The sequence below is a fragment of the Mammaliicoccus sp. RAM2 genome, from assembly GCF_045897195.1.
Classification (GTDB): domain Bacteria; phylum Bacillota; class Bacilli; order Staphylococcales; family Staphylococcaceae; genus Mammaliicoccus; species Mammaliicoccus sciuri.
In genome coordinates, this window is sequence record NZ_JBJNWI010000005.1 from 1 (window position 1) to 115343 (window position 115343).

The 115343-nt window shown below is 33.2% G+C and carries 139 protein-coding genes, 1 pseudogene and 2 riboswitches; of the genes and pseudogenes, 13 read left to right on the forward strand and 127 right to left on the reverse strand.

Annotated elements, in window-relative coordinates; all coding sequences use genetic code 11:
- Both cls and ACJTHF_RS08225 read left to right on the forward strand, forming a co-directional pair.
- The coding region (gene cls / locus ACJTHF_RS08220; protein WP_407812612.1) for a cardiolipin synthase at window positions 1-945 on the forward strand (945 nt) is incomplete at its 5' end.
- 64 nt (window positions 946-1009) lie between these two features.
- Window positions 1010-1675 carry an HD domain-containing protein gene (locus tag ACJTHF_RS08225; protein ID WP_084755866.1) on the forward strand — a complete coding sequence of 222 codons (666 nt, stop codon included), beginning with the start codon at window positions 1010-1012 and terminating at the stop codon, window positions 1673-1675.
- Between the two features lie 28 nt (window positions 1676-1703).
- Here ACJTHF_RS08225 and yidC read toward each other — a convergent pair whose 3' ends face one another.
- The 6 genes from yidC to ACJTHF_RS08255 form a co-directional block, all read right to left on the reverse strand.
- The gene (gene yidC, locus ACJTHF_RS08230) at window positions 1704-2573 is read right to left on the reverse strand and encodes a membrane protein insertase YidC (RefSeq protein WP_232157209.1); all 870 of its coding nucleotides are present in this window, start codon (window positions 2571-2573) and stop codon (window positions 1704-1706) included.
- Window positions 2574-2654: 81 nt separating this feature from the next.
- Window positions 2655-3296, reverse strand: a complete 642-nt coding sequence (gene thiE / locus ACJTHF_RS08235) for a thiamine phosphate synthase (RefSeq protein ID WP_048540896.1) — start codon at window positions 3294-3296, stop codon at window positions 2655-2657.
- On the reverse strand, window positions 3297-4088 hold the full coding sequence (gene thiM / locus ACJTHF_RS08240; protein WP_048540898.1) for a hydroxyethylthiazole kinase: 792 nt from the start codon (window positions 4086-4088) through the stop codon (window positions 3297-3299).
- Window positions 4081-4893 (reverse strand): bifunctional hydroxymethylpyrimidine kinase/phosphomethylpyrimidine kinase, encoded by an 813-nt coding sequence (gene thiD, locus ACJTHF_RS08245; RefSeq protein WP_048540900.1) that lies wholly within the window; start codon window positions 4891-4893, stop codon window positions 4081-4083. The genes thiM and thiD overlap by 8 nt, the downstream gene beginning before the upstream one ends.
- A gap of 96 nt (window positions 4894-4989) precedes the next feature.
- Window positions 4990-5088, reverse strand: a riboswitch (TPP riboswitch).
- A gap of 125 nt (window positions 5089-5213) precedes the next feature.
- Window positions 5214-6056 carry a LysM peptidoglycan-binding domain-containing protein gene (locus ACJTHF_RS08250; protein WP_048540902.1) on the reverse strand — a complete coding sequence of 281 codons (843 nt, stop codon included), beginning with the start codon at window positions 6054-6056 and terminating at the stop codon, window positions 5214-5216.
- A gap of 368 nt (window positions 6057-6424) precedes the next feature.
- Window positions 6425-6994 (reverse strand): single-stranded DNA-binding protein, encoded by a 570-nt coding sequence (locus ACJTHF_RS08255; RefSeq protein ID WP_058591094.1) that lies wholly within the window; start codon window positions 6992-6994, stop codon window positions 6425-6427.
- Between the two features lie 180 nt (window positions 6995-7174).
- Between ACJTHF_RS08255 and ACJTHF_RS08260 the strand changes: the two genes are divergently transcribed.
- Window positions 7175-7612, forward strand: a complete 438-nt coding sequence (locus ACJTHF_RS08260) for a YwpF-like family protein (protein WP_025904490.1) — start codon at window positions 7175-7177, stop codon at window positions 7610-7612.
- 757 nt (window positions 7613-8369) lie between these two features.
- Here ACJTHF_RS08260 and fabZ read toward each other — a convergent pair.
- From fabZ to ACJTHF_RS08410, 30 genes are all read right to left on the reverse strand, one after another.
- Window positions 8370-8807 (reverse strand): 3-hydroxyacyl-ACP dehydratase FabZ, encoded by a 438-nt coding sequence (gene fabZ, locus ACJTHF_RS08265; protein WP_025904489.1) that lies wholly within the window; start codon window positions 8805-8807, stop codon window positions 8370-8372.
- Entirely contained in the window at window positions 8807-9091 is a 285-nt protein-coding gene (locus ACJTHF_RS08270; RefSeq protein WP_053076874.1) for a DNA-directed RNA polymerase subunit beta, read from the reverse strand. Before ACJTHF_RS08270 ends, fabZ begins: the two co-directional genes overlap by 1 nt.
- A 1-nt stretch (window position 9092) precedes the next feature.
- A complete protein-coding gene (gene murA / locus ACJTHF_RS08275; RefSeq protein ID WP_058591095.1) occupies window positions 9093-10388 on the reverse strand; it encodes a UDP-N-acetylglucosamine 1-carboxyvinyltransferase in 1296 nt (431 codons plus the stop codon).
- A 150-nt stretch (window positions 10389-10538) separates the two neighbouring features.
- Window positions 10539-10769, reverse strand: a complete 231-nt coding sequence (locus tag ACJTHF_RS08280) for a DUF1146 family protein (protein ID WP_048540909.1) — start codon at window positions 10767-10769, stop codon at window positions 10539-10541.
- Window positions 10770-10963: 194 nt separating this feature from the next.
- On the reverse strand, window positions 10964-11368 hold the full coding sequence (locus ACJTHF_RS08285; RefSeq protein ID WP_025904485.1) for a F0F1 ATP synthase subunit epsilon: 405 nt from the start codon (window positions 11366-11368) through the stop codon (window positions 10964-10966).
- A gap of 22 nt (window positions 11369-11390) precedes the next feature.
- Complete coding sequence (gene atpD / locus ACJTHF_RS08290; protein WP_048540911.1) at window positions 11391-12806, reverse strand: F0F1 ATP synthase subunit beta; 1416 nt, start codon at window positions 12804-12806, stop codon at window positions 11391-11393.
- Window positions 12807-12824: 18 nt separating this feature from the next.
- Window positions 12825-13694 (reverse strand): ATP synthase F1 subunit gamma, encoded by an 870-nt coding sequence (atpG, locus tag ACJTHF_RS08295; protein ID WP_048540913.1) that lies wholly within the window; start codon window positions 13692-13694, stop codon window positions 12825-12827.
- Between the two features lie 31 nt (window positions 13695-13725).
- Window positions 13726-15240, reverse strand: a complete 1515-nt coding sequence (gene atpA, locus ACJTHF_RS08300) for a F0F1 ATP synthase subunit alpha (protein WP_025904482.1) — start codon at window positions 15238-15240, stop codon at window positions 13726-13728.
- Between the two features lie 18 nt (window positions 15241-15258).
- Complete coding sequence (locus tag ACJTHF_RS08305) at window positions 15259-15798, reverse strand: F0F1 ATP synthase subunit delta (RefSeq protein WP_025904481.1); 540 nt, start codon at window positions 15796-15798, stop codon at window positions 15259-15261.
- The gene (locus ACJTHF_RS08310; RefSeq protein ID WP_058591096.1) at window positions 15798-16322 is read right to left on the reverse strand and encodes a F0F1 ATP synthase subunit B; all 525 of its coding nucleotides are present in this window, start codon (window positions 16320-16322) and stop codon (window positions 15798-15800) included. Before ACJTHF_RS08310 ends, ACJTHF_RS08305 begins: the two co-directional genes overlap by 1 nt.
- A 99-nt stretch (window positions 16323-16421) precedes the next feature.
- A complete protein-coding gene (gene atpE / locus ACJTHF_RS08315) occupies window positions 16422-16640 on the reverse strand; it encodes a F0F1 ATP synthase subunit C (RefSeq protein ID WP_016998905.1) in 219 nt (72 codons plus the stop codon).
- 52 nt (window positions 16641-16692) lie between these two features.
- Complete coding sequence (gene atpB / locus ACJTHF_RS08320; RefSeq protein WP_025904479.1) at window positions 16693-17415, reverse strand: F0F1 ATP synthase subunit A; 723 nt, start codon at window positions 17413-17415, stop codon at window positions 16693-16695.
- Window positions 17416-17445: 30 nt separating this feature from the next.
- Window positions 17446-17796 (reverse strand): ATP synthase subunit I, encoded by a 351-nt coding sequence (locus tag ACJTHF_RS08325; RefSeq protein WP_025904478.1) that lies wholly within the window; start codon window positions 17794-17796, stop codon window positions 17446-17448.
- Between the two features lie 162 nt (window positions 17797-17958).
- Window positions 17959-19095, reverse strand: a complete 1137-nt coding sequence (gene wecB / locus ACJTHF_RS08330; protein WP_037589782.1) for a non-hydrolyzing UDP-N-acetylglucosamine 2-epimerase — start codon at window positions 19093-19095, stop codon at window positions 17959-17961.
- Window positions 19096-19117: 22 nt separating this feature from the next.
- Complete coding sequence (gene upp, locus ACJTHF_RS08335; RefSeq protein ID WP_025904476.1) at window positions 19118-19747, reverse strand: uracil phosphoribosyltransferase; 630 nt, start codon at window positions 19745-19747, stop codon at window positions 19118-19120.
- Between the two features lie 22 nt (window positions 19748-19769).
- Window positions 19770-21011: a serine hydroxymethyltransferase gene (gene glyA / locus ACJTHF_RS08340; RefSeq protein ID WP_025904475.1), complete on the reverse strand. Its 1242-nt coding sequence runs from the start codon at window positions 21009-21011 to the stop codon at window positions 19770-19772.
- 24 nt (window positions 21012-21035) lie between these two features.
- Window positions 21036-21560 (reverse strand): TIGR01440 family protein, encoded by a 525-nt coding sequence (locus ACJTHF_RS08345; protein WP_232157219.1) that lies wholly within the window; start codon window positions 21558-21560, stop codon window positions 21036-21038.
- Window positions 21557-21994: a ribose 5-phosphate isomerase B gene (gene rpiB, locus ACJTHF_RS08350; RefSeq protein ID WP_025904473.1), complete on the reverse strand. Its 438-nt coding sequence runs from the start codon at window positions 21992-21994 to the stop codon at window positions 21557-21559. Before rpiB ends, ACJTHF_RS08345 begins: the two co-directional genes overlap by 4 nt.
- An 86-nt stretch (window positions 21995-22080) precedes the next feature.
- A complete protein-coding gene (locus ACJTHF_RS08355; protein ID WP_048540922.1) occupies window positions 22081-22497 on the reverse strand; it encodes a low molecular weight protein arginine phosphatase in 417 nt (138 codons plus the stop codon).
- On the reverse strand, window positions 22494-23540 hold the full coding sequence (locus ACJTHF_RS08360) for an L-threonylcarbamoyladenylate synthase (RefSeq protein WP_058591097.1): 1047 nt from the start codon (window positions 23538-23540) through the stop codon (window positions 22494-22496). The genes ACJTHF_RS08355 and ACJTHF_RS08360 overlap by 4 nt, the downstream gene beginning before the upstream one ends.
- A gap of 90 nt (window positions 23541-23630) precedes the next feature.
- Window positions 23631-24485: a peptide chain release factor N(5)-glutamine methyltransferase gene (gene prmC, locus ACJTHF_RS08365; protein ID WP_119649167.1), complete on the reverse strand. Its 855-nt coding sequence runs from the start codon at window positions 24483-24485 to the stop codon at window positions 23631-23633.
- Window positions 24472-25548, reverse strand: a complete 1077-nt coding sequence (prfA, locus tag ACJTHF_RS08370) for a peptide chain release factor 1 (RefSeq protein ID WP_048540928.1) — start codon at window positions 25546-25548, stop codon at window positions 24472-24474. The genes prmC and prfA overlap by 14 nt, the downstream gene beginning before the upstream one ends.
- Complete coding sequence (locus ACJTHF_RS08375; RefSeq protein ID WP_025904468.1) at window positions 25541-26140, reverse strand: thymidine kinase; 600 nt, start codon at window positions 26138-26140, stop codon at window positions 25541-25543. The genes prfA and ACJTHF_RS08375 overlap by 8 nt, the downstream gene beginning before the upstream one ends.
- Before the next feature lie 119 nt (window positions 26141-26259).
- On the reverse strand, window positions 26260-26514 hold the full coding sequence (locus ACJTHF_RS08380) for a type B 50S ribosomal protein L31 (RefSeq protein ID WP_025904467.1): 255 nt from the start codon (window positions 26512-26514) through the stop codon (window positions 26260-26262).
- 109 nt (window positions 26515-26623) lie between these two features.
- A complete protein-coding gene (gene rho, locus ACJTHF_RS08385; protein WP_048540930.1) occupies window positions 26624-27940 on the reverse strand; it encodes a transcription termination factor Rho in 1317 nt (438 codons plus the stop codon).
- A 215-nt stretch (window positions 27941-28155) separates the two neighbouring features.
- On the reverse strand, window positions 28156-29586 hold the full coding sequence (locus tag ACJTHF_RS08390) for an aldehyde dehydrogenase family protein (protein WP_058591099.1): 1431 nt from the start codon (window positions 29584-29586) through the stop codon (window positions 28156-28158).
- A 170-nt stretch (window positions 29587-29756) separates the two neighbouring features.
- On the reverse strand, window positions 29757-30086 hold the full coding sequence (locus ACJTHF_RS08395; protein WP_025904464.1) for a winged helix-turn-helix transcriptional regulator: 330 nt from the start codon (window positions 30084-30086) through the stop codon (window positions 29757-29759).
- Between the two features lie 72 nt (window positions 30087-30158).
- Entirely contained in the window at window positions 30159-31415 is a 1257-nt protein-coding gene (locus ACJTHF_RS08400) for a UDP-N-acetylglucosamine 1-carboxyvinyltransferase (RefSeq protein ID WP_232157221.1), read from the reverse strand.
- A gap of 274 nt (window positions 31416-31689) precedes the next feature.
- The gene (gene fdaB / locus ACJTHF_RS08405; protein ID WP_025904462.1) at window positions 31690-32547 is read right to left on the reverse strand and encodes a class IIb fructose-bisphosphate aldolase FdaB; all 858 of its coding nucleotides are present in this window, start codon (window positions 32545-32547) and stop codon (window positions 31690-31692) included.
- Between the two features lie 85 nt (window positions 32548-32632).
- Window positions 32633-32986 (reverse strand): response regulator, encoded by a 354-nt coding sequence (locus ACJTHF_RS08410; RefSeq protein WP_078354904.1) that lies wholly within the window; start codon window positions 32984-32986, stop codon window positions 32633-32635.
- 60 nt (window positions 32987-33046) lie between these two features.
- On the opposite strand from ACJTHF_RS08410, the gene ACJTHF_RS08415 reads away from it, so the two are divergent.
- Window positions 33047-33574 (forward strand): DUF2529 family protein, encoded by a 528-nt coding sequence (locus ACJTHF_RS08415; protein ID WP_058591101.1) that lies wholly within the window; start codon window positions 33047-33049, stop codon window positions 33572-33574.
- Window positions 33575-33794: 220 nt separating this feature from the next.
- Here ACJTHF_RS08415 and ACJTHF_RS08420 read toward each other — a convergent pair whose 3' ends face one another.
- The 3 genes from ACJTHF_RS08420 to ACJTHF_RS08430 form a co-directional block, all read right to left on the reverse strand.
- The gene (locus ACJTHF_RS08420; protein ID WP_025904459.1) at window positions 33795-35396 is read right to left on the reverse strand and encodes a CTP synthase; all 1602 of its coding nucleotides are present in this window, start codon (window positions 35394-35396) and stop codon (window positions 33795-33797) included.
- Window positions 35397-35541: 145 nt separating this feature from the next.
- Window positions 35542-36057 carry a DNA-directed RNA polymerase subunit delta gene (gene rpoE, locus ACJTHF_RS08425; protein WP_048540943.1) on the reverse strand — a complete coding sequence of 172 codons (516 nt, stop codon included), beginning with the start codon at window positions 36055-36057 and terminating at the stop codon, window positions 35542-35544.
- A 104-nt stretch (window positions 36058-36161) separates the two neighbouring features.
- Window positions 36162-37022: a GNAT family N-acetyltransferase gene (locus tag ACJTHF_RS08430; RefSeq protein ID WP_167388713.1), complete on the reverse strand. Its 861-nt coding sequence runs from the start codon at window positions 37020-37022 to the stop codon at window positions 36162-36164.
- 152 nt (window positions 37023-37174) lie between these two features.
- On the opposite strand from ACJTHF_RS08430, the pseudogene ACJTHF_RS08435 reads away from it, so the two are divergent.
- A pseudogene (locus ACJTHF_RS08435) lies at window positions 37175-37798 on the forward strand (BCCT family transporter); the annotation flags it as partial.
- A gap of 134 nt (window positions 37799-37932) precedes the next feature.
- Here ACJTHF_RS08435 and ACJTHF_RS08440 read toward each other — a convergent pair.
- The 4 genes from ACJTHF_RS08440 to ACJTHF_RS08455 are packed head-to-tail and all read right to left on the reverse strand — an operon-like array spanning window position 37933 to window position 40649.
- Window positions 37933-38469, reverse strand: a complete 537-nt coding sequence (locus ACJTHF_RS08440; RefSeq protein ID WP_106417951.1) for a hypothetical protein — start codon at window positions 38467-38469, stop codon at window positions 37933-37935.
- Complete coding sequence (locus ACJTHF_RS08445) at window positions 38463-39092, reverse strand: lysophospholipid acyltransferase family protein (RefSeq protein ID WP_058591103.1); 630 nt, start codon at window positions 39090-39092, stop codon at window positions 38463-38465. The genes ACJTHF_RS08440 and ACJTHF_RS08445 overlap by 7 nt, the downstream gene beginning before the upstream one ends.
- A gap of 13 nt (window positions 39093-39105) precedes the next feature.
- Window positions 39106-40044: a phosphatidate cytidylyltransferase gene (locus ACJTHF_RS08450; RefSeq protein ID WP_232157223.1), complete on the reverse strand. Its 939-nt coding sequence runs from the start codon at window positions 40042-40044 to the stop codon at window positions 39106-39108.
- A complete protein-coding gene (locus ACJTHF_RS08455) occupies window positions 40041-40649 on the reverse strand; it encodes a CDP-alcohol phosphatidyltransferase family protein (RefSeq protein ID WP_232157231.1) in 609 nt (202 codons plus the stop codon). Before ACJTHF_RS08455 ends, ACJTHF_RS08450 begins: the two co-directional genes overlap by 4 nt.
- 150 nt (window positions 40650-40799) lie before the next feature.
- Between ACJTHF_RS08455 and coaW the strand changes: the two genes are divergently transcribed.
- From coaW to ACJTHF_RS08470, 3 genes are read left to right on the forward strand one after another with little or no spacing between them, the layout of a single operon-like run.
- On the forward strand, window positions 40800-41597 hold the full coding sequence (gene coaW / locus ACJTHF_RS08460; protein ID WP_119650014.1) for a type II pantothenate kinase: 798 nt from the start codon (window positions 40800-40802) through the stop codon (window positions 41595-41597).
- An 18-nt stretch (window positions 41598-41615) separates the two neighbouring features.
- Entirely contained in the window at window positions 41616-42245 is a 630-nt protein-coding gene (locus ACJTHF_RS08465) for a pentapeptide repeat-containing protein (protein WP_153653898.1), read from the forward strand.
- A gap of 11 nt (window positions 42246-42256) precedes the next feature.
- Window positions 42257-43027: a TrmB family transcriptional regulator gene (locus ACJTHF_RS08470; protein WP_058591107.1), complete on the forward strand. Its 771-nt coding sequence runs from the start codon at window positions 42257-42259 to the stop codon at window positions 43025-43027.
- A 73-nt stretch (window positions 43028-43100) separates the two neighbouring features.
- On the opposite strand, the gene ACJTHF_RS08475 is transcribed toward ACJTHF_RS08470, so the two are convergent.
- The 6 genes from ACJTHF_RS08475 to ACJTHF_RS08500 form a co-directional block, all read right to left on the reverse strand.
- Window positions 43101-43622 (reverse strand): hypothetical protein, encoded by a 522-nt coding sequence (locus ACJTHF_RS08475; protein WP_058591108.1) that lies wholly within the window; start codon window positions 43620-43622, stop codon window positions 43101-43103.
- 2 nt (window positions 43623-43624) lie between these two features.
- Window positions 43625-44389, reverse strand: a complete 765-nt coding sequence (locus tag ACJTHF_RS08480) for a hypothetical protein (protein ID WP_058591109.1) — start codon at window positions 44387-44389, stop codon at window positions 43625-43627.
- Between the two features lie 181 nt (window positions 44390-44570).
- Window positions 44571-45218 (reverse strand): DUF2750 domain-containing protein, encoded by a 648-nt coding sequence (locus ACJTHF_RS08485; protein ID WP_243561573.1) that lies wholly within the window; start codon window positions 45216-45218, stop codon window positions 44571-44573.
- Between the two features lie 110 nt (window positions 45219-45328).
- Window positions 45329-46522: an L-aspartate--L-methionine ligase LdmS gene (ldmS, locus tag ACJTHF_RS08490; protein ID WP_084755841.1), complete on the reverse strand. Its 1194-nt coding sequence runs from the start codon at window positions 46520-46522 to the stop codon at window positions 45329-45331.
- Complete coding sequence (locus ACJTHF_RS08495) at window positions 46519-47706, reverse strand: M20 family metallopeptidase (RefSeq protein ID WP_048540972.1); 1188 nt, start codon at window positions 47704-47706, stop codon at window positions 46519-46521. Before ACJTHF_RS08495 ends, ldmS begins: the two co-directional genes overlap by 4 nt.
- A 59-nt stretch (window positions 47707-47765) precedes the next feature.
- Window positions 47766-47865, reverse strand: a riboswitch (SAM riboswitch).
- A 43-nt stretch (window positions 47866-47908) separates the two neighbouring features.
- Window positions 47909-48451: a GrpB family protein gene (locus ACJTHF_RS08500; RefSeq protein ID WP_048540974.1), complete on the reverse strand. Its 543-nt coding sequence runs from the start codon at window positions 48449-48451 to the stop codon at window positions 47909-47911.
- A gap of 137 nt (window positions 48452-48588) precedes the next feature.
- On the opposite strand from ACJTHF_RS08500, the gene ACJTHF_RS08505 reads away from it, so the two are divergent.
- Window positions 48589-49056: an S-ribosylhomocysteine lyase gene (locus ACJTHF_RS08505; protein WP_048540976.1), complete on the forward strand. Its 468-nt coding sequence runs from the start codon at window positions 48589-48591 to the stop codon at window positions 49054-49056.
- A 362-nt stretch (window positions 49057-49418) separates the two neighbouring features.
- Here ACJTHF_RS08505 and ACJTHF_RS08510 read toward each other — a convergent pair whose 3' ends face one another.
- The 5 genes from ACJTHF_RS08510 to ACJTHF_RS08530 all read right to left on the reverse strand — a co-directional run bounded on the left by ACJTHF_RS08510 (window position 49419) and on the right by ACJTHF_RS08530 (window position 54031).
- Window positions 49419-49769, reverse strand: coding sequence for a hypothetical protein (locus tag ACJTHF_RS08510; RefSeq protein ID WP_232157234.1), 351 nt, complete (start codon window positions 49767-49769; stop codon window positions 49419-49421).
- On the reverse strand, window positions 49769-50953 hold the full coding sequence (gene deoB, locus ACJTHF_RS08515) for a phosphopentomutase (protein ID WP_058591114.1): 1185 nt from the start codon (window positions 50951-50953) through the stop codon (window positions 49769-49771). Before deoB ends, ACJTHF_RS08510 begins: the two co-directional genes overlap by 1 nt.
- A gap of 11 nt (window positions 50954-50964) precedes the next feature.
- A complete protein-coding gene (locus tag ACJTHF_RS08520) occupies window positions 50965-52266 on the reverse strand; it encodes a pyrimidine-nucleoside phosphorylase (RefSeq protein WP_058591115.1) in 1302 nt (433 codons plus the stop codon).
- Window positions 52267-52347: 81 nt separating this feature from the next.
- Window positions 52348-53010 (reverse strand): deoxyribose-phosphate aldolase, encoded by a 663-nt coding sequence (gene deoC, locus ACJTHF_RS08525; protein ID WP_058591116.1) that lies wholly within the window; start codon window positions 53008-53010, stop codon window positions 52348-52350.
- Between the two features lie 82 nt (window positions 53011-53092).
- Window positions 53093-54031: a sugar-binding transcriptional regulator gene (locus ACJTHF_RS08530; RefSeq protein WP_078354913.1), complete on the reverse strand. Its 939-nt coding sequence runs from the start codon at window positions 54029-54031 to the stop codon at window positions 53093-53095.
- Between the two features lie 112 nt (window positions 54032-54143).
- Between ACJTHF_RS08530 and deoD the strand changes: the two genes are divergently transcribed.
- Window positions 54144-54854 carry a purine-nucleoside phosphorylase gene (deoD, locus tag ACJTHF_RS08535; protein ID WP_025906394.1) on the forward strand — a complete coding sequence of 237 codons (711 nt, stop codon included), beginning with the start codon at window positions 54144-54146 and terminating at the stop codon, window positions 54852-54854.
- A 325-nt stretch (window positions 54855-55179) separates the two neighbouring features.
- Here the strand turns inward: deoD and ACJTHF_RS08540 are convergent, their stop codons facing one another.
- The 28 genes from ACJTHF_RS08540 to ACJTHF_RS08675 form a co-directional block, all read right to left on the reverse strand.
- A complete protein-coding gene (locus ACJTHF_RS08540) occupies window positions 55180-56436 on the reverse strand; it encodes a (Fe-S)-binding protein (RefSeq protein WP_078354914.1) in 1257 nt (418 codons plus the stop codon).
- The gene (locus ACJTHF_RS08545) at window positions 56426-57835 is read right to left on the reverse strand and encodes an FAD-binding oxidoreductase (protein WP_078354915.1); all 1410 of its coding nucleotides are present in this window, start codon (window positions 57833-57835) and stop codon (window positions 56426-56428) included. Before ACJTHF_RS08545 ends, ACJTHF_RS08540 begins: the two co-directional genes overlap by 11 nt.
- A gap of 140 nt (window positions 57836-57975) precedes the next feature.
- A complete protein-coding gene (locus tag ACJTHF_RS08550) occupies window positions 57976-58419 on the reverse strand; it encodes a Dps family protein (RefSeq protein ID WP_025906400.1) in 444 nt (147 codons plus the stop codon).
- Between the two features lie 184 nt (window positions 58420-58603).
- Window positions 58604-59518: a D-ribose ABC transporter substrate-binding protein gene (locus tag ACJTHF_RS08555; RefSeq protein WP_048540992.1), complete on the reverse strand. Its 915-nt coding sequence runs from the start codon at window positions 59516-59518 to the stop codon at window positions 58604-58606.
- A 24-nt stretch (window positions 59519-59542) separates the two neighbouring features.
- Complete coding sequence (locus ACJTHF_RS08560; RefSeq protein ID WP_025906404.1) at window positions 59543-60481, reverse strand: ABC transporter permease; 939 nt, start codon at window positions 60479-60481, stop codon at window positions 59543-59545.
- The gene (locus tag ACJTHF_RS08565) at window positions 60462-61958 is read right to left on the reverse strand and encodes a sugar ABC transporter ATP-binding protein (RefSeq protein WP_084755830.1); all 1497 of its coding nucleotides are present in this window, start codon (window positions 61956-61958) and stop codon (window positions 60462-60464) included. Before ACJTHF_RS08565 ends, ACJTHF_RS08560 begins: the two co-directional genes overlap by 20 nt.
- Before the next feature lie 11 nt (window positions 61959-61969).
- Window positions 61970-62359 (reverse strand): D-ribose pyranase, encoded by a 390-nt coding sequence (rbsD, locus tag ACJTHF_RS08570; protein WP_232157237.1) that lies wholly within the window; start codon window positions 62357-62359, stop codon window positions 61970-61972.
- The gene (rbsK, locus tag ACJTHF_RS08575; protein ID WP_078354917.1) at window positions 62352-63233 is read right to left on the reverse strand and encodes a ribokinase; all 882 of its coding nucleotides are present in this window, start codon (window positions 63231-63233) and stop codon (window positions 62352-62354) included. The genes rbsD and rbsK overlap by 8 nt, the downstream gene beginning before the upstream one ends.
- Window position 63234: 1 nt before the next feature.
- Window positions 63235-64200 carry a LacI family DNA-binding transcriptional regulator gene (locus ACJTHF_RS08580; RefSeq protein ID WP_058591123.1) on the reverse strand — a complete coding sequence of 322 codons (966 nt, stop codon included), beginning with the start codon at window positions 64198-64200 and terminating at the stop codon, window positions 63235-63237.
- A 66-nt stretch (window positions 64201-64266) separates the two neighbouring features.
- A complete protein-coding gene (locus ACJTHF_RS08585; protein ID WP_201277786.1) occupies window positions 64267-64671 on the reverse strand; it encodes a thiol-disulfide oxidoreductase DCC family protein in 405 nt (134 codons plus the stop codon).
- Window positions 64672-64795: 124 nt separating this feature from the next.
- Window positions 64796-66220 carry a Na+/H+ antiporter NhaC gene (gene nhaC, locus ACJTHF_RS08590; RefSeq protein ID WP_407812613.1) on the reverse strand — a complete coding sequence of 475 codons (1425 nt, stop codon included), beginning with the start codon at window positions 66218-66220 and terminating at the stop codon, window positions 64796-64798.
- A gap of 127 nt (window positions 66221-66347) precedes the next feature.
- Window positions 66348-66707 (reverse strand): transcriptional regulator, SarA/Rot family, encoded by a 360-nt coding sequence (locus ACJTHF_RS08595; RefSeq protein ID WP_048541006.1) that lies wholly within the window; start codon window positions 66705-66707, stop codon window positions 66348-66350.
- A gap of 245 nt (window positions 66708-66952) precedes the next feature.
- Window positions 66953-68326: an alanine/glycine:cation symporter family protein gene (locus tag ACJTHF_RS08600; RefSeq protein WP_232157239.1), complete on the reverse strand. Its 1374-nt coding sequence runs from the start codon at window positions 68324-68326 to the stop codon at window positions 66953-66955.
- A gap of 140 nt (window positions 68327-68466) precedes the next feature.
- Window positions 68467-69837 (reverse strand): EVE domain-containing protein, encoded by a 1371-nt coding sequence (locus ACJTHF_RS08605; protein WP_106417244.1) that lies wholly within the window; start codon window positions 69835-69837, stop codon window positions 68467-68469.
- Between the two features lie 211 nt (window positions 69838-70048).
- Window positions 70049-71065, reverse strand: coding sequence for a LysM peptidoglycan-binding domain-containing protein (locus ACJTHF_RS08610; protein WP_088592217.1), 1017 nt, complete (start codon window positions 71063-71065; stop codon window positions 70049-70051).
- Window positions 71066-71378: 313 nt separating this feature from the next.
- Window positions 71379-71609: a hypothetical protein gene (locus ACJTHF_RS08615; RefSeq protein WP_048541014.1), complete on the reverse strand. Its 231-nt coding sequence runs from the start codon at window positions 71607-71609 to the stop codon at window positions 71379-71381.
- Window positions 71610-71624: 15 nt separating this feature from the next.
- Window positions 71625-72566, reverse strand: coding sequence for a mannose-6-phosphate isomerase, class I (gene manA, locus ACJTHF_RS08620; protein WP_058591127.1), 942 nt, complete (start codon window positions 72564-72566; stop codon window positions 71625-71627).
- 173 nt (window positions 72567-72739) lie between these two features.
- Complete coding sequence (locus ACJTHF_RS08625; protein WP_058591128.1) at window positions 72740-74275, reverse strand: AbgT family transporter; 1536 nt, start codon at window positions 74273-74275, stop codon at window positions 72740-72742.
- A 417-nt stretch (window positions 74276-74692) separates the two neighbouring features.
- The gene (locus ACJTHF_RS08630) at window positions 74693-75397 is read right to left on the reverse strand and encodes a FadR/GntR family transcriptional regulator (protein WP_025906426.1); all 705 of its coding nucleotides are present in this window, start codon (window positions 75395-75397) and stop codon (window positions 74693-74695) included.
- A gap of 79 nt (window positions 75398-75476) precedes the next feature.
- Window positions 75477-75845, reverse strand: coding sequence for a dihydroxyacetone kinase phosphoryl donor subunit DhaM (gene dhaM, locus ACJTHF_RS08635; RefSeq protein WP_058591129.1), 369 nt, complete (start codon window positions 75843-75845; stop codon window positions 75477-75479).
- A 2-nt stretch (window positions 75846-75847) separates the two neighbouring features.
- Window positions 75848-76423, reverse strand: coding sequence for a dihydroxyacetone kinase subunit DhaL (gene dhaL, locus ACJTHF_RS08640; RefSeq protein ID WP_058591130.1), 576 nt, complete (start codon window positions 76421-76423; stop codon window positions 75848-75850).
- A 12-nt stretch (window positions 76424-76435) separates the two neighbouring features.
- Window positions 76436-77401 carry a dihydroxyacetone kinase subunit DhaK gene (dhaK, locus tag ACJTHF_RS08645; protein WP_232157246.1) on the reverse strand — a complete coding sequence of 322 codons (966 nt, stop codon included), beginning with the start codon at window positions 77399-77401 and terminating at the stop codon, window positions 76436-76438.
- 292 nt (window positions 77402-77693) lie between these two features.
- Window positions 77694-79349 carry a glycoside hydrolase family 13 protein gene (locus ACJTHF_RS08650; protein ID WP_107609240.1) on the reverse strand — a complete coding sequence of 552 codons (1656 nt, stop codon included), beginning with the start codon at window positions 79347-79349 and terminating at the stop codon, window positions 77694-77696.
- Window positions 79350-79363: 14 nt separating this feature from the next.
- Window positions 79364-80368, reverse strand: coding sequence for a LacI family DNA-binding transcriptional regulator (locus ACJTHF_RS08655; RefSeq protein WP_058591132.1), 1005 nt, complete (start codon window positions 80366-80368; stop codon window positions 79364-79366).
- 15 nt (window positions 80369-80383) lie between these two features.
- A complete protein-coding gene (locus ACJTHF_RS08660; protein ID WP_025906438.1) occupies window positions 80384-81226 on the reverse strand; it encodes a sugar ABC transporter permease in 843 nt (280 codons plus the stop codon).
- The gene (locus ACJTHF_RS08665; protein WP_232157248.1) at window positions 81226-82494 is read right to left on the reverse strand and encodes a sugar ABC transporter permease; all 1269 of its coding nucleotides are present in this window, start codon (window positions 82492-82494) and stop codon (window positions 81226-81228) included. Before ACJTHF_RS08665 ends, ACJTHF_RS08660 begins: the two co-directional genes overlap by 1 nt.
- An 8-nt stretch (window positions 82495-82502) precedes the next feature.
- Entirely contained in the window at window positions 82503-83756 is a 1254-nt protein-coding gene (locus ACJTHF_RS08670; protein ID WP_232157249.1) for an extracellular solute-binding protein, read from the reverse strand.
- Window positions 83757-83797: 41 nt separating this feature from the next.
- Window positions 83798-84898: an ABC transporter ATP-binding protein gene (locus ACJTHF_RS08675; protein ID WP_048541034.1), complete on the reverse strand. Its 1101-nt coding sequence runs from the start codon at window positions 84896-84898 to the stop codon at window positions 83798-83800.
- Between the two features lie 249 nt (window positions 84899-85147).
- Here ACJTHF_RS08675 and ACJTHF_RS08680 point away from each other — a divergent pair, with 249 nt between their 5' ends.
- Both ACJTHF_RS08680 and ACJTHF_RS08685 read left to right on the forward strand, forming a co-directional pair.
- Window positions 85148-85606: a MarR family winged helix-turn-helix transcriptional regulator gene (locus ACJTHF_RS08680; RefSeq protein WP_048541036.1), complete on the forward strand. Its 459-nt coding sequence runs from the start codon at window positions 85148-85150 to the stop codon at window positions 85604-85606.
- Complete coding sequence (locus ACJTHF_RS08685) at window positions 85599-87035, forward strand: YhgE/Pip domain-containing protein (protein WP_058591219.1); 1437 nt, start codon at window positions 85599-85601, stop codon at window positions 87033-87035. Before ACJTHF_RS08680 ends, ACJTHF_RS08685 begins: the two co-directional genes overlap by 8 nt.
- A 202-nt stretch (window positions 87036-87237) precedes the next feature.
- Here ACJTHF_RS08685 and ACJTHF_RS08690 read toward each other — a convergent pair whose 3' ends face one another.
- The 3 genes from ACJTHF_RS08690 to ACJTHF_RS08700 are packed head-to-tail and all read right to left on the reverse strand — an operon-like array spanning window position 87238 to window position 88924.
- Entirely contained in the window at window positions 87238-88242 is a 1005-nt protein-coding gene (locus tag ACJTHF_RS08690; RefSeq protein WP_058591135.1) for a zinc-binding alcohol dehydrogenase family protein, read from the reverse strand.
- An 18-nt stretch (window positions 88243-88260) separates the two neighbouring features.
- Window positions 88261-88701 carry a GNAT family N-acetyltransferase gene (locus tag ACJTHF_RS08695; protein WP_058591136.1) on the reverse strand — a complete coding sequence of 147 codons (441 nt, stop codon included), beginning with the start codon at window positions 88699-88701 and terminating at the stop codon, window positions 88261-88263.
- Window positions 88702-88720: 19 nt separating this feature from the next.
- On the reverse strand, window positions 88721-88924 hold the full coding sequence (locus ACJTHF_RS08700; RefSeq protein ID WP_037589002.1) for a DUF1272 domain-containing protein: 204 nt from the start codon (window positions 88922-88924) through the stop codon (window positions 88721-88723).
- An 87-nt stretch (window positions 88925-89011) separates the two neighbouring features.
- On the opposite strand from ACJTHF_RS08700, the gene ACJTHF_RS08705 reads away from it, so the two are divergent.
- Window positions 89012-89155, forward strand: coding sequence for a hypothetical protein (locus tag ACJTHF_RS08705; RefSeq protein WP_171992045.1), 144 nt, complete (start codon window positions 89012-89014; stop codon window positions 89153-89155).
- 21 nt (window positions 89156-89176) lie between these two features.
- On the opposite strand, the gene ACJTHF_RS08710 is transcribed toward ACJTHF_RS08705, so the two are convergent.
- The 42 genes from ACJTHF_RS08710 to rplD all read right to left on the reverse strand — a co-directional run bounded on the left by ACJTHF_RS08710 (window position 89177) and on the right by rplD (window position 115329).
- The gene (locus ACJTHF_RS08710; RefSeq protein ID WP_025906453.1) at window positions 89177-89638 is read right to left on the reverse strand and encodes a DinB family protein; all 462 of its coding nucleotides are present in this window, start codon (window positions 89636-89638) and stop codon (window positions 89177-89179) included.
- Between the two features lie 17 nt (window positions 89639-89655).
- A complete protein-coding gene (locus tag ACJTHF_RS08715; protein ID WP_025906454.1) occupies window positions 89656-90027 on the reverse strand; it encodes a VOC family protein in 372 nt (123 codons plus the stop codon).
- Between the two features lie 80 nt (window positions 90028-90107).
- Window positions 90108-90317, reverse strand: coding sequence for a helix-turn-helix domain-containing protein (locus tag ACJTHF_RS08720; protein ID WP_025906456.1), 210 nt, complete (start codon window positions 90315-90317; stop codon window positions 90108-90110).
- A gap of 10 nt (window positions 90318-90327) precedes the next feature.
- The gene (locus ACJTHF_RS08725) at window positions 90328-90807 is read right to left on the reverse strand and encodes a hypothetical protein (RefSeq protein ID WP_078354928.1); all 480 of its coding nucleotides are present in this window, start codon (window positions 90805-90807) and stop codon (window positions 90328-90330) included.
- Window positions 90808-90937: 130 nt separating this feature from the next.
- On the reverse strand, window positions 90938-91615 hold the full coding sequence (locus tag ACJTHF_RS08730; RefSeq protein WP_232157251.1) for a YjjG family noncanonical pyrimidine nucleotidase: 678 nt from the start codon (window positions 91613-91615) through the stop codon (window positions 90938-90940).
- Between the two features lie 215 nt (window positions 91616-91830).
- Window positions 91831-94419 carry a TrlF family AAA-like ATPase gene (locus ACJTHF_RS08735; RefSeq protein ID WP_075578139.1) on the reverse strand — a complete coding sequence of 863 codons (2589 nt, stop codon included), beginning with the start codon at window positions 94417-94419 and terminating at the stop codon, window positions 91831-91833.
- Window positions 94420-94630: 211 nt separating this feature from the next.
- Window positions 94631-95125, reverse strand: a complete 495-nt coding sequence (locus tag ACJTHF_RS08740; RefSeq protein WP_232157253.1) for an NUDIX domain-containing protein — start codon at window positions 95123-95125, stop codon at window positions 94631-94633.
- A 3-nt stretch (window positions 95126-95128) separates the two neighbouring features.
- A complete protein-coding gene (locus ACJTHF_RS08745; RefSeq protein ID WP_107609005.1) occupies window positions 95129-95695 on the reverse strand; it encodes a histidine phosphatase family protein in 567 nt (188 codons plus the stop codon).
- Window positions 95696-95735: 40 nt separating this feature from the next.
- Window positions 95736-96968 carry a tyrosine--tRNA ligase gene (gene tyrS, locus ACJTHF_RS08750; protein ID WP_232157254.1) on the reverse strand — a complete coding sequence of 411 codons (1233 nt, stop codon included), beginning with the start codon at window positions 96966-96968 and terminating at the stop codon, window positions 95736-95738.
- A gap of 639 nt (window positions 96969-97607) precedes the next feature.
- Entirely contained in the window at window positions 97608-98000 is a 393-nt protein-coding gene (gene rpsI, locus ACJTHF_RS08755) for a 30S ribosomal protein S9 (RefSeq protein WP_025906473.1), read from the reverse strand.
- Between the two features lie 19 nt (window positions 98001-98019).
- Window positions 98020-98457, reverse strand: coding sequence for a 50S ribosomal protein L13 (gene rplM, locus ACJTHF_RS08760; RefSeq protein WP_025906474.1), 438 nt, complete (start codon window positions 98455-98457; stop codon window positions 98020-98022).
- A gap of 209 nt (window positions 98458-98666) precedes the next feature.
- Window positions 98667-99470 carry a tRNA pseudouridine(38-40) synthase TruA gene (truA, locus tag ACJTHF_RS08765; RefSeq protein ID WP_232157256.1) on the reverse strand — a complete coding sequence of 268 codons (804 nt, stop codon included), beginning with the start codon at window positions 99468-99470 and terminating at the stop codon, window positions 98667-98669.
- A 10-nt stretch (window positions 99471-99480) separates the two neighbouring features.
- On the reverse strand, window positions 99481-100278 hold the full coding sequence (locus tag ACJTHF_RS08770) for an energy-coupling factor transporter transmembrane component T family protein (RefSeq protein ID WP_078354931.1): 798 nt from the start codon (window positions 100276-100278) through the stop codon (window positions 99481-99483).
- On the reverse strand, window positions 100271-101134 hold the full coding sequence (locus ACJTHF_RS08775; RefSeq protein ID WP_078354932.1) for an energy-coupling factor transporter ATPase: 864 nt from the start codon (window positions 101132-101134) through the stop codon (window positions 100271-100273). Before ACJTHF_RS08775 ends, ACJTHF_RS08770 begins: the two co-directional genes overlap by 8 nt.
- Complete coding sequence (locus ACJTHF_RS08780) at window positions 101131-101937, reverse strand: energy-coupling factor transporter ATPase (protein WP_058591144.1); 807 nt, start codon at window positions 101935-101937, stop codon at window positions 101131-101133. The genes ACJTHF_RS08775 and ACJTHF_RS08780 overlap by 4 nt, the downstream gene beginning before the upstream one ends.
- Before the next feature lie 329 nt (window positions 101938-102266).
- Window positions 102267-102632 (reverse strand): 50S ribosomal protein L17, encoded by a 366-nt coding sequence (gene rplQ / locus ACJTHF_RS08785; protein WP_025906481.1) that lies wholly within the window; start codon window positions 102630-102632, stop codon window positions 102267-102269.
- A 16-nt stretch (window positions 102633-102648) separates the two neighbouring features.
- Window positions 102649-103593 (reverse strand): DNA-directed RNA polymerase subunit alpha, encoded by a 945-nt coding sequence (locus ACJTHF_RS08790; protein WP_025906483.1) that lies wholly within the window; start codon window positions 103591-103593, stop codon window positions 102649-102651.
- Window positions 103594-103675: 82 nt separating this feature from the next.
- Window positions 103676-104065 (reverse strand): 30S ribosomal protein S11, encoded by a 390-nt coding sequence (gene rpsK / locus ACJTHF_RS08795; protein WP_025906484.1) that lies wholly within the window; start codon window positions 104063-104065, stop codon window positions 103676-103678.
- A gap of 22 nt (window positions 104066-104087) precedes the next feature.
- Complete coding sequence (gene rpsM, locus ACJTHF_RS08800; protein ID WP_048541062.1) at window positions 104088-104453, reverse strand: 30S ribosomal protein S13; 366 nt, start codon at window positions 104451-104453, stop codon at window positions 104088-104090.
- Window positions 104454-104473: 20 nt separating this feature from the next.
- Window positions 104474-104587: a 50S ribosomal protein L36 gene (rpmJ, locus tag ACJTHF_RS08805; RefSeq protein WP_003156543.1), complete on the reverse strand. Its 114-nt coding sequence runs from the start codon at window positions 104585-104587 to the stop codon at window positions 104474-104476.
- A gap of 32 nt (window positions 104588-104619) precedes the next feature.
- On the reverse strand, window positions 104620-104838 hold the full coding sequence (infA, locus tag ACJTHF_RS08810; RefSeq protein ID WP_001118443.1) for a translation initiation factor IF-1: 219 nt from the start codon (window positions 104836-104838) through the stop codon (window positions 104620-104622).
- A 307-nt stretch (window positions 104839-105145) separates the two neighbouring features.
- The gene (locus tag ACJTHF_RS08815) at window positions 105146-105793 is read right to left on the reverse strand and encodes an adenylate kinase (RefSeq protein WP_048541064.1); all 648 of its coding nucleotides are present in this window, start codon (window positions 105791-105793) and stop codon (window positions 105146-105148) included.
- A gap of 18 nt (window positions 105794-105811) precedes the next feature.
- Complete coding sequence (gene secY, locus ACJTHF_RS08820; RefSeq protein ID WP_048541066.1) at window positions 105812-107113, reverse strand: preprotein translocase subunit SecY; 1302 nt, start codon at window positions 107111-107113, stop codon at window positions 105812-105814.
- On the reverse strand, window positions 107113-107553 hold the full coding sequence (gene rplO, locus ACJTHF_RS08825) for a 50S ribosomal protein L15 (RefSeq protein ID WP_025906782.1): 441 nt from the start codon (window positions 107551-107553) through the stop codon (window positions 107113-107115). Before rplO ends, secY begins: the two co-directional genes overlap by 1 nt.
- Window positions 107554-107583: 30 nt before the next feature.
- Window positions 107584-107763 carry a 50S ribosomal protein L30 gene (gene rpmD / locus ACJTHF_RS08830; protein WP_025906783.1) on the reverse strand — a complete coding sequence of 60 codons (180 nt, stop codon included), beginning with the start codon at window positions 107761-107763 and terminating at the stop codon, window positions 107584-107586.
- 16 nt (window positions 107764-107779) lie between these two features.
- The gene (rpsE, locus tag ACJTHF_RS08835; RefSeq protein WP_025906784.1) at window positions 107780-108280 is read right to left on the reverse strand and encodes a 30S ribosomal protein S5; all 501 of its coding nucleotides are present in this window, start codon (window positions 108278-108280) and stop codon (window positions 107780-107782) included.
- Between the two features lie 18 nt (window positions 108281-108298).
- On the reverse strand, window positions 108299-108661 hold the full coding sequence (rplR, locus tag ACJTHF_RS08840) for a 50S ribosomal protein L18 (RefSeq protein ID WP_037589017.1): 363 nt from the start codon (window positions 108659-108661) through the stop codon (window positions 108299-108301).
- 27 nt (window positions 108662-108688) lie between these two features.
- Complete coding sequence (gene rplF, locus ACJTHF_RS08845) at window positions 108689-109225, reverse strand: 50S ribosomal protein L6 (RefSeq protein ID WP_025906786.1); 537 nt, start codon at window positions 109223-109225, stop codon at window positions 108689-108691.
- Between the two features lie 29 nt (window positions 109226-109254).
- Window positions 109255-109653 carry a 30S ribosomal protein S8 gene (rpsH, locus tag ACJTHF_RS08850; RefSeq protein ID WP_025906787.1) on the reverse strand — a complete coding sequence of 133 codons (399 nt, stop codon included), beginning with the start codon at window positions 109651-109653 and terminating at the stop codon, window positions 109255-109257.
- 29 nt (window positions 109654-109682) lie between these two features.
- Entirely contained in the window at window positions 109683-109868 is a 186-nt protein-coding gene (locus ACJTHF_RS08855) for a type Z 30S ribosomal protein S14 (protein WP_016998812.1), read from the reverse strand.
- A gap of 27 nt (window positions 109869-109895) precedes the next feature.
- A complete protein-coding gene (gene rplE / locus ACJTHF_RS08860; protein ID WP_025906788.1) occupies window positions 109896-110435 on the reverse strand; it encodes a 50S ribosomal protein L5 in 540 nt (179 codons plus the stop codon).
- A 25-nt stretch (window positions 110436-110460) separates the two neighbouring features.
- Entirely contained in the window at window positions 110461-110781 is a 321-nt protein-coding gene (gene rplX, locus ACJTHF_RS08865) for a 50S ribosomal protein L24 (RefSeq protein ID WP_048541067.1), read from the reverse strand.
- Window positions 110782-110824: 43 nt separating this feature from the next.
- The gene (gene rplN / locus ACJTHF_RS08870) at window positions 110825-111193 is read right to left on the reverse strand and encodes a 50S ribosomal protein L14 (RefSeq protein WP_016911102.1); all 369 of its coding nucleotides are present in this window, start codon (window positions 111191-111193) and stop codon (window positions 110825-110827) included.
- 33 nt (window positions 111194-111226) lie between these two features.
- Window positions 111227-111490, reverse strand: coding sequence for a 30S ribosomal protein S17 (rpsQ, locus tag ACJTHF_RS08875; RefSeq protein WP_016911101.1), 264 nt, complete (start codon window positions 111488-111490; stop codon window positions 111227-111229).
- Between the two features lie 23 nt (window positions 111491-111513).
- On the reverse strand, window positions 111514-111729 hold the full coding sequence (rpmC, locus tag ACJTHF_RS08880; protein WP_016998808.1) for a 50S ribosomal protein L29: 216 nt from the start codon (window positions 111727-111729) through the stop codon (window positions 111514-111516).
- The gene (gene rplP, locus ACJTHF_RS08885; RefSeq protein WP_016998807.1) at window positions 111719-112153 is read right to left on the reverse strand and encodes a 50S ribosomal protein L16; all 435 of its coding nucleotides are present in this window, start codon (window positions 112151-112153) and stop codon (window positions 111719-111721) included. The genes rpmC and rplP overlap by 11 nt, the downstream gene beginning before the upstream one ends.
- Before the next feature lie 2 nt (window positions 112154-112155).
- Window positions 112156-112809, reverse strand: coding sequence for a 30S ribosomal protein S3 (gene rpsC, locus ACJTHF_RS08890; RefSeq protein WP_025906790.1), 654 nt, complete (start codon window positions 112807-112809; stop codon window positions 112156-112158).
- 28 nt (window positions 112810-112837) lie between these two features.
- On the reverse strand, window positions 112838-113194 hold the full coding sequence (rplV, locus tag ACJTHF_RS08895; RefSeq protein WP_025906791.1) for a 50S ribosomal protein L22: 357 nt from the start codon (window positions 113192-113194) through the stop codon (window positions 112838-112840).
- Window positions 113195-113219: 25 nt separating this feature from the next.
- Window positions 113220-113498: a 30S ribosomal protein S19 gene (gene rpsS, locus ACJTHF_RS08900; protein ID WP_025906792.1), complete on the reverse strand. Its 279-nt coding sequence runs from the start codon at window positions 113496-113498 to the stop codon at window positions 113220-113222.
- A gap of 64 nt (window positions 113499-113562) precedes the next feature.
- Window positions 113563-114396, reverse strand: coding sequence for a 50S ribosomal protein L2 (gene rplB, locus ACJTHF_RS08905; protein WP_025906793.1), 834 nt, complete (start codon window positions 114394-114396; stop codon window positions 113563-113565).
- 31 nt (window positions 114397-114427) lie between these two features.
- Window positions 114428-114706 carry a 50S ribosomal protein L23 gene (gene rplW, locus ACJTHF_RS08910; protein WP_025906794.1) on the reverse strand — a complete coding sequence of 93 codons (279 nt, stop codon included), beginning with the start codon at window positions 114704-114706 and terminating at the stop codon, window positions 114428-114430.
- On the reverse strand, window positions 114706-115329 hold the full coding sequence (gene rplD, locus ACJTHF_RS08915; protein ID WP_025906795.1) for a 50S ribosomal protein L4: 624 nt from the start codon (window positions 115327-115329) through the stop codon (window positions 114706-114708). The genes rplW and rplD overlap by 1 nt, the downstream gene beginning before the upstream one ends.
- Window positions 115330-115343 lie beyond the last annotated feature (14 nt).

A 115343-nucleotide genomic window follows, 5' to 3' on the forward strand; every position in this document is an offset into this window, starting at 1 on the left:
CTTCAAGAAGGTTTAGAAGTTAAAATGTTATATGATGACATGGGATCTCGTAAATTAAATTTATCTTCATTCAAGAAATTTAGAGCACAAGGTGGAGAAGTTGCAAGTTTCTTCCCTTCTAAACTCCCACTCATTAACTTTAGAATGAACAACCGTAACCATAGAAAGATTGTTGTTATTGATGGAAAAGTTGGTTACGTAGGTGGCTTTAATGTCGGAGATGAATATTTAGGTTTAGATAAAAAATTTGGTTATTGGCGAGATACGCACTTAAGATTAGAAGGTGACTCAGTCAATGCGTTACAGCTTAGGTTTATGTTGGACTGGAACTCTCAATCTACACGTGACAAGATGCGCTATGAATCTAAATACTTCCCTGATGTTGAATCTGGCGGAAAAGTTGGTATTCAAATTGCTTCAAGTGGTCCTGATGAAGATTGGGAACAAATCAAATATGGTTATTTAAAAATGATATCAGAAGCTAAAAAACATATTTACATACAAACACCTTATTTCATTCCAGATTTATCATTTTTAGACGCCATTAAGATAGCTGCCCTTTCCGGAGTAGATGTTAATGTGATGATTCCCAATAAGCCCGATCACCCATTTGTTTATTGGGCAACATTTGCCAATGTCGGCGAATTAATAAAAGCTGGCGTCAATGTTCATATTTATGAAAAAGGCTTTATACACACTAAGATGGTAGCCATAGACGATGAAGTTGTAAGTATTGGTACAGCAAACATGGATAATAGAAGCTTTGTATTAAATTTCGAAGTTAATGCCTTTATTTACGACGATGAAATCGCTAAAAATTCACGCTTAGCTTATGAGAATGATATGACACATTCATCATTATTAACAGTTGAAAGATATGAAAACAGAAGCACGTGGATTAAATTAAAAGAAGGTATAGCACGATTGCTATCACCATTATTGTAAATACTTAGCGGGTAGAAGAGACGATTGTTCAAACTTTTCTACCTGTTTTTTTAAGGAGAAAGATATGAATAAAGAACAAATTATTAAAGAAGCAGAATCATATGTTAGCACATTACACAAAAACGATACGACTGGACATGACTTTGAGCATATTTTAAGAGTTAGACATCTCGCTCTAGATATTGCTCAGTTTGAGGAAGTGGATTTGTTTGTAGTTGAATTAGCAAGTTTCCTACACGATACTGTCGATAAGAAATTATTTAAAGATGGCAACACAGCTTGGCAACAACTTTATCAATGGATGAAAGACATGGATATAAGCGAATCTATTCAAACAGAGATTATCCATATTCTAAAGTATATTAGTTATAATGGTGGTAAAAATGAAGGTAAACTTACAAGCTTAGCAGGAAAGATCGTCCAAGATGCAGATCGAATTGATGCGATTGGCGCTATAGGAATAGCAAGAACATTTCAATATGCTGGTCATTTTAAAGAACCTATGCATATCTCCACTCAACAACCACGCAATTTAAATGATTTACAAGAGGATCAATATCATAATGAACCGAATACGGCAATTAATCATTTTTACGAGAAATTATTATTATTAAAAGATTTAATGAATACTAAACGGGGCAAACAAATCGCTGAAGAACGCCACTTATTTATGGAGAACTTTTTAAAACAATTTTATAAAGAATGGGATATAACTAAAAAAACAAACTAATCACGATGATTAGTTTGTTTTTTTGATTTTATTTCTTTTTCTTCTTATTAGATACGAGTTTAGCTGGTTTCTTCTCTTTGTTAGCTTCTTGTTGATTTTTCTGATGTGCTTCAATGATTGGTTTCATTTCTTCTTCTACTTTGTTGTTATAGAAGACGTTACCTAACCATGTTTGAACAACTAAGAATGCACCACCGACTGCCCAGTATAAACCTAATGCAGATGCTGAAATGTATGACATCCAAATAATCATAATTGGAGAAATAAACATCATCATTCTCATCATATTTTTCTGTTCATCTGGAACATTTGCATACTTCATAGAAACAAATGCCTGTAATGCATAAATGATACCTGCAATGATTGTAATAATTAAATCAGGTTCAGTTAAATTAAACCATAAGAAATTCGGATATTCTGTAATTCCGCCTTCAGTAGGATATTTTAATACATAGAATAATCCCATGACGATTGGCATTTGTATAACGATTGGTAAACAACCCATGTTCATTGGATTAATACCATGTTTTTTGTATAATGCCATCATTTCTTGATTGGCTGCCATTTTTTCTTCTTGAGTACGAGCACGCTTAACTTTTTCTTGAATTGCTTCCATTTCAGGTTTAGCAAGTTTCATTTTTTCACGCATTAACTTTTGATTCTTATACGTCTTCATCATAAATGGGAATAACGCAAAACGAACAATTAATGTTATAACGATAATAGCTAGACCATAATCGTGATTCAAATTTGTACCAAGCCAATGAATAACACTATCCATCGGTTTTACGAATGTATTATAAAAGAATCCATCCCTATTCTCAGGTTTAGAATAATCACAACCAGCTAGCACAACCATTACACCAAATAATAATGGCCATAAAGCTTTTTTCTTCATTTTTCCACCTCTATTGATATACTCACATAAAACTCATTCTATCATAGAATAGCGACAACATAAATCAATATATTAATTTTATCAAATATTTTTATACTGTTTATGAAAGCCCTTCACAGTTTGTTCAATATTTTGACTTTTCGCTATAGCAGAAATAACACTTACGCCATTTGCGCCCGCTTTAATGAGCGGTTGCACATCAACTTCAGTTATACCACCGATTGCAACGATAGGAATATCTTGATTGATTTTTCTCACCTTCTCAATCATTTGATATCCACCTTCATCTCCTGCATCAGCTTTAGAATTTGTAGAATGTATAGGTCCCGTTCCAATATAATCGACTTCAGATATATCAGAGTGATCATATTCAATTTTATTTGCAACACTCAAGCCAATTATTTTATCTTTAAACTTATCTTTAAACTCAGATACATTTCGGTCATCTTGTCCAACATGAATACCATCTGCATTTAATTTAATTGCTAAATCTACATCATCATTGACGATAAATGGAACTTGATATTGTTTACACAACTCAAATAATGATTGCGCAAGTGCTTCTTTTTCTGATCCTTTTTTACTCTTCTCACCTTTTTCACGAAACTGAAACATCGTGATGCCTGCTTTTAAAGCTTCTTCAACAACACTTATTAGATTACCATCAGCAATATCTTGACTACCTGCTATAAAATATACTTTCAAAGTTTTTGGATCAAACATTTAGTTCACTACTTTCACGATTTTTTTCTCATTAACAAGTTCTTCAGTTATTACATTAAGTTGATCTATAAATGAAATTTGGAATGTACCAGGTAAATGTGCACCAGGTTGTTGATATGCCAACTCACTTGCTATATTGTATGTTGCTAATGCTTCTTCTAATACATCAATAGTAATTGTTTTTTCATGAGATAAGAATGCAGCTATTACGCCACCTAATAAACAACCTCCACCAGTTACTTTCGTTAACATCTCACTACCATTGTGCAATTCTATAATTTTGTTATTACAAGCAATGACATCAACTTTTCCAGTTATGATAATCGGTAACTTTAATTGCTGATGCGCTTTTTTCGCAATTTTAATAGCATCAAGCGTATCATCACTATCCGTACCTTTCATAATTGTGTCTTCTTCAATAAGTGCTAAAATTTCTGATGCATTACCTCTAATAATATCGACAACTTCATCATTTAATAACGTCGTACAAAAAGTCTTTCTTAATTGTGATGCACCAACTGCTACGGGATCAAGAACTACTGGAACACCATTTCCATGCATAATTTCAGCATATTTCTTCATATCATAAGCTTTATCAGTCGTAATCGTCCCTATATTAAGAAGAAATGCTCCTGCTGCTTTTGAAAATTCTTCTGCTTCTTCAGGTTCTTCACTCATTGCGGGGCTTGCGCCTAATGAAATTAAACCATTAGCTGTAAAGTTTTTAACGACATCATTTGTATAACATACGATTAATGGACTATTTTCTCTAATATTTGTTAATTTACTCATAATCTAATCCCTCTATCTTTTGGTATGCAAAGTGGTTCACTGGACCTCTACCTTTGCCTATTTCAGGTGTATATTGAATAGCTAACGTAATAAATCGTTTAGCTACTTCTACCGCTTCCTCAATTGAATGACCTTTAGCTAACTCTGCTGTTATCACTGCACTAAATGTACAACCTGTTCCATGTGTATGTTTCGTACTAAATCTTTCACTTTTCCAGCTTTTCACGCCATTCTCAGTAAATAAATAGTCGATTGCATCCCCGTCCAGATGTCCACCTTTTATAACAACACCTTTAGATCCAATTTCATTTAAGAAAAATGCACCAGCTTTATTAATTTCTTCTTCAGTTTGAATTTTAAATCCAGTAATATCTTCTGCTTCTGGAATATTAGGTGTAACAACTGTAGCTAATGGTAGTAATATTTCTTTAAGTTTCCCTTTCCCTTCATCATCCATTAGCGCATCACCACTTTTAGCAACCATTACTGGGTCAATGACATACGGCTTACCAGATTGTTCAATAAATGGTTTAATCGTTTGCATCATTTCTTCTGATGCAATCATGCCTGTTTTTATAGCATGTGGCACTTCATCATCAAAGACACTTTTTAATTGGCTTTCAATAACTTCAACAGGTAAATGGTAAACATCTTGTACACCTAAACTATTTTGTGAAACGATACTTGTAGCAACAGCCATTCCATAAACACCTGATGCATGAAATGATTTTAAGTCCGCCATAATACCCGCTCCACCACTTGGGTCCGTTCCAGCAATTGTTAATGCTATATTCGGTTTTTTCATTGTAATCCACCTCAAATTTATATTTATAATTCTATTATTCATAACTTCATAAAAATGACCTCTTTCATAAGAAAGAGGTCAATTAATAGTTGTAAAAACGTTCATCGACCACTTTCCTACGTTGGCATTATCCAAATCAGGTGTTAAGGGACTGAATTTAATCATCTCAGCCAAATGGCGCCCCTAGCAGTCACTCATATATTCAGTTTACTTAAGATTATCAAATAGACGTATTGTGGTCAAATTAAAAAATCGCCTAGGATATTTCCTAGACGATTGGATTAATTAATTTATAACCACTTTAGATTAAAGTGTATGGCTTACCACCATCCGTTAGCTTGACGGAAAGCAATAGCAGCTGATTCTGAACCGTAACGGTTTTTAGCGTAGTTTAACATACCTTGAGTTTGTGTAGCTACTGATCCAGTACCCCAAGATTCTTTAGTTTGACCAAGACCTTGGTAACCATTTGGACTTACTGCATTTGGATTACCACTTGATTCTGGTAATACAATCGCATTCCACATAGCTTCTGAACCACCAGCAGCTAAGAATTGAGCTTTAGTAGATCCACCAGTGCTAGCTGTTGAAGTTTGAGTAGTTCTAACTTTTTGAGCTGGTGCTTGGTATGATTGTTGAGCTGGCGCTTTATATGTTTGTTGAGCTGGCGCTTTGTATGATTGAACAGGCGCTTGGTAGCTTTGTTGTTGAGCTGGAGCTGCAACTTGTTCTTGTGTTTGTTGAACTGGCGCTTGTTGTGCTACAGGCGCTTTAGCTGGCTCAACTGATTGAGCTGGAGCTTGTAATGATAAAGTTTGTCCAACAATGATTAGATCTGAAGATAAGTTGTTCCATGCTTTTAATTGAGATACAGTTACATCGTATTTAGATGCAATTTTACCTAAAGTATCTCCTGATACTACAGTGTATTCTGTAGTTGATTCTGAACTTTTCTCGTTAACCTTGATTACTTGGTTAGGGAAGATTAAGTTAGATTTTAAACCATTTTCTGCTTTGATAGCACTTACTGAAGTACCGTATTGTTGTGAAATACTACCTAAAGTATCACCAGATTTTACTGTATGTGTTGCTGCATCGGCTGTAGCTGTTACCCCTGTAGTAACTGCAACTGCCGCAGTTGAAACTGCTAATAATTTTTTCATGATTGAATGTTTCCTCCTGTAAGGTTTTCACTTTTTATATGATTTTTACTGTTTAAACTATACCACTTATTTTTATGTCATAGGTTACAGGTATATGAAAAAATTACAGCTAATATTACAGTTAGATTACGTTAATTTTCAGACAATATTCTGAATATTAACGAACAAAATACCTAAACAAAGGCATTTATAAAGATTGAACAAAATTAATTATCAGACAATTTGTCATATTCATGTAATTTTTTAAACAATTACTTGTAATTATGTATACTTGCTGCCCTACAGCAAGACAGCAAGTCTCGGAATTTAGAATCAAGAATATTTATTTTCGGAAGTATTTCTATAAACAGTTTTATTGAAGTTTAATGCTATGAGGTTGTTACTTTTGATGCATTTGGATCAGGGGTTTGTTGTTTAGCTTCATCAATAACGTCAACGACATTATGATAATCTCTATATAACTTATCATCTAAATTGTTTGCACCATTCTCTTTAGCTAATGCTTCAGCTCGTAATTTTTCTTTTGCTACTTTAGATGAAAGGTCACTAGCATAACTTTCAGCACTTTCACTAATTAATTCACTCATTTCATCTTTCGTTTGAGGAATCGTTGATTTACTTGATGCAGGCATATTTAAGAATTTGATCGTTTCACAAATAATTTCTGTTATATAATGTTTCTTATCATCTTTAACATATGCTCTTGATTGAATTTGTCCAGTTAATGCAACAAGTTGTCCTTTCTTTGTATACTCATGAATATTATTTGCAAGTTTACCAAATGCTTTACATACAATAAAATCAACAGCAATCGTGCCATCTTTAGTCTTATATCCACGTTCAACAGCTAAACAAAATGTAGAAATGATGATTTCACCTTTCTTATAATATGCAGGGTCCTTAGTTAAACGTCCAACTAATACAGATTTATTTAACATATTCTCACCTCCTTATACTTATAATATAATGAGTCAATTTTTTCAGTCAAAGTCCGATAAATCATAAAATAAACACTTATTTTTCACTTTATTTTATGATTATTGTTATTTCATGCAAAAGTGCTTTATAATAGATAACAAAGTTAAACATTCGTAGATTTAACGATAAGGGGGATGTTTATGAAAACATTTAAAGCCGTACGCTTTCAAATTGTAGACGATGAACAAATTACAGAATATGAATTATTAGATGGTATCATTATTAATAAAGAAAATAGTGGTACAGGATGGCTACTAGAGATCTTAATTTCAGATATCCATTATGAACAAATGAAAGAATATCACGATAACCAAACCTTACTTGATACACGTGTCGTAATAACTAGACCTTCAAACGACCCAGCATTATTTGATGCAACCATCAAATACATAGAACAACTAGAAGATAAAATATCAGTCGTATTTGAATGTCATATCTATACATTACGACAAGTATATGCAGAACGATTACTAGAGCAACTCATAGATGAAGGCTTATCAGGAGATGAGCTTAAAACTTCATTTAATAGATTGATGCAATCTAAACCGAAATTAAAAGACGAAAAAAGCAATATATAAATAAAAATCTAGGACAGTTTGTGGTCCTAGATTTTTTATTACATGTATATTTAGGTGTTTTACTTCCATTATTCCGAATTGTGGTAGTTAGAACGCTGTAACTATCATTATTCCGAATTCTGGTAGTTAAGTGGGCGCTCATTTACGGACATTTCTTGGAATTCTGTCCCTAACAATACCTCTTACGGACATTTTCCGGAATTCTGTCCCTAACAGCACCTCTTACGGACATTTCTTGGAATTCTGTCCCTAACAATACCTCTTACGGACATTTTCCGGAATTCTGTCCCTAACGACACTTCTTACTGACATTTCTTGGAATTCTGTCCCTAACAGCACCTCTTACGGACATTTCTCAAAATTCTGTCCCTAACGACACTTCTTACTGACATTTCTCAAAATTCTGTCCCTAACGACACCTCTTACGGACATTTCTCAAAATTCTGTCCCTAACAATACCTCTTACGGACATTTCTTGGAATTCTGTCCCTAACGACACCTCTTACGGACATTTCTCAAAATTCTGTCCCTAACAATACCTCTTACGGACATTTTCCGGAATTCTGTCCCTAACAGCACCTCTTACGGACATTTCTTGGAATTCTGTCCCTAACGACACTTCTTACGGACATTTCTTGGAATTCTGTCCCTAACGACACTTCTTACGGACATTTCTTGGAATTCTGTCCCTAACAAAATCAAATTCCATATATAAGCAGAAAAAAGAGAAAACAGCTGCCTGTTTTCTCTTTTTTATTTATTGATCTACAATAGCAAAGCTAATTTCACAACTACATGCAACTTCTCCATCTACTGTTGCTTTTGCTGTTCCTTTTCCTATTGGACCTTTTATTTTGTTTATTTCTACTTCAAGTCTTAAAGTGTCACCTGGTGTAACTTGTTTTTTGAATCGACATTTATCAATTCCTGCAAACATTGCTAGTTTACCTTGGTTTTCTTCTAAGCGTAACATTGCAACTGCACCTGTTTGTGCTAATGCTTCTACGATTAATACGCCTGGCATTACGGCATAATCAGGAAAATGTCCTTGGAAAAATGGTTCGTTACCTGCTACTTGTTTAATACCTACACAACGTTTACCGTCTTCTAATTCTACTATTCTATCTAATAATAAAAATGGGTAACGGTGAGGTATAATTTTTTTTATTTCGTTAAAGTCATAAATAGTTTCCATTATGAGCTCCTTCCAGTTAAATCAAAGATGTGTTGCCAAGTTTCGGGATTAAACACCCCAAATGGATTATGAAGTATACCGTATCCAATCATAGTTCCAACAATAAATAATAAAATCATTAATACTAATAATATAAGTAATTTAATCCATAATGGAATGACACGATGCTCTACTTCCACTCCTTGAATTGTTTCTACTCTATTTCTTTGAAGTTTCTCTTTAACAGATTGATAAGTTGACTTTCTTTTTTTATCGTCAGATCTTGATGATTGTGTTTCAGCCATACTAAACCCTCGCTTTATCGTTTAACTTGCCATTATCATTGATGCGTTCAACGTCTGCACCTAATGCTTTAAGTTTACCATGAAAATCAACATAACCTCTATCTAAATGTTTAAGTTCTGTTACGTTTGTATATCCATCAGACACAAGTCCAGCAAGAATCAATGATGCACCTGCTCTTAAGTCTGTAGCTTTTACATCTGCACCTTGTAATTTACTGTTACCAGTAATCATTGCACTTCTACCGTTAATGAAAATATCTGCATTCATACGTTTGAATTCTTCTACATGCATAAATCTATTTTCAAATACTGTTTCAGTTACTTTACTCGTACCATTTGCTGTTAATAATAAAGCCATTATTTGAGATTGCATGTCTGTAGGGAATCCTGGATGTGGCATTGTTTTAACATCAATTGCTTTAATTTCACCAGGTACTTGAATATTTAATCCATCTTCGATATCAGTAATTTGAACACCAGCTTCTTCTAATTTAGACACTAAGCTTGTCATATGTTCTCTAATTGCACCAATAACATTGACATTTCCTCTAGTAATCGCTGCTGCAATCATAAATGTACCAGCTTCAATTCTATCTGGAATAATAGCATGTTCTGCACCGTGTAATTGATTAACACCAGTAATTCTAATTGTATCTGTGCCAGCACCGTGTACTTGTGCACCCATTTCATTTAGATAGTTAGCTAAATCTACAATTTCTGGTTCTCTTGCAACGTTTTGAATTTCAGTTTTTCCTTCTGCAAGTACTGCTGCCATCATAATATTTTGAGTAGCGCCTACACTTGGGAAATCTAAATAAATTTTAGCTCCTTTTAAGCCATTAGGTGTTGTTGCTTCAATAAATCCGTTATGTAGTTCAATTTCTGCACCTAAAGCTTCAAATCCTTTTAAATGTTGCTCAATCGGTCTTGAACCAATTGCGCAACCACCAGGTAAAGCGACTCTAGCATGACCTTCTCTAGCTAATAAAGGACCCATAACTAAGATACTTGCTCTCATCTTACTTACATATTCATATGGAGCTTCGATTTTTAGTGTATTTGATGCATCTATTTTTACAGTGTTATGATCTGCATCATATTCTATATCTGCATTTAAATGCGTAAGTACTGTGTTAATTGTATCTACATCACTTAATTTAGGTACATTCGTCAATACACTTTGACCAACACTTGGTAAAAGTGTAGCTGTTAATATTGGTAATACTGCGTTTTTTGCACCTTCGACTACAACTGTGCCATTAAGACTTGCTCCGCCTTTCACGACGATTTTATCCATATAATTATCCTCCAAAAAACTTCACTTTTATTTATTTTACAAATGTATATATTTATTTAATACACATTTTTCTTGATTCATAAACATCACCAAAATATTATACTACTTTTTTGTTCTTTTTTCATATATTTATGTAATTTTTTCTTATTATTAGAATAGCAATCTTAATTGTAGCGAATATTGGAGTATATCTAAAATAAAACGACTTACAGCCGTACCTAATAGTATAGATAAAATGATAAGAAATGTTTGTGCTTGCGCAATATGATTTTTCTTAAAAATTTGTTCTAATCGTACGCCTTGAAGTGCCCAGAATGCCAAGCATACACAAATGACATGTAGTAAAAGTCCGATAATACCTAATTGACCATAATATTCCATATTAACAACTCCTTCTAAAAATATAAGGGAGCGGGACAGAAATCTAATTTAGATAAAAAGATTTCGTCGTCCCGCGCGGGCAAGGATGACTAGAGTTGAAAAAGCTTGGTACAAGCGCATTTTCAATTCAGACATCTACTGCCAAGATACTAAAAGAGTCTGAGACATTACATTATGTCCCAGACTCTTTTATTTTATCTAAATTTAGCCACTTCAATTCGATTAATTGCACGATGAAGTGCACGTTCAGCACGTCTAAAGTCTACTTCATCACGATTCATTTTCAATCGTTCTTCAGCACGTTCTTTAGAATTAATCGCACGGTCTTTATCTATTTCATCGGCAGTTTCAGCCGCTTGAACTAGAACTGTAACTTTATTAGTTCTTACTTCAACAAATCCTTCGGAAACAGCTAAATACTCCGTACCACTTGCTTTGTTTACTTTAACGTATCCTGTTTTCAAAGCTGCAACAGTTGGAATATGTCCAGCCATTACACCCATTTCACCAGTTTCAGTATGTAAAACAACAAGTTCTACTTCTTTTGCTGAGTAAACAGATCCATTAGGAGTGACAACATCTAAGGTAAATGTATTCATTTTCCATTCCTCCTAATTATTATTAGACCTCTACACCCATGTTTTTAGCATTTTCAAGAACTGCTTCAATACCACCGACTAAACGGAAAGCATCTTCTGGGATATGGTCATATTGTCCTTCTAGAATAGCTTTGAAATCTTGTACAGTTTGACTAACTGGTACGTATGAACCTTTTTGACCAGTAAATTGTTCAGCTACATGGAAGTTTTGAGATAAGAAGAATTGAATACGACGAGCACGTTCAACTGTTTTCTTATCTTCATCAGATAATTCATCCATACCAAGTATGGCAATGATATCTTGTAACTCTCTATATTTTTGTAATGTTTGTTGTACACGACGCGCAACATCATAGTGTTCATCTCCAACAATTTCTGGAGTTAAGGCACGTGATGTTGAAGCTAATGGGTCAACGGCTGGATAAATACCCATTTCCGTTAATTTACGTTCCAAGTTAGTAGTAGCATCTAAGTGAGCGAAAGCTGTTGCTGGCGCTGGGTCAGTATAGTCATCGGCAGGTACGAATACTGCTTGGATAGATGTAACTGATCCTTTATTTGTAGATGTAATACGTTCTTGTAATTGTCCCATTTCAGTAGCAAGTGTTGGTTGGTAACCAACGGCAGATGGCATACGGCCTAATAATGCTGATACCTCTGAACCTGCTTGTGTAAAACGGAAGATGTTATCGATGAACAATAACACGTCTTGTCCTTGTTCATCACGGAAGTATTCTGCCATTGTTAAACCAGAAAGTGCAACTCTAGCACGCGCACCAGGTGGCTCGTTCATTTGACCGAATACCATCGCTGTTTTCTTAATAACACCTGAATCGCTCATTTCATAGTATAAGTCATTTCCTTCACGTGTACGTTCACCTACACCTGCGAATACTGAAATACCACCATGTTCTTGTGCGATGTTATTGATTAATTCTTGAATAAGTACTGTTTTACCTACTCCGGCACCACCGAATAAACCGATTTTACCACCTTTAATGTAAGGTGCTAATAAGTCTACTACTTTAATACCAGTTTCAAGAATTTCTACTTTAGTAGATAAATCTTCGAATTTAGGTGCTAAACGGTGAATTGGATCACGACGAACGCTATCATCAATTTCTTCACCTAAATCAATTTTTTCGCCTAATACATTGAAAACACGACCTAATGTAGCATCACCAACAGGTACTGAAATAGGTCTTCCTGTATCAGTAACTTCTTGTCCACGTTTAACACCATCAGTTGATGCCATTGCTATAGAACGTACAACATCATCACCAAGGTGTAATGCAACTTCTAATGCTAAATCAAAGCTTGATCCATCTGGACGTTCAACTTTAAGTGTTAAAGCATTATTAAGTTCTGGCAATTCACCGTGTGGGAAGCGTACATCAATAACTGGCCCTGTAATTTGCGTTACTCGGCCTAATCCCATGTAAATTCCTCCTAATCATTATTCGAGTGCAGCTGCTCCGCCTACAATCTCAGTAATTTGTTGAGTAATTGCAGCTTGACGGGCTCTGTTATATTGTAATGATAAATCATCAATTAATTCTGAAGCGTTATCTGTCGCATTCTTCATAGCTGTCATTCTTGAAGCATGTTCACTAGCTTTTCCATCTAGTAATGCACCATATATTAAACTAATCGCATACTGCGGTAAGATAACTTTTAAAATCGTTTCTTTATCTGGTTCAAATTCATAACCAGCCATCATACTTGAACCTTTTCCAGTATCTTCATCAGATAATGGTAAGATTTTTTTAGATTTCACTTGCTGTTCAAGCACACTAACGAAATGACTGTAGTAAATTGTTAACTCATCATAAAATTCTTCATTAAACAAGTCTACAGCTTTTTCAGTTAAAGCTTGTACATTTTTAAATGTTGGTTGGTCAGGTAAACCTACATACTCTTCAATAATGTTATAACCTCTAGCTTTGAAGAAGTCTCGGCCTACACGTCCGACAACAATAATGCCGTATTCGTCACTATTGTTGTTATGTTTTTCTTTAATATCATTAACGACATTTTTCAAAATGTTAGCACTATATGGTCCTGCAAGTCCTTTATCACAAGTAATAACTAAGTAACCAGAACGTTTTACAGGTCTTGTTTTAAGCATTGGATGATTAACATCTGTACTCTTAGACGCAATAGCTGTAACAGCATCTTGAATCTTATCCATATAAGGTTGAAATGCTTTCGTATTCTCCTCTGCTTTACGCAATTTAGAGTTTGAAACCATATTCATCGCTTTTGTAATTTGACTAGTCTTTTGAGTAGAAGTAATTCTACCTTTGATTTCTCTTAGTGAAGCCACAATTTCACCACCTTTTATTTAAAGCTTAATATTACTCTACATGAGATTTATTAAATACTTTTTTGAATGCATCGATTGCTGAAACAAATTTATCATCAGATGGTAATTGTTTTGTTTCACGAATTTCTTTAAATAGATCGCTTGCATTTGCATCAATCCAATTTAAGAATTCATCTTCGAATCGCGTAATATCTTCAACTGGAATATCATCTAAATGACCTTTAGTTAAAGCATATAAAATAACAACTTGACGATCTACAGTCAATGGTTTGTTTTGATCTTGTTTAAGTACTTCTACTGTACGTTTACCACGTTCTAATTTAGCTTTCGTAGCTTGGTCTAAATCTGAACCAAATTGAGCGAATGATTCTAACTCACGGTATGATGCTAAATCTAGACGTAAAGTACCTGCTACTTTTTTCATCGCTTTAATTTGAGCTGAACCACCAACACGTGATACAGATAAACCAGCGTTGATTGCAGGTCTTACACCAGAGAAGAATAAATCTGATTGTAAGAATATTTGTCCGTCAGTAATTGAGATAACGTTTGTTGGAACGTATGCTGAGATATCCCCTGCTTGAGTTTCAACAAATGGTAATGCAGTAATAGAACCGCCACCTAAGTCATCATTTAATTTAGCAGCACGTTCTAATAAACGACTGTGTAAGTAGAATACGTCACCTGGGTAAGCTTCACGACCTGGCGGACGACGAAGTAATAATGATAACTCACGGTAAGCTGCTGCTTGTTTTGTTAAATCATCATAAACGATTAATACATGTTTACCATTAAACATGAATTCTTCTGCCATACTTACACCCGCATAAGGTGCAATGTATAATAATGGCGCTGGTTGAGCTGCTGATGCAGATACAACGATTGTATAATCTAAAGCACCATGTCTACGTAAAGTTTCTACCGCTGTACGAACAGTTGATTCTTTTTGACCAATCGCAACGTAGATACAAATCATATCTTCGTCTTTTTGGTTAAGAATTGTATCAATCGCAACTGTTGTTTTACCAGTTTGACGGTCACCGATGATTAACTCACGTTGTCCACGTCCAATAGGTACTAATGCATCAATCGCTTTAATACCAGTTTGTAATGGTTCATCAACTGATTTACGATCCATAACACCTGTTGCAGGTGATTCTACAGGACGAGTCTTAGATGTATTGATTGGACCTTGTCCATCCAATGGTTGACCTAATGGATTTACAACACGACCAATTAATTCTTCCCCTACAGGTACTTCCATAATACGACCAGTTCTTTTAACTTCGTCGCCTTCTTTAATACCTTCTGCAGGTCCTAAAATTACGATACCTACATTATTTTCTTCTAAGTTTTGTGCTAACCCTAAAACGCCAGTATGGAACTCTAATAGTTCGCCAGCCATAACGTCATTTAAGCCATGGGCTAATGCAATACCATCGCCGACTTGGATAACTGTACCAACATCGGTAACTGACATTTCTGACTCATAGTTTTCAATTTGAGAGCGTAATAAAGCACTGATTTCTTCAGCTTTAATGGCCATCTATGTCACTCCTTAATATTATTTCATTTGTTGAAATGATTTTGCTAATTGATTTAAGTCATTCTGAATGGAACCATCGTATACTTTTGTACCTATGGAAACACGAATACCACCAATTAATGAATCATTAACTTGATTTTCTAAAATAAGTTTTTTCAAACCTGTTCTTTTGATAAATGCTTTACCAATTTCGTCTAATTCTTCATTAGATAATGGATACACAGATTCAACTTTCATTAAATCTTGGCTATGTACCTGATTGTATATTTTGCTAAAATCTTTATGAATTTCTGGAATTAGTGACAATTTACTGTTATTAGCAAGTAGGTATAATGTGTTTAACAAAGGTTTAGAAGCACCTTTAAATACATTGTCAACAAATTGTTGTCTGTCGTTTTTTGCTAATTTAGGATTGTTATCAATTGCTTTTAAATCACTAATTTGTTCTTTAACACTTTCTGCTACTTGAGTAAGTTCATCTAAGACGCTGTCTGTTAAATCTTGCGCTTCAGCTACATCATATAAGGCTTGGGCATATTTCTGACTAATATTCGCCATTATTTATCCCCTGCCTCTTTAATGTATTTTTCAACAAGGTCTTTTTGATCTTGTTCAGAGATTTCTTTATTGATTACTTTAGAAGCAATTAATACAGAAAGTTCTGATACTCTATTATTAATATCTGCAATAGCTCTTTGTTTCTCTTGTTGAATTTCTGCTTGAGCTGATTGTACTAAGCCATTTGCTTTAACATTTGCTTCATTAATAATTTGCTCTTGTTGTACTTTAGCTTGATGTTTAGCATCATCAAGAATTGTTTGTACTTCTTCTTGAGTTTTTCTTAATAGATTTCTATTTTCTTCTTCTAATTTCTTAGCGTTTACTTTTGCTTCATGAGCATCATCTATATCTTTATTAATAGCGTTCTCACGCTCATCCATAATTGATTTTAATGGTCCCCAAGCAAACTTTTTTAATAAGGCAAGCAGGATAATAAATGTGATCAATGTAAATAAGACTGTTCCCCATTCGACACCGCCACCTGCTGCTCCTAAAACTAATACGTTTTGATCCACTGCCAACTACACTCCTTTCACTGCAATTAAAGATGAATAACATCTCATAAATGAATGGCGAAATCCTTTTTAGATAGACTCCGCCTGTTCTAAAAATATTTTAGCTTATCGATTCATTACCATGAATGCTACTACTACTGCAATGATAGGAAGGGCTTCAACTAAACCAACACCGATAAACATTATTGTCATTAATGGACCACGTGCTTCTGGTTGACGTGCAACACCTTCTACTGTTCTTGATACGATAAGACCGTTACCGATACCTGCTCCTAATGCTGCTAAACCAATCGCGATTGCTGCTGCTAATACACCTAAACTCATTATAATTTTCCTCCTAGAAATAAAAATATTAATTGTTTTTTTAAATTATATATTAATGATCGTCTGCCACTTTATGGGACATATAAACCATTGATAACATTACGAATATGTAAGCCTGAATTGAACCAATGAATATTGAGAATCCTTGCCATACTATCGCTGGTAAAACTGCTCCGAACGCGCCTAAAACGCCTCCAGCTGCTAATGTTGCTAATAATCCAAGTAATACTTCACCTGCGAATATATTACCGTATAAACGTAGACCAAGCGTTAATGTTGAAGCAAATTCTTCAACAATTTTGAATGGCACCATAAATGCTACTGGTTGTACAAATGATTTCAAGTAAGCTCCAGTACCACGCATTTTAACACCATAGTAATGTGTTAAAAGAACCATCAATGTTGCTAACGTTAATGTAACTGTTGGATCTGCTGTAGGTGATTTCCACCATAATGTATGTCCTACAACAATTGAGAACGGTAAACCTAACATATTTGATACAAATATGAAGAATATAAGTGTAACCGCCAAGAAGTGAAATCTTCCTCCGTCTTTCCATGCCATATTGCTTTGGATAATACCTTTTACAAAGTCAAATACCCATTCAATAAAGTTCTGTTTACCAGTAGGTCTAATTTTTAGATTCCTAGTACAGACAACAGCTATTACAAAGACGATAACTGCAGAAACTAACAACATTAACATACTTGAAAGATTGAAAACTAAATCAAATCCTCCCAAATTGATGGACCACATAGGTGATTCGTGTTCCATATCTTCACCTCTTTTCACAATTTTAATTATTTAATCGAGACTTTTCAGTGATTTAAACATAATTAATACATATGCTATCATCAAACCAAATAAAATCCCGATAATATCAACGATTAGTGGATATTTAAGCCAAAAACAGCAAGCAACGATTGTCACAAGATATCTGACCCAGTTTCCTGTTGATAATTGTAATGATTCAGCATTTTTAGCTCGATTGAGGTAAACTTCCCATGAAAACAAGTTAACAGCTGATGCTATTGTTCCAATAATAAGTCCTAAAACGAACTCATGTTTCAAGAAGAAATACACTACAACTAGAATAATAATAAAGAAAATAAAATACTGTAAATAAGACTTAAAAAAGCCCTTTATATCAAACATTCAGCTGAAACTCCTTAGATAAGTGGCATATCTTTGAAAACCGTTTCATCACACAATTTTCATGATAATATAGTGGACTTATAGTGTCAATGCTATGACAAAAATAGAAAACAAATTTTTGTCATTTTTTTGTCACAGAATTGACACAAACCACCACTTTAATTATTTTGTTCTAAATGGTTCCGGTGCTTCTTTCAGAATATCAAAATAATATTTAATATTTTCACATATTCTCTTAGAAGCGAGACCATCCCCATAAGGGTTTTGAGCGATACTCATTTTTTCATATAATGATTGATCATTTAGTAACGCTTTAGTTTCGTTATAGATGTTCTCTTCTTCTACACCTACAAGTTTCAATGTTCCAGCTTCAACGCCTTCAGGTCTCTCAGTCGTATCTCTTAAGACAAGTACTGGTTTACCTAATGAAGGTGCTTCCTCTTGAACACCACCTGAATCTGTTAAGATCAAGTGAGAATTAGCTGCAAAGTTATGGAAATCTATGACTTCTAAAGGTTCGATCAATTCTATACGGTCATGATCACTCAATATTTGGTTAGCAATTTCTCTAACCTTAGGATTTTTGTGCATTGGATATACGACAACAACATCTTCATGCTCCTCAACAATTTGTCTCACAGCTTTAAAAATGTTCTCCATCGGTTTACCAATGTTTTCACGTCTATGCGCAGTTAATAGCACGATGCGTTTACCTTCGTGACGTTTAATAATTTCACTTTCATAATCGTCAGTTACAGTAGTTGATAACGCATCTATAGCTGTATTACCTGTCACAACAATAGATTCGTCTTTTTTATTTTCCTGAAGTAAATTATGTTTAGACTGATCAGTTGGTGAGAAGTGTAAATCAGCAAGGACCCCCGTCATTTGTCGATTCATTTCTTCTGGGAATGGAGAATATTTATTCCAAGTTCTTAACCCTGCTTCTACATGGCCAATTGCAACTTCATTGTAGAATGCTGCTAAACTGCCTGCAAAAGTAGTAGTTGTATCTCCATGTACCAATATCATATCTGGCTTAGCTTCTTGAATAACACTTTCAAGTCCACCTAATACTCTTGATGTTACTTCTGAAAGTGTTTGCCCTTGTTTCATAATATTTAAATCATAATCCGGTGTAATATCAAATGTTTCTAGAACTGAGTCTAGCATTTCTCTATGTTGTGCTGTTACAACAACAATTGGTTGTAACTCCGGATCATTTTTTAATTCTAAAACTAAAGGTGCCATTTTAATAGCTTCAGGTCGCGTACCAAATATCGTCATAATTTTCTTCATTGTAATAAAATCCTCCTATTATCTATTTAGTGCCAAATAATCGATCACCTGCATCACCTAAACCAGGTGTAATGTATGCATGGTCATCTAATTTTTCGTCTAATGCAGCAATATAAATATCTACGTCTTCATGTGCTTCTTGTAATGCTTTAACCCCTTCAGGTGCAGCAATTAAGCCCATAAAACGTATTTTATTTGCTCCACGATTCTTTAATGATTGAATCGCTTCGATTGCTGATGCACCTGTAGCAAGCATAGGATCTACTACAATAATTTCTCTTTCTTCAATATCTTGTGGTAATTTCACAAAATATTCTACCGCTTCTAAAGTTTCTGGATCACGATATAACCCTACATGCCCTACTCTAGCAGCTGGAACGAGTTTCATAATACCATCTGTCATTCCAAGGCCAGCACGTAAAATAGGAATAAGTGCTAATTTCTTACCAGATAATCTTTGAGCGTTCATTTTAGTCACAGGTGTTTCGATTTCAACATCTTGTGTTTCAAAATCTCTCGTAACTTCATACGCCATAAGCATACCGACTTCATCGACAAGCTCTCTAAACTCTTTAGTGCCAGTTTTACGATCACGAATATAACTCAACTTATGCTGAATTAATGGATGATCAAAAACGTGTACTTTACCCATAAGTCTAGCCTCCAATAAATATTTATTTGTTGTAAAGTGGAAACTTAGAAGTTAGTGACAATACGCGTTCATGTGCTTCTTTTAATGTTTGTTCATCTTCTGGATTTTTAAGCACAAGTGCTATAATTCTACCTACTTCTTCAACTGCTTCCTCATCAAATCCGCGAGATGTTACTGCTGGTGTACCTAAACGAATACCACTTGTTACGAAAGGTTTTTCTTGATCAAATGGAATTGTGTTCTTGTTACATGTAATACCAACTTCATCTAAAGCATTCTCAGCTAATTTACCAGTAATGCCAAGAGAACCTTTAACATCTACACAGATAAGATGATTATCAGTACCGCCTGATACAATTCTTAAACCTTCGTCTTCTAGAGTTGCTGCTAATTTCTGAGCATTCTTAATTACTTGTTTTTGATATTCCTTAAATTCTGGTTGTAATGCTTCACCAAATGAAACTGCCTTACCAGCGATAACATGCATTAATGGACCACCTTGAATACCAGGGAAAATTGTTTTATCAATTTCTTTAGCATATTCTTCTTTACAGAAAATCATACCGCCTCTTGGTCCTCTTAATGTTTTGTGTGTTGTCGTTGTTACAAAGTCAGCATAATCAACAGGGTTCTGATGTAAACCTGCTGCTACTAAACCAGCGATATGAGCCATATCAACCATTAATTTAGCGCCAACTTCATCTGCTATTTCTTTGAATTTCTTAAAATCAATTTGTCTTGGATAAGCTGAAGCACCTGCTACGATTAATTTAGGTTGCGCTTCTTTTGCAACTCTCAAGATTTCTTCATAGTCAATTTGTTCATTTTCTTCAGAAACACCATACTCTACAAAGTTATATAACTTACCACTGAAGTTAACTTTTGCTCCATGAGTTAAATGTCCACCATGACTTAAGTTCATTCCAAGTACAGTATCACCCGGTTCTAAAGCTACAAAATAAACAGCCATATTTGCTTGTGATCCTGAATGAGGTTGTACATTTACGTGTTCTCCACCGAAAAGTTGTTTAGCTCTATCGCGTGCTAAATCTTCAACGATATCAACGTATTCACAGCCACCATAATAACGACGACCTGGGTAACCTTCTGCATATTTGTTAGTTAATACAGAACCTTGTGCTTCCATTACTGTTTCAGAAACAAAGTTCTCTGATGCTATAAGTTCGATATTATTATTTTGTCTATCAAACTCTTTTTCCATTGCTTTGAAAAGTTCTTCGTCTTGCTTTTTAATTAATGACATGTACAATCCCTCACTTTTAAGAATTTAATACTTTGCTCTTTCGCCGCCTATTAATTTAGGACGACTCTTAGCTATTGTAACAATAGCTTCTCCAATGCGCTTAGTTTCAATTGATACAGGTACTGCGACGTGCTTTAAATGCATACCAATTAGTGTTTGACCAATATCAATACCTTTATCGCATTGAATGTGTTCAACAACTATTGGGTCTTTCATGTGTTGGTATGCATAAGTTGACAAACTACCTCCAGCATTGGCTTGTGGTACAACAGAAACTTCAGTCATTGTATAAGAATCAAATATTTCTCGCTCGATTGTTATTGCACGATTAATATGTTCGCAACCTTGAAACGCAAAGTGAACACCTGTCTCTTTATGTATAAAATCAAGACTTTCATAAATAACCTTAGCGACATCAATCGAACCATCTGAACCTATCTTTGAACCTTTAACTTCTGATGTAGAACACCCAATGATGCATAGTTCTTGATTGTTAAAGAAATCAATAGACTTAAGTTCATTCAACAATTGTTTTAAATCTTCTTTCATGAACAACCGCCTTCAATCTTGTCTATACGTCTTTGGTGCCTACCGCCTTCGAATTCACTTGTCAACCAAGTCTTGACGATGAGAAGTGCTAAACCTTCACCTATAACACGTTGGCCCATTGCTAATACATTAGAATCGTTATGTTGTCTCGTCACTTCAGCAGTAAAAACATCATGCACAAGTGCACAACGAATCCCCTTTACTTTATTCGAAGCGATAGACATACCAATTCCAGTTCCACAAATCAAAATTCCTTTATCAAACGTTCCATCAGCAACACTTTCAGATACTGGTCTTGCATAATCTGGATAATCTACCGACTCACCTTTATGTGTACCAAAATCTTTATATTCAATGTTCATTTCATCAAGTAATTGTTTGATTGCTTCTTTGTATTCATAGCCACCATGGTCTGCTGCAATAGCTACTTTCATCTTCCCACCTCCCAATTTGTTTATACTATAATATTATAACTTATTTTCTATGTGTGTTATAGCAATTCTGCAAATTATTTGAATTCTTAATTACTTTGTAATAAATCTTCAATCAGTGCTCTCAATTCTTCGTAAGTATTTTGATAAATGATTTGTGACTGACCAAAGGGATCTGAGACATCTCCCTTTTCGCCTCTTACGTATTGCTTTATTGAATGAATGTTGTGATGTTTATATTGTGATTCTAGAATCATTTTATGAGTTTCAGTCATGGTTAAGATAATATCAGCATCTAAATCTTGCTCTGAAAATTGTTTGGCAGTATCAGGTATGGGCAAATCATTTTTAAAGATGATATCCATTGATTGCGGAGATATTGGTGTTCCATCAAAAGCTGAAATGCCTCTAGATTGAATATTATATTCAGGTTTAATATCTTTGGCTATCGCTTCAGCCAATGGACTTCTACAAGTGTTGCCTGTACATACAAAAACTATTTTCACAATTCATCTTCTCCTTTAATATTATGACCACTTGCTTTATCAATTCTATTCATTAGTGCGATCGTATCGTCATTTCTTTCGTAGCCACTTATATAAATTTCATCAATATTTGTAAGTTGATCTGCTATTCGCAAAGCATCATACAAATCGTGATGCGCACCTTTAATATCTGAAACATCTCTACCAAGCGGTATAAAAGTCATTTGTTCTGAGATTAATGGCTCAATACTTTTAGGACCTATTACTGCTATCTTTTTAGAAATATCATCAGACAAACCCATTTGTTTTGTAATACCACCTTCTATTAATGTTACAGGTTGCGAAGGTGCATAATGTTTATATTTCATACCTGGCGCAATTGGTTTTTCCAGATCTAACTTTTCGTTAATAATACTGTTTGGTAGCACTTTATTAATCATCTCTATTGTTATTGAACCAGGTCGTGCAATTTTAAATGGATAACTAGTACAATCTATTACAGTACTTTCTATACCTTCATCAATATCTTCTGCTTGAATGATGCCATATATTCTTCCATCCAAATCATGTTTAACATGTTCAAATTTAGTTGGTGAAGGTCGTCCACTTATGTTGGCACTTGGTGCCGCAATAGGTAAATTTGTTAATTGTAGAACTGCTCTACCGACATGATGACTTGGCATGCGAACAGCAACAGATTGTAAACCACCCGTAACACGATCACTTAAAAATCCTGACTTGTAAGGAACAATAAAAGAAATGGGTCCTGGCCAAAAAGCATCCATTAAAATTTCAGTTTCTTTAGATATATTTTGGGTGAAGTCATTTAATTGAGATTTATCATGTATATGTACAATAAGTGGATTATCAGATGGTCTACCTTTTGCTACATATATTTCTTTAACTGCTTCTTCATCTTTTGCACTAGCACCTAATCCATATACCGTTTCAGTTGGTAAAGCAATCAATTTATTTTGATGATATCCTGCAATAATCTCATCGATTTGTGGATAACTTTGTAAGTTATGAACATACTTACGCACATCCCAAACATTTGTTTTCAATGCATTTCTTCCCTTCTTTAAAGCATTTATTGTATTAAAACAAAAGTTATCCACACAACGTGGATAACTCCCGTTAAATGTGCATAACTTCTATTGATTATTCCAATTAAATTGTATCATACGATTGTTTTGATTTATATCTTGAATGATTTTTACATCTTCAACATTCAAATGGGTTTGAATAAAGTCTTTTAATATCTCACCTTGCAAATGACCAATTTCAAAAATGACGAGTCCATTATCTGACATAACGTGTTCTATATTTAGTATAATATCTTTATATATCGCTAAGCCATCATCTTCAGCAAATAAAGCCAAATGTGGTTCATAATTTAAGACAGTATCAGGCATTTCTTTTTGTTCTTCATATGAAATGTACGGTGGATTTGAAACGAGCACATCCACTTTAATATTTTCTTTAATCAGCGGTTCTAAAGATTTACCCTTTAGAAATTCTATCGGTGCTTCAAGTGTTGATGCATTTGTTTTGGCAATTGATAGTGCTTCTTCACTAATATCAGTCGCGATAACAGATAAATCAGGTAGCTCTTTTTTCAGCGTGATCGCAATAGCACCTGTACCTGTTCCTATGTCACATACGACTACTTGCTTGTTCTGAATCATTTGTAATGTTTGATAGACAAGTTCTTCTGTTTCTGGTCTAGGTATTAATACATGTTGGTTCACTTTGAACTTTCTACCATAAAATTCTGCGAAACCTGCAATATATTGTACGGGCTCACCTTCATACATACGTTCTCTACTATTTAAATAAGCATCCAAAATATTAGAAGGTACATCTTGATTTAAATTCATGGCAACTTGCGTTCTAGACATACCCGAAATATCCTCTAATAACCAATCAGCACGAGAGGTTTCAAACCCTCGTGCTGATAATCCATCATAAGTTTCATTTAGTAACTGTTGAAAATTATAATTGGCCATTATTCAATTCTTCCAATTTTTCCGTTTGTTCATGCAACGTTAATGCATCGATAATTTCGTCAACTTTACCTTCCATAATTTGATCTAACTTCTGTAAAGTTAATCCTATACGATGGTCAGTTACTCTGTTTTGAGGATAGTTATACGTTCTAATTCTTTCTGAACGATCTCCTGTACCAACAGCTGACTTTCTTTTTTCAGCATATTTAGCATTCTCTTCTTGAACCATCATATCGTAAACTCTGGCTTTCAATACTTTAAATGCTTTTTCACGGTTCTTAATTTGAGATTTTTCAGATGATGTCGCAACAATACCAGTTGGTAAATGTGTAATACGTACAGCTGAGTCTGTCGTATTGACGTGCTGACCACCAGAACCACTAGAACGGTATGTTTCGATTTTTAAATCTTCAGATCTAATATCAATTTCAACATCTTCAGCTTCTGGTAATACTGCAACTGTTGCTGTAGAAGTATGAATACGTCCACCTGATTCAGTTTCTGGTACACGTTGTACACGGTGTGCGCCATTTTCATATTTAAGTTTACTGAATGCACCGTTTCCTTGAATAGAAAAGCTGACTTCTTTATAGCCACCATGGTCACTAATATTCTCTTCAACAACGTCAATTTTGTAGCCATGTGCTTCAGCAAATCTTGAATACATTCTGAATAAGTCGCCTGCGAAAATAGCCGCTTCATCTCCACCTGCTGCGCCACGAATTTCCATAATAACGTTCTTATCATCGTTAGGGTCTTTAGGAATAAGTAGGAATTTTAATTCAGATTCTAATTCAGGTACACGTTTAGTAAGACTATTAATTTCTTCTTTCAACATATCTTGTTCTTCTTTATCTGTTGTTTCGTTTAACATTAATTTAGCATCTTCAATGTCACCTTTAACAGATTTATAAGTTCTATATACATCAACTGTCTTTTGTAAGTCAGATTGTTCTTTTGAATATTTTCTTAGCTTGTCTGTATCCGAAACGACATCCGGATCACTAAGTAATTCATTTAATTGTTCATATCTATTTTCAACAATTTCTAATTGATCAAACATTTATATCACTCCTTATTTCAGTTCTAATTATATGATGATCTCTACATCTTGGTTCATAACTTTCGTCAGCACCTACTAAAATAATCGGATCATCAATATGGGCAGGTTCACCATTAATAAGTCTTTGTGTTCGACTTGATGGAGATCCACATACTGCACATACCGCTTGTAATTTCGTAACAATTTCCGCAACTGCCATCATTTCAGGCATTGGTTCGAATGGCACACCTTTAAAGTCCATATCTAATCCAGCTACAACAACTCGATAGCCTTCTTCTGCTAACTTTTGTGCTACGCTTACGATTTCATTATCAAAAAATTGGACTTCATCTATTCCAATAATATCGATGCCTTGTAAATCATATTTTAATATTTGACTAGAATGTTCTATGCTGATTGCATCAAGTTGATTTCCATTATGAGATACTACAGCTTCTTCACTATATCGATTATCAATAGATGGCTTAAATACTTTTACATTTTGTTTCGCATATAAACCTCTTCTCAGACGTCTTATAAGCTCTTCTGACTTACCACTAAACATACTTCCGCAAATACATTCTATCCATCCGGAATGGTAATTTTCGTACATACTACTTATCCACCTTTTTCAACATAATCGCTTAATTATATCATATTATTTTTACTTATTTATTAATTTTTACAAAAAAAAAGCACCCTTTATAAAAGGATGCTTGATTCGCTTCATAATTAGTTGTTTGATTTGAAACCAAATTTTTTGTTGAAGCGTTCCACACGACCATCCGCAGATGCGAATTTTTGACGTCCTGTATAGAATGGATGTGAATCTGAAGAGATATCTAAACGGATAACTGGGTATTCGTTTCCATCTTCCCATTCCATAGTTTCATTTGAAGTACGTGTTGAACCACTTAAGAATTTGAAGTCTGTAGTTGTATCTAAAAAGATAACTTTATTATACTCTGGATGAATTCCTTGTTTCATTTTTTTCAGCTCCTTTGCCCTGAACCATCTGGAACAGAGTTTATTTGTGACTTATTCACTCAATACTTACATATTATATATGTTGAAGAATTAAAATGCAACCTTAAATTTATATAATCGGTTTACCAGTCTTGGCACTATCGACCATAGATTTTCTTAAAACTTCAAAGAATTCTTCGTTAGAATTCGTGCGTTTTAACTTTCTAATAAATCTTTCAGAGAAATCATTTGAATCAGTAAATAAATTACGTAACTGCCAAATCATTTCAAGTTCTTCTTTATCTAATAGCAATTCTTCTTTACGTGTTGAACTTCTTCTAATATCAATTGCAGGGAACACTCTCTTCTCAGACAATTTACGATCTAAATGAAGTTCCATATTACCTGTACCTTTAAATTCTTCATAAATCATATCGTCCATACGAGAACCTGTTTCAACTAATGCAGTCGCTAAAATTGTTAAACTGCCACCCGCTTCAATATTTCTAGCAGCTCCGAAGAAATGTTTAGGTCTATGAAGGGACGCTGGATCTAAACCACCTGATAATGTTCTACCACTTGGTGGCACGACTAAGTTATATGCTCTTGCTAATCTTGTTAATGAATCCATTAATATAATTACGTCTTCACCGATTTCAACAAGACGTTTAGCTCTTTCAAGTAATAATTCAGCCACTTTAACATGATGTTCTGGCGGCTCATCGAATGTTGAGTTAACAACTTCAGCTTGTTCAACAGAACGTTCAATATCCGTTACTTCTTCTGGACGTTCCCCAATTAATAATACAAATAATTTCGCTTTTGGTTGGTTAATTGCGATAGCATTAGCAATTTCTTTAAGTAATGATGTCTTACCAGCTTTAGGTGGCGCTACAATCATTCCACGTTGTCCTAAACCTATTGGCGTAATTAAATCCATAATTCTAGTTGAATAATTTTTACTTGTAGTTTCTAATTGGATACGTTGTTGTGGGTATAGAGGGGTTAACGCTTGAAAGTGTGGTCTTTTTTTAACTTCTTCTGCATTTTGATCATTTACAAAGTCAACTTGTAACAATCCGTAATACTTTTCGTTTTCTTTAGGTTTTCTAACTTTACCAGTTACTTTGTCACCTTTTTTAATCTCAAAGCGTCTAATTTGGCTAGCAGATATGTAAATATCTTTTTCACCTTTAGAATAGTTAACGGTACGTAAAAAGCCATAACCATCAGGTTGAATATCATCTAAGATACCTTCCATATAATAGTTGCCGTCTTTTTCCATTTGAGCTTCCATAATTGCTAAGACAAGTTCTTTTTTATTTAATTTACTATAATTTGTTATTCTCAGTTCTTTTGCCTTTGATGTTAATTCTTTAGTTGTATAGTTCTTGTATAATTCGTGAAACGATTCATACTGAGGACTTGTTCTAACTCTTTCAGCCATTTTTATGACACCCATTTCTTAAAAATCTCATTCATTTTTATCAGATTTATAATCTGCCTTTAAACTATAGCATTTTTTTATGAAGATGACAAAATAAGTTATATATAAATTATGTTAAAATATTTCACTTTTTTAAACAATAATAACCATCATACAAAAAGACTGAAACACCTAAATGTTCCAGTCTCAAAAATATATTATATTTTGTAATTTTACTATTCTTTAAAATAACCTGGAATTGCTTTAATTTCTAAGAATTCTTCAATTCCATAGTCGCCCCATTCTCTACCAATACCTGATTGTTTATAACCACCGAATGGTAAATTAGGTTTTCTACCTGCATCATTAATTTCCACAGTACCTGCTTCTAATGCTTTAGCAACTTCTCTTACACGTTCTAAATCTTTACCATATACATATGCTGCTAAACCATAAATTGTATCATTAGCAATTTCAATTGCTTCATCTAAGTCTTTATAAGTAATAATTGTACCTACTGGACCGAATATTTCTTCTTGAGCAATTGTCATATCATTTGTTACATCAGTAAATAATGTTGGTTTAACGAAGTAACCTTTTTCAAGGCCGTCTGGTTTACCAACACCACCATGTAATAATGTTGCACCTTCATCGATACCTTTTTGAATATAGCTTTGAACTGTATCAAATTGTTTTTTAGATACAACTGGACCAGCATCTTGGCCAGCTTCTCTAGGATTACCAACTTTAACATTTTCAATTGCTTTTTTAGCTGCTGCGATAAATTCATCTTTAATACTTTCTGGTACTAATGTACGTGTACCTGCAGTACAAACTTGACCAGTATTTTGTACGAATTTAGCAACTGCACCTTTAGCTGCTTCTTCGATATCTACATCATCTAAAACTACTAATGGTGATTTACCACCTAGTTCTAATGATACTTTTTTGAAGTCTTTAGCAGAGTTTTCCATAATTTTTCTACCAGTTGGGCCAGAACCCGTAAATGACATCATACGTACATCAGGATGTGAACTTAATGGATCACCAACACTTTGGCCATCACCATTGACTAAGTTGAACACACCTTTAGGCACGCCAGCTTTTTCAAATATTTCAGCTAAAATAATTGCTGCAAATGGTGTTTCTTCAGATGGTTTTAAGACTACAGGTGAACCTGCAGCAAATGCACCAGCTAATTTTAATGATGTTTGGTTAGTTGGGAAGTTCCATGGTGTTACTAATCCAGAAACACCGATAGCTTCTTTAATAACTAAATCATCACCACGACGTTCTTCAAATTGAATTGAATCGATTGCTTTACTTGCTTCTCTAAAATGATTTAAGCCCATTTGATAATGAACAGATTCTGATTTTTCAATTGGTGAGCCTAGCTCATCCGTCATAACATCTATTAAATCTTCTTTTCTATTTTCGTATTCATCTGCAATTCTTTCTAGTAAAGCTTTTCTTTCTTCTAAAGAAGTATTTCTAAATTTCACGTACACTTTTTTAGCGGCAGCTACAGCGTCACCAACATCTTGTTTGTTACCTGCAGCAATTTTACCCATTACTTCTTCTGTAGCAGGGTTTATAACATCTAATGTTTTTCCACTATGACTTTCAACCCATTCGCCATTTATATATTGCTTGATATCTTGTCTCATGAATTATCTACTCCTTTATATTTGTTACATTAGTTATTATAGTATGGATGATAGTCATAATTAAAATAATCTGTTTGGGAATTGATTAATTTAAATTTCAAACAAATAAAACACCCGCCAACGAAATGAGTTTCATCGCATTGACGGGTACTTTATAATATTCAATTCGTTTAGGAATGATTTTCTTGCAATTCCACATTTTTTTGTGCCCACTCTTCTAATGGTACAAGCGCTTGTGCTAATTCGTATCCTTTAGTTGTTAAATGATATTCAACTGATAGAGGCGTTGTTGTAACAACTTTCTTCTCAACTAATCCCCAATCACTTAATTCAGTTAATTTAAGAGATAATGCTCTAGGTGTAATACGTCTTAAGTCTCTTTTCATATCAGAAAAATGAGCCGAACGTTCATCACAACGTGACAAATAATTAAGTATTAAACCATTCCAACTGCGTCCTATTACTTTAAAAGTTTCTTCCAAATAAGGACATACTTCCATGTTACTCACCTCTTTAACTTCTATATTGCCATTATACTACACTTTATATACAAAGTATATATTTTATACTTGTTATACGGTTTCAGTCCAAATATCAGCACCGAGTGCTTTTAATTTTTCAACAATACCGCTATATCCTCTATGAATATGCTTCACATTATAAACAGTTGTAACACCTTCAGAGATTAAACCAGCAATTAATAAAGATGCACCTGCTCTTAAATCACTTGCTGCTACACTTGCGCCTGTCAATTTAGATGGGTAATAAATAGCTGTGCCGTTTTCTAAATTCACATTAGCACCCATTCTAATCAATTCATCAACATGTTTAAATCTTGCAGGATAAATTGTTTCTGTTATTTTACTTTGACCATTTGCTTTTAATAATAAAGGTGTGAACGGTTGTTGTAAATCTGTCGCAAATCCAGGATAAACAGCAGTTTGTATATCAACTGGTTTATATTCATCTTTACCTTGAATTAAGACCGAATCTTCACCTAAATCGATTTCAGTACCCATCTCTCTTAATTTAGCGATTAATGGTTCTAAATGTAAAGGAATGATATTTTCGATGTACACTTCTTCACCCATGGCTGCTGCTGCACACATGTATGTACCTGCTTCTATTCTATCAGGAATAATTGTATGTTTCGTACCATGCAAGGATTCTACACCTTCAATTTTCAATGTATCTGTACCTGCACCTCTAATTTTAGCGCCCATATTATTTAATAATGTCGCAACATCAACAATTTCCGGTTCTTTCGCTGCGTTTTCAATTACTGTTTTACCTTTTGCTAAAGAAGCTGCTAACATAATATTGATCGTTGCACCAACGCTAACAACATCCATAAATATTTTAGCACCAACTAATTCTTCTGCTATTAAATACATCGCACCTTGTTCATTTGTTACTTTTGCACCTAGTGCTTCAAAACCTTTAATATGTTGGTCAATTGGTCTAGGGCCTAAAGGACAACCACCAGGTAAACCAATTACACATTTTTTAAAACGTCCAAGCATAGCACCCATCATATAATAAGATGCTCTTAAAGATTGTACTTTATTGTTAGGTAAAGGGAGATTCACTGCATCGCTTGAATCAACGACAAGCTGATCACCATTTAATTCTGTTTTTATATTTAAATCACCAAGTAGGCTCATTAAAGTTTTGACATCTGAAATATCTGGTAGTCCATCTAATGTCACAACATCATTCGCCATTAAACTTGCTGGAATAAGTGCAACTGCACTATTTTTAGCACCACTTATTTGCACTTTACCATTTAATTTTTTGCCACCATTTATTTTTATAACTTCTTGAGACATATGTTTACTCCTTTACTTCATCGTCTTAGAGAATGCATACTCTCTCAACATGAATAGATAATTATTTCCATTATATACTATTCAATAAGATAAACGCAAAAACATAAAAAGTAAATAGAAATGACATAATTTACTACGAAAGAAGTATCAAATTTTAAATTTTTGAAATTAAAATAAATTGAGTAAACGTATTGAATAAATATTCAATTTTTCTTTAAAAACAGAAAAAACTACTACAAGCACGATGCTTGTAGTAGTTTGAATTTAATTAAAATTAAGCTTGGTTAGAAGTACCAAATTCTTGGATTTTACCTTTAACTGTTGCTTTAATTGCTTCACGAGCAGGTCCTAAGTATTTACGTGGATCGTAAACTTCGCTGTCGTTATTTAACACTTCACGAACTGCTTTAGCAGATGCGATTTGGTTTTCAGTGTTAACGTTGATTTTAGCTGTACCGAAAGTGATAGCTTTTTTGATATCGTGAGTTGGGATACCAGTACCACCGTGTAATACTAATGGTAAACCAGTTGAAGCACCGATTTCTTCCATTTCTTTGAAACCTAAGTTTGGTTCACCTTTGTAAGGTCCGTGTACTGAACCTAATGCAGGAGCTAAAGTATCAATACCAGTTCTTTCAACTAATTCTTGACATTCTTTAGGATCAGCATAGATAACGCCTTCTGCAACTACGTCATCTTCTTGTCCACCAACAGTTCCTAATTCAGCTTCAACAGAAACACCGTTAGCATGAGCATATTCAACTACTTTAGAAGTAATTTCGATGTTTTCTTCGAATGGGTGGTGAGATGCATCGATCATTACTGAAGTGAATCCAGCATCGATAGCTTCTTTACATTTTTCGAAACTTGAACCGTGGTCAAGGTGAATAGCAACTGGAATCGTAATGTTGTAATCTTCAATTAAACCTTCAACGATTTTAACGACAGTTTTGAAACCACCGATATAACGTCCAGCTCCTTCAGATACACCAAGGATAACAGGAGCATTTTCTTCTTGTGAAGCTTGAAGAATAGCTTGTGTAAATTCTAAGTTATTGATGTTGTATTGACCAACAGCATAACCATTTTCTTTTGCTTTAATTAACATTTCTTTCATTGAAACTAAAGGCATTGAGTTTCCTCCTAATGTGCAAGGCACGAATTATTTACAAAATTATTATATCAAACTTTGTGAACATATGCACCTTTTGAAAGCCCTATCCTAAATGTTTTCTTACAATTTTCATAACTTCTTCAATTGTAAACGGCTTCATTAGCACGCCTGTAATATTTCCTTTTTTTAAAACTTCTAACTCGGTAGATGATTGAAATGCTGAAATGATATAAACCGGAATATTTTTATCAGATTTTCTAATTTCGGCAAATACTTCTTCACCAGAAATTCCAGGCATTCTTTTATCTATAAAAATCAGTTTATAAGTATTTTTATGAAATAATTCAATGCCATCCGCTCCATTTTTAGCAGTATCTACATTAAAATGATTTAATTCCATAATTTCTTTTAATAATTGTCTAATATTCTTTTCATCATCTATAATAAGTACATCCATTGAAGATACCCCACTTTTTCTATAAAATAAATTTAATGACGTTAATAAGGAGAATACAAATTGCTTAAAATATTTAATACACAATTAAACGGCATATTTAGTAAAATAGATGCCCAAATTGAAGAAATTGAAATTGCGTCCCAACTGCTTATGCAAGCAGCAAACGGTGAAGGCAAAATACGCATTAAAACTTTCGACGAAATCAATCATTTTCAAGCATTTATGACTGACAGTAACGAAAGCTTACCACATTCAGAAACACTCAATACTTTAGATGAAATCAAAAAGATCGACTCTACTGACCGTGTATTATTAGCCGGAGCTTCCTTTACTGAAGAACTCAACGAATGGATTACAAAATTAAACGAATACGATATAGATTTTGTCGTAATAGCTAATAAAGATAAAGACAATAAAACACATGAAGCACTTATGCATTATATTGACTTATCAACACCAAGAGCAATCGTTCCAACCGCTGATTACAGTAAAATTATTACCCCACATCTTATGGCTTTAAATTATATATATTATATCATGTTTGCTGAAATGCATGAGATTACACAAGATTTAAATGAAGAAATCTAGTAATAGTAGATAATGGGGTTGAGTTTTATGAGTTGGTGGATAATGGATGTTTTAGTTACAATTCATATGAGTTTTGTAATTACCGCACCCGTTACGAACAAGTTTACCCAAAAGTGTTCACAACGCAGCATACTATAATCTTCAATTATATAATCCCACAAAAAAGCGCCCTCTATCTTAAATACTTGAAAAAGTATTAGGATAAAGGGCGCTATATATATTATTTATTTTGAATACTTGCTTCTACAAATCCTCTGAATAATTTTTGTGGACGTGTTGGTCTAGATAAGAATTCTGGATGGAATTGACATGCTACAAACCATGGGTGATTTTCTAATTCTACGATTTCTACTAATCTACCATCTGGGCTTGTTCCTGAGAATTTCATACCTTTTTCTTCTAATCTTTCGCGATATTCATTATTAAATTCATAACGGTGACGATGTCTTTCGTCTACTTCTAACTCACCATAGACTTTATGTGCAATTGTACCTTCTTCAATTTTACATGGGTAAACGCCTAATCTTAATGTTCCGCCTAAATCTTCGATGTCTTTTTGTTCTGGTAATAAATCGATAATTGGGTATGGTGTGTTTGGATCTAATTCAGCTGAATGTGCATCGTTTAATCCAACTACGTTTCTAGCAAATTCTACTGTTGCTAATTGCATACCTAAACAAATACCTAAGTATGGTACGTTATTTTCACGTGCATATTGAATTGCTAATATCTTACCTTCTACACCTCTATCTCCAAATCCGCCTGGTACTAAAATACCATCTACATCTGCAAGTTCTTTTTGATAGTTTGTTTCGTTTAATTTTTCAGAGTCAATCCATTTAATTTCAACGTCTGATTTAAAATCATAACCAGCATGTTTTAATGCTTCTGCAACTGATAAGTATGCATCTTGTAAGCTAACATATTTACCTACTAAACCAATTTTCACTGATCCTTCTAAATTACGAACAGTGTCTAATAATTGGTTCCACTCTGTTAATTCCGCTTCTGGTGCAGCTTCTAAGTCTAATCTCTCAATGACGATATCATCCATATGTTGTTCTTTTAATGCTAATGGAATTTGATATAACGTATCAGCATCTCTACATTCAATGACTGCACGTTTGTTAATGTCACAGAATAATGCAATTTTATCTCTTAAATCTTGAGTCATTTCATACTCAGTACGTACCACAATTAAATCTGGTTGAATACCTAAACCTCTTAACTCTTTTACACTATGTTGTGTTGGTTTTGTCTTCATTTCACCAGCAGCTTTAATATATGGAAGTAACGTACAATGGATGTACATAACATTTTCACGACCAAGATCACTCTTGATTTGTCTAATTGCTTCTATAAATGGTAAAGATTCAATATCACCTGTTGTACCACCAATTTCAGTAATCACAACATCAGCATTTGTACTTTCGCCAGCCATTAATAATCTTGATTTAATTTCATTTGTAATATGCGGGATAACTTGGACTGTACCACCTAAGAAATCGCCACGTCTTTCTTTTTTAAGTACGTGAGAATAAACTTTACCTGCTGTTACATTTGAATATTTATTAAGATTAATATCAATAAATCTTTCATAATGTCCTAAATCTAAGTCTGTTTCTGCTCCATCTTCAGTTACAAAAACTTCACCATGTTGATATGGACTCATTGTACCTGGATCAACATTTAAGTATGGGTCAAACTTTTGAATCGTTACATTTAATCCTCTATTTTTAAGTAATCTCCCTAGTGATGCTGCTGTAATACCTTTACCAAGAGACGATACTACGCCACCTGTTACGAATATGAACTTTGTCATGTTTGTACCTCCATTTATTTTTTAAAAAATAAAAAACGCTCCCACTTACATTGTTAAAAATGTAAGGAGGGAGCGCTATATTTATACGATTGTCCTATTTAAAGGAGCCCAAATAAAATATTACCATCTTTTAAAGAAAAGTCAATTAAAATTCGTCTTCTTCGTCTTCCTCATCTTCGTCTTCTTCATCTACAACAAGACCAGCTTCATCTAATTCATCTTCTACTTCTTCATCTTCAGGGTCTTCAGGATCATTTAAACCTTCTTCATCATCTTGATCAATTGTAATATCAAGTTCTTTAGTTTTGTCTTCTTCCCCTAATAATGAAATTTCTGAATCAGCTTCATCGTCTTCATCTAGAACATTGAATTTTTGAATTGTTGGTGCAATTTTTTCTTCGATATCGTCAACTGAATACCAGTCACGAAGTCCCCAAATATTCTCACCCACACTTAAGAAGCGTCCATCAGTATTTAAGTCCGTATAAAATTGTAAAATACGATTCTCAATTTCTGAATCAGTATAATTACCTAAGCTTTTGAATTCGTCTATCATATCATATAAGTTTGTTTCTTTACCGTTCTCTGTTAATAAAATATAAGCCATTTCGATAAATGAATGCTCATCTACCATTTCTTTTGTGAAATCTTTTAATTTCATGCTTTACTCTTCCTTTCAACAATCGAACTATTGTCGCACATTAATATTTATAATCATAACAGTTTACGATTATAATTGACAAGATGATTTTTAGCAAATGTTAGTTAATACTTAATATATTTCATGAGTTTAATATAGTCCTCTGATTTTTGTATTTCTACAAATCGTGCTTTCTCACATAACGGTTTCAATTTATTGTTTGAACCGAATAAAGTGATGTGTATTTCTTTCTTATCTTCAAACCTTCTTCTAACAAAAGTACTTAACTGTCTTAAAGCACTCTCTGCGATACCTTCTTTTCTTTCGTCTTCTTCAACTTCTATACTACGAATATCAAAATAGTGATCTTTATCTTCTAATACGATGATACCTACTTTTTGATTATCTTTCATTAAATGTATATCGACAAATTCATTATCTAAATCATCTTCATTTAATACAAGTTTCAATGAAGATACATATTTTGAATCTAAATCTAAATAATATAATCGTTCTTTACCTAATGGTCCTTCTTCTTTTGTAGCTGTATGCATAAAGCCAGCTCTTTCATATAAATTCCATGCTGCCTCATTTTCAGCATCTACTACTAAATATAAATGATCAAAATCAGGGAACACATGTTGAACATACTCAGGTAAATTCATCATTATAGTCGTGCCATACCCATTTCCTTGATACTTTTCATTGATTGATAATGAACGTATATAAACAACATTATGCGGTGTATCATAACCTTCGTGTTGATAATACTTATGCAATACAAAGAAACCAACTATGTCGTCTTGTTCATTTACAACGACATTAGGTCTTCTATCAGGATCTTCGATAGCACCATCCAACACTTCTTTAGGTAATGAAGAATAAATTTGTTGTCGTTCATTTAATTCAAAATCATATAGTGCCGTTCTCATATGTTCTTCAAATGGTTTAATGACGATTTCACCGAATGATTTAGCTTTCATGATTGATATCCCTCCGTTTGTTTATATATATCATAACGAATTTTACATTCAATGCGCAATTAAGAACCTTAGGAAACGTAATTATAATCCACATGTTAGTTTGATTTTGATGAGGATAATAGAAATAAGACTGCATAATTTAAAGGGGGATATTAATGAAACAGTCAAAAGAAAATACAGACAGGCATAATAATAAGACAACATTAGTATTTTGGGTATCAATGTCTATTATATTATTAGTGACTTTAATTGCTGGAATTTTTCCAAATGGTTTTGGTAAATACGCTAATATATTATATACATTTATATCTAACAGTACAGGATGGTTATTCTTAATCATCGTATTCGTTTTAGATATTTTTTTAATTGGGTTAGCCATAACAAGGTTTGGTCGATTTAAACTCGGTAGAGACGACGAAGAACCAGAATTCTCATTTATATCATGGGTCGGCATGTTATTCTCTGCTGGTCTCGGTGTCGGGATTGTATTCTGGGGTGTAGCTGAACCAATGACACATTACTTAAAATCACCACTTCCAAATGAAGTAGATGGCTCTACATTAGAATCAGCTCGATTTGCAATGGGTTATACATTTTTCCATTGGGGCATTTCACAATGGTCTATCTTTGCAATGGCAGGGCTTATAGTAGCTTACTTCCAGTTTAGAAAAAGAAGAGACGGTTTAATATCTACAGCAATGGAACCTGTATTTGGTGAAACTTATAAAAAACCATTCAGAAATATTATCGATATCCTAGCGATAGTCGCAACAGTAATGACTTATATAGATGATGACACAGATTTCTCTAAGTCATTAGAAGAACGTGAAGAAGAAGTAAAATAATTAAAAAAGTCACCATTCATTGTTTAAATTAATGAATGGTAACTTTTTGATTGTCGTAACTTCATAATTTAAAACGTATGAATCGAAAAATATACCCAATAGACGATTATCCATACGATCAACCATAGTAATATTTTTATATATCGATTAACGTTTTTAAACACAATATGACTGAGTACATATGCTAGATAGCTCGTTAATATAAATCTCAAGAGTCTTGCAATGAAACTTACGATTATAAATATAATAAATGATATACCTTCATGATAGCTCATCATTGCATAAAGTTTATATGGAATACCAAATAAAGGTGCTTCTATTAATCCGAGTACACCTTTATATTCTAATGAATGTATCACATGTTTTATCATATATGGATGAATACCAGGAATGTTAATCATGATCATTTCAACAAAGTTCAAATGTTGAATTGAAATAATGTAAACGATAATTCCACCTAGAACTGCACCTATAATAGCAATCAGATTTGCACATAATAATTTAAATTTACTTTTTTGCATGATTGCATAATAAGTTAAAGCAACATCAGGGATAATAAAGAAAACAATTGCTTCAAGAAAAGCCCATATAAATATGATTACCATTCTTTAAAATCACCTTCATTTCTGAGTTCATTCATTCGTTCATTAAGCTCATCCATAAATGCTTTTCTATTCTCATTAAATAAAAATGGACGCCCTACAAAAATATCAACAAAGAATGGTACAAATAGTTTTGAGCCTTTTGGTAATGATTTTCCTAAACCATGTAGAAACAAAGGTTGTATAGGAATGTTTGGTCGTTCTCTCATTAAATAATAAATGCCCGATTTATACTTTGATAACTTTTCAGGTTCTCCCCTACTTCCCTCTGGATACAAGATAATAATACTGCCTTCATCTAAAGCATCAACAATTGGTTCAAATAATCCTTTAATATCTCTCGTCATTTTTCGCTCTATTGGTATGATTCTCATAATATTCATGGAAAACCATTTTAATATTTTGTTTTTTAGAAAATAATCACCTGCTGCTACAGGTCGTGCTTTCTTAAACCCTTCTCCTTGAAACAATGAAAGTAGTACAAGTGTATCTAAATGTGAATTATGATTGGCAATAATCACAATAGGACCTTTTTTAGGTAACCATTCTCGTCTACGTATATTTAATCCTAAAACAATTAAAATAATTGGCTTAATGATACATGTAAATATAATGAGTCTTAACATATCGGTTCACCCCTTAAAAGTAAAAGAACCTTACAAAGTGGAAGAAGAGTGGTGCTGTGTACGTTAAAGAATCTACTCTATCCAAAATACCGCCATGACCTGGTATTGTTTGAGAAGTATCTTTAATATTTAAATCTCTTTTTAAAGCTGAAATATTCACATCTCCCACAAATCCCATAATACTAATATATAAACCTGCTACAATCATGCCTAATAATGTAAATGGCGTTAATAATGGTGCTAAACATAACGATAGAATTGTCGTTGAAATAACCCCTCCAACAAAACCTTCCCAAGTCTTGTTCGGACTCACTTTAGGTACAATTTTGTGTTTACCAAATGCTTTACCAAACAGAAATTGAAAAACATCATTTGCTTGCGTTAATATAACTAAAAATAAAACGAGGCTCGCACCGGGTACTGAACTTTTTTCTCCAGGTAAGACAATTAAATATGCTAAATGACTTAAACTAAACACCATCAACATCATGCCCCATTGTACAGATCCCATTGATTGTAAAAACCCTTTTGTTTCACCTATCAATATAGCTTGTATCGGTATAAATAAGAACATATATACCGGTATAAAAATAATAAACATGCCATAAAACCCAAAATAGATAAATGTAAATTGAATCGGTATAGATAAGTACGCCCAGAATAATACAGCTCTATGTCTACGATTCGTAGGTATTAGAGAAAAGTACTCTTTCAAAGCTAAAAAACAAAGTAAGCCAAGAAAAATCAATGACATAGTAGAGTGAATGACTAAGGCGATTGTAAAGATAATACACATACTCCACCATGATTTAATTCTTAATCTAATTTCAGTGAAGTCTTTTTCAGGATATCGTTTCGTTAAATAAATACTAATCAAACTGGATAATACGAGTACGATAAATACCCCAATCATAACAATCAGCATTTCTGAAGATATCTTCCCTAAGTTCATGATTTAACCTCCTTCAACCCATTTGTTATTCGATTATATATATTGATTAACATGAGTATTGAACAAACGTAAAACACAAAATGTAAATAAGGAATGATATTTAAATGAACAAAAATCAAGAAACTGATGAAACCTACAATAAATGCTCGGTCACTTTTACCCATCGGACCGTCATATCTTCTTGAACTACCTATCACTCGAACAGTTACACCAGCCATTTCACTAATGATTGATAAACTGATAAACAACATAATACCTATTCCATAATCTTCAGCAATAAACACGAATGGTATAAATAGAAATAAATCACTTATAACATCCCCTAATTCATTCAACAATAACCCTAAATGAGATTTCATTTGATATCTTTTTGCCATTACACCATCAATTGCATTTAAAGCCATTCTCACAAACATCAAAATGGGCATTAAAATAAATATCCATTTGTTGTCATGAAATATACTTAAAATAATCCCGGTTAAAATAGATAACACTAATGCTAATATTGTAACTTGATTTGGTGTCATTCCGATTTTTCTCATCCAGTCAACGATAGGCATTAATAGTTGCTGAAATTTCGGCTTTATTTCGTATATGCTAATCAAAATATAACCTCCCTCATTTATACTTGGTATCATCTTATCATGTAATTATACGATTTTTGCAATATATTTCTAAAAACCATTAATTTATCATATACAATTTTTTATAGTATAATAACGATAATTATTTACTTTTCTAGATGAGGTGTTCGTGTGAAAATTGGTATTGATGCAGGTGGTACTTTAATTAAAGTCGTAACTGAATTAAATAATGAAAGAACGTATCAAAAATGGTTAGCAACTGACATTGATCAAGTTGCAGATTGGTTAAATCAATTAGATGATGTTCAAGTATCGATTACAGGTGGTAAAGCACAATACTTAGACTCATGCATTAAACATCAAGCGAAACGTAGTATTGAATTTGATGCGACTTATAAAGGAATTCAAATATTTTTAAAAGAAAACAATATAGATCTTCAAACATATATATTCTCGAATGTCGGTACAGGTACTTCTATTCATTACGCTACTACTGAGCATCAAGAACGTGCAGGTGGTACAGGAGCTGGTGGTGGTATGATACAAGGTTTAAGTTATTTACTGACTCAAATTAGTGATTATGATGAACTTGTTCAAACAGCTTTAAATGGGGATCGAGATAAAATAGATTTAAAAGTTAAACATATTTATAAAGGTGATAACACCCCTATTTCTGGAGAATTAACTGCTGCTAACTTTGGACATGTATTACAACATATGAATGATGCATTTCCAAATGCTGATCGCTTAGCAGCTGTAATGGGCATTGTGGGAGAAACAGTCACAACTGTATCCATTCATGCCGCAAGACAGTACAATACAGAAAACGTTGTGTTTATTGGATCTTCATTTGATAAAAATGAACTACTCAAAAACATCGTCGTTGATTACACGATTTTAAGAGGTCTAAAACCATACTTCATTGAAAATGGTGAATTTTCAGGGGCGCTCGGTTCAATATATTGTTAAACATTAAGGAGCATTAATATGAAAATTATAGAACCTAAACTACGCAATCAATTTGAATATGAGGAAGAAAATGATGTAACACTCTATCAATCTTCGTATGACTTATACTTTGATAAAGCATTGATTCAGTTAGATGAAGAAACAAGTCAAATCGATACAATGTATTTCAATCAATGTACATTTGAATCTGTTGATTTCACTAAAATTCACGGATTAGATATTATATTTAAAGGATGCGATCTTTCAAACTGTATATTTAGCGAAGCCTCTCTTAATAGAATACACTTCAAAGATTGTCGTATGATCGGTGCTAACTTTACAGATGTTAAACTTAAGCATGTACAATTTTCTAATTGTCAGTTAAAAATGAGTCAATTTCAAAATTGTAACTTAGATCACGTGTTATTTAACGATAATCAAATGTCAGAAACATACCTTTCATTCTGTACACAAAAATCTGTCGCAATTGAAAGATGTGCATTAGAATCTCTTGAAGTTGTTGAAACATCCTTAAAAGACATTGATTTATCGTCCAATACAATTGAACAACTTGTTGTACAACCTAACGACTTAAAAGGTGCAACAGTTTCTGAATATCAAGCATATGATATACTTCCGTTATTCGGGGTTAACGTAACATCAAACTAGAAGGTGACAATATGAATCAAATGATAGACATTTTAAAACGCTTTGGATTAAGTGAATATGGCTCTAAGGCTTATATCGCCCTTGTTCAAAATCCAGGCATAACAGCTTATAAACTAAGTGAAATATCAAGCGTACCACGTTCAAAAATTTATGAAGCGCTCAATAAACTTGATGAACAAGGACTTGCCTATTTCAATTTACAAGACCAAAAGAAATACTACTATGCCCTATCACCAAAACAAACCATTCAACTATTTGAAAAAAAGCAAAATGAAGAACTCCTTCAACTTGAACAAGAAATCAATAAATTAAATATCGTAACAGACACTGCACCTATTCAAATAGAAGTCTTAACAAATGAATCAACAATCATCAATACCGTAACATCTGCTATTAAACAAGCTAAAAGACAAATAACCGTTTCAATATGGCCAGACTTATATGACATCTTAACAAACCATGTCTCAGAAGATATCCATATTCAAGGAATCACATTCCAAGTCGACCAACCCGGCTATGATCTTATCAATCATCGTTATACAAACTACGTCAAAAGTTCATTAGCACTTAAACCATTTGTCGTAATCGTAGATGATGAACACATGATTTACGGACAAACAGCAGAATCAAATATGCGTGCTTATATCAGTTATGACCACACACAAATAAAAATGATGAAAGACTACATTTGGCATGACGTCTTAGTCAATAAATATATTAGTAAATTTGAAGAAGATATAGAAGACGAAATAACCCTTAAGAGAAAAACCTTTTTCTCTTAAGGGTTATTATTTGGGATAAATGATTTTACTACGTTGGGATGTAGTAACTACCTTAGTAGTTACTAATAATGTATCAAACAATCTTCCCACCGTCAACACGAATCGGTAAATATAATTTCTTCAACTTATGACCATTACGGTCGAGGTAAACGAGTTCCAATTTATGTTTACCTTTAATATTATCAAGTTTAGTGCTAAAACTTAAATGAGCTTCATATTTATCATAAGTCTCACTAGTTGTTTTATATTTACTATTTTTCAATTCATATTTTCCGCTACTTGTATCATATAAATCATCAACAAATAAATTGAAAGCTCCATCTAAGTTTTTTTCAAATTCATATTTTGATCCCTTATTTTTCAAAATGGTCATATCCATATTAATTGTTAACTCATTACTAACAGTATTCGCATCTAAATTACTGATTTTTAACTTTCCTACACTTATTTCATGATCATGGTTTAATTGGATTTTCTCTTTTGTTAATGCATAGTCAGTAAATGTTTCATTTGCCTTTACATATTGACGATAGCCTATTGAACCAATACTGATAATTAGAACGACTAAAACGGTAATGATGAGTGTTTTTTTCATAATTATTCACCTACTTTGATGACTTTTTCTTCGCTGCTTAATCTATATATGTATGCAATCAATACAAGATAAATCGATATACAGAATAAACTCGGTAAAAATTGTGAATTATATATACCATATGATATTAATAAGAAATGTATAGGCGATACAATTATATCGACTATCATGAATTCAGTAATCGCATAAAATAGTGTTTGAAGAATGAAAGGTATGAACTTAACAATAACCTTCTCCCCAAAATATAATAGTAATGATATTGAGAATACGTTTGTTACTATGCCCCATAAACCTACAAACACAATTAATGATAATATAAATATTGTTGGATAATCATAATACAAAGAAATGATCATTGGGTTATCTGAAAAAATGCCCCCGAATTGTTTAAATACAATATCAGGTTTTATATTCGGTAAAATCATAAACATTCCTAAAAAGTTTATTAAAAGCGGTAAAGTTACCATAATAAACGATACGAAACTCGAATAAATTAATGTCTTGAACTTTGATTTTAAATTTAATTTATAAAATAACGTACTAACGCCAATTGAAATGAGTAATGGCATAATCCCTACATATAAAATAGATAATAATGAGTCACCATTAATCATGATATTTTCTGTGTAAGGTGTATACTCTAGTAGTTGATATTCTCCATGCTCTATTTTGACATTCCACAAATGAATAATGGATATTGAACATAATAGAAGAAAAGAAATGATAAATTGCCATTTATAAATGATTAATTTTAAGTACTTTAACATATCAACCGCCTCCAATTACTATAATTTACCATTTTTTGATTTATTATAACCTCCAGTTAATATTTTTACAACAATCGAATAATATTATATTATTAATTAATTGCAATTAATTCGAAAGACAAAAAAAGACGCTTGCTTTATAGCGAGCGTCTTTTTTAATTACAATTATTTATTTAATTATTTAACAAGGCATTGCGTTTAAAATGGCTTTTGGATCTGTTACTGTACCGATCATGCCTGATTTTAAGTTGATTCCTAATGCGATGTCTTCTTGTTTCAAGTCTTCTAACCATTCTTCAAAGACTTCTGTTTCTACTTCAATAATATCGTATTCTTCAAAGTCATCACGATGTACTTTTTCTGCTAATTTACGCGTACTCCAGACTGTCATCATGTTTGGTAGACTTGCATCTTCTTCTGATACGATAATAAATTGTTTTTGTCCTTTAACTGTTAACCCGTATACATAGCTTTCGTTGCAAATGTCTTCTGCAAATTCTTCTATTCGGATATCATCTAATTCACTCATGATTTCTTCTATGAATGGAATTGCTTCTACTGTTAACCCTTCATTATCTTCGGATTTGTCTACAATGAATTGATCGCCTTCATCAAGGATATCATCCATTTCATATGTAACAAATCTATCTAAATCTAACTCCATAATTTTATCGTATTTAGTAATTTCATACGATTTCAAATATGACTCTGCACTTTCTTTCGTTGACCAAATAAGACGGTAATCTGTATCATTGTCTCTTAATATTTTACGGTCATTCAGCACAACATAAAATCTTTCTTTTGTTAATATTTGTTTAAATTTAGACATATCCTGGATAGCCATTCTACCACCCTTTTCTTTATATTTAATCCCAATAAAATATATTATACGTATAAGGTATAAGTCAATATAAATTAAGTTAAATTGTAAAAAATTTTTTATTCAATTTGACTACTTAATGCATCTAGAAATAGTTGCTCTTGTTCTAATGCCTTTTCTTCAGTTTCTGCATGCCAAATTCCAACAAATCTTGATTTTACGTTGTCTTTACCGAAATAGTCACCATCATAGTATGCAAGAGGATAGAGATGTCCATTTTTGATGAATTGTTCAATTGTATTGATGAAATGTGTGTTATCGCCTGTGGAATGATAACTTAGAAATTTATGAAAACCTTCATGCAAGCGATCTTTAAGTAATAACATACTTGTTGAACCATTTTGTCTGAAGTTTAAATCAATCGCATATACGTCATGGTTTTTATCTACTAGAAGATCAAAGCCTGAAACTCCTTTATAACCATATTCAACACCGTTTTTCATTATTTCGTATCCAGCCTCAATCACGCTTTGTGGTACTTGATTCGAATTAACATTACCATTGTAGAAGCCATATTTATCTGTAAGCTGTTTTACAGCACCTATATATTGTATACCCGTCTTTTCACTATATACGTATTGAACACAATAATTCTCAATTTCTTCAATAAATTGTTCGATGATAATGTATTTTGTATCAGATGCTTCTTTAATTCTATTTGTTGCTTTCTTTAAATCTGCTTCATTATAACAAATCATTACACCATACCCACCTGCTGTAGGTAATTCGTCTCCCGGTTTAATGACCAATGGTAAATCCCAGTTTTGAATAGCTGCTTCAAATTCTTCTGCTTTCACAATTTCTCGTTTCGGTAAATATTTACCACCCGTCCATTGTTCAATTTTCGATTTATTATTTAAATCTATAAATTTAGGTTTATAAACTGCATATTCTTCATCTTTACATAAATGTTGACCATGTATATATTGGAAGAATATTTTTTTATTTTCAGCAGTTAACTGTTGTAGTAAATGTTCATATTGCGTTCTATCTTTAAAAGTATATATATTGCTCGGAATATCCACATTTACTAATTTTAAAATTCTTTTAACATTATCTGTTAAACATGCTTCATGAACGATCATGGGCATGTTACTAATAATCATTTCTCTTGCTGTTAAAAAATTAGATTGTGCTTCTTCAGCTTTTAACCAAGGATTATCTTCATAAGAAGGTCTCGCATTATATACAATATCTTCTTCATATAAATCTCTTAACGTTAAATTGAGTGGTTTCCTATATTCTTTTTTCATAACAAGTTCTCCCTTAATGTTTGATGATGCTCAATGATTTCATTTCTAAGGGATACATTCTCTATAAGTTCTAATCCCATTGAGGCCAATATTTTCGCACCATTAATTAATGCCTTATCACCCTTTGTACTTGCAGCAGCTTGGCAAAATTCTTTCGTATGGCCGACTAAATTAGATGGTCCAATTTTAATGTGTGGGTGTATAGTCGGTACGATATGACTTACATTCCCCGTATCTGTAGAACCAAAACCAAAATCGTCATCAATGACTTCTTCGCCAACTTGTTCAGCGTGCTTTCTAAATAATTCGTCTAGAGGCTTATTAATAACGAATTCATTCACACCATTTTGGATTGGTCTTAATTCGTATGTACCACCCGTTTGTATAGCTGCACCTTCAGCTATTTTCCTCACTTTATCAGTAAGGATATCTAATTCTTTACGTGAAGTGGCACGTGTGTAGAAACGGGCATGTGTAAAATCAGGAATAATATTCGCTGCTTCACCTCCATTTAATATAACGCCGTGTACTTTATCTGTCTTTTTAATTTGTTGTCTTAACATGCTCACGCCATTAAAGAAAGATAACATAGCATCTAACGCATTAACCGCTTCAAAAGCATTTTCAGAGGCATGAGCGCTTCGTCCATAGAATTTAACATCAAATACATCTACAGCTAATGAAGGCACTGTCACGTAAGTCTCATGGCCAGGATGAACCATTAGTGCAATATCAATATTATCGATAATCCCAGCTTTCACATAAGTTGCTTTAGCACTACCATTAATACCTCCTTCTTCAGCAGGACAACCTAACACGACAACTTTGCCACCGATTTGATCAATCACTTTAGACAAACTGATACCTGCTAACACACTTGAGGTTCCAATAATATTATGACCACACGCATGACCAAGACCAGGTAATGCATCATATTCTGCTAAATATGCAATAGTTGGACCTTCTTTTCCTGAGTCATACGTTGCAATGAAACCTGTCGGATGTTTCGCAATATTCTTCTCTATCTTAAAATGATGATTCTTTAATTGGTCGCTTAATAAACGTGATGCAAATACTTCTTCATTACCTAACTCAGGACGTTCATGAATTTGATGACTCATTGATAAATATAAATGTCTATTTTGTTCTATATAATTAATAATATTTTGCGATAAGTTACTCATTAATGATTCACCTTTCCAATATAAAAGCGCACTACTTTGTAAGGAGTGCGCCAATCGTTCTTTTATCTTCCAGTAACAAACTGCAGGAATTGGCACCTTTCCATTATGGGAGGTTGCTGGACTTCATCGGGCCCTTCCCTCAGTCTCTCTTGATAATTCGTATGAAATTTGAATTTAATTCTAACTGTCTAACTCGGATATGTCAATGATTTGTTGCAATATCATTGGAATTTAAGTACCATTTTTCTGCTTTTTTCTCAAATTCTTTAATCATGCTGTCTTTGCCTTTATAGTACTGTTCACTATCATCAGGAAATTCAATCACTAAGTCGTGCTTTAGTCGACTATATCTTTCTCTTTCACCATTGAATGTTCTTAAATAATCCCTAAAAGATAATAATCTTAAAATATGTGGGCTACCTTCATCATAAATATGTAAATGGTGAGAAACTGCACCGTATTGATCATATTTTTTGAAATATCGATTACCGATAACACCACGTTCTCCTTTAGATTCATATCCTAAACCTGATAATTCATGTGTAAATTCATCAATCGATTTACTATCTTTTACAACTATTAATATATCTATAATCGGCTTCGCAGATAATCCAGGAATAGCCGTTGATCCTATATGTTCAATGCTGATACTATGTTCTTTCAATAACGACTGTAAATATTTTTTCTCTTCAAGAAAAAGGTGTTGCCATATACTGTCGTATGGGACTACACGTAATCGCTCCATCTCATCACCTAATTTCAGAATAATTTATTAATATTATCTTATAAAGTAACATAGAAAGAAAGTAAAAGAAATCTGAATTGATTGTTTTTTCAAAATTAACTTGATATAATGATGCCGAAATCAAAGGAGGAATCTTCATGACAAAAATGAATGTTGAAAGTTTTAATTTAGATCATACGATAGTAGACGCACCATTTGTGAGACTTGCGGGAATCAAAGAAGGACAAAATGGTGATGTTATCCATAAATATGATATTCGATTTAAACAACCTAACAAAGAACATATGGAAATGCCTGCATTACATTCCCTAGAACATTTAATGGCTGAGAACATTAGAAACCATACAGATAAAGTGGTAGATGTTAGTCCAATGGGATGTCAAACAGGATTTTATGCATCATTCATCAATCATGACGATTATGATGACGTACTTGCTATATTAGAAGCAACACTTAAAGATGTAGAACAAGCAACAGAAGTCCCAGCATGTAACGAAGTACAATGCGGTTGGGCAGCAAGTCATTCATTAGAAGGCGCACAACAATTAGCAACAGAATTTTTAGCAGAACGCGATAATTGGAAAAATATCTTTAAAGAAGATTAATGAGGAAAGCCCAGGACATGAATCCTGGGCTTTTTTATGTTGAAATGTCGGTGCGTTGCGGGCACTTCTGAGCAAACTTGTTCATAACGGGGGCGTTGTGAACACTTCTGCCCAAACTTGTTTATAATGTGGGCGTTAATTACAAATCTCGGCCGAAGTGTTACTATGGAACGCCATAATTACAAATCTCGGTCGAATTGTAAACAAGGAGTTCCTTATTTGCACTTCTCACCAAACTTGCTAATAACGACAACTAACACCTAACTCACCAACATAATATTCACCTAATCCATACATCACACTTACCCTCACATAAAAAAAGAGTTTGGGATACGATATCCCAAACTCTTTCTATATAAAAATTACATTTTTCGTACTAGTTTAATCATCACATATTGTAGTGGTAATCTACCCCACAATGCCCATTTTGGTAATTGTTTACCGTTTAATGGGATGTTCTTTTGCGCCATATAAACATTCGCTGGAAATACAGCTAGTAAGAACCATTCGATTAATTTTTTCATTAAGCTACTTGGTTTTTTGATAATTAACATGATACCAAATACGATTTCCATCACACCTGTTATCCAAACAATCGCTTTTTTAAATGGTAAATAGTTTGGAACGATTGCTTCAAAACCTTCTGATCTCACAAAATGCATCACACCTGCAAATGAAAATCCTATTCCAAATAATCGTCTAACTATATTCATTACTTAATCCCCATCTCATTTAAATAGCTTTTACCGAATTCAGGTAACGTCACATTAAAGTTATCTGCTATTGTTGCACCAATTGAACTGAATGTATCATCACCTGATAGTTCATGATATTCTTTAATACTTGGACTATACATTAATAATGGTACATATTCACGTGTATGATCTGTTCCTGGAGCAGTTGGATCGTTACCGTGGTCAGCTGTAATAATGACTAAGTCATCTTCATTTAATACTGCTTGTAAGTCTTCTAATCGGTTATCAAAGTCTTTAATTGCATTTGCATAACCTTCTTTATCTCTTCTATGACCATATAATGCATCGAAGTCAACTAAGTTTAAGAAACTGATTCCAGTGAAATCACTTTTCACAACATCGATTAATTGATCCATACCATCCATGTTGTCTTTCGTTCTAATAGCTTTTGTAACACCTTCACCATCATAAATATCATTAATTTTACCGATTGCAATGACATCGTAATCAGCATCTTTTAAAGTATTCATAACTGTTTTACCAAATGGTTTCAATGCATAATCATGTCTGTTTGATGTTCTAGTGAAGTTACCTGGTTCGCCAACGTATGGACGTGCAATAATTCTTCCTATTAGATATTTAGGATCTTTCGTCAGCTCTCTTACTTTCTCACAAATATCATATAATTCTTCTAAAGGAATGATATCTTCATGTGCTGCAATTTGTAGCACTGGATCTGCAGATGTATATACAATTAAATCTCCAGTTTCCATTTGATGCTTGCCATATTCATCGATAATTGCAGTACCTGATGCTGGTTTATTTGCAACAACTTTTCTACCAGTAATTGATTCAATTTCTTCTACCAATTCTTCTGGGAAGCCTTCTGGATAGACTTTAAAAGGTTTATCAATATTTAGACCCATGATTTCCCAATGTCCAGTCATTGTATCTTTACCAACTGAAGCTTCACTTAATTTAGTATAGAATGCTTCTGGATTTGATACTTTTTGAACTACTGGTAAGTCTGCTATATTGCCTAATCCTAATTTTTCTAAGTTTGGTAATGTTTCATTAAAACCTTCAAGTGTATGTTTTAATGTATGAGAACCTTCGTCACCAAATGCTTTAGCGTCTGGTGCTTCACCAATACCTACTGAATCCATTACGATTAAATGAATACGTTTAAATCGGTTTGTCATTTGACACACTCCTAATCTGTAATCACTTTATGAATTAATGTTGGTTTAACTTGTTCGTCAGAAATTGTGATGTTTTCTAAAATTTTAGCTTCTACATCTTTAACATCTTCTTGATTTGCGTAAATCGTTACTAACGATTCACCCGCTTCAACTTTATCGCCAACTTTTTTATTTAATACTAAACCAACTGCTAAGTCAATTATATCATCCTTTGTTGCTCTTCCTGCACCTAAAAGCATTGAAGCAACACCAATTTCATCTGCAACGATATGTGATACGTAACCTGAAGTTTCAGCTTTAACTTCGAAAGTATATTGAGCTTGTGGTAATTTCGTTACGTCATCTACTACAGAACCGTCTCCACCTTGATTTTCAAGGAATACTTTGAATTTTTCTAAAGCTTTACCGTTATGAATCACTTCTAAAAGTTTTTCTCTCGCTTCATCTAAAGTTTCAGCTTTCTTAGCTAATACAACCATTTGAGAACCTAAAGTTAATACAAGTTCCGTTAAATCTTCTGGACCTTCACCTTTTAATGTATCGATAGCTTCTTTCACTTCTAAGCCGTTACCAATTGCTCTTCCTAAAGGTTGGCTCATATCAGAAATAATCGCCATTGTATTTCTACCTACATTATTCCCGATTTTAACCATTGCATGTGCAAGTAACTCAGAATCTTCAATCGTCTTCATAAATGCACCTGCACCAGTCTTAACATCTAAGACAATCGCATCAGCACCTGCTGCAATTTTCTTGCTCATAATTGAAGATGCAATTAATGGAATTGAATTAACTGTACCTGTTACATCTCGTAAGCCGTATAGCTTTTTATCTGCAGGTGTTAAGTTACCTGTTTGACCGATTACGGCTACTTTATCTTTATTCACTAAATCAATAAATTCTTGTTCACTAATTTCAACATGGAACCCTTCAACTGCTTCAAGTTTATCAATTGTACCACCTGTATGACCTAAACCACGTCCACTCATTTTTGCGACTGGTACGTCTAATGCTGCTACTAAAGGTGCAAGTACAAGTGTAGTTGTATCACCTACACCACCTGTAGAATGCTTATCAACTTTAATACCTTCAATTTCAGATAAATCAATTTGATCCCCTGATTCAACCATTGCCATTGTTAAGTTTGCACGTTCTTCATCTGTCATATCTTGAAAATATATAGCCATTGCTAAACTAGACGCTTGGTAATCCGGAATATCGCCTGTAGTATATCCTTTAACAAAAAATTCAATTTCTTCTTTCGTTAATTCTTTCCCGTCACGTTTCTTTGCAATTACATCAACCATTCTCATCGTTAATACCCTCCAATTTTTGTATGAATACGCTTACCTTAATCTTGAAAATTAAAGGTACTATTTCAAGTACCATTAATTTTAGTAATCTGAATCTGACGCTTCACCTTTTAAAATTTTAACGCCTGCTGAAGCACCAATACGTGTTGCACCATTATCTATCATTGTTTTAACATCTTCGTATGAACGGATACCGCCTGATGCTTTTACGCCTATATCAGGACCAACTGTTTCACGCATTAATTTAATATCTTCTGCAGTCGCACCACCAGTTGAAAATCCTGTTGAAGTTTTAACAAAATCTGCACCTGCTGCAACAGCAAGTTCACATGCTCTCACTTTTTCAGCATCTGTTAATAATGAAGTTTCAATGATAACTTTAGTTGTTACACCGTTAGCTGCTGAAACAACACTTTCGATATCTTTTTTAACATCTTCATCTCTGCCGTCTTTTAATGCACCAATGTTGATAACCATATCTACTTCTGAAGCACCTTTTTTAATTGCATCTTCTGTTTCAAATGCTTTAACTTCACTTGTGTTAGCTCCAAGAGGGAATCCGATTACTGTACATACAAGTACATCTGTCCCTTCTAATGCTTTCTTGGCATGTGCAACGTGTGTAGGATTGACACATACTGATTTGAATCCATATTCTTTCGCTTCACTTAATAAAGCGTCAATTTGTTCCAAAGTCGTATCTGGTTTTAATGCTGTGTGATCGATATATTTAGCTAATGACATGTTGAATCCTCCTAATATTTTTTTGATTAACTCTATTATATAATGTTGTTGAACATTTGTAAAACTATAACTGAAATATTGTTCAACAATCTAATAACGCCTGTGCAGTGTATTGATCCGTAATTAAAATATTACTCAATTTACCTTCAAGTGCACCTCTAATAGAAGCGATTTTATGCTCACCTCCAGCAACTAATACTGAATGTTCTATACCTTTTAACGCATCAAGTTCAATACCTATCGTTCGATTATTAATAGCTTCGTCTGCTACTTCTCCTTTGCTATTATAAAATCTTGAACAAATATCACCTACTGCTGATTTTTTAAGCCTTTCTTTTTCTTCTTCACTCAAAAATCCAAGTTTAAATAATAGGGAAGAATCTCTTACAGTTCCTACAGTAAAAATCGCAACGTCAACTTGTCTACCTTGATCGAGTATTGATTTAATATGTCTGTCTTTTTCAACCATATCTTTAACTTCTTTTACATCAAAAATAACGGGTAACGGTAAATCTCTCGGTGTCGCATTATAAGCTTGAGCAAATCTTTCTAGAATTTGATGACTTCTCGTGTCAACATCTGAAAAACTAATACCGCCCTTCAACTGAATAATACCAATATCTTTATAATGACTTTGTTCTAGATATTGAGAGACTTGATACATCGTTTTACCCCAACTTATACCAATATTATCCCCACTTTTCACAATTTTATTTAAATATTCAGCAGTCTTTTTACCAATTGCCGTTTGAATATTTGAATAATCGTTATAAGATGCATGTTCAACAACACAATCTTTTAAATTGTATTTCGCTTTTAAAAGTGAAGCTAAACTTTCTGCATCTTGATAAGGGTCATCAATTTTAATCGTCACAAAGCCTTGATTTTTAGCATGATTCAATAATCTTGATATAGTTGGTCTTGAAATATTTAACTTTTTCGCAATCGCTTCTTGACTCAAACCTTCTTGATAATATAGCTTTGCAATCTTGATACTATCCTTGTTCTTTTGTAAATCCATCCCTATTCACCACTTTCTTTCACTCTTATCGTACAAAAATTCGCAAAAAATTTAAACAAATGTTATCTTTAAGATGAAAAAACTTATATTTTATTTAAAGGAGAAGATAGTTATGACTCAAGGGACACCACATATTCAACCAAATGGTGTAAAAATCGCAAAAACAGTACTAATGCCGGGGGATCCATTACGTGCTAAATTTATCGCTGAAAACTTTTTAGAAAATGTAGAACAATTCAACGATGTAAGAAATATGTTAGGTTACACAGGAACTTATAAAGGTAAAGAAGTTTCTGTTATGGGTTCAGGTATGGGTATCGCTTCAATCGGTATTTATTCTTATGAACTTTATAATTTCTTTGACGTAGACACAATTATTCGTATCGGATCATGTGGTGCTATGCAAGAAGATATCAACTTATACGATATTATTATCGCTCAAGGTGCATCCACAAACTCTCGTTATGTTGATCAATTCAACGTGCCAGGTTACTTCGCACCAATCGCAGACTTCGGCTTAGTAGCAAGCGCTAAAAACAAAGCAGACGAAATCGGCGCAACATCACACGTAGGTAATATCTTCTCAAGTGATATTTTCTATAATGCAGATTCAGAAGTAACAAGCAAATGGGCAAGATTAGGTATCTTAGGCGTTGAAATGGAATCAGCTGGATTATATGTAAATGCCGCTGCAGCTGGTAAAAAAGCATTAGGTATCTTCACAGTAAGTGACCACTTATTAAGAGATGAAGCAACAACAGCAGAAGAAAGACAAAATTCATTTACACAAATGATGGAAATTGCATTAGAAATCGCAGAATAATATATTAATAAGCATAAAAAGAGAGCTGAGACGATGATTACCGTCTCAGCTCTTTTCATATGTGATAGTTAAGGAGTTATATAGATTGCGTTAACTTCCAGAAGTTAGATAATTAGAGGTCGCTAACTATCATTATCCCGAATTTTGGTAGTTAGAAGGCTGTAACTTCCATTATTCCGAATTCTGGTAATTAGAGGGCCCACTCTTACGGACATTTCTCAGAATTCTGTCTCTAACAATACCTCTTACGGACATTTCTCAGAATTCTGTCCCTAACACGCTCATCTCTCGCCAATCATCTCTTACCATCATCTCAACATCCTCATTATTCTATACCACATGCTTCTGCTACGACTTCTACAATATGTTTAACTTGTATTTTATCTTCTAATCCTTCATTTTTAACACCTAACAACATTTGCAAGTGACAGCCTGGATTTGATGTGATGATTAATTGCGGCTCTATTTCTTTTACGTGACTCATTTTTCGATTTAAGATTTCCATCGATGCATCATAATTCACGATATTATATATACCTGCTGAACCGCAACAGATGTCTTTTTCAGGTAATACTTTATATGTTAGTCCTTTTATTTGGTTGATTACTTTTTCAGGTTCATGGAATACATGTTGTACGTTTTGTAAGTGACATGATGGCTGATATGTGGCTTGTATATTGATCGGGTGTTCTAAATTTAAGTCAATGTCTTCTAATATAACTGATATGTCTCTCACTTTATCGACAAACTGTTCTGCTCTATCTTTCCACTCCGCTTCATTTCTCAATAAATGATCATATTCTATTAACGAAGCGCCACAACCACCAATAGCATTGACATAATAATCTACATCGTATTTTTCTAGCGCTTCAATATTTAGTTTGGCTAATTTTCTTGCTTTATCCATTTCTCCTGCGTGATGTTGAAGTGCGCCACAACATGTTTGTTGTTTAATTTCTACAACTTGAATATTATGAGCTTCTAAAATTTTTATCGCAAGATCGTTTATATGTGAGAAAAATGAGTCCATCATGCAACCTCTGAAAAAGCCAATTGTTGTTTTTTTCGTTCTAAATGGTGTTTGGTAAGGTCGCTTATCTTTTTGAACTGGTGGCAAAATCATCGCCATATTCCCTAATCTTTCTGGTAGTAATTTTAATGCATTTGTCTTATTTAAAATGCTTGAAACAAATGACGTATGATAGAGCTTCAAGCCTTTATACATCACATCTAACATATATTGATGTTCTAAAAATACAGACATGATTTGTGTGTCTAATTTTTTATTGCGCTTTTCTCTTAATACTTCGACTGCCGATTCATAAATGTCTCCATATTGAACATTCGTTGGACAAACTGTTTCACATTGTCTACAGCCTAAACATAAATCAATCGCTTCATCTAAATCTTTAAGTTCTGCTTTACCTTCAACTGCATATTTAACAAGATTGATTCTACCTCGTGGAGAATGCTTTTCTTCTTTCATCGTTAAATATGTAGGGCAAGACGGTAAACAAAAGCCACATTGAACACAATCAAAAGTTGCATCATAAGCTAATTTTTCGATTAGATTATTCGTCATGGACTAACACAAACCTTTCATGCTCGTCTGGAAAGATTTTACCTGGATTCAGACGATTATTAGGGTCCAATGCTTGTTTTACATCTTTCATAAATTTCATGCCCGCTTCATCAAATTCGTTATACATAAATGGCTTTTTAAACAATCCAATACCATGTTCACCGCTTAATGTACCACCTAATTTCAGTGAAGCTTTAAAAATTTCAGCAACTGCTTCTTCTGCTCGTTTCATTTCTTCTGGCTTACGTTTATCCGTAATAATATTAGGATGTAAATTGCCATCTCCAGCATGCCCAAACACAACTAGATTTAATTGATAAGTTTGTCGAATTCTTTCGATTTCTTCAAAGAAAGCTGGAATTTGACTGACCGGCACACTTGTATCTTCGCTTATCTTTGTCGGTCCAAATTTTACGATAGCTGGTGACACAAGTTTACGTACTTCCCATAGTTCAGATGCTTGTTTTTCATCTTCAGCAATGATGACTTTACAGCCAGGTAGCGCAGCACATGTTTCTTCGATGATTTTCATTTCTGCTTCAAGTGCTAAAGGATGACCATCTAATTCGACTAACAATACTGACTCAGCATCAGCCGTCACATTCTCAATTGGATGTGTCGACAATACAGCATCAACACAATATTTATCCATGATTTCGATTTTAGAAGGTAATATACCTGATCTTAAAATTTTAGATACCGCTTCACCTGATGTAATGAAATCATCAAATTGCAACATTGCCGTCTTTGTATCAATCGGTTTAGGTATCAATTGTAAAGTAGCTTTTGTAATAATACCGAGCGTACCTTCTGACCCTACAATTAATTTGGTCATATCATAACCTGTAACATTTTTTACTGTGCGTCCACCACAGTGAATCACATCACCATTGGCCGTTACGACTTCTAATCCAACAACATAGTCTTTCGTCACGCCATACTTTAAGCATCTTGGTCCACCTGCATTTTCAGCTAAGTTACCCCCAATTGTTGAAACACGAGAACTGGATGGATCAGGTGGATACATCAATCCATAGGATTCAGCAATTTTATGAATTTTCTCAGTGATAACGCCTGGTGAAACTTCCATCATTAAATCATTTTCGTAAACTGTGATTTCATTGTCCCATCTTGAAAAGTCCAATACTATGCCACCATGAACTGCAAGTGGTCCCCCACTTAAACTTGTACCACTACCTCTTGGATAAATTGGTACGTCATATTGATTACTTAACTTTACAATATGCACAACTTCTTCAGTAGACATTGGCTGACAAATAATATCAGGCATGTATTCACCGAAAGAAGCATCAAAACTATAACTTGAAAGATCCGCTACTTCTCTAGAAACGCGCCCATTATCTAAATGTTTCTTTAAAGCATGATAGAGTTCTTCCATGTTATCCCCCCTCAATATGAAATTATATTCATGATAGCACTGTTTACTTTAATTTTCATTTCATGTGAATACGTTTACATTTATGATTAAAAAAATACCTAATCCAACATGTTCATGGATTAGGTATTTTTAATTCAATATTATTTTAAGAATGATTTTAACATCCAGTTGTGTTTTTCAAGACTTGTTACCATTGCTAATAACATATCACCAGTCATATCGTCGTTAACTTTTTCTGCTAATTGAATACCTTCTTCTAATTGAGCAATTACAGTTGTGAAGTCTTTAGATAATTGTTCAACCATTTGGTTTGCAGTTAAGTTTTTCTCAGCTTCTTCAATAACTGACCATTCTAATGCTTCTCTTAAAGTAGCGATTGGGTTACCTTCAATTGCTAAAATACGTTCAGCTAAATCGTCAACATACACACTTGCTTCATTGTAAAGTTCTTCAAATTTCTCATGTAGTGAAAAGAAGTTTGGTCCTTTAACATACCAGTGATAGTTGTGTAATTTAGTATATAATACTGTCCACTCTGCTACTTGTTTATTTAACGCTTCGATTACTTCTTTATTATTTGTCATTTATTTTACACTCCTCTGTAGTTATCTTTTCTTGATTACATTAATTATTATATTATAATCATTCTAATCTGTCAACAATATTTAGCGATTTATTTATAATAATTATAAATAAGAGTTTAAATCTACATAAAAAGAAGGTAAAGCCTACATTAGACTTATACCTTCTTTATCGTTTTATAAACATTTATTTTGCTTTCTCAAGCTTAAGTGGAATCTTAATTTCTTTCTCAAGTTTCTTACCGTCCATCAATTTAATGATAGAGTCTACTGAAGCTTTACCCATCTTATCAGGTTGTTGAGCGACAGTTGCATCTAGTTTGCCGCTTTTAATTGCTTTCATTGCATCTTCATTACCATCAAATCCAACTACGATTACATCTTTATCACCAATTGCTTCGATAGCACCGAGTGCCATTTCATCATTGTGTGAGAATATCGCTTCTACTTCTGGATGTGCTTGTAAGATATTTTGTGTCACGTTTAATCCTTCTGCTCGATCAAACTTAGCACTTTGTTTAGCAATGACATCAAGTGATTTGTCGGCAACTTTATGGAAACCTTCTCCTCTTTCTCTTGTTGCACTTGCACCTGGAACACCTTCTAATTCGGCAACTTTCGCATTTTTACTTAATTTATCTAAAATAAACTGTCCGCCCATTTTACCGCCTTCAACGTTATCTGAAGCGATAAATGTTGCAACATCACCTTTATCAACTGATCTATCTAATGTAATAACAGGTATACCTTCATTATTTGCTGACTGAACCGCACTAGAAATTGCACTAGAATCTGTAGGATTCACAACTAAATAATCAACTTGTTGTTGAACTAAATCTTCTATATCATTTGTTTGTTTAGCTGAATCATCTCTTGCATCAACTACTTTCACTTTCATACCTTGTTTTTCAGCTTCTTTTTCAATACCTTCTTTAATTGAAACGAAGAATGGGTTATTTAATGTTGAAACACTGACACCAATCGTTATATCAGATTTTTTCTTATTTGTTTTACCTTCATTATCTTTTTTCAAAGGCGATTCAAGTGAACATGCCGCTAAAAATAACACAGTTGTCATTAGTAGTATTAATAATTTCTTCATTTGTTTTCCCCTCAATCTAATTGATTATTTTTTTCTATCTATTAATACAGCAATTAAAATAACAATACCTTTTACGACTTGTTGGTAGAATGATGATACACCTAATAAATTCAATCCGTTATTAAGTACACCTATAATAAGTACACCAATAAACGTTCCAACAATTCTACCTTTCCCGCCTGTTAAAGAAGTTCCGCCTAATACAACTGCAGCGATAGCATCTAACTCATATGATGTACCAGCTGTAGGTTGAGCTGAGTTTAAACGTGATGTTAATATCGCACCTGCTAATGCAGACATTAAACCAGAAATACCATAAATTAAAATTTTCACTCTGTTTACTTTAATACCAGAAATTTTTGAAGCGACTTCATTACCACCGATAGCATATGTATGTCTACCAAATGTTGTTTTTTGTAAAATAATCGCCAATATAATAAATACAATAATCATTGTGACTGCTGGTACTGGAATACCGAAGAAATAACCTTTACCAAATAGTTGGAACATATAACTATCACCTAAATTAGTAATAGGGTTACCATCAGTAACAACGAGTGTTAAACCTCTAAATATTGTCATCGTTGCAAGTGTTGCGATGAATGGTGCCATACTCCCGAATGTTACTAATACACCGTTAAATACACCTAATAAGAAGCCACCAAGTACTCCGACAATCAATGCTACGATTGGATCTAAACCACTTGTAATTAAGATTGCAGTAAATGCACTTGATAATGCGAGTATCGAACCGACTGATAAGTCTATGCCACCAGTTAAAATAACAAATGTCATACCAAAAGCAATTAACCCGTTAATTGAAACTTGTCTTAATAAGTTTAATAAATTCGATAAATCTAGAAATGCAGAGTTCATAATACTAATCACGACGATTAATAATATAAGTCCTATAAATGGAATAATTTTTTCGACTAATGAAGTCTTAGCTGTTAGTTGTTGCATGTAATTCCCCTCCTGTAGCTAATGTCATAATATTTTCTTCTGTTATATTTTCGCCTTCAACTTCACCTTTAATATTGCCTTCTTGAACAACAATAACACGATCACTCATGCCGATAACTTCAGGTAATTCTGAAGAAATCATAATAATCGATACACCACGTTCAGTTAGCTCATTCATCAACTGATAAATTTCTCGCTTAGCACCAACGTCTATCCCTCTTGTCGGTTCATCTAAAATCAAGATTTGAGCACCTGTACCAATCCATTTTGCCAACACTACTTTTTGTTGGTTACCACCTGAAAGTGAGGATACTAGTGCTTTTCGTGGTGTCTTAATATTGAGCCTTTTGCTCATTTGATCCGCAAACACATGCGTCGCTTGTTCTTTAATAAACCCTTTATTTGAAAAGCTTTCAAGAGATGGTAGAACCATATTATGTTCGATTGAGAAATCGAGAATGAGTCCTTCATCTTTTCTATTTTCAGTAATTAAGCCTAAACCATGTTTCATTGCATCTTCCGGTGACTTAATCAATACAGATTGACCATTAATGTCAATATCTTTATGACCTTTATCAATTCCGAACAGGCTTCTCATAATCTCAGTTCTACCAGCGCCCATTAAACCACTAAATCCTAATATTTCACCTTTTCTTAATGAGAATGAAATATCTTTGATGCCTTGTTCATCATTATTAAGAGATTTAACATGCATCAATGTTTCACCTGGGTTGACTGTTCTTTCTGGGAATTGCTCTGTTAAGTCTCTACCTACCATCGATTTAACAATTTCATCATAATTGGTTTCACTTGTTGGTTTATATAATACAGTTTTACCATCTCTCATAACGGTAATTTCATCAGAAATCTCAAATATCTCAGCCATTCTATGTGAAATATAAACAAATGAAACGCCTTGATTTTGAAGATTTTTAATGAGTTTAAACAACTGTGTGATTTCTTTATCTGTAAGTGCTGCAGTTGGTTCATCCATGATGATAATTTTTGCATTGGTCATTAAAGCTTTAGCAATTTCTATCATTTGTTGTTCACCGATTGAACATTTTCCTGCAACTTTCTTCAATGAGATATTAAAGTTTAATTTTCCAAAGACTTTTAATGCTTCTTGTTTCATTTTCTTCTCATTTAATATGCCAAATTTATTTCGCATTTCTTTCCCGATAAATAAATTTTCAAGTACTGTTAACTCTGGCCAAATATTAAGCTCTTGATGTATAAACGTAATACCTGCTTCTTCTGACATTTGAGCATCTTTAAAGACAACTTCTTGATTGTGATAATTAATTTGACCTGCATCTTTTTCATGAATACCAACAAGAATCTTCATTAAAGTAGATTTCCCTGCACCATTTTCTCCCATAAGTGCATGAACTGAAGCTTCTTTTAATTTAAAATCTACGCCTGTTAACACTTTATTTTGGCCAAACGCTTTATGTACACCAGACATTTCTAGCATGAAATCCCTCCTTAAAATAAAACATCACTTTCTAATATGACGTTTGCATATGGTGTTGCTTCCCCTGTTCTTATAATAGCGACAGTATCTTGTGTTAATTTTTTAAATGCTTCGTGTGATACAAATTCTCTTTCAACATCTGTTTCTTTAATCTTTTCATAAAGTGGTGAATTATCAGTCTTAATTTCTTCTGCAAAAATCATTTTCTGTACAGACATATGATCTAACAAAATATCGTAAACGCTTTCAAAACTTGGTACACCAAAAGTCAGTGCTAAATCAATTTTTCGCACGCCTTTTGGTACTGGTAAACCACAATCTGCGATCACAATACGATCTGTATGACCAAGATCGCTTAATACTTTAGAAATTTCACTGTTTAATATCCCTGTCTTATACATCCCATTCTCCTTTAATATCTTGTAATGTTGGCATTCCACCTTGTGCACCTAATCCAGTTACTGAATGACTTGCTGCTAAATTAGCAAATGCTAATGCTTGATCTAAGCTGTATTCTTTTTGAAGCGCTACTGCAAATGCACCATTAAATGTATCTCCAGCACCTGTCGTATCTTTCACTTCACGTTTATAACCTGGTACTTGAACTTTTTCTTTACCATTATGATAAGCTGCACCTTTATCACCTAAAGTTACAATCAATTTCATTGGATAAGCTGCTAACGCTTCATCTAATTCACCTTTAAACATCTCATCACTTTCTGTTTCATTTGGTGTTAAATAATCAACTTTTTCGATAACTGTGTGACTAATCTCTCGATATGGTGCAGGATTCAGTATTGAAATCAAACCGTGCTCTGAACAATATTCAGCCGCAAACTCCACAGTTTCACTTGGAATTTCTTGTTGTAATAAAACGATATCTCCTTCAGACAATGCTTCTAGATGTTTTTTTACATAGTCTGGTGTCACTTCATTGTTAGCTGAAGGTACGACAATAATACTATTATCTTGTTCAGATAATGTTATATGTGCTGTTCCAGATGGCATTTGTGTAACGGGTTCCACACCATCCACAATAACGTGATTATTTTGAAGATTTTCGTATATTTCTTTACCAAAATCATCGTCCCCAATTCTACCAATCATATGTACATTATCGCCTAATCTTGCAGCTGCGACTGCTTGGTTCGCACCTTTCCCACCAGGTGTTGTAAAGAAATCGTCCCCAAGAATTGTTTCTCCTTTACCTGGTCTTTTAGACGCTGATACAACTAAATCTATAGACATACTTCCGATAACTGTAATTTTATTCATATTAATCTCTCCTTGTTGATTGTCGTTCAACTAAAGTAACATCTAATATTTGATGATGTTCTCTTTGTTTACCTTCCAACTGTTTAATCAACTGTTGACAAGCTTTTTGACCAATTAAATAAGCAGGTTGATGAATCGTTGTTAAACTTGGTGAATATGTACGTGATAACGGAATATCATCATATCCAACAACTTGTATATCATCTGGTACTTTGTATTGATGATTATAAAGAATACTCATGACGTTAAATGCACCTACATCATTACTACAAATAATACTATCAATGTCGTGTTCTTTAATTAAGTTGAGAAAATCATCTTCTGATAAAGATAATTCATTAGTTGAGATATACTTGATGCCCGCTTCATCTAACATTAACTTCGCACCATTGAATCGCTCTCTAAATGATTTGTAATTTAAATCTTGTTCTAAAATAAGAACAGATTGTGCTTTACCATTAATCACTGCTTGAGCTTGAAGTTGTCCACCTTTGTAATGATTTGTTTCAACAAATTCATGATCTTCGTACACACGGTCTAATAGAACAAAAGGCATATTATACGATTTAAATGAATCAAAAGTTTCCTTACTCGATAATTGTGAAGCAATAATGCCACTACAATTATGTACGTTAAATGTATTTAAATAAGCAAGTTCTTTCATATCATTGCCATCACCATTTCCAATAATGATATGATAGCCCAACGCCATCGCTTCATCTTCAACACCTCTAGCAACTACTGTAAAAAAAGGGTTACTCATATCTGGTAACAATAGTCCTATCATTCTAGATTGTCGTTTATATAAAGTTCTTGCTGTTTCGTTAGGTCGATAATTTAATTCTTGAATTGCTTTATCAATTTTATCTTGTGTTTCCTTCTTAACATAACCACTTTTATTAAGCGCTCTAGATACAGTAGCAACAGATACTCCTGCATGTTGCGCAACTTGTTTAATTGTTGCCATACTTCAACTTCCTTTTGTGTAACCGTTTACACAAAAGGATATCACGCAATCTTTATTTATGCAATATTAATTTAAAAAATATTTTCTTTCTTCAGGTGTCGGTATCTTACATTCGTTTTTCAAAATCACTTTATGTCTGATTTTGGCAAATACATCGTAACCAACATCTCGAACACATCTCGGTATCCATTTCAAAGCCCATCCCAATAGTTGATAGCCTTTTATTTGATATAATAAATGAATAATCGCACTTGATTTAATCAATACTTTGTCACCATCTACAACGATAATACTATCAATTTTTTGCAAGTCAGGTCGAACATCAATTAAATGATCACCATATGAAGATTCAAGTTGAGCAAATTGAAAACGAGTCGAAATCTTATGATGAATTAACCACATCACAGCACGATTACAGTATCCACAATCCCCATCATAATAAACAATAGCGATAACAATCACTCCAATCATTATTTTCTTTAACGTAACACGACAGTATGATAAATAAAAGTTTTACGAACACAATTACGAATAATGTCCCTAAAAATAAAAAGTGCTAAGACACTTCTGTCCTAGCACCTCTTCATTTCTATTATTAAGTAGCTTGTTTTTTAAATGCTTTATATTCTTCTTCATTAATTTTGATAATTTTAAATCCTACATATCCAAAGATGACGGATATAATTGGTACTGTATAATTAAAGATTGCATAAATACCATATTCTAATACATTCACATTCAATGTTTGGGCGATAAATACCCCACATGTATTCCATAAGAAGAATACTGAAGTTACTGTACCACCGTCTTCAAGTGCACGTGATAAGTTTTTCGGATGTAGCCTTCTTTCCAAAAATGTATTAATGTACATTCTTGAAGGAACTACAATCGATATGTATTGCTCTGAGCATGAAGCGTTTGTACCTATACATGAGATAATAACAGATGCTATTAAACCACCAGTACCTTTTGCGATTTTTAAAATTTTTGTAATGATAGCTTTCAGCATGCCTGAGTATTCTAGGATGCCTCCAAATGTCATAGCAACTATAGTCATTGAAATTGTATAGAACATGGATTCTAATCCACCTCTGTTGAACAATTCTTTAACTAAGTCGTTTTTTGTTTCTAGTACAAAACCAGTTTGTAATGTTTTCACACTGTCATGAAGACTACCACCTTGAATAAATATTTGTGATAAGAATCCTAAGACAATACCGACGACTAAAGCTGGGATTGCTGGCACTTTAAATGCTACTAACATTATAACAATTACGGGTACGAGCAGTAGCCACGGTGAAATTGTAAATTTATTTAGCATTTCACTATTGATAGCATCTATTTTTGCTTGATCCATATTACCAGCTGAAAATTGTTGTCCTAAAATAAAAAATACAATTAGTGAAATGATAACGGCAGGTACTGTCGTATAGAACATGTGTTTAATATGATCAAATAAATCTGTACCTGTTAGTCCTGCTGCTAAGTTTGTCGTATCTGATAATGGACTCATCTTATCACCAAAGTATGATCCTGATATAATAGCTCCGGCTATCATGCCAGCTGGAATATCCATACTTAATCCGATTCCCATACCTGCTACACCAACTGTTGCCATTGTTGACCAACTACTACCAATTGCTAATGATACGATTGCACAAATAACTGCGATGGTTACTAAAAATAATGATGGCGTTATTAATTTCAAGCCATAGTAAATCATTGTCGCTACTACGCCTCCACCTATCCAAGCACCAATGATCAGTCCAACTAAAATGATAATGACGATTGCTGGTAAGGCTAGCCTAATACCTTTATACATCATTTCTTCAATGTCTTGCCAGCTATACCCATGATAGTACGCTACAATTGCAGCAATTGCTGTTCCTATCATTAACGGTATGTGCGGAGCTTGTTCTAAAACGACTACCGTAAATAACATACTGATAATCATAAATAAAAATGGCACAACGGCCCAAAAGAAACTAATCTCTTTCTTAGATGTACTATTCTTCTCCATAGATAACCTCCTAAAATAAAGCGCTTACATTTATAATTTTAATATTTCATGGTACATATTACAATGCCATAATTACAAAGCCTGGACAAATATTTATGTGCCAGGCTCATACTTATAACTCATATAATTATTCATTAAGCATATATATAACTTCTTGCATAATTTCATTGAATTCTTCTTTATATTCATTGTTAAAACGTAAAATTACTGCTCGTTCGTCTGATTTTAAGCGATTTTTTAATATGTATCTTTTCTCAAATAAACGTTTGATCGCTCTCGCTGATTTATTTTGTTTAATATAGCCTTTTTCAATAGCATCTTTAAGATGTACTTCTTCCACTTCATTTAATTTCATTAAAAAGAAAAATTCATGCTTCTTTAGACCATACTTTTGTTCAATAACTAAAAAGATATTATCAATTTTATTTTGCTGATCGAAAAACGCTGAACATGTTGAAATTGCTTCTGAATAAGATTGAGTCTTCATAGTCTGACCTCCTGTTTTTTTCCATTAATTAGATTTTCTTAAAATAATTTTAACACAAAATTAAATAACATCAATATGGAATTTAAATATATATTTGACAATTTATGTATTTTTATAGCAGTTAATTATCAAACTGAATTGACTAACTCACAAAGTGCATAGAAGTACTATAATTTTACAAATAAAAAAAGATTATAACTGTAATCGTTATAATCTTTTTCTTGTATTCAATTAATTGTAGATACTTACTTTTTAGCTTTATCTTTTAAATAGAATTCTTTTCCAGTAAAGAATTCTGTTGTTAAACTTTTAACTTTAGGCGCTAACATCACGACTGCGATAATATTTGGAATCAATATACATGCAAGTGCAATGTCTAATAAATTCCAGAGTTGTGTACCAGCACCGAATGAACCAAGTGCGATTGATAGTACATAAACAATCTTCATAATAAATCCTGCCGTTAAGCCAAATAAATATTCTGCCATTCTTGAACCATAGTATATAACAACAATGATTGTCGAGAATACGAAGAAGACCATAGAGATAGAAACAATCCAGCTTCCAAATGTTCCAAATGCATTGTAAAATGCACGAGCTGTAAGTGCAGCAGATTGTTCTTTAGCATCATTATCTTTCCAAACATCAGATACTAAAACGACAAATGCTGTCGTACTACATATGATTAATGTATCTACAACAATTTCACTTACACTCCAGAATGCTTGTCTTACAGGATGGTCAGTCTTTGCAGCCGCATGTGCAATTGGTGACGTACCAAGACCTGCTTCATTCGAATAAATACCACGTGCAAATCCCCAACGTACTGTTGTGGCTAACGCAGCACCGAAACTACCACCTAATGCCGCATCTGGATTAAAAGCCTTCTCAACAACTAAAGCAATTACGCTAGGCACATGTTGAATATTCAGTATAATAATCAAGAAGCCCATAATACAATATAAGCCTACCATAACCGGTACGATCATTTCGGTAAATGTTGCAATACGCTGAATACCACCAAATACAACTAAAGCTGCAATAACAGCTAGTACAATTCCTGTTATACCCATGTGAATATCGAATGTATCTTGTACAGTACTTGCTGCTGAATTCCCTTGTACCATAATACTTGGGATAAGTTCAATCATTAAAGCAAATGCAAATACAAACGAGAATACTAGTCCGACTTTTTTATTTTTGAAACCTTTTTTCATATAATATGTAGGTCCACCAACAAATTCTCCTTTATCGTTTTTCTCACGATAATATATACCTAGTACATTTTCGGAATATTTTAATGCCATTCCTAGAAACGCGATCACTAACATCCAAAATACTGCACCAGGTCCACCCATCATAATGGCTGTAGGTACACCGACAATGTTTGCCGCACCTACTGTTGATGATAAAGCAGACATTAACGCTTGCCTCGGAGTAATCGTACCTTCTCCTTTAGGCTCTTTATTAATACTTCCAAAAGTTTGTTTCATCATGTAACCAAAATGTCTGAATTGAATTAAACCTAAATACAATGTTAAAAATAAGCTTGATACTAATAAAAGTGTGACGATTGGATACCCCCATAACCAATCTGAGAATGCTACGATTTTCTCCATAAAATGACCCCTTTGCTATTTTATTTGTGAAATATAAACCAAGCATAATTCTATATTACAGAATATTCTGTAATTTATAAACCTTTTAAAATATAAAAACGGAATAAAATCTTAAGTGTTAAGATTTTATTCCGTCTATTTTATCCTACATGTAATACTCTACAATGTTTTAAAAATTGATGTGAGTATTGTTCTTTAATTTCTTCAATCGAACCATAACATAAACCAATCATGCGCCATTTAGGATTATGACGATAGAATGAGTCTTTTTCTAAACTCCACTTCACCATTTTACCTTCGTGATTATATCTTGGTAATGTCATTTCGTGGCCATCAAGCACATTTAAGAATAATTGAAAGATTTCTGGATCTATTCTTTCAAACTGGTCAATCACTAGCCATTCTCTTTCTGAGTTCGTAATATGTCCTGTAATGAAACCTTCTCTATAATATAAAGCGCCACTTTCATTTGGTAAATATCGACCATATAACATTTCTTCTGAGAAATCAGGATGACCTACTGTATATATACCTTTAGCAAGTTCACGTTCAACATAATGTTTCGCTTTTTTCAAACAGTCTTCCTTATTGTCACAAAGCATTAAAATAATAGGTTTATCTTTTTTAGGTTCATTTTCCTGCTCAGGTTGCACAGACATCTCATATTGATTGCTAGAACTTTCTTTGTACGTCCCGTTACTCATATCTATCATTGCATCATATTGTGCTTTTGTTAAATTAGCAATAGATTGTTTCGAACTATCTTGCAAGAAATATAATTTCTTTAAAGTTTGATGTCTATTTAATTCGCCAATATTCACAGGATTAATATCTTCATGATATTTAACTTCAATACACGTAGAATCTGTTCTACCTGGTTGTGGTGGCAACTTATGTATACTATCTGACACTTCCCCTGTTCCTATTATAGACTGATTAGCATTTCTACTTAAAAATATAATCTGGTCTCCTATTTCTAACTGAGTATAGTATGTATAACCATTTCTCTTTATACCATTTACAGTATGTGTAAAAATTGTATACGTTTGCTCTTCTTCAAATTGAATTTCTTCTGTTAGTAAGAAATACCTAGGGATTTTTATAGCGCCTTGTCCCAAGCCTATAATTAATTCGAATTCTTCTTTCGTAATTCGATTAAACAATTGTTCTGTCATCTGTTTAATTCTAGATTCTAATTGTTCACTTCTTTTTAAATATTCAATAGATAACATTGTTAAAGATTGCTCAAACTTAAATTGGATACTTACTTTTTGATTACCACCCGTTTGAACTTGTAAGATCTCACCGAACCCAAGTAAGCCGACTTGATTTTGTACTTGATAATAAATCACTTTATCTCCTGGTTTGGCTGTCTTAAATGCATGATAGCCTTGCGTTGGATTAAAGCTTGCACCTGATTCAAACACTGCAGTTTGGCCTTCTAATGGTTCCGTATGACGCCACCTATTATATCCACAATTTAACCAAAAGTAGTTTTTTTCTTCAGACATATGTATACTCCTTAATATCTATAATGATCGATTTTCATAATGATGTTTACTTTGATATCTTAACTTTTTCATATAATAATTACGCTTAAAATTTACTTTTTTAACAACACATTAATATTAACATTGTATAAGACATTCACACTCATGTCTATGTTTACAATCATAAAAAAAGAGCCACGGACACATCATAATGTCCAAGACTCTTCAATGATTAATGTATAAAATTATAGCTTGAAACTTGAGAAGCTGGTACCGTTCTGTAAGTTAGTACTCCTGGTGATGAACTAAAATTCATTTCTGATACTTGAATACTTCCGTTTGAATTAATTCTTTCAACAAATGATACATGACCATAGTAGCCAGCTGATGATTGAAGAATTGATCCAACTGACGGTGTATGATTAACTAGATAACCATCTTTAGCAGCTGCACTTGCCCAGTTATTTGCATTCCACCAATAAGTACTAATTGGTTTACCTATAGCTTGACGACGGTTAAATACGTGCCAAGTACATTGACCCCAGTCGTATAAGTTTTGATGATTGAATGTCGGTGATGTGTAACCACTGTTGTTATTTGAATTAGAAGCAGAACCTGAACTTGATGCTGTTCCACTCACTTTTAATTTTTGTCCCGGATAAATGATGAAGTTTGACAAACCATTTAATGACATAATTTTTTGGTATGTCGTTCCATATCTAGCTGCAATCGCTGATAGTGAATCTCCTGACTTAACGGTATAAGTAGAAGTGCTACTTGAAGCATTAGACGCTCCACTATTACTAGAGCTACCCGTGTTACTACTAGAAGTTGCTGTACCAGTAACTTTTAATTTTTGTCCCGGATAAATAATTGTGTTGCTTAACCCATTCAATGACATAATTTTTTGATACGTTGTACCATATTTACCAGCAATAACCCCTAATGTATCTCCCGATTTTACTGTGTAATATGTCGTTGATGAAGTTGAAGTATTACTTGAGCTCGTGTTTGATGTACTTGATGAATTTGAAGTTCCAGGAACTTGCAATACTTGATTAGGAAAAATAAGGTTTGAACTTAATTTATTTAAGCTTTTAATTTTCGCAATCGTTGTATTATGTTTATCAGCAATCAGCCATAAAGAATCTCCGCTTTTAACTTTATAAGTTGCTGCTTCCGCATGATGAGAAGATACTGCAACTGCCACCGAAGCACCAACAAATGCCGCTATTGTCTTTTTCTTCAAAATAACTTACCTCCATCTTCTTACAGTTTTTTTATGAATTCTTATTAATTATACACCGTAATGTTTATCGTTTATATTACAGTTTTATTTCATTTTCATTAATCCTATAATAGTATATTACTTTTAAAGATTAATTAGAAAATGAACAAATATAATAAATCGCATATTATAAATAGCGCAAGGTAAATTGAGTAGGTGGGTAGGAAGATAATATGCGTGAGTCTTCGTGCGTTACACCCTGATTTTGTACCCTATCATACATAAAAACAGTAGAAATTCTATTACAGAATTTCTACTGTTGATTTATTATGCTTTATACGATCAGCGATAACCCTGCTAAGCATGGCATAAGATTGACTAATATGCCGCCTATTTTGAGTCCTGCTGATATGTCTTTATCTTTTAATGTAGAGATTGCAAGTATTAAACCAATTAACGCAATGATAAATGGTATGACTGGCGTTGGATACTTAGGCATTCCGAAAAATAAACCTAATCCTGCAATGACTGCACATACTAATGATAAATATAGAAATTTTTTCATTTGATAGACCCCTATCTACACATAACTAATGATGACTTCTAATTCACCATTTATGTGATTATCTAAATCATCTGCTGTCATGATTAAATGATCGCCTTTTTCTACTTCAAATACATTACCATCTGTAATAATTTCTCCGCTTCCAGCTATCACACTTACTAAGCAATAGTCTCTAGGTTTTCTAAAATTAAATGTCCCACTAATTTCCCACTTTGCAACTGTAAAGAAGTCGCTTTCGATTAATAATGTTCCTTTTTGTTCTTCATCATCAATCTTTTTAGGTGGTACATTTGGACTTTGTGCACCTACTGTTATAACGTCGATACTCTTATCTAAATGAAGTTCCCTCTTCTTGCCGTCTTTATCAATTCTGTCATAATCATAAATTCTATATGTTGTATCAGAATTTTGTTGTGTTTCTAGAATCATAATACCGCTACCTATTGCGTGAACTGTTCCACTAGGTACATAGAAGAAGTCTCCTTTTTCTACTTTTACGCGTTTAAATAAGTGATCCCAATCTTCATTCTGTATAAATTCTTCTAATTGTTGTTTTGTGTTTGCGTATGTTCCATATATAATTTCTGCATCTTCTTTAGCATCTATAATATACCAACATTCTGTCTTACCAAATTCACCGTTTTCATGTTCATGTGCATATGTATCATCAGGATGTACTTGTACAGATAGTTGATCATTTGCATCAAGAATCTTAGTTAATAATGGGAACTTTTCTTCTGTAGGATTACCGAAAAGTCCTGGGTGATTTAACCAAACTTCATCTAAAGTTTGTCCTTTATATGGTCCGTTTGCGATTTCGTTTGGCCCATTTACATGTGCAGATATTCCCCAACATTCACCGATTCGTCCTTCAGGCAGGTTATATCCCATATTTTCTAAATTTCTACCACCCCATATACGTTCTTTGAATACAGGCTTTAAAATTAATGGAGACATTCAATCATCCTTTTCTTATTGTTGTTATATATTGTATACCGCTTATTTTTATAATCGTTTTAATGTACCAATGGTGATTGTACCATAACGACACTATATTGTGGAATACTCATAACACAGATAGATCGAATTTATAACTATTATTAATTTTATAATTATTAAAATGCATAATACTATTTATTAAAATAAATATCTCCTCCTGGTCCTAGAGGTATACCAAGTAAGTACCATATAATCATAAATAATGGCCAAACGATTCCTAACACAATTGAATATGGCATTAAACTAGATATTAATGTACCTAGTTTCATATTTTTATCATATTTTTGAGCATATGAAAGTAATAATGGTAAATATGGCATCATCGGTGTAATCGGATTTGTAATGGAGTCGCCGATACGATAAACCATTTGTGTAAATGCTGGATGATAGCCTAATAACATAAACATTGGTATAAAGATTGGTGCTAATATTGCCCATTTAGCTGAGGCACTTCCGATTAATAGATTGATAAGACTACTTAAAATTATAAATCCAATAATCAAGATGACTCCATTTTGACCTTGCAATAATTCTGCACCTTTTACAGAGATCACAATACCTAAATTGCTCCATTCTAAATATGCTAAAAGTTGAGCAGCAAAAAATACAATAACGATAAAGCTACCCATTGTGGACATGGAATCTGATAACATTTTTCCTAAATCTTTTGTATTTGAGATTTTCCCGGAAAGAATACCATATACAAATCCAGGCACGAAAAAGATAACTAAAATAATGATACCTACACCATCCATCAATGGTGCTTTATCAATTAAACTACCTGTCTTTGGATTTCTTAACCAACCATTTTCAGGAATCGCTAAAGCAAGTAATAACGCTACAACAACAAAGAAACTAATATTCGCAAACTTCAATGCTTTACTTTCTTTTGCACTAATTTCATTATCATCTCTTTGATCCTCAGAACCTTCATCAGGTTTATATATACCTAAACGCGGAATAACGACTTTCATACTGACGTAATAAATAGCTGGTAATAATATAATTGTTGATGCTGCAATAAAATACCAGTTCATCGCGACATTTAAATTGATATCTTTATCAATTATTTCAGCTGCTGGTTTCGTAAACGCATATACTAACGCATCACTCATACCTAATGTAACGTTCGCAGCAAATGCACCTAGTGCTGAGGCATAAGCCATCGCAAGTCCAGCAATCGGATGATAACCTAACTTTATAAAGACTAATGCTGTTAATGGTGGTAACACGACTGGCGCTGCATCTCCTGCAGCATTACCGATAATACCTACAAATATAATAATTGGTACAATGATTTTTCTAGGTGCTTTCTGAACAACTTGTATCATTAACTTATCAAAATACCCCGTCTTTTCAGCAACACCTATCCCTAACATAACTGCTAGTACTAATCCTAATGCGGGAAATTCCGAAAAATTCGTGATAGATTCACTAATAATTTTTCCGAAACCTTCTCTAGAAATTAAATTTGTAACTTCTACAGTCTTTCCAGTTGCAGGACTTTCAACTTTTATGTGAAATAATGAAATAAACCAAGACAGAAATATTAACGCTGCACATAAGAAGAAAAATAGTATACTTGGATCGGGCAATCTATTCCCTGCTCTTTCTATTAAATTTAGAAATCTATTAATGATTGAAACTCTTTCTTTTGTTTGATTCATATATTATCCTCCCATCAGTAAATTAAAAACAGTATATCAAACTGTATTTATTTTTTGAAGGTTCTGATAATTTTACAAATGTTTTTATAACAAGTCTTTATAAAAATTTTTAAATCGCATTTAAGTGTAAATTTGGCATCTTTTTTTAAGAATTAACATTGATAAAGTGCACAGTTGACCTTATACTAAGTATACAGATGATAAGTTGTAATAAATGTACTTCATTTTCGAATAGACATCATGCAATTTATTATTAACTGTAAGAAGTCTTTATATATGATTATGAAATGGAACGGATGGGGTTACATACCCTAAAGCGATAAGCCTCCTGAAGCTTATCGCTTTTAATTTTGCATAAAATAAAAAACTGCTATCATGTCTCTGTAAGACACCAATAGCAGTTATCATCATCAATTATTATTGTTCTGTTTTTTTAATATTACTAAGTACAACTTTTTCCACTTCTTCTAAATGAAATGCCATCTTATGTTGCGCAAGCTCTGCATTTTGAGATTTAATAGCTTCAAAAATTTCTTTATGCTCATTATATAACTTCTCGATTGATTTACTTTTCGTATATAAATAAATCCTTCTCGTTTCTTTCATTGTATGTCTCATGATTTCAGATACATTTAACAATAATTGTTTAAGCATATCATTTTTAGCCGCTTCTACTACAGCTAAATGAAATTTCAAATCAGAAGCTTCTCCTAATTCATTGTCTTGAATGGCTTGTTTCATATCTTTTAATGCAGATTCAATAGCATGCAAGTCATCATCTGTTCTTTTTTCTGCTGCTAGTCTTGATACACCGACTTCAACAATTTTACGGACTTCTAGTAAATTTTCAATATCTTTAACGTCTCCATTGATTGCTTCGATATTAAAATAAACTTCTTCTCTTTCAACGATGAAAGTACCTTGCCCGTGTTTAATTTCTACATAGCCCATTGCTCTTAACGCATTCAATGCTTCTCTTATCGTTGCTTGTCCTACCCCAAAACTTTCAGATAAAGCCTTTATAGATGGTAAGCGGTCTCCTATTTTCAAACGACCTTCATTAATATCTAATATGATGACATCTGCAACTTTTTCGTATAATTTCTTGTTCGATATCTTCATTCTTCTTTCTCCACCTTGTTAAAATCATTAGTAGAGCAATTATATCATTTAAAATATATTTCATCTTAAAGAATTTAAATTATTGATGAAATTCTCTTTTAATACTTTCCATTGCTTCTTCTAATGTTGCACCTGTTGATAAAGATACACTTGCTAAAAATGCACCTTCTACAATGGGACCGTCTACTTTGTACAATTTATGTTCACCATCATATAAGTCTAACGCCATGTCTAAATTCATTTCAGATGAACCAATATCGTAAAATAACAATGCATCTTCAGTTAATGCATCAATCACTTCATTAACCGTATCAATACTTGTGCCGATTTCACCTTCATTTGTCCCACCTTTCGCGATAACTGTAACACTTGGAGACATTTGTTCCAATAATGCTTTTACACCTTGTGCGATATCGTTACTATGACTAATAATACCTATTGTCGCCATATTTACACACCCTCACTTAAAGCTTTTAATACATAAACCATACTTTGAGCGCCAGGATCTATATGTCCTATAGAATCCTTTTTGAAATAGGCTGCTCTACCTTTAGTTGCTTCTAAATCTTTAGTATCTTCAGCGAACTGTTGCAACACATCTTCAGATAATGAATCTCCATTCGATAAGTGATCTGAGGCTTTTAATAACACATCATACATTGTTTTTTCGCCGCCTGTTACTTTACCTCTAGCTGCAACTGCATCTTTAAAAGTATTTATATATTCTAATAAATTATCAGAAGTGATTTCATCATAATCTAGACCTGCCATTTTAACAAAGCTAAATCCATACAGTGGACCTGATGCACCACCTACTGAACTCATTAAAGTCATGCCAGTAGATTTCAATATATCACTCACTGTATCTCCTGTAACTTTTTCGTCCACTGCTTTAAATCCGCGTAACATATTAACACCATGGTCGCCATCACCAATTGCTCTATCTAATTGTGTTAAATTTTGTTCTTCTTGTTCAAACGTATGACTTAAATCTTTAAGTTTGTTTAACAATGTTTCTGCGTTCATTTAAAATGCCTCCTATTTAAAATATTTACTTTCTGTCGGTGCGTTAAATGCTTTTTCAACTTCTTGTTGATAAGGCACTAATGTAATAGAAAATCCTTGCATATCGAGTGCAGTCATATAATTACCAACAAAATATTTTTTAACCTCTAATTCATTTTGCTCTGCATATTCATTAAAATAATGCGCGATGATTGCAAGTTCAGAATCTGGTGTCGCACCCATACCATTAATCATAACGATTAATGATTTATCAGAAACTTCCTTTTCAAGTTCATGCATTAAACGATTAATGATTTTATCGATTGTTTCAATATTTTCTTGATAAATACCACGTTCACCATGAATACCAATACCAATCTCCATTTTATTATCATCTAAATCAAATCCGTATTGACCAGTTGTTGGTACTAAACAAGGATAAATGGCCATTCCAATTGTTCTAATATTTTCAATAAATGATTCTACTTTTTCTTTAATAGCTGCTAAATTATATCCATTATCAGATAGATAGCCGGCATACTTATGTACAAGAACTGTACCCGCTACACCTCTTCTATCTTGTTCATTTTCAATAGAAATATCATCACGTACGATAACGGATTGGCAAGAAATACCTTCCATTTCTGCCATCTCTTGTGCCATTTCAAAGTTCATAACATCTCCGGCATAGTTCTTAATGATTAATAAGACACCTTCATCAGTCGCGACATGTTTAATCGCTTCGAGAATTTTATCTGGTGTTGGAGAAGTAAAGACTTCACCACATACAGCTGCATCTAACATACCTTCAGCAACATATCCAGCATGTGCAGGTTCATGACCAGAACCACCACCAGAAACTAAAGCAACACCACTCTTTTTAACATTTTTACGAACGACAACATTGCCGCTAATAATTTCAACTGAGTTATCCATTACTTCGATTCCCTTAAGCATATCCGCTACAAAGTTTGTTTTTTCATTCATTAATTTCTTCATAAAATGACCTCCCGCCTAAATTCTATGTTTTCTATTCCATTATAAAACGTTTAGATACGTAAGCGTTAACAATATGAGTTAATAAGAAATATTAATTTAAGAATGAGTGGATATGGGGCATACGGACAGAATTCCGAAAAATGTCCCTAACATGGCGCTTAGAGACAGAATTCTGAGAAATATCCCTAAGAGAGTACCCATCTTATTACCATTATTCTGAATTATGGTTGATACATTCCAACACACAAATAAAAAATCCGAGACAACAGGTTTTGTCTCGGATTTCAACTCATTATTCTTCTATTCGATATACTCTTGTTTCAAATGGTTCTAATGCGTTGGTATTTTCTATCGTTATATAGTTGTGCAATAATAACTTACTTCTTTCTAGATTAAGTGGATATGTGATAGTAGCTTTTTCGCTTGTTAAGTTACACATAATAATAACTTCTTCGTTATCTAATATGCGCTTATAACTATAGATTTGTTTATGATCTTTATCGACTAGTTCGTATTTACCGTAATTAAACACGTCGTAATCTTTTTTCAATTGAATCAAACGCTTATAATAATTTAATACAGAATGCTCATCTTCTAACTGACCTGCTACGTTGATTGTTTTGTAATTTGGATTTACGTGGAACCATGGTTCTGTTGTGGAAAATCCTGCATACGCACGATTATCCCACTGCATCATTGATCGAGAATTATCTCTATTTACTTTACTCAAGTTATTTAATAAAGATGATGTATCTTCTCCATTTTGTTCTTTCAATTTAATTTCATTTTTAACAGAAACATCATTAAAATCTTCTAATGATTCAAACGGATAGTTCGTCATCCCTATTTCTTGTCCTTGGTAAATAAATGGTGTGCCTTTTTGTAAGAAATAATTTGTCGCATGACTTGTTGCACTTTCATACCAATAATGCTCATCATCTCCCCAAGTTGAAACGAGTCTTGGTTGATCATGATTTTCGATAAATAGTGCATTCCAGCCTACACCTTCAAGTTGGTCTTGCCATTTAGACATGATATTTTTATATTGTATAACATCAAATCCACTATCTTCTGTATTCCATAATCCTAAATGTTCGAACTGAAAAATCATATTAAATATACCATTATCAAAGCCTACCCAATCATTCGCATCATCAGGACTGACACCATTTGCTTCACCTACCGTCATAATGTCATATTTATTGAATGTTTCATCTCTCAATTCACGTAAATGATTTAATATACCTGGTCTATTCGTATAACGTTCAAATGCTGCTTTATACTGTTCATCACCAGGTTCTACTGGTATGTCGCCATCTTCAAATGATTTTTGAATATGTGTAATCGCATCTACTCGGAAACCATCGATACCTTTATCAAACCACCAGTTAATCATATTATATAATTCCGAACGGACCGCTTCATTCTCCCAATTTAAATCTGGTTGTTTTTTACTGAAAATGTGCAAGTAATACTCATCTGTTTCTTCAGTTCTTTCCCAAGCTGAACCGTTGAATATACTGCCCCAGTTATTAGGTTCTTTACCGTCTTTTCCTTCTTGCCATATATACCAATCTCTTTTAGGATTGTCTTTACTCGATTTAGACTCGATAAACCATGGATGTTCATCTGATGTATGATTGATGACTAAATCCAATATGAGTTTCATACCTTTATCGTGTGTCTCTTTTAAAAGTAATTCAAAGTCCTCCATCGTACCAAACTCATCCATAATGTCTTGATAATCACTAATATCATAGCCATTATCATCATTAGGTGATTTAAATATTGGTGAAACCCAAATCACATCTATACCTAGATCTTTCAAATAATCTAACTTTTCTCTAATACCATTTATATCACCAATACCATCATTGTTAGAATCATTAAAACTTCTAGGATAAACTTGATAACATACCGCTTCTTTCCACCAAATTCGTTCCTCCATCATTTAGTCACCTCTTATTTTATCGTTGATTTTCTCTCTATTATATCTGTTGGAATAATCGTATTTTTTCTTAAAATATTAGGATTCTCAATCAGTTTAATTAATGCTATACCTGCTTCCTCACCTAAATGTTCAGGATAAATATTTACAACCGTTTGAGGTGGTGAAGCAAAAGTATTAATAAATGAATCATTAAATGTTGCTGTCATCACTTCATCTGGCACTCTTATATTAAGTTCATATAATGCGCTTAATAAATTAATATTGATCATGCTATCTGATGTAATAATCGCTGTAGGGCAAGCCGCAGTTTCTTTCATTTCTTTAATGATTGCTAATATTTCATCTCTATTAGGATTTGCATGATAAATTTCATATTGATTAATACCATGTTTATCGCAAGCTTTCTTAAAGCCTTCTACCCTATCCAATGCAACAGCATATGAATCTGGTTCAGCTATAAAAGCTATATGTTCATGCCCTTTTTGAATCATAAATTCAGTTATCATTTGGCTTGCTTCGACATTATCATTGTCGATATGAATAATTTCTCTTTCACCTAGTTGTTTACCTACAACAACAAACGGAAATTGATATTTTTTGAGTAGTTGTGTAACAGGATCATTTTCTTTTGAATAAAGCATAATAAAGCCATCTATTGATTTAGATTTAATGAGATTTTCAACTTCAACTAATAAGTCAGCTTGTTCAACTGATGTTGTCATAATCGTAGAATATTCTCTTTGTTTACAAGCAATTGATATCCCCATAAGAACATCTGTAAAGAATGGATTTTGCGTCATTTCTTTAGAAGCTGATTTTAAAATTAAACCAATCGTTTTAGATTTTTGTGTTACAAGTGTTCTCGCGGCAATATTAGGTTGGTAGCCCAATTGCTTCATCACAGCTTTAACTTTCTTTGATGTCTTATCACTTATACTTTTATGTCCACTAATCACTCTTGATACTGTTGATGGTGCAACATTTGCTTCTTTCGCAACATCTTTTATTGTAACCACGAGATCACTCCTTTATTATCCTTTTGTAGCACCTGCCGTTAAACCAGTCACTAAGTATCTTTGTAATAATAAGAATACGATAGAAATTGGTATTGCAATCATCATTGCCCCAGCAGCAAATACTGTAAAGTTGTTTCCGAATTTATCATTTATAAAATTAAATAATCCGACTGCTAGTGTGTATTTTTCAGGACTTCTTAATAATATTCTTGGCAGAATAAAGTCCATAAACGGTCCCATAAAATTAAATAGTGCAACAACTGCTAGAATCGGTTTAGCTAACGGTAACATAATTGTGAAAAATATTCTCATATGTCCTGCACCATCTATTTTAGCAGATTCATCTAATTCTTTAGGGATTGTATCGAAATATCCTTTTACTAAGAATGCATTCATCGGAATGGAACCACCTATATAAATTAAAGTAAGACCAAATAGTGAATCTAATAAGCCTATTGTATTTAATAAGATATAAATTGCTACCATTGCCATCAATACAGGGAACATTTGTAAAATTAAAAATGCAATCAGTCCGTATTTTCTACCGACAAAACGATATCTAGAAAATGCGTATGACGTTAAACCAACAAAGATCACTGAGAATAATGCATTAGCCGTCGCCACGATTAAAGTATTCTTATACCAAGTGAGGTAGTCACTTGATGGATCAGTTAGTAAATAAATATAATTTTTCAAAGATGCATCTTTCGGAATCATCGAAGAACCATAAAGATTAGAACCTGAGTTGAGTGATAATCCTAAAGTCCACAGTAATGGATAAATAATGATAATAAACATAATAATCAAAATGCCATACATGATAATCGCTCTTAATATATTTTTATTCTTCTTATTCATTAAATATCCCCCTCATCTTTAAAAGTACTCGTCTTTCTAAATTGTAAGAATGCAATAATGGCAATAAACACGCCAATAATTAATGAAATCGTTGCAGCCATATTATAATTTTGCATATCAAATGTTAATCGATAAACCCATGAAATTAAGATATCTGTACTACCTGCATTCTGACCAGAAACAGGTGGACCACCTTTATTAAATAAGTAAATTAAATTAAAGTTATTAAAGTTTCCTGCGTATTGCATAATTAATAATGGTGCAGTCGCAAATAAAATATGTGGAAACGTAATATTTCTAAATTTTTGCCAACTTGATGCGCCGTCCATATCTGCCGCTTCATACCAGTCTGATGAAATACTTTGTAGAACACCTGTGAATAAAGCAAATACGAATGGGAATCCAAGCCATACTTGAATTAATATTAAAGCAACCTTTGCCCAGAACGGATCATTTAACCATGCTGGTGCAATACCAAATAATGGTTGTAAGATATCATTATTAATCGAACCAAAATCATCATTAAAAATGGCAGCAAAGATTAATATTGTCACAAACGATGGCACTGCCCAAGGTAAGATTAATACTGTTCTAATTAGCTTTTTAAATCTAATAAGTGGATGATTAACAATAATAGCGAGTAATAACGCTAACGCGATTTGTAAAGTAGTCGCTACTAAAGTCCAAACAATCGTCCAAGTTAATACGTTAAAGAATGTTGTCTTCCAAATAGGTACCGTAACTAATGATTTAAAGTTATCAAATCCTACCCATTCTAATAAATGTCTAGGTGGTGCATTATATAAATTGTAGTTTGTAAAAGCTAAAAAACACATGAATAAAAGTGGAAATACGACAACAAATATTAATAAAAAGATACCCGGTGATATTAATAAATATGGGAAAGTCTTATCCCATGTCGCCGTCATTCGACCTTTACGATCTTTAATTTCAAATCCTTTATTATATTGATCTGCATTACGATAAGCATCTATGATATTCACGATATATAAAGTGATCGCAAATGCAATTAATAATAACGAAATGATACCTTGTGCTAATAGAACCCTTGAATCATCTAATTTAGGCACTGTACCTAAAGTGAATAATCCCCAGAATCCAATATTCATAAATTGATAAAATACTGAAATAAAACTAATAAAAAATACGATAAATATACTACCTTTTATATATCTTTTATTATAGAATTGGCCAATACCTGGAATAATCGATAGCACGGCTGCTAATTTTGGATTTCTCATTTTCACACCTTCTTTTATTTTTTAGATGCATTCATAATTTCTACTTGTTCATCAATACCGTTTTTCGCTTCATCAAGTGCTTCTTTAGGGTCTTTACCGTTGGACATAAATACTGCTGCATTTCCCATCGGATCCCATACTTGACTCATCTCTGGAATATTTGGCATTGGAATAGCATTTTGAGCTTGTTCTTCATATGGCTTTAATAATTTATTTTTAGAAGAAACGTCTGTACGACCTGTAATTTCTTGCATTTCATCTGTATATTTCTGCATATTATCTTTATTTGTTAAATACAGCATTAAGTTTTTAGCCCAGTATTTCTCTTCACTATATTCGGATATAAACCAACCTCTTACCCCTAAAAATGGTTTCATTTCTTTACCATTATCAGTTGGGAAAGTTGCTGTTCCGAAATCATCGCCAAGTGCTTCTTTAAACTCATTCGTTTGCCAAGGTCCTGTAACAAACATGCCTACTTTGCCTTCTTTAAACAGCCCAACAATTACATCTTGATTAGCTGACTTCGTAATATATCCTTTGTCATACCAAGATTGTAATCTCTCTCCATTTTTCACGACAGATGGATCATTTACTGCAACATCATTTGTATTAAATCCATCTTTTTCTTCTTTAAATATGTATCCGCCTTGTGAGAATAAAAATGGATAATTAAAGTAGAAGTTCTTTGCATCAAACATAAATCCATATTGCTTTTTATCTTTATCCGTTACATCTTTTGCGATTCTTTCAACATCATCCATCGTCTTTGGTGGTTTCTTAACGAGTTTCTTGTTATAGACAACAGCCGTTGATTCTACGATAACGGGTAATGCTAACTGTTTACCTTCATAATTTAAAGCTTGTAAAGCTTCTTTGGAATAACCTTTCAATTCTTCATCTGTAAAATCAATTTCTGCCGCTAATCCTTGTAAATATGCATCACCTGCACGGTCATGCGGTTGAAAGAATAAGTCAGGTCCATTACCTGAAGGACCATCAAGCGATAAGTTATCTACTTGATCATCTTGAGCTGTATTTTTTAGAATGACTTTAATACCTGTCTTTTTTGTATAATCTTCCGTTACTTTCTTGTAAAAAGACATTTGTCTATCGCCATCTACCCACATCGTAAGTGACTTAGGTTTGGCTGTTTTTTCATCATCGTTAAGTGCTTTATCAATATCTTCTTGTGTTCGATTAGGACCACAACTTGCAAGCAATAATGTCACGAGTAATATTGAGCAAATTTTTATTAAATGTTTCATCTAATCCCCTTCTTTCATTAATTGTTGATTCACTCAATAAATTAATTTTTTATTTTTTCTCCAGTTTCCTTATCAAAGAAGTGACATTTATTTAAATCTAAAGCGAGCTCAATTTCATCATTTGGATGAATCACTGTTCTAGCATCTAACTTGGCACATATTTCTTCATCGTTAAATAATCCGTGGATCATAATTTCAGAACCTAATAACTCACTAACAAGTACTTTAGTTTTGAAGGTTACATCTTTATTAGCCTTGATAAATACAGGTTCATCATGAATGTCTTCTGGTCGAATACCGAATCGTATCGTCTTGCCATCATAGCCGTTATGATTTAACATGCGTGCTTTACTTTCATTTAATTTAATCACTTGATTGCCAATCACTAACTCGTCTTTATTAACCTTTGCGTCAAAGATATTCATTGCAGGTGAGCCAATAAATTGTGCAACAAACTCATTCTCAGGTGCGTCATATACTTCACGAGGTGTACCTATTTGCATAATATCGCCATCTTTTAAGACAACAATACGTGTCGCCATTGTTAAAGCTTCTGTTTGGTCATGTGTGACATAAATCGTTGTAGTTTGTAATCGTTCATGCAACTTTAATATTTCCGTTCTCATTTGAACTCTTAATTTCGCGTCTAAATTAGATAAAGGTTCATCCATTAAGAATACTTTCGCATCTCTTACAATCGCTCGACCTAATGCAACCCTTTGTCTTTGACCACCTGATAAAGCTTTAGGTTTTCTTGGTAAATATTCCTTTAATCCAAGAATTTCAGCTGCGTATTGAACCCTTTTATCTATTTCTTTTTTATTCATTTTTCGTAGTTTAAGACCAAACGCCATATTATCATAGACTGTCATATGTGGGTATAATGCATAATTTTGAAAGACCATTGCGATATCTCTATCTTTCGGTGCGACATCATTCATTCTTCGATCATCAATTGAAAAATTTCCTGATGTAATGTCTTCTAATCCTGCGATCATTCTCAAAGTTGTAGACTTTCCACACCCTGATGGACCAACGAAAACAATAAACTCTTTATCTTTAATATGTAAGTTAAAATCATGTACTACAGTATTACCTTTGTCGTAAGTCTTCTTTATATTCTCTAATTTCATTTCAGCCATAGATAAACCCTCCATAATTGTAATCGCTTTCAAATTTTAATATAGATTTATCATATGTGTAAAAAGTTAAAAAGTCAACAATTTTATGCAAACGATTGCATAGTTGATTTCCAGCAATATGAGTCATTTATTTTCAAAAGAAAGCCTTTACATGCAAACGATTGTATCTTTTTTGAGTTAAACTTCTTGCAATTATAGTACATAGGGTGTACTATACTCTTTGTATTAAGTACAGGAGGTGTACTAATTATGGAAGAAGAATTAAAAAAAGCTTTTAACCTATTCCAAGAATCCATCATTAATATACACAGTGAAGTTGCAAAGATTTTAAATAACTCTGGATTAGATGAAGTAGTTTCTAAAGAACAATATCAAACTTTAAAAATTATTAAAGATTTCCCTAGATGTACATACAGTTTTATTGCTGCTAAACAAGGTGTCTTTAAAACTGCTATATCAAACAGAATTAATAAATTGAAGAACCAAGACCTCATTGCAATTCAGCAAGGCGAAGATAAGAGAGAGAAATCTGTTATGCTAACGGATAAAGGTTTCGAACTTGTAAAGCGTACTGAAGATGTTATTTACGAAACATTTAATCGTAAACTGTCTTCTCACTTTTCAAACGATGAGATTATAACGTTTGTTAAACAATTAGAGAAAGCTAATAAACTTATAACAGGAAAGGACAATGTTAATCATGTTTGATGATATAAAAAATTTATGGACACATAAGTTTCTACTCGTATCACTTATAGCAATTATGCTTATTCCACTTATTTATAGTTCAGTATTTGTAGGTTCATTATGGGATCCATACGGAAAGACGGATTCATTAAAGATATCTGTAGTGAATAGCGATAACGGTGGAAAAATCAATGGTGAAAAGGCAGACATCGGTAAAGACGTAGTAGATAAATTAAAAGACAATGATAAATTTAAATGGGAATTTGTTTCTCAAAAAACTGCTGACAAACATTTAGAACATGGTGAATCATATGCTGTCATTTCTATACCAGCTGAAACGACTAAAAATGCAGGTTCTATGTTAGACAAAAATCCTAAAAAAATCGACTTAAATGTCAAAACGAACCCTGGTTATAGTTACACTGGTTCACAAATCGCATCTAAAGCTATTACAGCTGTTGAAGATAACTTAAGTGAATCTGTTCGTGAGAAATATATTTCAGAATCATTTAAAGGTATGAATAAATTAACAGATGGTTATAAAGATACTTCTAAAGCACTTGGACAAATGTCAGATGCAGAATCTCAACTCATTGATGGTAATAAACAAGTTGAGTCTGGATTAGAACAACTTGCTCCAATGGCTGGCGCAGAAGGACAACAACTTTTACAAGGCAGTATGAAAGTATCTCAAGGTTTAAATGATTTACAAGCTAATAACGATAAATTAAAAGCAAATATTGATAAAGCTATTAAACAATCAGATGATAAATACTTTGAAGACAAAAATGTTAAAGCAATCAATAATCCAGTCGTATCAAACGAGGATGATTTAACAGAAGTTAATAACTATGGTCAAAGCTTTGCGCCATATATCCTATCATTAAGTTTATATGTAGGTGCAGTTGCATTCTCAGCAGTTTACCCTATTGATAAACGAATTGGTGATTCTACAGGATTCAAATGGTGGTTAAGTAAGTTTGCGATATTTATGATGCAAGCTTTAGGATCAGCATTAGCACTAGCAGTCCTTTGTTTATACGGATTTGAAATTGATATTGCAAATCCAGGATACTTCACTTTAACACTCATCTTATGGAGTATCGCAGCATATATGATTGTGACATTCCTAACAATTGTATTAGGTAATATCGGTAAATTCTTAGCGATTATACTATTGATCTTACAATTAGGATCAAGTGAAGGTACATTCCCAATACAATTATCAGGTAAGTTCTTCCAAGACTTACACCCATTCTCTCCAATGAGTTATGTTATCAAAGCATTAAGAGAGAATATCTTTAACTTCACAAGTGGTGTAACTTATGGACAATCAATGCTCATAATTGGACTTATCGCAATCGTATTCGCCGCACTAACATTACTTGTATATGTTATACGTTCTAAATATCCTCACCTAAGACGTATCGCAAACGAAAACGACTATTAAGATATAGAAAAGCATAACCTCGCGTGAGGTTGTGCTTTTTTGTAGTTTATGATAAGTAGTGACGGCACCGTTAGTTACTGTTGTTGCGACTTTTGTAATTAACACACCCGTTATGAACTAGTTTGGACGAAAGTGTTTGTAACACCCTCGTTATAAACAAGTTTGACCAGAAGTGTTCGTAACGAAATATCTATTAGTACTGTTAATATTCTATTACTATTTTACCAATACTTTTTCCTTCTTCTATTAAACGATGTGCTTCTGTAATTGTTTCTACGCTTAATCCTTTTAATGTCTTGTTTACAGTTGTTTTAATCGTACCTCTATCTAATAAGTATGTTAACTTTCTCAAATATTCATGATGTGCGATCATGTCGTCTGTTTCGTATTTTGGTCTAGTGAACATAAACTCAAATGAGAATGTCACACTTTTATCTTTTAATAAATTTAAATCTACTTTATCCATAAAATTAACAAGTGCTACGATTTTTCCTCTTGGCTTTATCATTTCTGCCATTACATTAAAGTAAGCATCACTACTATGCGTATTAAAGATATAATCTACTTGATTAATTTTATGGGCTCTTAATTCATCTGGTAAATGGTGTTTATGATTGAGTACTATATCAGCACCCATTTTCTCTGACCATCTTCTTGTTTCTTTACGTGATGCAGTCGTGATAACTGTTAGCCCCAAATGTTTCGCAATTTGAGTAGCTACAGAACCTACGCCACCTGCACCATTAATAATCAGTAATTTCTTATCTTTATTGTCTTCAGGGTTAGATGAAATATTTAGTCCTTCTAATAATGCTTCAAATGACGTTAGTGCAGTTAAAGGTAAAGCTGCTGATTCAACGTAAGATAAGTGTTCTGGTTTAATGCCCACAAGTCGTTCATCTACTAATTGATACTCTGCATTCGATCCTTGTTTCGTATTTGTGCCGGAATAATAGACTTCATCACCTACATGAAATAATTCTACTTCTTCTCCGACCGCTTCAACGACACCTACTGCATCATAACCTAATATTTTAAATACCCCATCAGATGTATTTCTTGATTTCGTATCTATAGGATTTATACTCGCAGCTTTCACTTTCACTAAAATATTTCTTTCTTTAGCTTCTGGAACTGGTATATCTCTTTCTTCAAATTCGTTTGATACTTTCAAATCAAAACTGTTACTAAAACCAATTGCTTTCATCTAAAAGTCACCTCTTGTTTATAAATGTTTATGATAATAGTTATGTTCATCATCGATTTGCATGCCTAATTTTTGATATAAACGATTACCAACTATATTTGATTTTTCGGTTTCTAAATATATTGTCTCATATCCATTTTCTTTCCCATAAGTAAATGCTTGATTCATTAATTGCTCACCTATTCGTTGACCTCTCGCATCTGCTGTTAAAAATAAATCATTAATAATAAGTAGGTTTGACATTTTCATTGATGACAACATTTTGTATAGTTGTACAAATCCTATCACTTGCTCATTCGCTTCAGCTATAAATATAACAGCTTCTTCACGAGAAATATTTCTATATATAAATTCATACGTCGTCTTTATATCTGATTGTTGACCAAAATGAACACGATAGTCATCAAATACAGAAACAACTTCCTCTATCTCATTGAGTTGTAATCTTCGAATATTCAATCCATCACCTCATTTATCATTAACGGTCTCCCATTACAGTTTTAGTATCAGCTTTTGCTTTTGGACGAACGACAAGTTCACCATTACATTCTGGACATACATAATATAAATTTTCAGCGCATTCTCTGCAGTATGTTGTTTCTTGAACACATATAAAAGCATTACTTTTCTTATGAAATTCATAACCACATTTTTCACAATTCGGTTTCATCTCTAAAGCCATTTCTATCACTCCATAAAAATATGTTAGTATATACATAATTATCATATCACTTTTAAGTACATAAAATGAATTTTAAGGTGTGATTCTATGGAAAAAGAATTCGTAGGTAAATGTGCAAAATGCCAAACAGATATTTATTGTAATAGTGGCTTTATCGAGGGTGTTGTGCAAGAAGATAAAACATTATTATGCTTTGACTGTACTAACAAAAAAGAGAGAAAAGAAACTTAATCGTTTCTCTTCTCTCTTTTATTATACGCCTTGATCTAATTTATCTAACATTGATTTCATCAACTTAATTTGACCAGTATGATAATTCGTATGCAATATGCCAAATGAAATTGTTTCTGCAAAAGTATCCATATTCGCTATTGGTGCTTTTCTAGATTTGTCCATTTGTTCATCAAGTGCATTTAATATTCTTTCTAGTTGTTGATTTAATATACCTTTTAATTCTTGGAAAGTTGGCTCAACACCTGTAAAATCTTGTGGTGAAGTACCTGGTGAGAATGATTTACCTAACTTTTCACCGAGTATATTACCTTCTTCACTTGTACCAAAGACAAATGATTCATTTGCCACAATTACGTGACCAAGTTGCCATTTAATATTATTTTTTGCTAACTCCAGTTGAAAATCCGCTTGTTTCTCATCTATATCTTTGACAACATCAGATAGCATACTATAAGAAATTCGGAACTGCGCTTCTATCATTTCAATTCCCTCCGTTTTTACTCAGTAATCGCAAAATAATTACCTTGTTTATCATGAAAATTAAATACTCTACCCTCAGGCATTTCTATAATATCATGACCAGTTAATCCTTGTTCTTTTAACGACTTATATAATTCATCAAAATTCGAAGCTTTAAACATTAAAGAAGGTGTTTCTAAACTCACTTCAGGACTGTACTTTTCAATAAAAGCTTTATCAAATAATACAAATGACGTTTCAGCATCTTCACTAGGCGCAATTTCTACAGACTTGAAACCTTCAGGCAACTCATCTTCAGACTTCACAACAAAGTTCATTACATCCTTCCAAAATTCAACAGCCTTTTCTTGATCATCAACATATAACATGACTTGATGTAACTTTTCAATCATACATATCACCTTCATTCATTTATTACATTTAGAATACGCTATATACGATTCAAGTGCAAAAATAACAAAGTTTAATTTCACTCTGCATCCTTTTCATAAACCATGATGTCACCAGGCTGACAATCCAAGTATTCACATATTGCTTCTAGTGTACTAAATCTAACAGCTTTAGCTTTTCCAGTCTTTAAAATAGATAAATTTGCAATCGTAATATCTACCTCTTGAGCAAGTTCAGTCAGAGAAACATGCCTCTCTTTTAATATTTCATCTAATTTAATTTTTATCATCTTGTCACCCTTAAACAGTCAAATCATGTTCTTCTTTCATTGATTCTGATTCATTATAAATTGTTAAGAAGTTTAACATCATTAAAGAGATACTTAGCAATAATACCGTTGTATAAGGAGTAGTACTTAATAATTCTTTATATGTGACGTCAACACCAATTAAACTCTTCATTGAGTTTAATGTACCATATACCATGATAATGATTGAAGAAAAGAATATTTTATTGTAATTTCCTGAATTAAAGAAATCCTTTTTGTTGATGTTCTTTATAAAGCTCAACACGAATATAAAGAAAGCAATTAACAATAGTGCTTGAATAATAAAACATATCATGTAGTATAATACGCCACTCTTTATATCAAATGCAGTACTCAAAGGTACTTTTCTAAAGAAAACCACAAGATTAACAACCACTAATAAAGCATGTATGATCATCGCTATTAATGTAATCAAATAACTACGTTTTTCAGTATTACTAATATTACTCATCGAAATCTCTCCTTTTTATCGTTTTTCAATAAAAGTTTAACATCATTTTTATTGTTTATCAATAAAAATTATCGTTTTTCGATAAAAATAAGCATAAAACAGTCTAACTGCTTTATGCTCGGATAAATTTTTATTTGCATATATCCTTTAACGCTTCTAAATGATTTATAACATACGTCGCTATATCCCCGTTACCAAGATTTTGATGGTCAAAGTAACATGAATCAATGCCATATTCATGCGCACCAGCAATATCAGATGTTAACGTATCTCCTATCATTAAATAATGTGACATATCATCGTCTTTAACACCACTTAAACAATGATCAAAAAATTGTTTATGAGGCTTTTCAAATCCCATTTTCTCAGAAATAAAATGATCATCAAAATAATCAAAAATACCTGCATCATTCATTCTTTTCATCTGAGTTTCATAAACACCATTAGAAGCACTATAAAGATGATAACCCGCTTCTTTCAAATAACTTAATATATCTTTCGCACCATCAACCAGCTCATGATTATTATTCAACGTCTTTCTAAAAATAGCTTCTTTAGCACGCGCATCAACATTTAAATCAAACAGCTCAAAAAACTCTTTAAAACGAGTCGTTAACACATCATCCTTAGAAACCTTGCCCTGCTCAAGCTCTAACCATAAACGCTTATTAATATCCTGATACTGTTTAAAATTCAAATCATTAAACACAATACCCTCAGATTCAAAAACCGCCCTAATCCCTTCCCTTTCACCAGCATTAAAATCTAATAACGTATTGTCCAAATCAAATAAAATATGTTTATACATCGAAAGTCCCCTTTTAGTCTGTAAGGTTATGGAATATATTATACCATTACATATAAAAAACACTCCTCGAAATTGTTCGAGAAATGTTGAAACGATAATAGCTATATAGATAAAACGTGTGAAAAGCATTAAGAAATTATTTGAATCAGTAGGATAGATTATAGTTGAATACACCTTTTAAATATTATATTCTTACAATAATATATAAATAGCAATTATTCATTCTGCCATAAATTGTATATTTGTGTCCTCTTATTAAAAGCTTCTTGTCCTCCTTCCATAATATTAACAATTTTACTTTGAATATCTTTATTATCAATACTTCCAGATTCTACAATTATCTCTTTTTCATCATAAGACACAGCAATTACCTGTTCAGAGTCACCCAATACTGGAATATTAGCATTATGTGTCGCAAAAACAAACTGAACTTCAGGCTTCCTTACTTTTACCTTAGTGATTATTTCATTATAAATCACTTGGTTATCTAGATCATCTTCTGGTTGATCTATCATGATCAAGTTGTTATCTTTTTGAGATAAAATGAAAAGAACTAATGCTGATGCCCTTTGTCCAATAGAATGTTTTAAAATAGGTTTTCCATGATACTTTATTTCAATTTTGTTAGGTGTTCTAATCTTTAATAGTTCACTATAGCTTTCTTTGATTTTTTCTTTTAACTTTGATAACTGAATTTCAGTTACTAGACTAGAAGTTTTTTTAGAGTTTTCTAATAAAATATCTACTATAAGGGATAAAAAATCAGAATGTTTTTCACAGATAGATTTATAAGTATTTTGATTTATATTAGATCCTCTAAATGATTGTATTAAATTTTCGAGAAAAATCTCTTTATTACCTTTAAACTCAATACTTAACTCAAGTGCGTCTTGATTTGAATTAATTTTTTCAATCTCTTCTTTATAAACTTGGAATTCTTCAAGTAATAAATCATTTCTTTCAACTAAGGAAGTTCGAATTTTAGTTTTAATTTCATCTTTTCTACCTTCTTGGTCAGTAACTTGATCTATAGACTTTATTAAATTTTCTTCTTCAACTTTAAGCTTTGCAAAATCATCAGGATTTAAATTTGGTATATCAATTTCTCTTTTAATCTCGGCAAACTCTTCCTCAAGTGATTGTATAGTTTGTTGAATATCAACTAAATATTTTTTAACTAGTTTGGAACTGGAATCAATATTTTCTATAATTTTCTCAATTTCTTTTTTGTTACTAATTATAGTAGAAATTTCTTGTGATAACTTTTTAAATAAATCTGGTACTTCCTTAGATTCAAGCTCACTTAGTTCAATAAGTTCTTTAAAATTATTAGAATTCAATAATTCTTCTGCATTAACCTTGAAGTTTTTAATTAATTCATATGCGTTCTTTATATTTCTTTCATCCTTCTGGAAATTAACCTGTTTAGATAGCTTTGACGATAGACCTTTCTCTTCAAATATTTTTATCTTATGCTCTATTTCACTTAAGTCTCTCCTTAAATCAGGCAAAGTATCGATTTGATCGTTTAGATTGAATAATTGATTGATTCCATTGATTAATTTATCGTTTATTCTATCTAAATTGACTTGAAAAGATTTTGTTTTCTTTCCAACTAATTTATCTAATAATTCTAGTTCAAATCCATTATCCATGTATGATAAATCTTTTTGTCCAAAATATAAAGGAGTTTGAAGGATAGAATTTATTGTAATTCCAATTTCAGAGTCATTATCATCAAGAATATGAGGTGTTTCTCCTAATATTCTTTTTATTTTATAATTATTTTTATGATTATCTTGAAGTTCAATTATTACTTGTCCACCTGATTCTATAAGGTTTTTTACTACATCTGATTTATAATCTTCATCAGCTGTTGATGGTGACATATCTAGAGTATATCTGATAGCCTCTATTATACTTGACTTACCACTACCTCGAATCCCAATTAAACTATTTAATTCCGGTGATAAATTTATCTTTTGATTATTCATTTTTCCACCAATGAATTTAACGGATTTTATGTATCCATGATTATACTCTTTTTTAGACAGAGAAATTCTATTTTGATAGTCTTTGAATGCAAGTACTACTGAATCGAAATTCCCATCTCCAATCTTAATATAAGACTTATTTCCCTTTCCTATTTGGTCAATAGATTTGCAATCTGAACCCTCAATATATGGGAGATTATACCCCATCCAGTTTTCAAGTTGCTTCATTTTGTCTCTAGTTCGTCCTTTTTGAAAACCAAGAACTTTACTTTTAAACCAACTATTCTTGCTTAACGATTCTATAAGACCTCCGTTACACTCATTGAAAAAACCACTTTTTTGCTCAATGTGAGCCATTATAATGAAATAATCATTGTTATACGACTCTAAACATTCAATTGTTCCAGACAAGTCTTTATTACAACGCGTATTTTCATGTTCCCTATTTTCAATACCTTTAAAAACTTCATCAAGAAATTGATTAATATTTTCCGATTTCCCATTAATCCAGTCTTCATCTTTAAATACTATCAAACAATGGATACCATTAGCTCCCTCTTTAACAGATAGCTCGACTCCTGGTAATAATGTTATGTTTTCTCTTTTAGCTTTTTTCTTCAAGCCTCTATATTCATTTAGATCGAACTTATTATGATTAGTAATAACTCCTAATTTAATATTTTCTTTTTTTAGTTGCTCTACATAATCACTTATGAAGCGATCATCATCTCCAGAATAACAAAACTCTTTGTCCACTCTAGTATGAAGATGAAAATCTGCTCTTATCCATTCTGTTCCGCTTTTAAACATGATATCCCTCCATTTAATTCTGTATCTTAATATTACCATTAAAAGATAGGTATTTATTATGTATTACAAGTCTATTGTACTACTTCATCCTAATTTTTCTTGGAAATTTATCGGCAAATTTCGACTAAATTTTTTAAATTTACCTGTATATGCTTTTGGAATCTAATTAATAAAATAGTGTTAAATTCAAAATTTCCTTTTCTATATACTCTTACCTAATATCCAACATATGTAAAAAGTTTATTTTATTATGACTGACTGAGCCACAATATATATTATCATTTATATTCCTATGTTTAATAAAATTCTTTAATACTTCCCTAGAAGTTATTGGCATTTCATCAAATGGTAATTCGTCAATATTAAACCATTTTAAATCACCTTCATTTGATTCAATATCCCTATCAAAAATTTCATTTAGTTCTGCAAAATAATAGTAATTTTGTCTAACTTCATTATTAACCTTCCTTAAAGTAATATATCTCAAATTCAAATTTTTAATATCTTGTAATTCAATATTTAACTCCTCATTTAATTCTCTTACTATGCATTCATATGGTTTATCTAATTCATTATCATTAAAATGTCCTCCAGCCGATCCAATCCATAGGTCATTTAGAACTCTACTACCTTTACGATATAGTAATAATATTTCATCGTTGTTAATAATATAAATAGAGGTCATACTTCTTAGATTATTAATCATAAATTAGACGACACCTTTAATCCTTTCTATTTCTATTAATTCACATTCATGAAACTTACATTTATAAATATCAGGTTTTGATGATGATTTCCAAAAGTCATATCCGATATTTTGATCATAATAATTTAAAATACAGGTTAATATATTTCCATGAGTACCTACTGCTATATTTTGAATTTCATCATTATTAAGTACTTTTTCAATTATTGGTATTGCTCTATTTTGAACTTCTCTCGTACTTTCGCCACCTTCTAATTTAAAATCAATATCTACAAAAGATTTTTTAATTGTATTTTCTAATGACTTTTCATCAATCTTATATTGACCTTTTAAAGTTTTTTCTCGTAATTCCTCAAATTCTTCTATGTTTTCATTATGAGCTAATGGTTCTAATGTTTGTATAGCCCTTTTATATACACTAGAGATAAATGAATCAAATTCAACATCATGTAATTTCTCTGAAACCTTTCTTGAATCTATAATCCCTTTTTCAGTTATTGGTCGCTCACGTTCTTGACAAAATACAAATTTAGATTCAGCGTGTCTAATAAAATAAATGTATGTAATCACCTATGAATTCCTCTCGACTTAATTTAAAGTTAAAATCATTCTATGAAATTTTTACTTTCACAAACTTTCTTTTGCCTACCTGAACTATCATTCCATTTTCAATATTTATCGATTTTTTATCCTTTAATAATTTTACTCCGTTAATCTTAACTCCACCATTTGCAACCATTCGTCTTGCTTCACTTTTTGAGTTGAATAAAAACAACTTCTCTGTGAGCAATTCATATGTATCATATACACCTTCTACTAGTTCCAATTCTTCTATATCTTCTGGTAATGCATTTTTCCCAAATACATTGTTAAATTCTTGTTCAGCAATTCCCGCTTTTTCTTCACCGTGATATAAAGAAACGATATGTTTTGCAATCTTCATTTTTGCTGTTTTAGGGTGTATTTTATTTTCTTTGATATTTTTAATTAAATTATTTTTATCCTCTAAACTATAATGTGTAACTAAATTGATGTATTTCTCCATTAAATAGTCTGGATAGCTCATTAATTTTCCGTACATATCTTTAGGACTTTCATCTATTCCAACATAGTTTTTTTTTGACTTAGACATTTTTTGTACACCATCTAATCCTTCTAATAATGGTAGCGTTAATACTACTTGTTCTTGCTGATTATAATGACCTTGCATATGACGTCCCATCAATAGATTGAATAGTTGATCAGTCCCACCAATCTCAATATCACATTCTAGTGCTACTGAATCATATCCTTGCATTAAAGGATAGAAAAACTCATGAAGCGCTATTGGTTTATTATTCTTAAATCTATTAGTAAAATCTTTACGCTCCAATAATCTTGTTAACGTTATTGATGAAGAAATATTTAATATTTCTTCCAAGTCTAATTTCTTCAACCATTTTGAATTATAAAATACATCAATATTCTTTTTATCTATAATTTTTGAAATTTGATCAAAATATGTTTTTGCATTATAGATAACTTCTTGATCTGTTAATTGCTTTCTTGTCGCTTCTCTATCACTCGGATCTCCTATTTTTCCTGTAAAATCTCCAATAATAATTTGCACCTGATGTCCAAAATCTTGAAATTGTTTTAATTTATTAATTACTACTGTATGTCCTAAATGAACATCAGGTGCAGTTGGGTCAAGTCCAAATTTAATTTTTAAAGGCTCATTGCTTATGATTGATTTCTTTAATTTCTCTTCGAAATTATCTTTACTGACAATATCTACAAGTCCATTTAATAATGTTTCTTTTTGTAATTCAAACTCCTTCTTCTGTTTAACATTTAACTCCATAAATAATCCTCCTCAAAATAAAAAGCCCATACATAATGTATGGGCGTATAATCGCGGTACCACCAAACTTGATTCTCTAATAACATAACTAAAAAGTTACCAAATTGATTTATATAGAAGATGTATTCAATATAGATTAACTACTGATTTCCAGCTACCATCAGCTCTCTTAAAGTTTAATAAATACTTACTTGTTCTTCCTCAATTAATATTAAATTAAAATAATTATATTATTTTCTAAAAATTCCGTCAATGAAAATTTTGAGATTCTCTGTTAATATAAATTTTATTCATTACAATTTAAGCACCTATTATGTGAATAAGTATTAAAAAATAGGACTCCATTTTCTAACATGAACTTACCTAATTTTTTCTAGTTCAATTACTTTTTTATAATCATCAGGTATTGAAATAATCCATCCTGTTTTACAGTACTCATTTATTGACCCTTATTTCCTAAAATTTAATCAAAGACTTTTATTATTTAATCATACCACCACATATATTTCCACATACAAAAAAACACTCCTCGAAGTTGTTCGAGAAGTGTTGAAACGTATATTCGATTGAACACAAATTGCATATACAATTTGCGTACCAAAGCTGTAAGCGAAGAAGTACGCAACAGCTTTGCCGATATTAACGTTTTGAGAATTGTGGTGAACGACGAGCACCTTTAAGACCAGGTTTCTTACGTTCTTTCATACGTGGGTCACGTGTAAGTAATCCAGCGCGTTTTAATGATCCACGGTATTCTGGATCTGCTTCTAACAATGCACGTGCAATTCCGTGACGGATAGCTTGTGCTTGTCCAGTGAAACCTCCACCTTGAACGTTTACTAAAACATCGTAGTTACCTTTTGTTTCAGTTACATCAAATGGTTGGTTTAAATCTAAAATTAATGATTCAAATGGTAAGTAGTCACGTACGTCACGTTTGTTAATTGTTACGTTACCTTCACCAGGTACTAAACGTACACGTGCTACTGAATGTTTACGACGACCTGTGCCTTTATATTCAACTTGTGCCAATGTAGTATCCTCCTCTTAATTAACCACGTAACTCGTAGTTTTCAGGTTGTTGTGCAGCATGTGGATGCTCTGCACCAGCATATACGAATAATTTTTTACCTTGTTTTTCACCAAGTTTGCTCTTAGGTAACATACCTTTGATAGATGTTTCTAATAAACGAACTGGGTTTTTCTCTTTTAATTCACCAGCAGATACTGATTTTAATCCACCTGGGTGATTTGAGTGACGGTAGTAAATTTTATCTTGTTCTTTATTACCTGATAAGTAGATTTTTTCAGCGTTAATGATGATAACGTTATCTCCTGTATCAACGTGTGGTGTGTAAGTTACTTTATGTTTACCGCGTAAGATTGATGCGATTTCTGATGATAAACGACCTAACGTTTGTCCTTCAGCATCAACAACGTACCATTTGCGATCGATGTTTGCTTCATTAGCCATAAATGTTTGACGCATTATAGTGTCCTCCTAAATTTTAAAAAAGTTCTGGGTTAAGATGTATGTAATTACCTGTACCAAAGCTTCATACATACATCTTATTTCCTTAGTCTGATTCCTGCTTCTATATCTTAAAACACAATAAGATTCCGGGGCTTATCGTGGTGGTGATATAAAACAATACCGTTGTCTATAATATAATTTATTTGTCTTTTTGTCAATTGGTTTTAAACATTTTCTGAAGACTTTTTATTATATATTTTGATACCATTTCCGAACTCATTAATAAGTTCTGCTTTATCTAAATAAATTTTTTCTAAATATAGACCATGTGCTGGTGCTGTATGTGGTACTTTGTTTCGATCTTTTTCTTCAAGAAGCTGATGAATATCATCACCGCTTCTCTTCCCTTCACCGACGAGTATTAAATAAGCGACCATCACTCTTACCATATTGTATAAAAAGCCTGATCCTGTAACGATAAATTCAAATCCATCATCTGTTTCAACGACTTCACTTTGATAAATTGTACGTTCTTTATTTTGTACTTCAGTCTTTTGTGAACAGAAACTTGTAAAGTCATGTGTACCTATAAAATGTTGTGCAGCTTGATTCATCAAATCAATATCAACGGGTTTCTTTTGTTGTACTTTTGTGTCATGTTCAAATACATGTCTTTCTGGATCGATATAAACTTTATAACGATATTTCTTACCTACACAATCATACCTACAGTGAAAGTCTTCATCAATTTGTTCTACACTTTGTACATGTATATCTTTAGGTAATGCCGAATTAAAAGCATATTCCCATTTATCTGGTTTAATATTTAATGGTGTATCAAAATGAAAATATTGCTCAATAGCATGCACGCCTTTATCCGTTCTACTTGAAGGATGTATTCTTACAAATGTTTGATGCATTCTTTTTAGAATTCTCTCAAATTCATATTGCACAGTTCGTTCATGATGTTGAATTTGAAATCCCATAAACTGTCCACCGTGATATGAAATTTTCACTAACATTCTCAAAGTCTGCACCTCAATTCCTTAATAAATATAATGCTATTGCTACAACAATAATTGTTGCGAATCCAATACTATCTCTTAGTTTCCATTTTAATTTACGATAGGTTGTTCGTTGATTTGAAGCGTTATAACCTCTAGCTTCCATAGCCACTGCTAAATCATCTGCTCGTTTAAACGCCGATATAAACATCGGAATGAGTAGCGGAATAATAGCTTTTAATCTGTTAAATATACTACCTGCTGTTACGTCAGATCCTCTAGATGTTTGTGCTTTTATGATTCTATCTAATTCATCCATTAATGTTGGGATAAATCTAAGAGATATGGACATCATCATTGCGAGTTCATGGACTGGGAACTTAACCTTTTTTAATGGTCTCAACATTGATTCTATTGCATCTGTTAAGCTTATCGGACTTGTTGTTAACGTCATGATTGTAGAAATCATCACTAAAAGCGCAAGTCTTAAAACGATAAATGCACCTTGTACAATACCATTTTGTTCAATTGTGAATAGCTTTAAATCAATGATGACTGGTCCGCCTTTCGTCACAATTAAATGCATGATGAACGTAAAAATAAACAGCAGCATTACAGGTGTTAATCCTTTAATTAAGAACCAGAATCTTATTTGTGCTAAATACATGATGATTAATACAGTTAACACCATAAAGCCATAAGATGCCCATGAATTACAAAAGAATATTAATATCATAAATATAAATACATACAGCATTTTCATACGTGAATCTAATCGATGGATAATTGTATTACCAGGTATGTATCGCCCGATTATTAACTTATCAGTCATGAGGCTTCACCTGCTTTTCATACATATCTTTAAACATCTCTTCACTTGTCGCGATTTGATCAAACTTCATATCATATTTAGCTTCAACTGCTTGTTGAAGTTTAATAATATTAGGTGGCTCAAGATGCGTTTGATTCAGAAGTTCATTATTTGTAAAAATATTAACTGGCTTATCTTCTGCAACGATTTCACCAGCTTTAATGACTTTAACTTCATCCGCATATTTAAGTACGATATCCATTTGGTGTGAAATTAAGATAACCGTAATACCGAGATTTTCATGGATGTCATTGAAGAGTTCCATCATATCATGTTGCCCTTTCGGATCTAAGCCCACTGTAGGCTCGTCAAGGACAAGTATTTCAGGTTCCATAGCTAATACACCGGCAATGGCTATACGTCGTTTCTGACCACCTGAGAGCTCAAATGGCGATTTCTTTAATAAGCTACGATCCATGCTTAACAAATCCATAAGAGATTCTGCTTTTTGAATAGCTGCTTCTTTATCCGTACCGTAATTGAGCGGTCCAAAAATAATATCTTTTTCAACTGTATCTTCAAATAATTGATGTTCTGCAAATTGAAAGACGATACCTACTTTTTTACGCACTGGCGCTAATTTCTTTGATTTCGTCTTCTTCGTAATATTTGTATCGCCGATTTTCAATTGTCCTTCAGTCGGCTTTAATATAGCGTTTAAGTGCTGAATTAATGTTGATTTACCAGAACCTGTTTGGCCTACAATGGCATAAAATTTAGATTCTGTGAATGTCGTCGAAACTTGATTTAAAGCTCTATATTGATATGGTGTCTTTATACTGTAGTCATAAGTGACTTGATCAAACGTTATTTTCATATTCGATTCACCAACTGTTCGAATGTTGTATATTCATAATTATGATTGAGCAAGTAGTTCATTCTCATAGCAAAAGGTAAGTCTAAACCAATTTCAGTTAAATAGGCACCTTGCTTAAATATTTCTTCAGGTATGTCTTGTTTATAAACTTCACCTTTATTCATAACAATAATCTCATCAGCATTAACAGCTTCTTCTAAATCATGTGTAATAGAGATAACTGTTAAGTGGTGTTCAATTTGAATAGATTTAATTAAGTTCATAATACTCTCTTTACCTTCAGGATCAAGCATAGCTGTCGCTTCATCTAAAATCATAATGTCTGGTGACATTGCTAATATGCCTGCAATAGCGACACGTTGTTTCTGTCCACCAGAAAGATGACTTGGTTCGAATGTTTTCATGTTTGACATGCCAACTTCTGTTAATACCTCATCAACTATTTCATGCATAACGTGATAGTCTATACTTTGATTTTCCATACCAAATGCTACATCATACTCTACAGTTGAACCAATAAATTGATTATCAGGATTTTGAAATACAATACCTACATGTCTTCTCACTTCATCAATTGTATCGTTCGACAGTAAGATGCCATCAACTACGATTTCACCTTCATAATTTTGGTTAATACCCATCATTAATTTAGCAATTGTAGACTTTCCTGAACCATTATGTCCGACAATAGATGTCCACTTGCCTTTTTGTATATTAAACGAAACATTGCGAAGTGCAGCTGGTTCATTTTCATCATATTTAAATGTAACGTTCGAGAACCTAATCAAATTTTCCTGCACCATAACATTCATCCTTCAACAAGTTAATTACTATATATTTTACAGTATACATACGAAATTGTAAGCATTAATTACTTTAAACATACTAACTATTATAAAATAAAATGCAATAAAAAAAATCCGTATAAACGGATTTAAAATAAAAAAGCGCGCACTCCACCATAGACGAGTTCACGCAATAAGTCATTCAAATGTGGTGGAGTACTCTGAGCTAGACAATATCTATGTGTGGTAAACATTATCATTGCACTCATTTGCTTTGTGTGTGTTAAATAAATTGTATTTATATAGAAATGATTGAAGTGACTTTCGTCACTCCAATAAAGAATAGATTATACTAATTCAATAATTACTGATTCAGCACCGTCACCGCGACGTGGACCAACTTTCATGATACGAGTATATCCACCTTGACGCTCTTCATAGCGTGGCGCAACATCATTGAATAATTTTTGTAATGCAGTGATTGTTTTGTCATCTTCTAAGATTTTAACGTCACGAATCGTTTGAGCAGCTCTACGACGTGAAGCTAGATCACCTTTTTTACCTAAAGTAATTAAGTTATCAACAACTTTACGAACTTCTTTAGCACGAGCTTCTGTAGTCTCGATACGTTCAGAAACGATAAGTTGAGTAGCTAAGTCACGTAACATTGCTTTACGTTGATCAGAAGTACGACCTAATTTTCTGTAACCCATGAATTAACCTCCTTTATTAGTCTTCTTTTCTTAAACCAAGACCAAGATCTTCTAATTTATATTTAACTTCTTCAAGAGACTTACGACCTAAGTTTCGAACTTTCATCATATCTGCCTCAGATTTATCTGCTAATTCTTGTACAGAATTAATTCCTGCACGTTTTAGACAGTTATAAGAACGTACTGATAAGTCTAATTCTTCGATAGACATTTCAAGTACTTTTTCTTTTTGATCTTCTTCTTTTTCAATCATGATTTCAGCATTTTGTGCTTCATCAGTTAAATTAACAAAAATGTTTAAGTGTTCAGTCATGATTTTAGCACCTAAAGAAACAGCTTCTTGAGGAGATAACGAACCATCTGTCCAAACATCGATTGTTAATTTATCATAATCACTACTTTGCCCTACACGTGTATTTTCAACTGTATAGTTCACACGATTTACTGGAGAATAAAGTGAGTCGATTGGAATGACACCAATTGGCAAATCACTTGTGTTATTTTGTTCAGCTAAAGCATATCCGCGACCTTTATTAGCAATTAAGCGCATCTTAAGGTGTCCACCTTTAGAAACTGTTGCAATTTTTAAATCTGGATTTAAAATTTCAACATCACTGTCATGCATGATATCTTTCGCAGTAACTTCACCTTCATCTTTAATATCGATTTCAAGTGTTTTATCTTCTTCAGAGTAGATTTTTATAGCTAATTTCTTGATGTTCATAATGATAGTAGTAACATCCTCAACTACATTTTCAACTGCTGAGAATTCGTGAAGTACACCTTCAATTTCGATATTTTTAACTGCCGCACCTGGTAATGAAGATAATAGGATACGACGTAAGGAGTTGCCTAGTGTTGTACCATAACCACGTTCTAGCGGTTCAACAACGAACTTACCGAATGTAGAATCATCACTAACTTCTATTGTTTCAATTCTAGGTTTTTCGATTTCAATCATTTAAATATATCCTCCTTATAAACGTCGATTAAACTTTATTAATTTCTATCCAGTGACTCTTGAACATTAGAACTAACAAAAATTATACACGACGACGTTTTGGTGGACGACATCCGTTATGTGGAACTGGTGTTACGTCTTTAATTGCTGTGATTTCTAATCCAGCTGATTGTAACGCACGGATCGCTGATTCACGACCTGGGCCAGGACCTTTAACTGTTACTTCTACAGTTTTCAAACCGTGTTCCATAGCAGCTTTTGAAGCTGTTTCTGAAGCCATTTGAGCTGCAAAAGGTGTTGATTTTTTAGAACCTTTAAATCCTAACGCACCTGCTGAAGACCATGATAATGCATTACCGAAATCATCAGTGATCGTTACGATTGTATTGTTGAATGTTGAACGGATGTGAGCTACACCACTTTCAATATTCTTTTTAACTCTACGTTTACGAGAAACTTGTTTACGTGCCATTTATATGTGCCTCCTTTACTTATTATTTTTTCTTGTTCGCTACTGTTTTAACTGGTCCTTTACGCGTACGCGCATTGTTCTTAGTGTTTTGACCACGAACTGGTAAACCACGACGGTGGCGAATTCCACGGTATGAAGCGATTTCCATTAAACGTTTAATGTTTAAGTTTCTTTCACGACGAAGGTCACCTTCAACTTTGTAACCATCTACAACTTCACGGATACGACCTAATTCGTCATCAGTTAAATCGCGAACACGTGTGTCTTCAGATACGTTTGCTTCTTTAAGAATTTTTTGTGCTGTTGTTTTTCCGATACCATATACGTAAGTTAACGAGATTACTACGCGTTTCTCACGTGGTACGTCAATACCTGCAATACGAGCCATTTATTTACACCTCTCTTTTATTAGCCTTGTTTTTGTTTGTGTTTTGGATTTTCACAAATCACCATTACTTTACCTTTACGACGAATAACTTTACATTTTTCGCAAATTGGTTTTACTGATGGTCTTACTTTCATCTTTGTATACCTCCTTGTATTTGGAGTGACGATTATTTATAACGATAAGTGATTCTTCCGCGTGTTAGGTCATACGGAGACATTTCAACTGTTACTTTGTCGCCAGGTAGAATTCTAATATAGTTCATACGGATTTTACCACTAACGTGTGCTAAAATTTCATGTCCATTTTCTAATTCTACTTTAAACATAGCGTTTGGTAAAGTATCTAATACTGTACCTTCTAATTCGATTACATCTTGTTTAGCCATGATCATTTCCCCCTTTTTCTATTCATTCTCGTGAAATACAAACGTATTTCATGTTTTAAAACCTGGTCCAAAATTAGAGACATACTTTAGGTGATTAAATCACATAGAATAAGCACAGGTTTATAAAATTGGGATGATTTAATACTTAAGATTTGCATTCGACAACACTTCAAATACTTATCGCTTCTTGTAATCACTCCGATTGTATTCCAAAAACCTAAATACTATCTTGATTCTTAAAATTGAACGCATTCACGCGTTCAAGAATCACCTAAAGCTAGGCGAATTCGGGGTGAAAGCGTCATTACTATAATGATTCAAGAATTTGAATAACATCTTCAGTAACATTATCAATTTGTCTAGAACCATCGATGTTTTTAAGGACACCTTGATTTTCATAGAAATCTAAAAGTGGTTTAGTTTGTTTAACATTAACACTTAAACGATTTGCTACTGTTTCAGGGTTATCGTCTTCACGTTGATATAATTTACCACCGTCAAGATCACAAACACCTTCAACTTTTGGTGGATTAAATACTAAATGATAAGTTGTTCCACATACTTCACAAATTCTTCTGCCAGTTAAACGATTCATAAGTTCTTCTTCCGCAACTTCGATGTTAATAACAGCATCTACTTTACGATTTAAGTCACTTAAAATTTCATTTAATGCATCAGCTTGTTCAACTGTACGAGGAAAACCATCTAGTAAAAATCCTTTTTTCGCATCTTCTTCAGCTAGTCTTTCTCTAACGATACCTATAGTCACTTCATCTGGTACAAGTTCCCCGCGATCCATATAAGATTTAGCCTCTTTACCAAGGTCAGTCTCTTCTTTGATCGCTTTACGGAACATATCACCAGTTGAGATATGAGGAATAGGGTATTTCTTAACAATTTCACTCGCTTGAGTACCTTTACCTGCACCAGGTAAACCCATTAAAATGATGTTCATAAAAACCCTCCTACTTGCTTATCGTCTTCTAAAGCCTCTATATTCACGTTGATTGAGTTGAGCTTCTAAAGTTTTCATTGTTTCAATTGCAACACCGATAACGATTAGTAAGCTAGTACCACCAACTTGTATTGCTTGAGGTAAATTCATTAACTTAATTGCTAAAATCGGAATAATAGAAATTAAAGCTAAGAAAATTGATCCCACAAACGTTAAACGATAAAGCACTTTAGTGATGTATTTTTTAGTTTGATCTCCAGGTCTAATACCTGGTACATAACTACCTTGTTTTTGTAAGTTTTCTGCCATCTTTTCAGGATTAACCTGAACAAATGCATAAAAGTATGCGAAAGCTATAATTAAAATAACATATACAATCATACCAATATTATGAGAAGGATCTGCGTAATTTGTAACTGTTTGCGCCCATTCTTGATCAGGGAAGAATAATGTTAAAGTCTTCGGAAGCATAAAGAATGCCATCGCAAAGATTACCGGAATTACACCTGCTGCATTAACTTTTAAAGGTAAATATGTTGCGTTTGCAGATAAAGAACCACCTGCGCCTTGAGTTTGACGTTTAGCATATTGAATAGGAATTTTACGAATTGCTTGAAGTACATAAACTGCACCAACAGTAAGTAAAATCATACCTACGAATAAACCAATCGCTTTTAACCAAGCCATAGTAGTATCATCTGCGCCAACAAAACTTTGTTGGTAAAACTGAATTAATGAGTTTGGCATAGAAGATAATATACCAGCGAAGATAATAATAGATATACCATTACCAACACCAAATTGTGTTATCTGTTCACCTAACCACATTAAGAAAGCTGTTCCTGCAGTTAAAACAAGTGCTATTAACACATAATTTAAGACTGAAGTATTTTGAATTAAATTACCACCGAGCATATTATTAAATGAATACGACATACCTAAGCCTTGAACAAAGGCTAATACAATTGTGAAGTAACGTGTAAATTGATTAATCTTTTTACGACCAACTTCACCTTGTTTAGACCACTCTGTAAACTTAGGTACAACATCCATTTGTAATAATTGCATTACGATTGAAGCAGTAATGTAAGGCATAATACCCATAGCTAAAATTGAGAAGTTCTGCAAGGCACCTCCACCGAATGTGTTAAACAAATCGGTAATACCTTGCGAACCTTTATTTTGATTAAAAGCATCTGGATTAACACCAGGAGCTGGAATATATGTTCCAACTTTAAATATAACGAGCATTGCTAGTGTGAATAATATCTTGTTACGAATATCTTTAGTCTTCAAAAAACTAACGATCGTTTCAAACATTAGATCACCTCATGCGTTCCGCCCTTACCTTCGATTGCTTCAATAGCTGAAGCTGAGAATTTATGAGCTTTTATTGTTAATTTCTTTTCTAATGAACCGTTTCCTAAAACTTTAACGCCAGATTTTTCAGATTTAACAACACCTGATTCTACTAATAATGCTGGTGTAACTTCAGTTCCTTCTTCGAAACGATTTAATTGATCAAGATTAACAATTGCATATTCTTTACGGTTGATGTTAGTGAATCCACGTTTTGGTAAACGACGGAATAATGGTAATTGACCACCTTCGAAACCTAAACGAACACCGCCACCTGAACGTGCTTTTTGACCTTTAGTACCACGACCACTTGTTTTACCGTTACCTGTAGCCATACCACGACCAACACGGTTACGTTCTTTACGAGCACCTTTAACTGGTTTCAACTCATGTAATTTCATTTTGGCACCTCCTTAATACTTTAGATGAATTTATTTTTCAGTAACTTTTACTAAGTGACTTACTTTGTCGATTTGCCCACGAATCGCAGGATTATCTTCAACTACTACAGTTGAGTTTGTTTTTTTAAGTCCTAGCGCTTGAACTGTCTTACGTTGAGTTTCAGGACGACCAATAACGCTACGAGTGAGGGTGATTTCTAATTTAGCCATAGTGTTTGTTCCCTCCTTAATTTAATAATTCTTCTACTGATTTACCGCGTAGACTAGCTACTTCTTCGGCATTTTTAAGTTCTTTAAGTCCTTCGATTGTAGCACGAACCATGTTGATTGGTGTGTTAGAACCTAATGATTTACTTAAGATATCAGTGATACCAGCAAGTTCTAAAACGGCACGAACTGGTCCACCTGCAATAACACCTGTACCAGGTGCTGCTGGTTTAATTAAAACACGACCTGCACCAAAACGTCCAATAACTTGGTGAGGAGTTGTTCCTTCAACACGTGGAACTGTTACTAAGTCTTTCTTAGCATCTTCTACTGCTTTTTTAATTGCTTCAGGTACCTCTTGAGCTTTACCAGTACCGAAACCTACGCGACCATTTTTATCTCCAACAACTACTAAAGCTGTAAAACGGAAACGACGACCACCTTTAACTACTTTAGCTACACGGTTAATCGTAACTACGCGCTCTTCAAATTCTTTAACTTCTTGTTCTTTACGACGCATGAGTGTCCCTCCTTTAAATTAAAATTGAAGTCCGTTTTCACGAGCTGCATCAGCTAATGCTTTGATACGTCCGTGGTATAAATATCCTCCACGATCAAATACTACAGCGTCAACGCCTTTTTCAGCGGCACGTTTTGCAACGATTTCGCCTACTTTAGCAGCTGCTTCTACATTACCTGATTGCTCTAGGTTAAATTCTTTATCTACAGTTGATGCTTGAGCGATTGTTACACCGTTTAAGTCATCAATTACTTGAGCATAAATATGTTTGTTTGAACGATATACGTTTAAACGTGGCTTTTCGCTAGTTCCAGCTAATTTAGCACGTACGCGGGCATGTCTTTTCAAACGAACTTTATTTTTGTCGATTTTAGCGATCATGTTAGTGCTCCTTTCTTATCTTAATGATTACTTACCAGTTTTACCTTCTTTACGACGAACATATTCGCCTTCGTAACGAATACCTTTACCTTTGTAAGGTTCTGGTGGACGGATTGAACGGATATAAGATGCAATTGCACCAACACGTTCTTTTGAAATACCTTCTACTTTAACTTTAGTGTTTTTCTCTACTGATAATGTGATTCCATCTTCAGCAACGATTTCTACAGGGTGAGAATAACCAACGTTTAAGATGATATTTTTACCTTGCATTTGGGCACGGTAACCAACACCAATAAGTTCTAAGTTTTTCTCGAAACCTTTAGATACACCTTCAATCATGTTAGCGATTAAAGCACGAGTTGTACCATGGATTGTTTTATGTTCTTTAGAGTCAGATGGACGTACAACTTCTAAGCTGTTGTCCTCTTGTTTATATGTCATTTCTTCATTAAAAGTACTAGTTAATTCACCTTTAGATCCTTTAACTGTTACTGTGTTACCTTCGATAGTAACAGTAACGTCTGAAGGGATCTCAATAATTTTCTTACCAACACGGCTCATTATGTGGGCACCTCCTTATAATTTTATAATTACCAGATATAAGCTAATACTTCTCCACCGATTCCACGTTGTCTAGCATCTTTATCAGTTAAAACACCTTCAGATGTAGAAACAAGTGCAATACCTAAACCGTTAAGAACTTTTGGAAGTTCATCAGCTTTAGCATAAACACGTAAACCTGGTTTAGAAATACGTTTTAATCCTGTGATAACGCGCTCGTTGTTTTGACCATATTTAAGGAACATACGGATAACACCTTGCTTATCATCTTCGATATATTCTACGCTTTTTACGAATCCTTCTTTTTTAAGGATTTCAGCGATTTCTTTTTTAATGTTTGATGCAGGTAACTCTAATTTTTCGTGACGTACCATGTTTGCGTTACGCACGCGAGTTAACATATCTGCAATTGGATCTGACATTGTCATTTGTGTTTCCTCCTTTCATTCTTTTGAGTTTACCAGCTAGCTTTACGTACGCCAGGGATTTGGCCTTTGTATGCTAGTTCACGGAAACAAATACGGCAAAGTTTGAATTTACGATATACTGAGTGTGGACGTCCACAACGTTCACAACGAGTGTATTCACGAACTCCGAATTTTTGTTTACGTTGTTGTTTAGCGATCATTGATTTTTTAGCCACTTAATTAGCCTCCTTTATAATTAGAGATTACTTTTGAAATGGCATACCGAATTGTGTTAACAATTCACGAGCTTCCTCGTCAGTGTTAGCAGTTGTAACGATAACGATATCCATTCCTCGTACTTTACTTACTTTATCATAGTCGATTTCAGGGAAAATTAATTGTTCCTTAACACCTAAAGTGTAATTTCCACGACCGTCGAATGCTTTTTTAGAGATACCACGGAAGTCACGTACACGTGGTAATGAAACTGAGATTAATTTATCAAAGAATTCATACATTCTTTCTCCACGTAATGTAACTTTTGCACCGATTGGCATACCTTCACGAAGACGGAAAGTCGCAATAGATTTTTTAGCTTTAGTTACTAATGGTTTTTGACCAGTGATTGCTTGAAGTTCTTCAACTGCAGAGTCTAAAACTTTAGAGTTTTGAACTGCATCACCGATACCCATGTTTACAACTATTTTTTCGATTTTTGGTACTTCCATAACTGAACTATAGTTAAATTTCTTAACTAACTCAGCAGAAATTTCATTATTAAACTTTTCTTTTAAACGTGTCAAAGTGGATCCTCCTTTCACTTAATAATTATTCATTTGATGATTTGATTTCTTCGCCAGATTTTTTAGCGATACGAACTTTTTTACCATCTACTACTTTGAATCCAACACGAGTTGGTTCGTTTGTCTTAGGATCAAGTAATTGAACGTTTGATACGTGGATAGTACCTTCTGTTTCTAAGATACCACCTTCTGGATTGAACTGAGTTGGTTTTTGGTGTTTTTTAATGATGTTAACACCTTCTACAACTACGCGTTCTTTCTTAGGTAATGCTTCTAAAACTTTACCAGTTTTACCTTTATCTTTACCTGAGATAACGATTACGTTGTCACCTTTACGTACGTGCATGTGTAGGCACCTCCTTAGGAATTTTGTTTTTTATCATTATAGATTAAAGTACCTCTGGCGCTAGAGAAACGATTTTCATGAAGTTACCTTCACGTAATTCACGCGCTACAGGACCGAATATACGTGTACCACGTGGACCTTTGTCATCACGGATGATTACACATGCATTTTCGTCAAATTTGATGTAAGAGCCATCTTCACGACGTACACCTGATTTAGTACGTACAACAACAGCTTTAACAACTTCACCTTTTTTAACAACGCCACCTGGTGTAGCATTTTTAACAGTAACGACGATTACATCACCAATGTTAGCTGTCTTACGACCAGATCCGCCTAAAACTTTGATTGTTAATACTTCACGAGCACCAGAGTTGTCTGCTACTTTTAAACGTGTTTCTTGTTGGATCATCTTTGTTTGACCTCCCTTATCTTTATACTTCTATTAAATAATTACTGATTCTTCAACGATTTCAACTAGACGAAAACGCTTAGTTGATGATAAAGGACGTGTTTCTGCAATCTTAACGATATCGCCCATTTTTGCTGAATTGTTTTCATCATGCGTTTTATATTTTTTTGAATATTTTACGCGTTTACCATATAATTTATGAGTTTTGTATGTTTCAACAACTACTGTAATAGTTTTATCCATTTTATCTGAAACTACTTTACCAACGTAAACTTTGCGGTCATTTCTTTCACTCACAGTAATGAACCTCCTCTACTTGATTATTTATTATCTGCTGCTTTCTCTTCTTCGATTTCTCTTTCGCGAACGATTGTTTTTAGACGTGCAATCGTCTTTTTAACTTTTCGAATGTTAGCAGTCTCTTCAAGTTGACCAGTTGCTAACTGAAAGCGTAAGTTGAATAATTGCTCTTTAGCTTCTTTGATTTCTTTTTCAATTTCAGTAGTGGTTAAATTTCTGATATCCTTAGCTTTCATTTGTGTCACCACCCAATTCTTCACGTTTTACAAACTTAGATTTAACTGGAAGTTTGTGTGCTGCAAGACGTAATGCTTCACGTGCAACTTCTTCTTGAACACCTGCAACTTCGAACAAGATACGTCCTGGTTTAACTACTGCTACCCATCCTTCAACTGCACCTTTACCTGAACCCATACGTACTTCTAAAGGTTTTTTAGTATAAGGTGTATGTGGGAATATTTTAATCCATACTTTTCCGCCACGTTTCATGTAACGTGTCATTGCGATACGAGCTGATTCGATTTGACGAGAAGTAATCCAAGCTGCTGTTTGAGCTTGTAAACCGTACTCACCAAATGTTACTTCATTTCCGCCTTTTGAACGACCAGTTGTTTTTGGACGATGTTGACGACGGAATTTAACACGCTTTGGTAATAACATTATTATTTTCCTCCTTCACTAGACTTCTTTGTAGGAAGAACTTCTCCACGGTAGATCCATACTTTAACACCTAATTTACCGTAAGTAGTGTCGGCTTCTTCATGTGCGAAATCAATGTCTGCACGTAATGTATGAAGTGGAACAGTTCCTTCTGAATATTGTTCTGCACGAGCGATATCTGCGCCACCTAAACGACCAGATACTTGAGTTTTGATACCTTTAGCTCCCAATTTCATTGCGCGTTGGATAGCTTGTTTTTGAGCACGACGGAAAGATACACGGTTTTCTAATTGACGAGCAATATTATTTGCTACCAATGTTGCATCTAAATCAACTTTTTTGATTTCGATAACGTTGATGTGTACTTTTTTGTTAGTCAATGCGTTTAATTTGTTACGTAATTTTTCAATTTCTGAACCGCCTTTACCAATAACCATACCTGGTTTACCAGTGTGGATAGCGATATTGATACGGTTTGCTGCACGTTCAATTTCAACACTTGAAACTGAAGCTTCTTTTAATGCTTCTGCGATATATTTACGAACTTTTAAGTCTTCATGTAAAAGTGTTGCGAAGTCTTTACCTGCATACCACTTTGCTTCCCAGTCACGAATTACACCGACACGAAGTCCGATTGGATTAATTTTTTGACCCACTATATTCCCTCCTTAATGATTTAGTTAATTATGCTTCTTTAACTTCTTTAGCTTCTTTTTCGCCAACTACGATTGTAATATGGCTAGTACGTTTGTTAATCGCACTTGCACGACCTTGTGCACGTGGACGGAAACGTTTCAATGTAGGTCCTTCATTAGCGTAAGCTTCTTTTACTACTAATGTGTCAGGATTTAAATCATAGTTATGTTCTGCATTTGCTAATGCTGACATTAATAATTTTTCAACAACAGGTGATGTTGCTTTGTTTGTTAATTTTAAGATGGCAATTGCTTCTGCCACTTCTTTACCTCTAATAAGATCTAAAACTAATCTCACTTTACGAGGTGCGATTCTTATTGTTCTAGCAACCGCTTTTGCTTCCATTGTGACTTCCTCCTCTTTTTAGAAATTAGCGTTTAGTCTTTTTGTCGTCTGCAGCATGACCTTTATAAGTACGTGTAGGTGCAAACTCTCCTAATTTATGTCCAACCATATCTTCAGTAATGAAAACTGGCACATGTTTACGACCATCATATACTGCTATTGTATGTCCGATGAAGTTAGGAAATACTGTTGAACGACGAGACCATGTTTTAATAACTGATTTTTTTTCACCTTCGTTTTGAGCTTCAACTTTTTTCATTAAATGATCATCAACGAAAGGTCCTTTTTTAAGACTACGAGCCATTATGGCGCCTCCCTTCTTATTTAATGCGCGCGGCATCTAAGCCGCACACGTAAATAAGGTATTATTATTTTTTCTTACGACCACGAACGATAAATTTAGATGAACGTTGGTTTTGTTTACGAGTTTTCTTACCAAGTGTTGGTTTGCCCCATGGAGACATTGGTGATTTAAGACCGATTGGTGTACGACCTTCACCACCACCATGTGGGTGATCGTTAGGGTTCATTACAGAACCACGAACTGTAGGACGTTTACCCATCCATCTAGAACGACCAGCTTTACCAATTGTGATTAATTCGTGTTGTTCATTACCAACTTGACCGATTGTTGCACGACAAGTAGATAAAATCATACGAACTTCACCTGATTTAAGACGAACTAGTACGTATTTACCTTCTTTACCAAGTACTTGAGCACTTGTACCAGCTGAACGGACTAATTGTCCACCTTTACCTGGTTTTAATTCGATGTTGTGAATTGTAGTACCAACTGGGATATCAGTTAATGCTAATGCATTACCTACTTTGATATCTGCATCTGGACCATTGAATACTTCTTGTCCTACTTTTAATCCTTTAGGGGCAATGATATATCTTTTTTCACCATCTGCGTATACTAATAATGCGATATTAGCTGAACGGTTTGGATCATACTCGATAGTTGCTACTTTAGCAGGAATTCCATCTTTGTTACGTTTGAAATCAATTACACGGTATTGACGTTTATGACCGCCACCTCTGTGACGAACTGTCAATTTACCTTGGTTGTTACGTCCCGCTTTTCTCGGAAGCGGTTGTAATAAAGACTTTTCAGGAGTCGTTGATGTAATTTCAGCGAAGTCTGAAGATGTCATATTACGACGACCATTTGTAATTGGCTTATACTTTTTAAGAGCCATTGTCGTTTTACCTCCTTAATGGTAATTGTTTTTAGTTAAATAGGTCTATTGAAGAACCTTCTTTTAGAGTTACGATTGCTTTACGACGTTTGTTAGTGAAACCATTGTAACGACCAACACGTTTAGCTTTTGCTTTAACGTTCATGATATTTACTGTATCAACTTTCACGTCGAAAATTTCTTCGATTGCGATTTTTACTTGTGTTTTGTTTGCACGTGTATCTACATCAAATGTGTATTTATCTAAAGCCATATCTGATGAAGATTTTTCTGTGATTACGGGGCGCTTAATAACATCTCTTGCTTCCATTATGCGAGCACCTCCTCTACTTTATCCACTGCTGCTTTAGTTATTACGACTTTACTAGAATCTAAGATATCTAATACGTTTAAGCTTTGAGCGTCGATAACTTTAACACCTGGAATGTTACGAGCTGATAATTCAACGTTGCTGTCTACAGTATCAACGATGAATAAAACTTTCTTAGAAAGTTCTAAGTTGCTCATTACATTTTTGAATTCTTTTGTTTTAGGTGCATCAAAGTTGAATGCTTCTAAAACTGTTAATTCGTTACCACTTACTTTTGAAGATAATGCAGAACGTAATGCTAAACGACGCATTTTCTTAGGCATTTTGTAAGAATAACTTCTTGGTGTAGGACCGAATACGATACCACCACCACGCCATTGTGGCGCACGGATTGTACCTTGACGAGCACGACCTGTACCTTTTTGTTTCCAAGGTTTACGTCCACCACCACGAACTGCTGAACGATTTTTAACTGCGTGAGTACCTTGGCGTAATGAAGCACGTTGTAAGTTGACTGCTTCGAATAATACGTGTTGGTTTGGTTCGATACCAAATACACTATCATTTAATTCGATAGAACCTGATTTTGATCCATCTACTTTTAATACATCAATATTAGCCATAATGTTGTTTCCTC

Bases quoted from the DNA above. Each gene is read 5' to 3' on its own strand.
- ACJTHF_RS08225 (WP_084755866.1), top strand. From the start codon at position 1,010: ATGAATAAAGAACAAATTATTAAAGAAGCAGAATCATATGTTAGCACA.
- yidC (WP_232157209.1), bottom strand. From the start codon at position 2,573: ATGAAGAAAAAAGCTTTATGGCCATTATTATTTGGTGTAATGGTTGTG.
- thiE (WP_048540896.1), bottom strand. From the start codon at position 3,296: ATGTTTGATCCAAAAACTTTGAAAGTATATTTTATAGCAGGTAGTCAA.
- thiM (WP_048540898.1), bottom strand. From the start codon at position 4,088: ATGAGTAAATTAACAAATATTAGAGAAAATAGTCCATTAATCGTATGT.
- thiD (WP_048540900.1), bottom strand. From the start codon at position 4,893: ATGAAAAAACCGAATATAGCATTAACAATTGCTGGAACGGACCCAAGT.
- ACJTHF_RS08250 (WP_048540902.1), bottom strand. From the start codon at position 6,056: ATGAAAAAATTATTAGCAGTTTCAACTGCGGCAGTTGCAGTTACTACA.
- ACJTHF_RS08255 (WP_058591094.1), bottom strand. From the start codon at position 6,994: ATGTTAAATAAATCTGTATTAGTTGGACGTTTAACTAAGGACCCTGCA.
- ACJTHF_RS08260 (WP_025904490.1), top strand. From the start codon at position 7,175: ATGAAAACATTTAAAGCCGTACGCTTTCAAATTGTAGACGATGAACAA.
- fabZ (WP_025904489.1), bottom strand. From the start codon at position 8,807: ATGGAAACTATTTATGACTTTAACGAAATAAAAAAAATTATACCTCAC.
- ACJTHF_RS08270 (WP_053076874.1), bottom strand. From the start codon at position 9,091: ATGGCTGAAACACAATCATCAAGATCTGACGATAAAAAAAGAAAGTCA.
- murA (WP_058591095.1), bottom strand. From the start codon at position 10,388: ATGGATAAAATCGTCGTGAAAGGCGGAGCAAGTCTTAATGGCACAGTT.
- ACJTHF_RS08280 (WP_048540909.1), bottom strand. From the start codon at position 10,769: ATGGAATATTATGGTCAATTAGGTATTATCGGACTTTTACTACATGTC.
- ACJTHF_RS08285 (WP_025904485.1), bottom strand. From the start codon at position 11,368: ATGAATACATTTACCTTAGATGTTGTCACTCCTAATGGATCTGTTTAC.
- atpD (WP_048540911.1), bottom strand. From the start codon at position 12,806: ATGGGATTAGGCCGAGTAACGCAAATTACAGGGCCAGTTATTGATGTA.
- atpA (WP_025904482.1), bottom strand. From the start codon at position 15,240: ATGGCCATTAAAGCTGAAGAAATCAGTGCTTTATTACGCTCTCAAATT.
- ACJTHF_RS08305 (WP_025904481.1), bottom strand. From the start codon at position 15,798: ATGGCGAATATTAGTCAGAAATATGCCCAAGCCTTATATGATGTAGCT.
- atpE (WP_016998905.1), bottom strand. From the start codon at position 16,640: ATGAGTTTAGGTGTATTAGCAGCAGCAATCGCGATTGGTTTAGCAGCA.
- atpB (WP_025904479.1), bottom strand. From the start codon at position 17,415: ATGGAACACGAATCACCTATGTGGTCCATCAATTTGGGAGGATTTGAT.
- ACJTHF_RS08325 (WP_025904478.1), bottom strand. From the start codon at position 17,796: ATGTTTGATATAAAGGGCTTTTTTAAGTCTTATTTACAGTATTTTATT.
- wecB (WP_037589782.1), bottom strand. From the start codon at position 19,095: ATGAAGAAAATTATGACGATATTTGGTACGCGACCTGAAGCTATTAAA.
- upp (WP_025904476.1), bottom strand. From the start codon at position 19,747: ATGGGTAAAGTACACGTTTTTGATCATCCATTAATTCAGCATAAGTTG.
- glyA (WP_025904475.1), bottom strand. From the start codon at position 21,011: ATGTCATTAATTAAAAAGCAAGACGAAGAACTTTTCAAAGCAATGGAA.
- ACJTHF_RS08345 (WP_232157219.1), bottom strand. From the start codon at position 21,560: ATGAAAGAAGATTTAAAACAATTGTTGAATGAACTTAAGTCTATTGAT.
- rpiB (WP_025904473.1), bottom strand. From the start codon at position 21,994: ATGAAAGTAGCTATTGCAGCAGACCATGGTGGCTATGAATACAAAGAA.
- prmC (WP_119649167.1), bottom strand. From the start codon at position 24,485: ATGGCCAATTATAATTTTCAACAGTTACTAAATGAAACTTATGATGGA.
- prfA (WP_048540928.1), bottom strand. From the start codon at position 25,548: ATGTTTGATCAATTAGAAATTGTTGAAAATAGATATGAACAATTAAAT.
- ACJTHF_RS08375 (WP_025904468.1), bottom strand. From the start codon at position 26,140: ATGTACGAAAATTACCATTCCGGATGGATAGAATGTATTTGCGGAAGT.
- ACJTHF_RS08380 (WP_025904467.1), bottom strand. From the start codon at position 26,514: ATGAAACAAGGAATTCATCCAGAGTATAATAAAGTTATCTTTTTAGAT.
- rho (WP_048540930.1), bottom strand. From the start codon at position 27,940: ATGGCTGAAAGAGTTAGAACAAGTCCTCAGTATGAATCGTTTCACGAA.
- ACJTHF_RS08390 (WP_058591099.1), bottom strand. From the start codon at position 29,586: ATGAGACAAGATATCAAGCAATATATAAATGGCGAATGGGTTGAAAGT.
- ACJTHF_RS08395 (WP_025904464.1), bottom strand. From the start codon at position 30,086: ATGGAAGTATGTCCTTATTTGGAAGAAACTTTTAAAGTAATAGGACGC.
- ACJTHF_RS08400 (WP_232157221.1), bottom strand. From the start codon at position 31,415: ATGTCTCAAGAAGTTATAAAAATAAATGGTGGCAAAAAATTAAATGGT.
- fdaB (WP_025904462.1), bottom strand. From the start codon at position 32,547: ATGCCTTTAGTTTCAATGAAAGAAATGTTAATTAAAGCAAAAGAAAAT.
- ACJTHF_RS08410 (WP_078354904.1), bottom strand. From the start codon at position 32,986: ATGGATGTACTTATTATAGATGATGAAAAGAATATTAGACAATTATTA.
- ACJTHF_RS08420 (WP_025904459.1), bottom strand. From the start codon at position 35,396: ATGACAAAGTTCATATTCGTAACAGGTGGCGTAGTATCGTCTCTTGGT.
- rpoE (WP_048540943.1), bottom strand. From the start codon at position 36,057: ATGAAATTAAAAGATTTCACAAAAGAAATGGTAGATGAGCATTCATTT.
- ACJTHF_RS08440 (WP_106417951.1), bottom strand. From the start codon at position 38,469: ATGGTAATCATATTTATATGGGCTTTTCTTGAAGCAATTGTTTTCTTT.
- ACJTHF_RS08445 (WP_058591103.1), bottom strand. From the start codon at position 39,092: ATGTTAAGACTCATTATATTTACATGTATCATTAAGCCAATTATTTTA.
- ACJTHF_RS08450 (WP_232157223.1), bottom strand. From the start codon at position 40,044: ATGAACTTAGGGAAGATATCTTCAGAAATGCTGATTGTTATGATTGGG.
- ACJTHF_RS08465 (WP_153653898.1), top strand. From the start codon at position 41,616: ATGAAAATTATAGAACCTAAACTACGCAATCAATTTGAATATGAGGAA.
- ACJTHF_RS08470 (WP_058591107.1), top strand. From the start codon at position 42,257: ATGAATCAAATGATAGACATTTTAAAACGCTTTGGATTAAGTGAATAT.
- ACJTHF_RS08475 (WP_058591108.1), bottom strand. From the start codon at position 43,622: ATGAAAAAAACACTCATCATTACCGTTTTAGTCGTTCTAATTATCAGT.
- ACJTHF_RS08480 (WP_058591109.1), bottom strand. From the start codon at position 44,389: ATGTTAAAGTACTTAAAATTAATCATTTATAAATGGCAATTTATCATT.
- ACJTHF_RS08485 (WP_243561573.1), bottom strand. From the start codon at position 45,218: ATGTCTAAATTTAAACAAATATTAACAAAAGAAAGATTTTATGTTGTG.
- ldmS (WP_084755841.1), bottom strand. From the start codon at position 46,522: ATGAAAAAAGAATATAGGAAACCACTCAATTTAACGTTAAGAGATTTA.
- ACJTHF_RS08495 (WP_048540972.1), bottom strand. From the start codon at position 47,706: ATGAGTAACTTATCGCAAAATATTATTAATTATATAGAACAAAATAGA.
- ACJTHF_RS08500 (WP_048540974.1), bottom strand. From the start codon at position 48,451: ATGGAGCGATTACGTGTAGTCCCATACGACAGTATATGGCAACACCTT.
- ACJTHF_RS08505 (WP_048540976.1), top strand. From the start codon at position 48,589: ATGACAAAAATGAATGTTGAAAGTTTTAATTTAGATCATACGATAGTA.
- ACJTHF_RS08510 (WP_232157234.1), bottom strand. From the start codon at position 49,769: ATGAATATAGTTAGACGATTATTTGGAATAGGATTTTCATTTGCAGGT.
- deoB (WP_058591114.1), bottom strand. From the start codon at position 50,953: ATGACAAACCGATTTAAACGTATTCATTTAATCGTAATGGATTCAGTA.
- ACJTHF_RS08520 (WP_058591115.1), bottom strand. From the start codon at position 52,266: ATGAGAATGGTTGATGTAATTGCAAAGAAACGTGACGGGAAAGAATTA.
- deoC (WP_058591116.1), bottom strand. From the start codon at position 53,010: ATGTCATTAGCTAAATATATCGATCACACAGCATTAAAACCAGATACG.
- ACJTHF_RS08530 (WP_078354913.1), bottom strand. From the start codon at position 54,031: ATGGATTTACAAAAGAACAAGGATAGTATCAAGATTGCAAAGCTATAT.
- deoD (WP_025906394.1), top strand. From the start codon at position 54,144: ATGACTCAAGGGACACCACATATTCAACCAAATGGTGTAAAAATCGCA.
- ACJTHF_RS08540 (WP_078354914.1), bottom strand. From the start codon at position 56,436: ATGACGAATAATCTAATCGAAAAATTAGCTTATGATGCAACTTTTGAT.
- ACJTHF_RS08545 (WP_078354915.1), bottom strand. From the start codon at position 57,835: ATGGAAGAACTCTATCATGCTTTAAAGAAACATTTAGATAATGGGCGC.
- ACJTHF_RS08550 (WP_025906400.1), bottom strand. From the start codon at position 58,419: ATGACAAATAATAAAGAAGTAATCGAAGCGTTAAATAAACAAGTAGCA.
- ACJTHF_RS08555 (WP_048540992.1), bottom strand. From the start codon at position 59,518: ATGAAGAAATTATTAATACTACTAATGACAACTGTGTTATTTTTAGCG.
- ACJTHF_RS08560 (WP_025906404.1), bottom strand. From the start codon at position 60,481: ATGCAACAACTAACAGCTAAGACTTCATTAGTCGAAAAAATTATTCCA.
- ACJTHF_RS08565 (WP_084755830.1), bottom strand. From the start codon at position 61,958: ATGCTAGAAATGTCTGGTGTACATAAAGCGTTTGGCCAAAATAAAGTG.
- rbsD (WP_232157237.1), bottom strand. From the start codon at position 62,359: ATGTATAAGACAGGGATATTAAACAGTGAAATTTCTAAAGTATTAAGC.
- rbsK (WP_078354917.1), bottom strand. From the start codon at position 63,233: ATGAATAAAATTACAGTTATCGGAAGTATGTCTATAGATTTAGTTGTA.
- ACJTHF_RS08580 (WP_058591123.1), bottom strand. From the start codon at position 64,200: ATGGCAACAATTAAACAAGTTGCGCAACATGCAGGAGTATCTGTTGCT.
- ACJTHF_RS08585 (WP_201277786.1), bottom strand. From the start codon at position 64,671: ATGATTGGAGTGATTGTTATCGCTATTGTTTATTATGATGGGGATTGT.
- nhaC (WP_407812613.1), bottom strand. From the start codon at position 66,220: ATGGAGAAGAATAGTACATCTAAGAAAGAGATTAGTTTCTTTTGGGCC.
- ACJTHF_RS08595 (WP_048541006.1), bottom strand. From the start codon at position 66,707: ATGAAGACTCAATCTTATTCAGAAGCAATTTCAACATGTTCAGCGTTT.
- ACJTHF_RS08600 (WP_232157239.1), bottom strand. From the start codon at position 68,326: ATGGAGAAAATCGTAGCATTCTCAGATTGGTTATGGGGGTATCCAATC.
- ACJTHF_RS08605 (WP_106417244.1), bottom strand. From the start codon at position 69,837: ATGTCTGAAGAAAAAAACTACTTTTGGTTAAATTGTGGATATAATAGG.
- ACJTHF_RS08615 (WP_048541014.1), bottom strand. From the start codon at position 71,609: ATGAAAAAATTTCTATATTTATCATTAGTATGTGCAGTCATTGCAGGA.
- manA (WP_058591127.1), bottom strand. From the start codon at position 72,566: ATGTCTCCATTAATTTTAAAGCCTGTATTCAAAGAACGTATATGGGGT.
- ACJTHF_RS08625 (WP_058591128.1), bottom strand. From the start codon at position 74,275: ATGAATCAAACAAAAGAAAGAGTTTCAATCATTAATAGATTTCTAAAT.
- ACJTHF_RS08630 (WP_025906426.1), bottom strand. From the start codon at position 75,397: ATGAAGATATCGAACAAGAAATTATACGAAAAAGTTGCAGATGTCATC.
- dhaM (WP_058591129.1), bottom strand. From the start codon at position 75,845: ATGGCGACAATAGGTATTATTAGTCATAGTAACGATATCGCACAAGGT.
- dhaL (WP_058591130.1), bottom strand. From the start codon at position 76,423: ATGAACGCAGAAACATTGTTAAACAAACTTAAAGATTTAAGTCATACG.
- dhaK (WP_232157246.1), bottom strand. From the start codon at position 77,401: ATGAAGAAATTAATGAATGAAAAAACAAACTTTGTAGCGGATATGCTT.
- ACJTHF_RS08650 (WP_107609240.1), bottom strand. From the start codon at position 79,349: ATGGAGGAACGAATTTGGTGGAAAGAAGCGGTATGTTATCAAGTTTAT.
- ACJTHF_RS08660 (WP_025906438.1), bottom strand. From the start codon at position 81,226: ATGAATAAGAAGAATAAAAATATATTAAGAGCGATTATCATGTATGGC.
- ACJTHF_RS08670 (WP_232157249.1), bottom strand. From the start codon at position 83,756: ATGAAACATTTAATAAAAATTTGCTCAATATTACTCGTGACATTATTG.
- ACJTHF_RS08675 (WP_048541034.1), bottom strand. From the start codon at position 84,898: ATGGCTGAAATGAAATTAGAGAATATAAAGAAGACTTACGACAAAGGT.
- ACJTHF_RS08680 (WP_048541036.1), top strand. From the start codon at position 85,148: ATGGAAGAAGAATTAAAAAAAGCTTTTAACCTATTCCAAGAATCCATC.
- ACJTHF_RS08685 (WP_058591219.1), top strand. From the start codon at position 85,599: ATGTTTGATGATATAAAAAATTTATGGACACATAAGTTTCTACTCGTA.
- ACJTHF_RS08690 (WP_058591135.1), bottom strand. From the start codon at position 88,242: ATGAAAGCAATTGGTTTTAGTAACAGTTTTGATTTGAAAGTATCAAAC.
- ACJTHF_RS08700 (WP_037589002.1), bottom strand. From the start codon at position 88,924: ATGGCTTTAGAGATGAAACCGAATTGTGAAAAATGTGGTTATGAATTT.
- ACJTHF_RS08705 (WP_171992045.1), top strand. From the start codon at position 89,012: ATGGAAAAAGAATTCGTAGGTAAATGTGCAAAATGCCAAACAGATATT.
- ACJTHF_RS08710 (WP_025906453.1), bottom strand. From the start codon at position 89,638: ATGATAGAAGCGCAGTTCCGAATTTCTTATAGTATGCTATCTGATGTT.
- ACJTHF_RS08720 (WP_025906456.1), bottom strand. From the start codon at position 90,317: ATGATAAAAATTAAATTAGATGAAATATTAAAAGAGAGGCATGTTTCT.
- ACJTHF_RS08725 (WP_078354928.1), bottom strand. From the start codon at position 90,807: ATGAGTAATATTAGTAATACTGAAAAACGTAGTTATTTGATTACATTA.
- ACJTHF_RS08730 (WP_232157251.1), bottom strand. From the start codon at position 91,615: ATGTATAAACATATTTTATTTGATTTGGACAATACGTTATTAGATTTT.
- ACJTHF_RS08735 (WP_075578139.1), bottom strand. From the start codon at position 94,419: ATGTTTAAAAGCGGAACAGAATGGATAAGAGCAGATTTTCATCTTCAT.
- ACJTHF_RS08740 (WP_232157253.1), bottom strand. From the start codon at position 95,125: ATGATTAATAATCTAAGAAGTATGACCTCTATTTATATTATTAACAAC.
- tyrS (WP_232157254.1), bottom strand. From the start codon at position 96,968: ATGGAGTTAAATGTTAAACAGAAGAAGGAGTTTGAATTACAAAAAGAA.
- rplM (WP_025906474.1), bottom strand. From the start codon at position 98,457: ATGCGTCAAACATTTATGGCTAATGAAGCAAACATCGATCGCAAATGG.
- ACJTHF_RS08770 (WP_078354931.1), bottom strand. From the start codon at position 100,278: ATGACTGATAAGTTAATAATCGGGCGATACATACCTGGTAATACAATT.
- ACJTHF_RS08775 (WP_078354932.1), bottom strand. From the start codon at position 101,134: ATGAAAATAACGTTTGATCAAGTCACTTATGACTACAGTATAAAGACA.
- ACJTHF_RS08780 (WP_058591144.1), bottom strand. From the start codon at position 101,937: ATGGTGCAGGAAAATTTGATTAGGTTCTCGAACGTTACATTTAAATAT.
- rplQ (WP_025906481.1), bottom strand. From the start codon at position 102,632: ATGGGTTACAGAAAATTAGGTCGTACTTCTGATCAACGTAAAGCAATG.
- ACJTHF_RS08790 (WP_025906483.1), bottom strand. From the start codon at position 103,593: ATGATTGAAATCGAAAAACCTAGAATTGAAACAATAGAAGTTAGTGAT.
- rpsK (WP_025906484.1), bottom strand. From the start codon at position 104,065: ATGGCACGTAAACAAGTTTCTCGTAAACGTAGAGTTAAAAAGAATATT.
- rpsM (WP_048541062.1), bottom strand. From the start codon at position 104,453: ATGGCTCGTATTGCAGGTATTGACGTACCACGTGAGAAACGCGTAGTA.
- rpmJ (WP_003156543.1), bottom strand. From the start codon at position 104,587: ATGAAAGTAAGACCATCAGTAAAACCAATTTGCGAAAAATGTAAAGTT.
- infA (WP_001118443.1), bottom strand. From the start codon at position 104,838: ATGGCTAAACAAGATGTAATCGAATTAGAAGGTACAGTATTAGATACT.
- ACJTHF_RS08815 (WP_048541064.1), bottom strand. From the start codon at position 105,793: ATGAACATCATTTTAATGGGTTTACCTGGTGCAGGTAAAGGTACTCAA.
- secY (WP_048541066.1), bottom strand. From the start codon at position 107,113: ATGTTTGAAACGATCGTTAGTTTTTTGAAGACTAAAGATATTCGTAAC.
- rplO (WP_025906782.1), bottom strand. From the start codon at position 107,553: ATGAAATTACATGAGTTGAAACCAGTTAAAGGTGCTCGTAAAGAACGT.
- rpmD (WP_025906783.1), bottom strand. From the start codon at position 107,763: ATGGCTAAATTAGAAATCACCCTCACTCGTAGCGTTATTGGTCGTCCT.
- rpsE (WP_025906784.1), bottom strand. From the start codon at position 108,280: ATGCGTCGTAAAGAACAAGAAGTTAAAGAATTTGAAGAGCGCGTAGTT.
- rplR (WP_037589017.1), bottom strand. From the start codon at position 108,661: ATGATCGCTAAAATCGACAAAAATAAAGTTCGTTTGAAAAGACATGCC.
- rplF (WP_025906786.1), bottom strand. From the start codon at position 109,225: ATGAGCCGTGTTGGTAAGAAAATTATTGAGATCCCTTCAGACGTTACT.
- rpsH (WP_025906787.1), bottom strand. From the start codon at position 109,653: ATGACAATGTCAGATCCAATTGCAGATATGTTAACTCGCGTGCGTAAC.
- rplX (WP_048541067.1), bottom strand. From the start codon at position 110,781: ATGCACGTACGTAAAGGTGACAACGTAATCGTTATCTCAGGTAAAGAT.
- rplN (WP_016911102.1), bottom strand. From the start codon at position 111,193: ATGATCCAACAAGAAACACGTTTAAAAGTAGCAGACAACTCTGGTGCT.
- rpmC (WP_016998808.1), bottom strand. From the start codon at position 111,729: ATGAAAGCTAAGGATATCAGAAATTTAACCACTACTGAAATTGAAAAA.
- rplP (WP_016998807.1), bottom strand. From the start codon at position 112,153: ATGTTATTACCAAAGCGTGTTAAATTCCGTCGTCAACATCGTCCAAAA.
- rplV (WP_025906791.1), bottom strand. From the start codon at position 113,194: ATGGAAGCAAAAGCGGTTGCTAGAACAATAAGAATCGCACCTCGTAAA.
- rpsS (WP_025906792.1), bottom strand. From the start codon at position 113,498: ATGGCTCGTAGTCTTAAAAAAGGACCTTTCGTTGATGATCATTTAATG.
- rplB (WP_025906793.1), bottom strand. From the start codon at position 114,396: ATGGCTCTTAAAAAGTATAAGCCAATTACAAATGGTCGTCGTAATATG.
- rplW (WP_025906794.1), bottom strand. From the start codon at position 114,706: ATGGAAGCAAGAGATGTTATTAAGCGCCCCGTAATCACAGAAAAATCT.
- rplD (WP_025906795.1), bottom strand. From the start codon at position 115,329: ATGGCTAATATTGATGTATTAAAAGTAGATGGATCAAAATCAGGTTCT.